This window comes from Janthinobacterium sp. PC23-8 (assembly GCF_002250505.1).
In the GTDB taxonomy this organism is placed as follows: domain Bacteria; phylum Pseudomonadota; class Gammaproteobacteria; order Burkholderiales; family Burkholderiaceae_D; genus Janthinobacterium.
Genome location: NZ_NJGY01000005.1, coordinates 1 through 87,133 on the forward strand (window position 1 = coordinate 1; position 87,133 = coordinate 87,133).

At 62.8% G+C, this 87,133-nt stretch carries 80 protein-coding genes, 3 tRNA genes, 1 other RNA gene, 1 pseudogene and 1 riboswitch; of the genes and pseudogenes, 36 read left to right on the top strand and 49 right to left on the bottom strand.

From position 1 onward, the window contains the following. The first annotated feature begins 174 nt into the window (after positions 1 to 174). Both CD932_RS26465 and CD932_RS26470 read left to right on the top strand, forming a co-directional pair. Positions 175 to 1,734, top strand: a complete 1,560-nt coding sequence (locus tag CD932_RS26465; protein ID WP_094445892.1) for a methyl-accepting chemotaxis protein — start codon at positions 175 to 177, stop codon at positions 1,732 to 1,734. Positions 1,735 to 1,829: 95 nt separating this feature from the next. Beyond that, positions 1,830 to 3,128, top strand: a complete 1,299-nt coding sequence (locus CD932_RS26470; protein ID WP_094445893.1) for a leucine-rich repeat-containing protein kinase family protein — start codon at positions 1,830 to 1,832, stop codon at positions 3,126 to 3,128. A gap of 52 nt (positions 3,129 to 3,180) precedes the next feature. Here the strand turns inward: CD932_RS26470 and CD932_RS26475 are convergent, their stop codons facing one another. Together CD932_RS26475 and CD932_RS26480 are read right to left on the bottom strand one after the other, a co-directional pair. After that, complete coding sequence (locus CD932_RS26475; RefSeq protein ID WP_094445894.1) at positions 3,181 to 4,440, bottom strand: nitronate monooxygenase; 1,260 nt, start codon at positions 4,438 to 4,440, stop codon at positions 3,181 to 3,183. Positions 4,441 to 4,541: 101 nt separating this feature from the next. Beyond that, positions 4,542 to 5,027 carry a YajQ family cyclic di-GMP-binding protein gene (locus tag CD932_RS26480; RefSeq protein WP_065306321.1) on the bottom strand — a complete coding sequence of 162 codons (486 nt, stop codon included), beginning with the start codon at positions 5,025 to 5,027 and terminating at the stop codon, positions 4,542 to 4,544. Between the two features lie 178 nt (positions 5,028 to 5,205). On the opposite strand from CD932_RS26480, the gene murB reads away from it, so the two are divergent. Next, positions 5,206 to 6,234, top strand: coding sequence for a UDP-N-acetylmuramate dehydrogenase (murB, locus tag CD932_RS26485; protein ID WP_094445895.1), 1,029 nt, complete (start codon positions 5,206 to 5,208; stop codon positions 6,232 to 6,234). A gap of 1 nt (position 6,235) precedes the next feature. Here murB and CD932_RS26490 read toward each other — a convergent pair whose 3' ends face one another. The 14 genes from CD932_RS26490 to CD932_RS26555 form a co-directional block, all read right to left on the bottom strand. After that, positions 6,236 to 6,550, bottom strand: coding sequence for a pyrimidine/purine nucleoside phosphorylase (locus tag CD932_RS26490; RefSeq protein ID WP_094445896.1), 315 nt, complete (start codon positions 6,548 to 6,550; stop codon positions 6,236 to 6,238). 17 nt (positions 6,551 to 6,567) lie between these two features. Beyond that, positions 6,568 to 7,599 (bottom strand): diguanylate cyclase, encoded by a 1,032-nt coding sequence (locus CD932_RS26495; RefSeq protein ID WP_094445897.1) that lies wholly within the window; start codon positions 7,597 to 7,599, stop codon positions 6,568 to 6,570. Positions 7,600 to 7,609: 10 nt separating this feature from the next. Continuing rightward, positions 7,610 to 8,659: a chemotaxis-specific protein-glutamate methyltransferase CheB gene (gene cheB, locus CD932_RS26500; protein ID WP_094445898.1), complete on the bottom strand. Its 1,050-nt coding sequence runs from the start codon at positions 8,657 to 8,659 to the stop codon at positions 7,610 to 7,612. Between the two features lie 10 nt (positions 8,660 to 8,669). Further along, positions 8,670 to 11,006 (bottom strand): hybrid sensor histidine kinase/response regulator, encoded by a 2,337-nt coding sequence (locus tag CD932_RS26505; RefSeq protein ID WP_094445899.1) that lies wholly within the window; start codon positions 11,004 to 11,006, stop codon positions 8,670 to 8,672. Beyond that, positions 11,003 to 11,704 (bottom strand): chemotaxis protein CheW, encoded by a 702-nt coding sequence (locus CD932_RS26510; protein WP_094445900.1) that lies wholly within the window; start codon positions 11,702 to 11,704, stop codon positions 11,003 to 11,005. Before CD932_RS26510 ends, CD932_RS26505 begins: the two co-directional genes overlap by 4 nt. Positions 11,705 to 11,722: 18 nt before the next feature. Next, a complete protein-coding gene (locus tag CD932_RS26515; RefSeq protein WP_094445901.1) occupies positions 11,723 to 12,952 on the bottom strand; it encodes a protein-glutamate O-methyltransferase CheR in 1,230 nt (409 codons plus the stop codon). Further along, complete coding sequence (locus CD932_RS26520) at positions 12,949 to 13,404, bottom strand: chemotaxis protein CheW (RefSeq protein WP_094445902.1); 456 nt, start codon at positions 13,402 to 13,404, stop codon at positions 12,949 to 12,951. The genes CD932_RS26515 and CD932_RS26520 overlap by 4 nt, the downstream gene beginning before the upstream one ends. Positions 13,405 to 13,407: 3 nt before the next feature. After that, on the bottom strand, positions 13,408 to 15,219 hold the full coding sequence (locus tag CD932_RS26525; protein WP_094445903.1) for a methyl-accepting chemotaxis protein: 1,812 nt from the start codon (positions 15,217 to 15,219) through the stop codon (positions 13,408 to 13,410). A 195-nt stretch (positions 15,220 to 15,414) separates the two neighbouring features. Further along, positions 15,415 to 16,650: an argininosuccinate synthase gene (locus tag CD932_RS26530; RefSeq protein ID WP_094445904.1), complete on the bottom strand. Its 1,236-nt coding sequence runs from the start codon at positions 16,648 to 16,650 to the stop codon at positions 15,415 to 15,417. A gap of 44 nt (positions 16,651 to 16,694) precedes the next feature. After that, positions 16,695 to 17,615 carry an ornithine carbamoyltransferase gene (gene argF, locus CD932_RS26535; RefSeq protein WP_094445905.1) on the bottom strand — a complete coding sequence of 307 codons (921 nt, stop codon included), beginning with the start codon at positions 17,613 to 17,615 and terminating at the stop codon, positions 16,695 to 16,697. A gap of 228 nt (positions 17,616 to 17,843) precedes the next feature. After that, on the bottom strand, positions 17,844 to 20,693 hold the full coding sequence (locus CD932_RS26540; RefSeq protein ID WP_094446129.1) for an ATP-binding protein: 2,850 nt from the start codon (positions 20,691 to 20,693) through the stop codon (positions 17,844 to 17,846). Positions 20,694 to 21,021: 328 nt separating this feature from the next. Beyond that, on the bottom strand, positions 21,022 to 21,939 hold the full coding sequence (gene rsgA, locus CD932_RS26545) for a ribosome small subunit-dependent GTPase A (RefSeq protein ID WP_094445906.1): 918 nt from the start codon (positions 21,937 to 21,939) through the stop codon (positions 21,022 to 21,024). After that, positions 21,936 to 22,301: a 4a-hydroxytetrahydrobiopterin dehydratase gene (locus tag CD932_RS26550; RefSeq protein ID WP_094445907.1), complete on the bottom strand. Its 366-nt coding sequence runs from the start codon at positions 22,299 to 22,301 to the stop codon at positions 21,936 to 21,938. Before CD932_RS26550 ends, rsgA begins: the two co-directional genes overlap by 4 nt. Then, positions 22,298 to 23,572, bottom strand: a complete 1,275-nt coding sequence (locus CD932_RS26555) for a M48 family metallopeptidase (protein ID WP_094445908.1) — start codon at positions 23,570 to 23,572, stop codon at positions 22,298 to 22,300. The genes CD932_RS26550 and CD932_RS26555 overlap by 4 nt, the downstream gene beginning before the upstream one ends. Before the next feature lie 55 nt (positions 23,573 to 23,627). Between CD932_RS26555 and orn the strand changes: the two genes are divergently transcribed. Continuing rightward, positions 23,628 to 24,224 (top strand): oligoribonuclease, encoded by a 597-nt coding sequence (gene orn / locus CD932_RS26560; RefSeq protein WP_176461149.1) that lies wholly within the window; start codon positions 23,628 to 23,630, stop codon positions 24,222 to 24,224. A 6-nt stretch (positions 24,225 to 24,230) separates the two neighbouring features. Here orn and gcvA read toward each other — a convergent pair whose 3' ends face one another. Then, entirely contained in the window at positions 24,231 to 25,163 is a 933-nt protein-coding gene (gcvA, locus tag CD932_RS26565) for a transcriptional regulator GcvA (protein WP_094445909.1), read from the bottom strand. A 199-nt stretch (positions 25,164 to 25,362) separates the two neighbouring features. Between gcvA and CD932_RS26570 the strand changes: the two genes are divergently transcribed. Further along, positions 25,363 to 26,274 carry a DMT family transporter gene (locus CD932_RS26570; RefSeq protein WP_094445910.1) on the top strand — a complete coding sequence of 304 codons (912 nt, stop codon included), beginning with the start codon at positions 25,363 to 25,365 and terminating at the stop codon, positions 26,272 to 26,274. A gap of 112 nt (positions 26,275 to 26,386) precedes the next feature. On the opposite strand, the gene CD932_RS28545 is transcribed toward CD932_RS26570, so the two are convergent. Next, the gene (locus CD932_RS28545) at positions 26,387 to 26,698 is read right to left on the bottom strand and encodes a hypothetical protein (protein ID WP_141213388.1); all 312 of its coding nucleotides are present in this window, start codon (positions 26,696 to 26,698) and stop codon (positions 26,387 to 26,389) included. After that, positions 26,695 to 26,952, bottom strand: coding sequence for a hypothetical protein (locus CD932_RS26575; RefSeq protein ID WP_094445911.1), 258 nt, complete (start codon positions 26,950 to 26,952; stop codon positions 26,695 to 26,697). The genes CD932_RS28545 and CD932_RS26575 overlap by 4 nt, the downstream gene beginning before the upstream one ends. A gap of 246 nt (positions 26,953 to 27,198) precedes the next feature. On the opposite strand from CD932_RS26575, the gene CD932_RS26580 reads away from it, so the two are divergent. Continuing rightward, positions 27,199 to 28,290: a hemin-degrading factor gene (locus CD932_RS26580; RefSeq protein ID WP_217907387.1), complete on the top strand. Its 1,092-nt coding sequence runs from the start codon at positions 27,199 to 27,201 to the stop codon at positions 28,288 to 28,290. A gap of 117 nt (positions 28,291 to 28,407) precedes the next feature. Here CD932_RS26580 and CD932_RS26585 read toward each other — a convergent pair whose 3' ends face one another. Beyond that, positions 28,408 to 29,118: a UPF0149 family protein gene (locus tag CD932_RS26585; RefSeq protein WP_094445912.1), complete on the bottom strand. Its 711-nt coding sequence runs from the start codon at positions 29,116 to 29,118 to the stop codon at positions 28,408 to 28,410. Positions 29,119 to 29,220: 102 nt separating this feature from the next. On the opposite strand from CD932_RS26585, the gene CD932_RS26590 reads away from it, so the two are divergent. Next, positions 29,221 to 30,234 (top strand): serine/threonine protein kinase, encoded by a 1,014-nt coding sequence (locus tag CD932_RS26590; RefSeq protein ID WP_094446131.1) that lies wholly within the window; start codon positions 29,221 to 29,223, stop codon positions 30,232 to 30,234. Between the two features lie 112 nt (positions 30,235 to 30,346). Continuing rightward, on the top strand, positions 30,347 to 32,782 hold the full coding sequence (locus CD932_RS26595; protein ID WP_094445913.1) for a hypothetical protein: 2,436 nt from the start codon (positions 30,347 to 30,349) through the stop codon (positions 32,780 to 32,782). A gap of 5 nt (positions 32,783 to 32,787) precedes the next feature. On the opposite strand, the gene CD932_RS26600 is transcribed toward CD932_RS26595, so the two are convergent. The 10 genes from CD932_RS26600 to CD932_RS26645 all read right to left on the bottom strand — a co-directional run bounded on the left by CD932_RS26600 (position 32,788) and on the right by CD932_RS26645 (position 42,052). Further along, positions 32,788 to 33,162 carry a hypothetical protein gene (locus tag CD932_RS26600; protein ID WP_094446132.1) on the bottom strand — a complete coding sequence of 125 codons (375 nt, stop codon included), beginning with the start codon at positions 33,160 to 33,162 and terminating at the stop codon, positions 32,788 to 32,790. A 27-nt stretch (positions 33,163 to 33,189) separates the two neighbouring features. After that, positions 33,190 to 34,428, bottom strand: coding sequence for a TerD family protein (locus tag CD932_RS26605; protein WP_094445914.1), 1,239 nt, complete (start codon positions 34,426 to 34,428; stop codon positions 33,190 to 33,192). Next, complete coding sequence (locus tag CD932_RS26610) at positions 34,425 to 35,396, bottom strand: HpcH/HpaI aldolase/citrate lyase family protein (protein ID WP_094445915.1); 972 nt, start codon at positions 35,394 to 35,396, stop codon at positions 34,425 to 34,427. The genes CD932_RS26605 and CD932_RS26610 overlap by 4 nt, the downstream gene beginning before the upstream one ends. Beyond that, positions 35,389 to 36,498, bottom strand: a complete 1,110-nt coding sequence (locus CD932_RS26615) for a cysteine protease StiP family protein (protein WP_369679853.1) — start codon at positions 36,496 to 36,498, stop codon at positions 35,389 to 35,391. The genes CD932_RS26610 and CD932_RS26615 overlap by 8 nt, the downstream gene beginning before the upstream one ends. Continuing rightward, positions 36,495 to 37,247 (bottom strand): HAD family hydrolase, encoded by a 753-nt coding sequence (locus CD932_RS26620; protein ID WP_094445916.1) that lies wholly within the window; start codon positions 37,245 to 37,247, stop codon positions 36,495 to 36,497. Before CD932_RS26620 ends, CD932_RS26615 begins: the two co-directional genes overlap by 4 nt. Beyond that, entirely contained in the window at positions 37,225 to 38,382 is a 1,158-nt protein-coding gene (locus tag CD932_RS26625) for a phosphoribosyltransferase domain-containing protein (RefSeq protein ID WP_094445917.1), read from the bottom strand. The genes CD932_RS26620 and CD932_RS26625 overlap by 23 nt, the downstream gene beginning before the upstream one ends. Then, positions 38,379 to 39,413 carry an ATP-grasp domain-containing protein gene (locus CD932_RS26630; RefSeq protein WP_094445918.1) on the bottom strand — a complete coding sequence of 345 codons (1,035 nt, stop codon included), beginning with the start codon at positions 39,411 to 39,413 and terminating at the stop codon, positions 38,379 to 38,381. Before CD932_RS26630 ends, CD932_RS26625 begins: the two co-directional genes overlap by 4 nt. A 97-nt stretch (positions 39,414 to 39,510) precedes the next feature. After that, positions 39,511 to 40,227: a TIGR00266 family protein gene (locus tag CD932_RS26635; RefSeq protein WP_094445919.1), complete on the bottom strand. Its 717-nt coding sequence runs from the start codon at positions 40,225 to 40,227 to the stop codon at positions 39,511 to 39,513. Between the two features lie 67 nt (positions 40,228 to 40,294). After that, the gene (locus CD932_RS26640) at positions 40,295 to 40,870 is read right to left on the bottom strand and encodes a TerD family protein (protein ID WP_094445920.1); all 576 of its coding nucleotides are present in this window, start codon (positions 40,868 to 40,870) and stop codon (positions 40,295 to 40,297) included. 99 nt (positions 40,871 to 40,969) lie between these two features. Beyond that, a complete protein-coding gene (locus CD932_RS26645; protein WP_094445921.1) occupies positions 40,970 to 42,052 on the bottom strand; it encodes a DUF475 domain-containing protein in 1,083 nt (360 codons plus the stop codon). Between the two features lie 194 nt (positions 42,053 to 42,246). Between CD932_RS26645 and CD932_RS26650 the strand changes: the two genes are divergently transcribed. The 3 genes from CD932_RS26650 to CD932_RS26660 all read left to right on the top strand — a co-directional run bounded on the left by CD932_RS26650 (position 42,247) and on the right by CD932_RS26660 (position 47,326). Continuing rightward, entirely contained in the window at positions 42,247 to 42,669 is a 423-nt protein-coding gene (locus CD932_RS26650) for a divergent PAP2 family protein (RefSeq protein ID WP_094445922.1), read from the top strand. Between the two features lie 244 nt (positions 42,670 to 42,913). Further along, a complete protein-coding gene (locus tag CD932_RS26655) occupies positions 42,914 to 44,098 on the top strand; it encodes an efflux RND transporter periplasmic adaptor subunit (RefSeq protein ID WP_094445923.1) in 1,185 nt (394 codons plus the stop codon). 3 nt (positions 44,099 to 44,101) lie between these two features. Then, positions 44,102 to 47,326, top strand: coding sequence for an efflux RND transporter permease subunit (locus CD932_RS26660; protein ID WP_094445924.1), 3,225 nt, complete (start codon positions 44,102 to 44,104; stop codon positions 47,324 to 47,326). Between the two features lie 51 nt (positions 47,327 to 47,377). Here CD932_RS26660 and CD932_RS26665 read toward each other — a convergent pair whose 3' ends face one another. Together CD932_RS26665 and CD932_RS26670 are read right to left on the bottom strand one after the other, a co-directional pair. Beyond that, positions 47,378 to 47,701: a hypothetical protein gene (locus CD932_RS26665; protein ID WP_094445925.1), complete on the bottom strand. Its 324-nt coding sequence runs from the start codon at positions 47,699 to 47,701 to the stop codon at positions 47,378 to 47,380. A 253-nt stretch (positions 47,702 to 47,954) separates the two neighbouring features. Continuing rightward, positions 47,955 to 48,875 carry an S-adenosyl-l-methionine hydroxide adenosyltransferase family protein gene (locus CD932_RS26670; protein WP_094445926.1) on the bottom strand — a complete coding sequence of 307 codons (921 nt, stop codon included), beginning with the start codon at positions 48,873 to 48,875 and terminating at the stop codon, positions 47,955 to 47,957. A gap of 118 nt (positions 48,876 to 48,993) precedes the next feature. Between CD932_RS26670 and CD932_RS29085 the strand changes: the two genes are divergently transcribed. Beyond that, positions 48,994 to 49,131, top strand: coding sequence for a hypothetical protein (locus CD932_RS29085; RefSeq protein ID WP_176461150.1), 138 nt, complete (start codon positions 48,994 to 48,996; stop codon positions 49,129 to 49,131). A 67-nt stretch (positions 49,132 to 49,198) separates the two neighbouring features. On the opposite strand, the gene CD932_RS26675 is transcribed toward CD932_RS29085, so the two are convergent. The 3 genes from CD932_RS26675 to CD932_RS26685 all read right to left on the bottom strand — a co-directional run bounded on the left by CD932_RS26675 (position 49,199) and on the right by CD932_RS26685 (position 52,333). After that, positions 49,199 to 50,077 carry an NAD(P)H-hydrate dehydratase gene (locus CD932_RS26675; RefSeq protein ID WP_094445927.1) on the bottom strand — a complete coding sequence of 293 codons (879 nt, stop codon included), beginning with the start codon at positions 50,075 to 50,077 and terminating at the stop codon, positions 49,199 to 49,201. 12 nt (positions 50,078 to 50,089) lie between these two features. Continuing rightward, entirely contained in the window at positions 50,090 to 50,854 is a 765-nt protein-coding gene (locus CD932_RS26680) for a histidine phosphatase family protein (RefSeq protein ID WP_094445928.1), read from the bottom strand. A 78-nt stretch (positions 50,855 to 50,932) separates the two neighbouring features. Continuing rightward, positions 50,933 to 52,333 carry an L-cystine transporter gene (locus tag CD932_RS26685; RefSeq protein ID WP_094445929.1) on the bottom strand — a complete coding sequence of 467 codons (1,401 nt, stop codon included), beginning with the start codon at positions 52,331 to 52,333 and terminating at the stop codon, positions 50,933 to 50,935. A gap of 247 nt (positions 52,334 to 52,580) precedes the next feature. Here CD932_RS26685 and CD932_RS26690 point away from each other — a divergent pair, with 247 nt between their 5' ends. Together CD932_RS26690 and CD932_RS26695 are read left to right on the top strand one after the other, a co-directional pair. Next, on the top strand, positions 52,581 to 52,958 hold the full coding sequence (locus CD932_RS26690) for a nuclear transport factor 2 family protein (protein WP_094446134.1): 378 nt from the start codon (positions 52,581 to 52,583) through the stop codon (positions 52,956 to 52,958). Positions 52,959 to 52,966: 8 nt separating this feature from the next. Beyond that, positions 52,967 to 53,356 carry a hypothetical protein gene (locus CD932_RS26695; protein WP_094445930.1) on the top strand — a complete coding sequence of 130 codons (390 nt, stop codon included), beginning with the start codon at positions 52,967 to 52,969 and terminating at the stop codon, positions 53,354 to 53,356. 57 nt (positions 53,357 to 53,413) lie between these two features. On the opposite strand, the gene CD932_RS26700 is transcribed toward CD932_RS26695, so the two are convergent. From CD932_RS26700 to CD932_RS26710, 3 genes are all read right to left on the bottom strand, one after another. Beyond that, a complete protein-coding gene (locus tag CD932_RS26700) occupies positions 53,414 to 54,007 on the bottom strand; it encodes a YigZ family protein (RefSeq protein ID WP_176461151.1) in 594 nt (197 codons plus the stop codon). A 98-nt stretch (positions 54,008 to 54,105) separates the two neighbouring features. Beyond that, positions 54,106 to 54,181: transfer RNA gene (locus CD932_RS26705), tRNA-Lys, on the bottom strand. Between the two features lie 61 nt (positions 54,182 to 54,242). Beyond that, positions 54,243 to 54,998: an SDR family NAD(P)-dependent oxidoreductase gene (locus CD932_RS26710; RefSeq protein ID WP_094445932.1), complete on the bottom strand. Its 756-nt coding sequence runs from the start codon at positions 54,996 to 54,998 to the stop codon at positions 54,243 to 54,245. A 341-nt stretch (positions 54,999 to 55,339) separates the two neighbouring features. Here CD932_RS26710 and CD932_RS29710 point away from each other — a divergent pair, with 341 nt between their 5' ends. From CD932_RS29710 to CD932_RS26735, 5 genes and pseudogenes are all read left to right on the top strand, one after another. Then, a complete protein-coding gene (locus tag CD932_RS29710; RefSeq protein WP_303396104.1) occupies positions 55,340 to 56,962 on the top strand; it encodes a methyl-accepting chemotaxis protein in 1,623 nt (540 codons plus the stop codon). 268 nt (positions 56,963 to 57,230) lie between these two features. Further along, the gene (locus tag CD932_RS26720) at positions 57,231 to 58,367 is read left to right on the top strand and encodes an acyltransferase (protein ID WP_094445933.1); all 1,137 of its coding nucleotides are present in this window, start codon (positions 57,231 to 57,233) and stop codon (positions 58,365 to 58,367) included. 82 nt (positions 58,368 to 58,449) lie between these two features. Next, the gene (locus CD932_RS26725) at positions 58,450 to 58,941 is read left to right on the top strand and encodes a VOC family protein (protein WP_217907388.1); all 492 of its coding nucleotides are present in this window, start codon (positions 58,450 to 58,452) and stop codon (positions 58,939 to 58,941) included. 78 nt (positions 58,942 to 59,019) lie between these two features. Continuing rightward, positions 59,020 to 60,663: a hypothetical protein gene (locus CD932_RS26730; RefSeq protein ID WP_141213390.1), complete on the top strand. Its 1,644-nt coding sequence runs from the start codon at positions 59,020 to 59,022 to the stop codon at positions 60,661 to 60,663. Positions 60,664 to 60,801: 138 nt separating this feature from the next. After that, a pseudogene (locus CD932_RS26735) lies at positions 60,802 to 60,969 on the top strand (BrnA antitoxin family protein); the annotation flags it as partial. Positions 60,970 to 61,017: 48 nt separating this feature from the next. On the opposite strand, the gene CD932_RS26740 reads toward CD932_RS26735, so the two are convergent. From CD932_RS26740 to ybgC, 9 genes are all read right to left on the bottom strand, one after another. After that, positions 61,018 to 61,093 (bottom strand) — tRNA-Lys (locus tag CD932_RS26740). A gap of 88 nt (positions 61,094 to 61,181) precedes the next feature. After that, positions 61,182 to 61,257 (bottom strand) — tRNA-Lys (locus tag CD932_RS26745). Positions 61,258 to 61,336: 79 nt separating this feature from the next. Continuing rightward, positions 61,337 to 62,095 (bottom strand): tol-pal system protein YbgF, encoded by a 759-nt coding sequence (ybgF, locus tag CD932_RS26750; protein WP_094445935.1) that lies wholly within the window; start codon positions 62,093 to 62,095, stop codon positions 61,337 to 61,339. 139 nt (positions 62,096 to 62,234) lie between these two features. After that, positions 62,235 to 62,759, bottom strand: a complete 525-nt coding sequence (pal, locus tag CD932_RS26755) for a peptidoglycan-associated lipoprotein Pal (protein WP_094445936.1) — start codon at positions 62,757 to 62,759, stop codon at positions 62,235 to 62,237. 46 nt (positions 62,760 to 62,805) lie between these two features. Next, the gene (gene tolB, locus CD932_RS26760; RefSeq protein WP_094445937.1) at positions 62,806 to 64,080 is read right to left on the bottom strand and encodes a Tol-Pal system beta propeller repeat protein TolB; all 1,275 of its coding nucleotides are present in this window, start codon (positions 64,078 to 64,080) and stop codon (positions 62,806 to 62,808) included. 3 nt (positions 64,081 to 64,083) lie between these two features. Then, on the bottom strand, positions 64,084 to 65,133 hold the full coding sequence (gene tolA, locus CD932_RS26765; protein ID WP_094445938.1) for a cell envelope integrity protein TolA: 1,050 nt from the start codon (positions 65,131 to 65,133) through the stop codon (positions 64,084 to 64,086). Positions 65,134 to 65,175: 42 nt separating this feature from the next. Then, complete coding sequence (locus tag CD932_RS26770; RefSeq protein ID WP_065305980.1) at positions 65,176 to 65,616, bottom strand: ExbD/TolR family protein; 441 nt, start codon at positions 65,614 to 65,616, stop codon at positions 65,176 to 65,178. A 15-nt stretch (positions 65,617 to 65,631) separates the two neighbouring features. After that, the gene (gene tolQ / locus CD932_RS26775; protein ID WP_094445939.1) at positions 65,632 to 66,321 is read right to left on the bottom strand and encodes a protein TolQ; all 690 of its coding nucleotides are present in this window, start codon (positions 66,319 to 66,321) and stop codon (positions 65,632 to 65,634) included. Positions 66,322 to 66,362: 41 nt separating this feature from the next. Next, positions 66,363 to 66,764 (bottom strand): tol-pal system-associated acyl-CoA thioesterase, encoded by a 402-nt coding sequence (gene ybgC, locus CD932_RS26780; RefSeq protein ID WP_094446138.1) that lies wholly within the window; start codon positions 66,762 to 66,764, stop codon positions 66,363 to 66,365. 328 nt (positions 66,765 to 67,092) lie between these two features. Further along, positions 67,093 to 67,215, top strand: a riboswitch (ZMP/ZTP riboswitch). Positions 67,216 to 67,327: 112 nt separating this feature from the next. On the opposite strand from ybgC, the gene glyA reads away from it, so the two are divergent. The 11 genes from glyA to CD932_RS29090 all read left to right on the top strand — a co-directional run bounded on the left by glyA (position 67,328) and on the right by CD932_RS29090 (position 79,729). Next, positions 67,328 to 68,575 carry a serine hydroxymethyltransferase gene (gene glyA / locus CD932_RS26785; RefSeq protein ID WP_094445940.1) on the top strand — a complete coding sequence of 416 codons (1,248 nt, stop codon included), beginning with the start codon at positions 67,328 to 67,330 and terminating at the stop codon, positions 68,573 to 68,575. A gap of 126 nt (positions 68,576 to 68,701) precedes the next feature. Then, on the top strand, positions 68,702 to 69,163 hold the full coding sequence (gene nrdR / locus CD932_RS26790) for a transcriptional regulator NrdR (RefSeq protein ID WP_094445941.1): 462 nt from the start codon (positions 68,702 to 68,704) through the stop codon (positions 69,161 to 69,163). A 188-nt stretch (positions 69,164 to 69,351) separates the two neighbouring features. After that, positions 69,352 to 69,921, top strand: coding sequence for a type IV pilus modification protein PilV (gene pilV, locus CD932_RS26795; protein WP_094445942.1), 570 nt, complete (start codon positions 69,352 to 69,354; stop codon positions 69,919 to 69,921). Continuing rightward, the gene (locus CD932_RS26800) at positions 69,918 to 70,889 is read left to right on the top strand and encodes a PilW family protein (RefSeq protein ID WP_094445943.1); all 972 of its coding nucleotides are present in this window, start codon (positions 69,918 to 69,920) and stop codon (positions 70,887 to 70,889) included. The genes pilV and CD932_RS26800 overlap by 4 nt, the downstream gene beginning before the upstream one ends. After that, positions 70,876 to 71,514 (top strand): PilX N-terminal domain-containing pilus assembly protein, encoded by a 639-nt coding sequence (locus CD932_RS26805; RefSeq protein ID WP_094445944.1) that lies wholly within the window; start codon positions 70,876 to 70,878, stop codon positions 71,512 to 71,514. Before CD932_RS26800 ends, CD932_RS26805 begins: the two co-directional genes overlap by 14 nt. Next, positions 71,511 to 75,203: a pilus assembly protein gene (locus CD932_RS26810; protein ID WP_094445945.1), complete on the top strand. Its 3,693-nt coding sequence runs from the start codon at positions 71,511 to 71,513 to the stop codon at positions 75,201 to 75,203. Before CD932_RS26805 ends, CD932_RS26810 begins: the two co-directional genes overlap by 4 nt. A 27-nt stretch (positions 75,204 to 75,230) precedes the next feature. Beyond that, positions 75,231 to 75,713, top strand: a complete 483-nt coding sequence (locus CD932_RS26815) for a type IV pilin protein (RefSeq protein WP_094445946.1) — start codon at positions 75,231 to 75,233, stop codon at positions 75,711 to 75,713. An 11-nt stretch (positions 75,714 to 75,724) separates the two neighbouring features. After that, positions 75,725 to 76,291, top strand: coding sequence for a GspH/FimT family pseudopilin (locus CD932_RS26820; RefSeq protein WP_176461152.1), 567 nt, complete (start codon positions 75,725 to 75,727; stop codon positions 76,289 to 76,291). A 77-nt stretch (positions 76,292 to 76,368) separates the two neighbouring features. After that, positions 76,369 to 77,451 carry a bifunctional diaminohydroxyphosphoribosylaminopyrimidine deaminase/5-amino-6-(5-phosphoribosylamino)uracil reductase RibD gene (gene ribD / locus CD932_RS26825; RefSeq protein ID WP_094445947.1) on the top strand — a complete coding sequence of 361 codons (1,083 nt, stop codon included), beginning with the start codon at positions 76,369 to 76,371 and terminating at the stop codon, positions 77,449 to 77,451. Between the two features lie 10 nt (positions 77,452 to 77,461). Continuing rightward, complete coding sequence (locus CD932_RS26830) at positions 77,462 to 78,109, top strand: riboflavin synthase (protein ID WP_094445948.1); 648 nt, start codon at positions 77,462 to 77,464, stop codon at positions 78,107 to 78,109. A 102-nt stretch (positions 78,110 to 78,211) separates the two neighbouring features. Then, on the top strand, positions 78,212 to 79,729 hold the full coding sequence (locus CD932_RS29090) for a hypothetical protein (protein WP_094445949.1): 1,518 nt from the start codon (positions 78,212 to 78,214) through the stop codon (positions 79,727 to 79,729). Here CD932_RS29090 and CD932_RS26840 read toward each other — a convergent pair. Next, positions 79,713 to 80,138 (bottom strand): OsmC family protein, encoded by a 426-nt coding sequence (locus tag CD932_RS26840; protein ID WP_094445950.1) that lies wholly within the window; start codon positions 80,136 to 80,138, stop codon positions 79,713 to 79,715. The genes CD932_RS29090 and CD932_RS26840 overlap by 17 nt on opposite strands. A 284-nt stretch (positions 80,139 to 80,422) precedes the next feature. Here CD932_RS26840 and ribBA point away from each other — a divergent pair, with 284 nt between their 5' ends. The 3 genes from ribBA (at position 80,423) to nusB (ending at position 82,617) form a co-directional block, all read left to right on the top strand. Further along, a complete protein-coding gene (gene ribBA, locus CD932_RS26845) occupies positions 80,423 to 81,544 on the top strand; it encodes a bifunctional 3,4-dihydroxy-2-butanone-4-phosphate synthase/GTP cyclohydrolase II (RefSeq protein WP_094446140.1) in 1,122 nt (373 codons plus the stop codon). A 31-nt stretch (positions 81,545 to 81,575) separates the two neighbouring features. Beyond that, positions 81,576 to 82,058, top strand: coding sequence for a 6,7-dimethyl-8-ribityllumazine synthase (gene ribH / locus CD932_RS26850; RefSeq protein ID WP_094445951.1), 483 nt, complete (start codon positions 81,576 to 81,578; stop codon positions 82,056 to 82,058). Between the two features lie 91 nt (positions 82,059 to 82,149). After that, on the top strand, positions 82,150 to 82,617 hold the full coding sequence (gene nusB, locus CD932_RS26855) for a transcription antitermination factor NusB (RefSeq protein WP_094445952.1): 468 nt from the start codon (positions 82,150 to 82,152) through the stop codon (positions 82,615 to 82,617). A 101-nt stretch (positions 82,618 to 82,718) separates the two neighbouring features. On the opposite strand, the gene CD932_RS26860 is transcribed toward nusB, so the two are convergent. After that, on the bottom strand, positions 82,719 to 83,543 hold the full coding sequence (locus CD932_RS26860; RefSeq protein ID WP_176461165.1) for a transglycosylase SLT domain-containing protein: 825 nt from the start codon (positions 83,541 to 83,543) through the stop codon (positions 82,719 to 82,721). A gap of 584 nt (positions 83,544 to 84,127) precedes the next feature. On the opposite strand from CD932_RS26860, the gene ubiD reads away from it, so the two are divergent. From ubiD to dnaX, 3 genes are all read left to right on the top strand, one after another. Further along, complete coding sequence (ubiD, locus tag CD932_RS26865; protein WP_094445954.1) at positions 84,128 to 85,612, top strand: 4-hydroxy-3-polyprenylbenzoate decarboxylase; 1,485 nt, start codon at positions 84,128 to 84,130, stop codon at positions 85,610 to 85,612. A 68-nt stretch (positions 85,613 to 85,680) separates the two neighbouring features. After that, an RNA gene (gene ffs / locus CD932_RS26870) (signal recognition particle sRNA small type) lies at positions 85,681 to 85,779 on the top strand. 155 nt (positions 85,780 to 85,934) lie between these two features. Next, positions 85,935 to 87,133: DNA polymerase III subunit gamma/tau (dnaX, locus tag CD932_RS29595; protein WP_254926779.1), on the top strand; the 1,199-nt coding region annotated here is incomplete at its 3' end.

An 87,133-nucleotide genomic window follows, 5' to 3' on the forward strand; every position in this document is an offset into this window, starting at 1 on the left:
CAGGACCGTGAAACAACTTTGCGCCGATGATAGTGCTGCAACCAGTGTGAAAGTAGGTTATCGTCAGGCTTGTTATTTAGAAAAAGCCCCTCCAGAGAAATCTGGCGGGGCTTTTTTGCATTAGTCACTATATACTTGATACTCTTCTGTCCACCGGCAAATTTTCCTTCCATTATGAAATCTTCACAGCTAAAGCTGGCCCACCGCTTCGCTTTATTGATGGTGATTATCGTCGCCGGTTTTGCGGTGTATGGCGCGTGGTCGTTCAAGGTGCTCGATGAACTGAAGGTCAATGGTCCGATTTATCAGCGTGTGGTCCAGGGCAAGGACTTGATCGCGGATATTTTACCGCCGCCCGAGTACATCATCGAATCCTATCTGGTCTCCTTGCAGGCCATGGCTGCGGCGCCCGCCGAGCGCAAGGCGCTGGTCGACAATCTCACCTCGCTCAAGAACGATTACGACACGCGTCATGCTTTCTGGGAAAAGGAGGGGCTGGAAGCCGATCTCAAGGATTTGTTGCTCAACGGCGCAGACAAGCCGGCGCAGGCGTTTTACCAGGTCGCTTTCACACAATTCATACCGGCGTTGCAACGCGATGATAGCGCCGCTGCCGCCGCCGCGCTGGAGGTGATGAAGCAACGCTATGCACAGCATCGCGCCGTCATCAACCAGCTGGTCGAGCGTGCCAGCAAACGCACCGCCGAGGACGAGGCCTATGCCAAGTCGCAGATCGCGTCCTCGTCCGCCGTCATGCTGGCAATTCTGCTCGCTTCGGTAGGCCTGGCGGCTGCCGTGTTGTACGCGCTGGCGCGCAGCCTGATATCGCAACTGGGTGGCGAACCGCGTTACGCGGCCGACATCGCCGGCAGTATCGCCGCAGGTAACCTTGGCGTGAAAATCCATACTGCACCGGGTGACCGGCATAGCCTGTTGGCGGCGATGAAAGCCATGCAAGATGGGCTGGTGCAGATCGTCGGACATATCCGCAACGGGACCGGCACCATCGCCAGCGCATCGGTGCAAATCGCAACGGGCAACCAGGACTTGTCCGCGCGTACGGAGGCCCAGGCCTCGGCGCTGGAGCAAACCACCTCGTCGGTCGAGGCGTTGACGCAATCGGTCAAGCACAACGCCGGCCACGCGCACCAGGCGCAGCAGCTTGCGCTATCGGCATCCGATGTGGCGATGCGCGGCGGCGTCGTGGTGGCGCAGGTGATCGATACCATGGGCGCGATCAACACCTCGTCGAAGAAAATCGTCGACATCATCGGTGTCATCGACGGCATCGCGTTCCAGACCAATATCCTGGCCTTGAATGCGGCGGTCGAGGCGGCGCGCGCCGGCGAGCAGGGCCGTGGCTTCGCCGTCGTGGCAAGCGAGGTGCGTAACCTGGCGCAGCGATCGTCCGCCGCCGCCAGGGAGATCAAGGCATTGATCGATACCTCCGTGCTGACGGTCGATGCCGGCGCGCGCCTGGTGAACGAGGCCGGCGCGACGATGAACGAGGTGGTCGTCAGCGTGCACCGCGTCACCGATATCATCAGCGGCATCAGCGCCGCCAGCAACGAGCAGACCAACGGCATCGAGCAAATCAGCCTGGCGATCCGCCAGCTGGACGATGTGACCCAGCAGAACGCCGCGCTGGTCGAGGAGGCATCGGCCGCCGCGCACAGCATGCAGGATCAGGCGCAGCAACTATCAGCATCGGTCAGCACGTTCAAGCTGGCTTAGCTATTGCCGCCCTGGCCGGCCGATCTGGCACAAAAAATGCTGAGTGGAAAACGCGCGCCTGCTACACTTTGATTTTATCGATTTGAAAGCATGCCTTGTCCACCACTTTGGAACAGTTGCGCGCCGGCCAGTTGGATGGCGCGCAGCGTTTGAGCCTGTCCTGCGGCCTGACCTCCTTCCCGCCTGAAATCTATGACCTGGCCGACAGCCTGGAAATCCTCGACCTCTCTAGCAATGCCCTGTCGTCGCTGCCCGACGATTTGCCGCGCTTGCACAAGCTGCGCATCGTGTTTTGTTCAAACAATCTGTTTACCACCTTGCCTTCCGTGCTGGGCAGCTGTCCGGAACTGAGCATGATCGGTTTCAAGGCCAACTGCATTGGCGAGGTGCCGGCCGCGTCGCTGCCGCCCAGGTTACGCTGGCTGACCCTGACCGACAACGCCATCGAGACTATTCCGGAAGAACTCGGCGATTGCAGCCAGCTGCAAAAACTGATGCTGGCCGGCAATTGCCTGCGGTCGCTGCCCGACTCGCTGGCCCGTTGCAGTCGATTGGAACTGTTGCGCATATCCGCCAACCTGTTGCCGTCGCTGCCCGCCTGGCTGCAGGATTTACCTCGCCTGAGCTGGCTGGCCTGCGCCGGCAACCCGTTCAATGAGGCACGCGAGGCGGCCGCGCTCGACGCCGCTGGCATGGCGCATATTGATTGGTGCCGTTTGCAGCTGGGCCGGCAATTGGGCGAGGGCGCCTCGGGCGTGATTTCGCAGGCCACGCTCGACGGCCAGCCGGTTGCCGTCAAGGTGTTCAAGGGCGCCATGACCAGCGATGGCTTGCCGCGCAGCGAGATGGCCGCCTGCGTCAGCGCCGGCCCGCACGCCAGCATGATCCCCATCCTCGGCACCGTAAGTGCTCACCCACAAGGATCGCCCGGACTGGTGATGCCCCTGATCGATGCGGCCTATGTCAACCTGGCCGGGCCACCCAGCCTGGCCTCGTGCACGCGCGATATCTATGGCGACGCAGTGCGCTTGAGCTTGCCGCAACTGCTGGCCATCGCCCACGGCGTCGCCTCGGCCGCTTGCCAGCTGCACGCGCATGGCGTCGTGCATGGCGACTTGTATGCCCACAATATTGTGCACCATCCGGACGGGCGTTGCCTGCTGGGCGACTTTGGCGCCGCCTCGCTGTTTGCGCCCGAGGCGCCGGTTGCCGCTGTGCTGCAGGCGATCGAAGTGCGCGCCTTTGGCGTGCTGCTGGCCGAATTGCTGGCGCGCTGCGAGACGCGCTTGCCGGGGCTGGATGAATTGGCGAGTGCTTGCTTGCAGGAACGGCCTTTGCAGCGGCCCCGTTTCGACCACATTGCCAGCCGCCTTGCCGTCGCGCTGGCAGCATAAAAAATGGCGCGGCCTTCGCAGGCTGCGCCATGTTATTTCAAACCTCGTTCATTCAGGCTTGCACGATTTTTTCCGGCAGGGCGATCTGGTTGTCGACGCTGAACTGATAGTCCTTGAAGACATGTTCGGCCGACAGGATCTGGTATTCGCCATTGTCGAGCTTGTGCGTGGTGTCCTTCAGGCGGTAGGTGTAATGACCGCAGGTCCAGCAGTTGAAGTTGCGCATATGCGTGCACAGGCAGGTCTTGTCCATCACCGACACGACTTTCAGCTCGGGATGGGCCGCCACTTCGCGGTTGTACGAGTTGATATAGGCGCAGTTGCCGGTGGCGTCGAGCAGGTAGCCGTACGATTCGCAGCCCGGACGGATGCCGGCGCCGATGGCCGGCGTGCTTTTCAGCATGCGCATCGGGTAGCCGGTTGGCGAGACGCCGTTGACGATGATGTCTTCTTCCGAGGCGCGGTAGTATTCCTGCTTGACCTTGTCGGGCAGGCCGCATTCGGTGGTGACAGTAAAGCGGGTGGCCACTTGTACACCGGCCGCGCCCGCTTCCAGGAAGGAGACAGCGTCGCTGCCCGTGAAAATGCCGCCGGCGGCGATCAGCGGAATATCGAGCTGTTCCGCTTTCAGGTAGGCCAGCACTTCGGCGGTAATTGTGTGCAGGTCGTAATTGGCCCAGTCCATGCCGAAGCCCAGGTGGCCGCCGGCCAGCGGGCCTTCGACGATGACGAAGTCGGGCAGGCGGTTCAGCTTGGCGTTCTTGCGCAGGAAAATTTGCAGGGCGCGCACGGACGAGACGATGATGCCCAGCTTGGCATCGCGGAAACGCGGGTGGTCGGCCATCAGCGCAAACGAACCGAAGTGCAGGCCGGCCGACAGGGTAATGCCGTCGATGCCGGCGTCGAGCGCCGCGTTCAGGCGCACGCGCAAGGTTTCGCGCGGGCCGTTCATGGTCAGCTTTTCCATGCAGTTGACGAAAATCAGACCATCGCCTTTTTTCGCTTCCATGGTGGCGCCGATGTGGCGGCGTTGCGCTTCGGCCAGGCGGCCCAGGTCGAACTGCACCACGGCCTTGTCGCTGTTATTGATGTTGAATTTGTACAGTTTCGTCTTGTCCTTGACGAAGGTGGTGTCGAAACGGCGGTCCGACACGTCTTCCACCATGGCATCGGAGATATGGCCGATACCGTTCAGCCGGGCCGCTTCCAGCGCCAGCTCCGACGTGGAAATATCCACACCCATTCCGCCAATCATGATGGGCACATACTCTTTTTTGCCAAATCTCAGGCGGAAATCATCAACACGTTTCATTGCTATCCTTAGACTACCGTCGTTATTACTGTGCGCAAGCCCAATTCTACCGCAAGCGGGCAAGGGTCTTGGTGCGGCACCCCACTGTTACGGGACCAGTATCAGTCGCGGAAATTGTTAAATTCCAGCGGCATGTCCGGCACATCCTTGCGCAGCATGGCCATCGCCGCTTGCAGGTCGTCGCGCTTGGCGCCCGTGACGCGCACGGCTTCACCCTGGATGCTCGCTTGCACTTTCATCTTGCTATCCTTGATGACGCGCACGATTTTCTTGGCGTCATCGGTCTCGATGCCATTCTTGATCTTGATGATCTGCTTGACCTTGTCGCCGCCGATCTTCTTGATATCGCCTTCGTCGAGGAAGCGTACATCGACCTTGCGCTTGGTCAGTTTGTTGGTCAGCACGTCGCGTACCTGGCTGAGCTGGAAATCGGAATCCGCAAACGCGGTCAGTTCATTTTCCTTGTGCTCGACGCGCGCGTCGCTGCCCTTGAAGTCGAAACGGGTGGAAATTTCCTTGTTGGCTTGTTCGACCGCGTTTTTTACTTCGATCATATCGGCTTCGGAAACTACATCAAATGACGGCATGGTCAGTCCTTTCGTGTTGGAGCGGTGCGCGCGGGGCGCGCCGGGCACGTGCACTGGCGCAAGTGGCGCGGCCCTGTTAAAGATGCGACATTTTAACGGACAACGGCCAGCCTGCCCTTGTCTTGCGCTGGTTTTTTGTCGTATTCACTCTATAATCGAGCAAAATAAACGGTATCCCATGTCTCCAGAGCTCACCATCGAACCCAATTATCCGCTGCAAGCACTCAATACCTTCGGCATTGTGGCCCAGGCTTGCGCCTATGTGCGCATTACCTCCACCTCCCAGTTGCAAGCGGCGCTGCAAGAACCGGCGTTGGCCGGCATGCCGCGCCTGATCCTGGGCGGCGGCAGCAATATCGTTTTGACCGGCGACTTTCCCGGTGTCGTGCTGCATATGGCGACGACCGGCATGCGCCTGGCGCAAGCGTCGTTCGACACCATTCTGGTGACGGCGGCGGCCGGCGAGAACTGGCACGCCTTCGTGCAGTGGACCCTGGCGCAAGGTGTGGGCGGGCTGGAAAACCTGTCACTGATCCCGGGCACGGTGGGCGCGGCGCCGATCCAGAATATCGGCGCCTACGGGGTGGAAATCAAGGATGTTTTCCATAGCGTCAGTGTGATGCACGCCGGCAGCGGCATGGTGTTCGACATGGACCGCGAGGCCTGCCGTTTCGGCTACCGCGACAGCATCTTCAAGCATGCCGACGGCGCCGGGCTGATCGTGCTGGAAGTGACCTTCGCCTTGCCGGCGCAGTGGCAGCCGAATCTGCGCTATGCGGAACTGGCGCAGGCGCTACTGGAACAGCAACTGGAGCAGCCCACGGCGCAGCAGGTGGCCGATACGGTGATCGCGATCCGTCGCCGCAAGCTGCCCGACCCGGCCGTGATCGGCAATGCCGGCAGTTTCTTCAAAAATCCCGTGGTGTCAAAAGCGCATTGCGCGCAGCTGCTCGAGCGCTATCCGGCACTGGTGCACCATGCGCAAGCCGATGGCAGCGAGAAGCTGGCGGCGGGCTGGCTGATCGATCAGTGCGGCTGGAAGGGGAAAAACCTGGGGCCTGCGGGAGTGTATCCCAGGCAGGCACTGGTCCTGGTCAATAACGGCGGCGCTCGTGGCGCCGATATTACCGGGTTGGCCGAGGCGATCCGCAAGGATGTCGAGGCGAAGTATGGGGTGGTGCTGTCGCCGGAGCCGGTGTTTGTTTAAATCAACCGAAGTGGCAGACGTAATCTAACGTTTCGATGGTTTCGATATCGAAATGGCTGTTGCCCGGAATGGTGAACTGCTCTCCCGCGCCATAGCTGGCCCATTCGGTGGCGTCGGCCAGGCGCACCTTGCACAGGCCGCCCACAATTTCCATGATTTCCGGCGCGCCCGTGTTGAAGCGCAGCGAGGACGCGAAAATCACGCCCACGCTTTTTTTCGTGCCATCAGGAAAGATGACATTGTGCGAGATGCACTTGCCATCAAAATAGATGTTCGACTTCTTGACGACGCTGACATTGTCCAGTTGCGTGCTCATGCTTGCCTTTCTTGTGGTTAAAAATCGGTACTCGTGTCTTCGGCCGTCAATACGCTGTTGCGCCCGCTGCGCTTGACGGCGTACAGGGCCTGGTCGGCACGGTTGATCAGTTGCTCGACGGTCGATTGCGGCGAGGGCACCACGGTGGCCACGCCGATCGACACCGTGACGATGCCCAGCGCGGCGCCCGGGTGCTCGATCTGCAGGCTTTCCAGGTGGCGCCGGCACGCTTCGGCGATTTTCATCGCGCCTGCGACGTCTGTTTCCGGCAGCACCAGCGCGAACTCCTCGCCGCCGTAGCGCGCCGCCAGGTCGGCCGGGCGCTTCAGGTGCTCGGTCAGCACGGCCGCCACTTTCTTCAGGCACAGGTCCCCGGCCAGGTGGCCGAACTGGTCGTTATAGCACTTGAACAGGTCGATATCGCAGAACAACAGGCTCAGCGGCGCCTTGTCGCGCTGGCCACGTTGCCATTCGATTTGCAAGGTCTCATCGAAGCGGCGGCGGTTGGCGATGCCTGTCAGGCCATCGAGGGCCGCCAGTTTCTGCAATTCGATATTGGCCTCGGCCAGGTTTTTCTGGCTTTCGCGCAGGAAGCGGAAGGCCTGGTCGCGCTGCAGGCGGCTGATATGGGCGTTCGAGTGGTAGCGTATGCGCGCCAGCAACTCCAGCCGGTCGGGCAGCTTGACGACATAATCGTTGGCGCCCACGGCAAAGCTGTAGGCCTTCAGTTTCGGGTCATCCTTGGCCGACAGCACGATCACCGGCACATGCGCCAGCACCGCGTGTTCGCGGTACTGCTTGATCAGCGCGAAGCCATCGATGCCGGGCAGCACCAGGTCTTGCAGGATCACCGTCGGCTGCATGCGCACGGCCGTCTCCAACGCCAGCGCGGCGTCGGTGACGTAGTGAAACTCGATATCGAGCTGGTCGCTCGTCATGCGCCGGATCGCTTCCGCGATAATCAATTGATCGTCCACCAGCAGGACGCTGACCTTGAATTCGGTCAGGGCGGTTTCGTGGGGCAGGGAGCGGGTGGAAAATTCGGGCATTGCGGTCTTTTCAGAGGTTGGTGAAAGGGGCCTGGCCATTGTTGAGCCGGCTACCCAGTCGATTGCGCAAGCTTGCGCCTATCTTGTCGAGCGGCAGGATCAATTGTGCCGCATCGAGTTCCGCCGCCGCGCGCGGCATGCCGTAGACGGCGCTGCTGGCCTGGTCTTGCGCGATGGTGGTCTTGCCGGCGCGGCGCATGGCCAGCAAGCCGTCGCCGCCATCGCGGCCCATGCCGGTAAGCAAGACGCCGACCGCATCGCCGCGCCAGTGCTGTGCCACGCAATGGAAAAACACATCGACCGAAGGACGGTAGACATAGTCGCGTGGAGCCGCATCGTAACGCAAACGATAATTTTGATCCAGCAACAGGTGGTCATTGGTCTTGGCGATCAGCACCGTGCCGGCTACCAGCTCGTCGCCTTCGCCGATCACGCGCACCGGCACGTTCAACTGGTCGTCGAGCCATTTGGCGAAATGCGAGGCAAACTTTTCATCGATATGCTGCACCACCACGATGGCGCAGCCGGGCGGCGCGGTCCAGTCCGACAGCACTTTCGCCACCGCCGACGGGCCGCCGGTCGACGCGCCGATCGCCACCAGCGTCTGCACCTGGCCGTCGCTGCGTTCACCAGGCTGTTGCTGGCGCGGTGGCGGCGATGTTTCGCCGTTGTGGCGTATCAGCTTGCCGATGGTCTTGATCTTGGCCAGCAATTCGCAGTCGCCGTCTATCTTGCCTTGCAGCACAGGCGTGGCGGTGACGTCGAGTGCGCCGGCGCCCAGCGCGCGAAACACATGGTTGACATTGTCCTGCGGCCGTCCCGTCACCACCAGGATGGCGCACGGGCATTGCTCCATGATCTGGCGCGTCGCCTCCACGCCGTCCATTTCCGGCATGTTCAGATCCATCAGGATCAGGTCGGGCCGGTTGTCCAGGCACATGCGCACCGCTTCGAGGCCCGTGCGGGCGATCCACAGCACCTGGTGCTCCTGCGTGCTGGCGACCACGCGCCGCAGCGCCTCGGCCGCCATCGCCACATCGTTGACGATGGCTATTTTCATGTCTTCGGTCTCATATGCGGGCGTCTCCTATCAGGTCGGCCACGGCATCGAGCAGGGTCTCGTCGTGGAAGCTGCCTTTGGTCAGGTAATAATCGGCGCCGGCGGACAGGCCGCGCGCGCGGTCCTCCGGGCGGTCCTTGTACGACACGATCATCACCGGCAGCTTGTGCAGGTGCAGGTCCTTCTTGACCAGCGAGACCAGCTCGATGCCATCCATGCGCGGCATGTCGACATCGGTGATCAGCAGGTCGTAGTCGCCGCTGCGCACCATGTTCCAGCCGTCGATGCCGTCGATCGCCACGTCGACCGCAAAACCGCGTCCCAGCAGCAGCTTGCGTTCCATTTCGCGCACCGTCAGCGAATCGTCGACCACCAGGATGCGCTTGGCGCGCCGCTGCTGCGCCGGGCCGCCCTGGGCCAGCTGGTGCAGGCCGCCCTCGTGCAGCAGCTTGTCGATCGACAGCAGCAGGTCGGGCACGTCGAGGATCAGCACCGGTTCGCCGTCATCGAGCAGGGCGGCGGCGGAAATGTCGCGCATCTTGCCGAAGATCGGGTCGATCGCCTGCACCGCCAGGCTTTGCTCGCCGCGGATCGCGCCCACCACCAGCGCATAGCTTTGCTTGCCGCGCCCGATCACCACCACCGGCAGGTCCTCGCCGCTGGCGTCGGCCTCGCCCAGTTCGAGCACCTGGGCCGCCGACACCAGCCCCAGGTGCTCGCCCTTGAGCTCGAAAAACTGCTTGTTTTCCAGCGTGTGGATGGCCGATTGCGGCACCCGCACCACGCTTTCCACCTTGACGATGGGAATCGCGTACGCTGCGCCCCGGATATCGATCACCAGCGCGCGCACGATCGACTGCGTCAGCGGCAGGGTGATCAGGGCGCGAAAGCCGCGTCCCGCTTCCGATTCCAGGCGCACCGTGCCGTTTTGCTGGCGGATGGTTTCATGCACGATGTCCAGGCCCACGCCGCGGCCCGACAGTTCATTGGCTTTTTCCTTCAGGCTGAAGGCGGGCAGGAACAAAAACTCCAGCAATTCGCCGCTCGACAGCGCCGCCGCCATGGCCGCACTGGCCATCTTGCGGGTAATGACCGACTGGCGGATTTTTTCCAGGTCGACGCCGCGTCCGTCGTCGCTGATCTCGATACTGAGCATGCCGGCGCGGTGGCGCGCTTCCATGCGCACGGTGCCCAGCGCCGGTTTGCCCGCATCGAGGCGTTCGTACGGTCCTTCCATGCCATGGTCGATGGCGTTGCGCAGCATGTGGTTGAGCGGGCTTTCGATCCTGGCCAGGATATCGCGGTCGACCAGGGTGTCTTCGCCCTCGATCTCGAGCCGCACTTCCTTGCCCAGGCTGCGCGCCAGGTCGCGCACCATGCGCGGAAAGGCGTGGACGCCGTCGCGGAACGGGCGCATGCGCAGCGCCAGCACTTCATCGACCATGCCTTGCGAAACGGCCAGCAGGCGCCGCTCATAGCTTTCGATATCGGCGATATGTTCCAGCACGAACTGCTTGAGCGGCTGGGTCTTTTGCAGCGCCAGCAGGGATTTTTCGATCAGCCCTGCGTCGCCGGTGCGCGCGATCGCCTCGTGCAACTGCTCGACGTCTGAAAACAGGCTGCTCTGGTTGCGCTTGAAGCGCTGCAGCGCACCGATCAGCGGATGCATCTGGTGCGCATTGATGCGCGATTCGCTGGCCAGCGACAGCAAACGGTCGAAGTTCTGCGCCGGCGCCCTGGCGGCAGGCGCGTGACCTGCGCGTGGCACGCTGGCCGGCGCCTCGTCGATCGCTTCAGACGGCGGGGCCGAAGCGAGCAGCGCGGCCATCTCGCCAGCCAGCGCGGCCTGGATATCGTCGGGCAGGCCGGACAGGCACGGGGCGGCCGGCGCCGGCATCGGGGACTTCGACGGCAGCGGTGGCAATTCCGGCAGTTCGGCAATGCGAATGATCGCGTTCAGGGTCTGCTCGATCCCGATGGCGTTGGCGGCCAGCCATGCTTCGGCGCCTGCGTCGTCCAGGCGCGACAATTGCACGATCAGGTCGACGCCCGACAGCAGCACGTCGACCCGTTCGGGCGTGAGTTTCAGGCAGCCGTGCTGGGCGGCGACAAAGCTGTCTTCCATGCCGTGCGCCAGCTGCACCACCACTTGCAGGCCGACGATGGCGGCGGCGCCCTTGATCGAGTGCGCCGCGCGCATCATCGCCTCGACGGCGGCGGCGTCACCGGCGTGGCGCTCCATGGTCAGCAGGCCGTCGGTGAGGATCTGGGTCTGGCTGTCCGCTTCCATGCGGAACAGGTCCCGCATGGAAAAGGCGCTCAGGTCGCCGTGCTGGTCCTGGCTCATCGTAATAGTCTCGCAAGTTGAAAGCCGATCAGCGCCGTATCCAGGCAGCCGATGCGCAGCTCGTTTTCGGTGATTACGCCCGACAAAAAGCGCGACAGGCCCTTGTTGAGGGTGGCGGCCGGCGCTTGCAGCGCGCTGGCAGCATGGCGCACGATGCCGTGCAGGTCGGCCACCGGCAGCGCGAACGACTGCTCTTCCCAGCGCATCAGCAGCAATCGCGCAAAGGTGTGGCGGCCCCTGGCCGCTGGCGCAGCGTGTTCGTCGATCCCCAGGAGGCTGGCCAGCGACATGCAGGGATAGAGCTGGCCGCCGATATTGACGATGCCCAGCAAGCCGCCTCCGATGCGGTGCGGCAGCACATGCGGCGTCGCCTGCGGCGCGACGCAATCGAAGACACGCGTGGGCAGCGCCAGCCATTCGCGGCCGATGCGAAACACCAGCACCGAACTGTCCTTCGCGTCACCGTCGGCCTGGCGCGCGCTGAAGTGGCTGGCCCAGTGCTGGCGGTATTGCGCGTCGATCGGGCGCTGCAGGTTGCGCTGCGCTGCACGCGCATACACATCGCAATTGCGGCAGTGGATATGGGCCGGCAGCTTGTCGCAGCTCTGGTCGCCGACCACGCCGATCCGGTTCCAGCAATCGCTGATGGCGTCGTGCAATTCGATGACAGAAGGACTGGTCACAGGGGGGCTGGTCATGGTGGCGTTTTCCGCATGTTAGTGGCCCGCGCTGGCCTGGCGGCGCTGGTAGATGCGCGCCGCGCGCGACTTGAGCGTGGCGGCGGCCGTATGGTTGCCATTGCGCTCGGCCAGCAGCGCCAGATGGCACAGCGCCTCGTAGTGGTCGGGCCGCAGGTAGATGCAGCGGCGCCAGTAATTGTCGGCCAGGTCCATCTTGCCGGCCAGTTCGTTGATCAGGCCCAGCAGATAATACGCTTCGGCCGCCTCGGGCTCGCGCGCCAGGTGGGCATGGCAATTGTCGCCCGCTTCGCGCAGCAGGCCACGGTCGGCCAGCACGCGCGCTTCGGCCAGCAGGTCGGCCGCTGCCGCTATGGGCGCAGGTGTCGACGGTGGCCCCGGGCGTGCGGGCGTGGGCGCTGCCGCTGGCAAGGAAGGCACGCTGCGCAGTTGCGGTTTGTTGCGCACTGGCTGCGGCAGCGGCGCCGGTCTGATGGCAGGCGGCTTATCGTCCTTTTTCAGCGCAAACGCCTGGCGGTACTGCAGCGGCGCAAAGCCGTGCTGGCAGAAAGCGGGCACTTCGGCATAGCCGGCCAGCAGCATGCCGTCGTCGGCCAGCAGCGCCGACAGCTTGGCAATGGCCGCGCGCGTGGTGGGCTTGTCGAAATAAATCAGCAGGTTGCGGCAGAAGATCACGTCGTAGTGCTTGCCCAGGGCGTCGGTATCGAAGCGCAGCAGATTGCCCTGTCTGAACGTGATTTGCGTGCGCAGCGCGTCGACGATGCGGTAGGAGTCGTCGGCCACATGCGTGAAATAGCGCTCGCGAAAAGCCACGTCCTGGACGCGGAAGGCGTTGCGGCCATACACGCCCGCTTGCGCGCGCTCGATGCAGGCCGGGCTCAGGTCATAGGCGTCGATGCTGACGGCGGCGCGCGGCAGGTCGGCGTCGCGCAGCGCCATCGCCATCGAATACGGTTCTTCGCCGCCGGCGCAGGGTATCGAGGCGATGCGCGTGGTGCGGCCGCGCGACCAGCGTTCCCGCACCAGTTCGACGGTGGCGTAGAACGCCTGCGGATCGCGGAACAGCCACGATTCGGGCACCACCACCAGTTCCACCAGCTGCGTCATTTCTTCCGGCGTGATGCCGGCCAGGTAAGCTGCGCTGTCATCCTGGCCCGTGCGCTCCATGCGCTGGCGCACGGCCCGCTCGGCCATCGCTTTGGACACGGACAGGCCGGTGGCGCGGCGCAGCAGCGCCTGCGCCGTCATGCCGCGCTCCTGCGCGGGAACAGCAGCGCGCGCACCTCGGCCGTGAGCAAATGGTCGAGTTCGACCAATTGCAGCATGCCGTCGGCGTCGCTGGCCACCTGGCCCAGGAAGGGCGCGCCGGCCACGCCGCACTCGCCGAGCTGCGCGGGGTCGAAGCCGGCGATGCCGCGCACGCGCGAGGCCATCAGCCCCAGCACATGCTGGCCGCCGTCGGGCGCCCGGTAGTCGACGACGACGATGCGCGTGTCGAACTGCGCCGCGGCCGGCGCCAGGCCCGCCAGGCGCGACAGGTCGATCACGGGGACGGGCAAGCCATGCAGGTCCAGCAGGCCGGCCACGTAATCGGGCGTGAGCGGCAGCTGCTTGAGTTCAAGCAGGGGCAGCACGCGCACGATGGCCGCCAGTGGCAGGCCGTAGCGATCCTTCCCGATATGAAAAACCAGTACTTTCATGGATCAGATCGTCACCGCAAAGTTCGACACGCTCGATTGCAGGTCGCCGGCCGCATATTGCAGCTGGTGCACCGCTTCGCTGGTTGCCTTGAGCGACTCCACCGTTTGCTGGGTGGCGTCGTTGAGCTGCATCATGGTGTCGGAAATCTGCGAGGCGCCGATCGCCTGCGACTGCATGCCCTGCAGCACGGCGTCGAACTGCGGCGCCAGTTTCTGCACCTGGTCCATCACGCCGGAGAGCTGGTCGGTCACTTGCCGCACTTCGCCGACGCTGCGGCGTATCTCTTCCGAGAACTTGTCCATGCCCATCACGCTGGCCGACACGGCCGACTGCATTTCCTTGAGCATCTGCTCGATATCCCAGGTCGACACCGACGTCTGGTCGGCCAGGCGGCGGATCTCGGTGGCCACCACCGAGAAGCCGCGGCCCGCTTCGCCGGCTTTTTCCGCCTCGATGGCGGCGTTCAGCGACAAGATATTGGTCTGGTCGGCCACCTTGGTAATGGTGATCAGCACGCTATTGATATTGCTGGCTTTTTCCGACAGGGCGGCCAGCTTGGCGTTGATGGAATCGGTGGCCGAGACCATGTGCTGCATGGTCGAGTCCATGCGCTTGAGGTTGTTCTGGGCTTCGGCCGTGGCATTGGTCGTGTAGTCGGCCACGGCGGTGGCGTCTTCCATGGTTTTCAGCAACTCGCTGGTATTGGCCGAGATTTCCCTGGTGGTGCTGAGGATCTCGACGCTGGTTTGCGCCTGCTCGATGCCGGTCGCTTCCTGCTGGCGCGCCGAGGCGGCGATCTCGGTGGCCGAAGTGGTCACCTGGATGCCGGCCTTTTGCACATTGTTGAGCAGGCTGCGCAGGTTCTCGAACATCTTCGCCAGGCCTTTGCCCAGCTGACCGATGGCGTCGCTGCCGGTAATGCTGACCTTGCCAGTCAGGTCGCCCGAGGCCGCTTTCGACACCACTTCCAGCAGCGAATCGACCTTGGCGCGCAAGGTATTGGTGGCCGCCAGTTCATTGGCCTGGTTGTCTTCGATGGTTTGCGCCATGCGGTTGAATTCCTCTGTTACCTTGCCCAGTTCGTCACGCGACAGGATCATGGCGCGCGCGCCGTGCTCGCCACCGGCGATGCGGCCCACGGCGTCGGTCAGGTTGTTCAGCGGTCCCAGGATGGATTTGCCCAGGATGTAGGAAATGCCCAGCGCCAGCACCATGCACAGCAGGCCGCCCAGCGCCAGGGTCAGCATCATGGTGCCCTGTAGCCTGGCCGAGGTGGCCGTGCGCTCGGCCAGCAATTGCGTTTCAGTGGCGGCCGCCTCGTCGAGCAGTTTCCTGGCCTGCACGATGGCCGGATAACCGCCAGGCGGCAAGCTGCGCGCCACGGTTTCGGTGGCGCCCGGCGCATTGCCCAGCGCGCGGCGTTTTTCGATCTGCGGGTTCATCCAGTCCTTGACCCAGGTGGTGGTCAGCTGATCGATCCTGCGAAAGCGTTCCGATTGTTGCTTGTTATCGACCGTCATGGCGATGGCTTTTTGCGTGTGCTGGGTCAGCACGGCCATTTCATCGGTTTCCGGGTTCAGCGACGCTTCGCTGCCGGTCAGAATGTAGCCGCGCGCCTCGACCTGGACCTGCAGAATGGAATTGTGGATCTTGCCGATTTCACTGAGCACATCCATCGTGTGGCGGTCCCACTGATTCGCTTCGGACAGGCGCGAAAAACTGCTGTAGGCGACAGTCAGCAGGACCAGGATGATCGCCACGATGGAGCCGAAGCCCAGGTACAGTTTATTCTTGATGCTCAGGTCGTTGAACATGGGGGCTCCGGTTCGGTAAGGTCAGCTTGCTGGTATTGCAGTTCATTGCACTCCAGCATTTTGCCATGCGGGCACACACAATGGGGTGTTCCGGCCCTGCCGTGCGGCGGCAACGCGGCGGGAACGGCTTGGCGTGTGCATTGCGGACACAAAAAAACCGCCCGCAGGCGGTTTTGGCGAGCGCAACGGGCGCGATTACTTCTGGCCGCGCTTTTCCCTTGCAATGGCGGCGATGCGCATGCGCAGGGCGTTGAGCTTGATGAAGCCGCCGGCATCGGCCTGGTTGTAGGCGCCGCCGTCTTCGTCGAAGGTGGCGATGTTCATGTCGAACAGCGAGTCGGTTTTCGAATCGCGCGACACGACGATCACATTGCCCTTGTACAGCTTGATGCGTACCCAGCCGTTGACGGTCTGCTGCGTGTGGTCGATCAGGGTCTGCAGCGCGACGCGCTCGGGCGCCCACCAGTAGCCGTTGTAGATCATCGACGCGTAGCGCGGCATCAGGTCGTCTTTCAGGTGGGCCACTTCGCGGTCCAGGGTGATCGATTCGATGGCGCGGTGGGCTTTCAACATGATGGTGCCGCCCGGGGTTTCATAGCAGCCGCGCGACTTCATGCCGACGTAGCGGTTTTCCACCAGGTCCAGGCGTCCCACGCCATGCTTGCCGCCAACCTTGTTCAGTTCGGCCAGCACGGTGGCCGGCGACATGCGCACGCCGTTGATGGCGACGATGTCGCCTTGTTCGTATTCGAGGTCCAGGTATTCGGCCTGGTCCGGGGCATTTTCCGGGCTGACGGTCCAGCGCCACATGGTTTCTTCGGCTTCGGCGCTCGGGTTTTCCAGGTGGCGGCCTTCAAAGCTGATGTGCAGCAAGTTGGCGTCCATCGAGTACGGCGCGCCGCCGTTCTTGTGCTTCATGTCGATCTCGATGCCGGCGTCTTGCGCGTACTGCAGCAGTTTTTCGCGCGACAGCAGATCCCATTCACGCCATGGCGCGATGATCTTCACGCCAGGCTTCAGGGCGTAGGCACCCAGTTCGAAACGCACCTGGTCGTTGCCCTTGCCGGTGGCGCCGTGCGAGATGGCGTCGGCGCCGGTGGCGTTGGCGATCTCGATCAGGCGCTTGGCGATCAGGGGGCGGGCAATCGAGGTGCCCAGCAGGTATTCGCCTTCGTAGACGGTATTGGCGCGGAACATCGGGAAGACGAAATCGCGCACGAATTCTTCGCGCACGTCTTCGATATGGATGTTTTCAGGCTTGATGCCGAACTTGATCGCCTTGGCGCGCGCCGGTTCCAGCTCTTCGCCCTGGCCCAGGTCGGCCGTGAAGGTGACGATTTCGCACTGGTAGTTATCTTGCAGCCATTTCAGGATGACGGAGGTGTCGAGTCCGCCGGAATAGGCCAGGACCACTTTTTTGATGTCGCTCATAATGCTTCCAGTTGTCGTTGAGGTGTGTGTGTCGGTACTGCGGTTTACGCGATTTTGCCCAGCAACAGATATTCGATCAGCGCTTTTTGCACATGCAGGCGGTTTTCCGCCTCGTCCCACACCACCGATTGCGGGCCGTCGATCACTTCGGCGGCCACTTCCTCGCCACGATGGGCGGGCAGGCAGTGCATGAACAGCGCGTCGGGCGCGGCGCGGGCCATCTTGGCGCTGTCGACGATCCAGCCGTCGAAAGCGGCAATGCGGGCCGCGTTTTCCGCTTCATAGCCCATGCTGGTCCACACGTCGGTGTTGACCAGGTGCGCGCCTTCGCAGGCCTCCAGCGGGTTGTCAAAGAACGTGTAGCGTTGCGTTTTGACTTGCGCCAGGTCGATGTCATAGCCTTTTGGGGTCGACACATTGACGTGGAAGCCGAATACTTCGGCCGCCTGCAGCCAGGAGTACAGCATGTTGTTGGCGTCGCCGATCCAGGCGATGATCTTGCCGGCGATCGAGCCGCGGTGCTCGATATAGGTGAAGATGTCGGCAAACACCTGGCAAGGGTGGTGTTCATTGGTCAGGCCATTGATCACCGGCACGCGCGAATTGGCGGCGAAACGCTCGATGATGTCCTGGCCGAAGGTGCGCACCATGATGATGTCGCACATGCGGCTCATCACCTGGCCGGCGTCTTCCACCGGCTCGCCGCGGCCCAGTTGCGAATCGCGCGTGTTGAGGTAGATGGCGGCGCCGCCCAACTGGTGCATGCCGGCCTCGAACGACAGGCGGGTGCGGGTGGAGTTCTTTTCGAACACCATCACCAGGGTGCGGTCGATCAGGGGATGGTAAATCTCGTAGTTCTTGAACTTGCGTTTGATCAGGTGGGCGCGTTCAATCACATAGTCGTACTCTTCCAATGTGAAATCGGAGAACTGGAGGTAGTGCTTGATCGGTTTTTTTGTCGACATAAATGACCACTAGAAGATGCGCAGGCCGCCGGCGGCGTGCCTTTCCCGCCGGCCTGCCTCCGTGTCGATGACACTGTACGGATGGCGATCCTGCCCGGCGCGCTGCTGTGTGCGGTTTGCAAGGTTGTAAATAATGCAATTGCGGCTACGTCAGCCGTTCAATTATAAGGGTTTTGCTTTTAGATTGGAAAGACTGGCGGGCACACGGGCCACGCGTGCAACACGGTCTCAGCAAATCAGCGGCGGCGTGGCGGCGTCGAATTGCGGCGCCACCAGTGGCAGGTCCAACGTAAAACGGCTGCCGGCGCCGCTGCTGGCCACCTGGATCGTGCCACCGAGCAGGGCCGTGACGATATTGTAGCTGATCGACAAGCCCAGTCCGCTGCCGCCCTGGCCCAGCCGGGTGGTAAAGAAGGGGTCGAAGATGCGCGACAGGTGCTGCTCGGCGATGCCGCCGCCGTTGTCTTCGAACACGATGGTCACCCTGGATTCGCTGGCGCTGGCCTGCAATCGCATCAGGCCGCCGCCAGGCCGGCTGCCGGCCTCGCCAAAGGCATGCACCAGGGCATTATTGATCAGGTTGGTGATCACCTGGCCCAGCGGCCCCGGATAGCTGTCCATCGCAATGCCGAAGGCGATGTCCGTGTCGATGCGATGGCTTGAACTGCGGATGCGGTTCATCATGGTGGCGATGATTTCATGGCTGACCTGGGCCAGGTCGAAAGGGCGGCGCTGCTCGGTGGTGCGGTCGACCGCCACCTGCTTGAAACTGTTGACCAGGTCGGCTGCGCTGTGCAGCCCGCGCATCACCAGCGTGGCCGCCTTGCCGGCGTCGTCGATATACGTGGCCAGCTCGGAGCGGCGCAGGCCGGGGCCGTTCATCAGGCGCGCCACGTCGTCCGTCTTTTGCTGCATGGTGCTGGCGATCAAGAGGCTGTTGCCGATCGGCGTATTGAGTTCATGCGCCACGCCGGCCATCAGCGCGCCCAGCGCCGCCAGTTTTTCCTGCGACACCAGCTGCGCCTGCGCGTCCTGCAACTGGCGGTAGGCGTGGGCATTGTCGAGTGCGATGGCGCCATACGCGCACAGGGTGCGAAAGATCAGCCGTTCGCGCTCGCCATAGGCGTTGGCATGGCAGGCCTGTACCGTCATCACGCCCAGGATGCGCTCGCCCACGGTCAAAGGCACGTACAGCACGCTCCGGTTATGCAGGGTGCCGGGCAGGGTATGGGCGTGGCGCCCGGCGGGCACTTGCGCGATATACACTTCGCTGCGGCTGTCCAGGCAGCGCACCGAGTAGGCGCGCCGGTTCGATAGCGCGATGACGTTGTCGGGCAGTGGCCGTCCCGCTTCCATGCCGTGCGCGCGGCGTAGCGCCGTGCCGGCCGCGTCCAGCATGTAGACGGCGAAGGTCGTGACGGGCAGCAGGGCGTGCACGTGGCGGTCCAGCACCTGGAACACGGCGCCGGCGTCGAGATGGGTGGTGATTTCCTGGCCGATGGCCGACAGGCGCTCGAGCGTGTCGCTGGTCTGCTGCAGCACTTCGGCGCGGCGCGCTTCGGCCGCAGCCAGTTCACGGTGATGGTCGCCCTCGGAGCGCGCATGTTCGCTCTGGTGGCGCACCTGCATGGCAATGGCCCGGTTGGTGGCCTGCTGGGTATGGCTGCGCTCGCGCGCCGCGCCCGCTTGCAGGGAGATATCATAGGCGCGCGCATAGTCGCCCGCATGCGCATACTCGCGCGCCAGCGCGTCGAGCAATTCGCCCGGCGGCCAATAGCCGTCGATGATGGACGCGGCCTGCAGCGCGCGGTGCAGATAATGCAGCGCCGCATTGGGCTCCTGCATGTCAGGCGGCGCCGGCAGTTCGTGGCGCGCATGCAGCATCGCCAGCACGCGCAGCGCGGCCATCTGGTTGACGGCGTCGCCGCGCGCGCTGGCCAGCTGCAGCGCCCGTTCGGCCGCCAGCAGCGCGTCGTCGGGCCGGTCCAGGTAGGACAGTGCATGGGCGCTGCCGCGCTGGGCCTTGCAGCGAAAGTCGCCCTGGTCCAGCGCTTCGGCGCGTTGCGCCAGGCGGCCGAAGGCGTCGAGCGCCATGTCGTAGTCGCCCGTGTCCAGGCACAGTTCGCCCAGGAAAAACAGCGCGTTGGCATAGCTGCGCGCACCCGACACGGGCGCGAGCACCTGCAGCGCTTCGCGCAGCAGTTCGCCGGCCGCGTCCAGCCGGCCCAGCTTGCGCATGGTTTCGGCCGTATGCGTCTGGCAGGCGCCGATGCTGCGCGGCCACAGTGTCGGGCGTGCCAGGTCCAGCGCGCACTGCATCCATTCCAGCGCCGACTGGTGGTCGTTCAGGCTGCCGAAGCAGTCGCCGATATTGATGGCGGCCGTAATCGCCGGGCGCAACTGGCCGCTGGCCAGCGCCGCTTCATAGGCTTGCATGTAATGGCCGACGGCGGCACCGAGGTCGTGCGAAGCATAGGCCAGGCCGCCGCGAAAATCATGGACCCAGGTCGCCAGCGGCGCCGCCAGCGGCCGGCCGGTGTCGTCCTCGCCGAGGCGCGATCCCCACATTGTTTGCGCCGCCGGCGCGTCGCGCAGTACGGCCCAGCGCGCCGTCGCCGCATCGGCCAGGCTGGCGCGGGTGCTGTCGCCGGCATTGTTGGCCTGTCGGATTGCCGCCTGCAGTTGCGCGGTGCAGCGCACATGGTCGCCGCGGTCGACCGCGATCGACGCCAGCAGCCAGTGTGCGTCAAAGCAGGCGGCGCCGTCGCCATGCGCGCGCAGCACGGCGTGCGCGGCCTCGGTCAGGGTTTCGGCTTCATCGAGCGCGCCGCGCAGCCATTGCACTTCGGCCCGCACCAGTTGCAGGCGCGCCAGGCTTGACTGCCGCGCCTGTGGCGTCAGTGCCGCATGGGGCAGCCACTGGCGCGCTTCTTCGGCCAGTATCAGGGCGCGCGCGCCGTCGCGCTGGCGCAGATGCCAGCACAGCGGCAGCAATACCGGCAGGCGCGCCGCGCCGTGCAGGGCCGGCAAGGCGTTTTCCCACTGCGCGATATCGTGATCGAGCACGAACATATCCATATGGCAACCTCCCGCAAAAGAGCCGCGCCAGCCTGTCATCAAGCCGGCCATGCGTGTCGCATTGTAAGCTGCAATGCGCGGGAAAGGTTCAGGACAACAGGGGCGCCGCGCCTGCCGGAGATGGTTTGCAGCGACAGATGGCAAGGAAGCAAAACAGGGGGGGCGCAGGCGAGGCGCCGGCGACGAATGGCAGCGTTGGCGGAATGAAGTGCACAAAACCGCGGATGGACGGTTTTGATCGGATATATGGGAGCCGGCCTTCTCGGCGAAACTAAATTTCGTAAAGATGGCCGTACTTTTGATTAAGTTTGACTATCGTCGCTGGCGATCAATACAGCGTCTGCGCCGACTCATGCAGCAGCTGGCCATACAGGGTATGGCGCATTTTGGCGATCTTGCCTTCGGCCACGGCTTGCAGGATGGCGCATTGCGGCTCGATCAGGTGACGGCAGTTGTAGAACTTGCAGCCGCCCAGGTAGGGCTGGAATTCGCGGAAGGCCCGTTCCAGCATCCCTTCGGACAAGTGGTACAGGCCGAATTCCTGGAAGCCGGGCGAGTCGATGATGGAACTGTGCGCGCCCAGTTCCGGCAGCGTGTACAGCCGTGTAAACGTGGTCGTGTGCTTGCCCGTGTCGAGCGCGGCCGAAATTTCGCGCACGGCGATATCGGCGTCCGGCACCAGCAGGTTGATGAGCGACGACTTGCCCATGCCGGACTGGCCGATCAGGATCGAAGACTGGCCGGCCAACAGCGGCGCCAGGGTCGCCACGGCATGCTCCGGCGCGGCGCGCGCCGACACTTCATCGACCGGGTAGCCCATCGACGAATACGGCAGCAGGCGCTCGCGGGCCCGCTCCAGCGACGCGGTCACGTCGGTTTTGTTGAGGATGATGCGCGCCTCGATGCCGGCCGCGTCGGCCGCCACCAGCGAGCGCGAGATCAGGTCGTCGGCAAAGCCCGGTTCGGTCGCCACCACGATGAACAGTTGGGTCAGGTTGGCGGCCAGCAGTTTCGACTTGTACTGGTCCGAGCGGTACAGCAGGGTCTTGCGCTCTTCGATGCGGTCGATCACGGCCTGGTCGTTCGAGGTGCGCGTCAGGTGCACGAAATCGCCGACGGCCACATTGGTCTTCTTGCCGCGCGTGACGCATTGCAGCTTGGCGCCATCGACGTCGGCCAGGTAGTGGCGGCCATGGGCGGCGATGATCACGCCGGTCAGCCTGGTTTCCGTCCTGGTCTCGCTCATCGTTCCACCTGTCGGCCAGCGTAGAGGGCATCGGCCTTGGCGGCGCAGACGAAGTCGTTTTCCGACAGGTCGCCGGCGCCCTCGTTGACCGAGTGCGTATCGTAGCGCACGGTACAGGTTTTATAGGTGATGATGAGCTCCGGATGATGGTCTTGCGTGTGGGTCATGTAAGCGAGGGCGTTGACGAAGGCCATGGTCTGGTAGTAATTCTTGAAGTCGTAGCTGCGGCACAGCTTGCCGTGCTCCAGTTGCCACTGCGGCAGCAGCGGCAGCAGGACGGCAATGCCGGCCTCGCTCAAGGCGTGCTGCAGCGGCGCGCAGGTTTGCTGTGTCAGTTCTTCGATGGTGTGTGGCAGGTTCATGCGATTGCCCCTTTCAGGTGGCGGATGCGTACGCTGGCCGGCGGATGCGAGTCGTAAAAGGCCGAGTGCAGCGGGTCGGGTGTCAGGGTCGAGGCATTGTCTTCGTACATTTTCACCAGTGCCGACACCAGGTCGTCGGCCTGCGTATGCCTGGCGGCAAAGGCATCGGCCTCGAATTCATGCTTGCGCGAGCTGAGCGAAGTCAAGGGCCCCAGCAGGAAAGTAAAGACCGGCAGCGCCAGCATGAACAGCAACAGGGCGATGGCGTCCGTCGGCTGACCCGTCAGCGCCAGCGCCATCGGATCGATGCCCAGTCCGGCATAGAACCACGGCTGGGTTTTCAGGAAGCCCAGCAGTGCCAGAAAGCCCAGCGAAATGGTGAACATCATGGCGATGCGCTTGACGATATGCTTGAGCTTGAAGTGGCCCAGCTCATGCGCCAGCACCGCTTCGATTTCATGTGGCGCCAGGCGCGACAGCAGGGTGTCGAAAAACACGATGCGCTTGTTGGCGCCAAAGCCTGAAAAATAGGCGTTGCCGTGGGCGCTGCGCCTGGAGCCGTCCATCACGAACAGGCCTTTCGATGCGAACCCCACGCGCTGCATCAGGCCCTCGATGCGGCTTTGCAGCGCTGCATCGGCCAGCGGCGTGAATTGATTGAACAGCGGCGCGATCACGGTCGGGTACAGCACCATCATCAGCAACTGAAAGCCGCTCCACACGCACCAGGCGTATAACCACCACAGCGCACCCGACCTGTCCATCAGCGCCAGCACCACCCACAGCAGCGGCAGGCCGATCACGGCGCCCAGGCCCACACCCTTGAGCATGTCCATGAAAAACAGGCCACGGCGCATGGTGTTGAAGCCATAGCGCTGTTCCAGCACGAACTGGCGGTAGTAGTCGAAGGGCAGGTCGATCAGGCCCGAGATCGCGACAAAAGCGACGATCAGACCGATCTGATACGCCATGCCCGGCCCCGTCAGCTCCTGCAGATGCAGGGCCAGCCATTGCAGGCCACCGAGCAGGGTAAAACCGATCAGCACCGCCGAATTGACCAGCAGGGTCAGCAGGCCAAACTTGGTTTTCGCCACCGTGTAGTCGGCCGCTTTCTGGTGTGACGCCAGTGAAATTTTTTCGGCAAATTCGGCGGGAACGGCAGCGCGGTGCGCCAGCACGTGACGGATCTGCCGCGACGCGAGCCAGAAGCGCACGAGCAGCGTCAAAATGAGGATGGAAACAAACAAAATCGAAAACGCGAGTGAATACATTCTGTGCCTGTGAGAAAATGGCCGATTATTCAGTTGATTAGGCCAAGAGAGAATTATGTCACAAGCGACCGACTTATCCACATCCTCCCCAGTACCGGCCGTGCCGGCCCGTCCCAACGAGATGAACCTGGTCTGGGTCGACATGGAAATGACCGGCCTGGAGCCCGACACCGACCGCATCATCGAAGTGGCCGTGGTCGTCACCGACATGCACCTGAACCTGCTGGCCGAAGGCCCCGTGTTCGTGATCCACCAGTCCGACGAAACCCTGAACAAGATGGATGCCTGGAACAAGGGCACCCATGGCCGCTCGGGCCTGATCGACAAGGTTAAGGCCTCGACCGTGACGGAAGCGCAGGCCGAAGCCGAACTGATCGCATTCCTGAAAAAATACGTACCAGCCGGCAAATCGCCGATGTGCGGCAACACCATCGGCCAGGACCGCCGCTTCATGGTGCGCGGCATGCCGAAGCTGGAAGCATTCTTCCACTATCGCAACGTCGACGTATCGACCCTGAAAGAGCTGTGCAAGCGCTGGAAGCCCGAGATTGCCACCGGCTTCAAGAAGCACCAGAAGCATACGGCGCTGGCCGATATCCTGGAGTCGATCGAAGAGCTGAAGTACTACCGCGAGCACTTCATCAAACTGTAAGCAGTCTCAGGCGCCCACCGTCGGCCAGACGGCTTCCTGGTCGGCGCGCGCTTCGGCGATCAGCCATTCGCAAAAAGCGTGCACCAGCGGGCGCGTTTCGGCCTGGGGCGAGCGCAGCAGGTAGTAGCAGTGCGGGCCCTGCACCTGGTGCTCGAACAGGCGCACCAGGCGGCCCGAGCGCACGTCGTCGCCGATCAGCGGGCTGGCGGCAATCGCCACGCCCTGGCCGCTGGCGGCCGCGTCGAGGCACAGATAGGTGTGCGAAAAACGCGCGCCGCTGTTGCCGCTATAGGCCACGCCGCAGCTGTGCAGCCAGCGGCCCCAGTCGATTGCGCCGGGCAGGTGCACTTCCGGTTCGTCGTGCAGCAGCGGATAGCGCAGCAGGTCGGCAGGCAGCCGCAGCTTGGCGGCGCTGGCCCGAAAGCCGGGACTGCAGACGGCCGAAAACCGCTCTTCCATCAATAAATCCACCTTCAGGCCCGGATAGCGGCCCGGCCCCAGCCGGATCGCCACATCGACCCCGTCGCGCGCCAGGTCCACCGGATGCATCGAGGCCAGCACGCGCAGTTCGATCTGCGGATGGCGGTCGCGCAGCCGGCCCAGGCGCGGCATCAGCCAGCGCGACACCAGCGAACTGGTGGCCGTCACCGTCACGACCTTGTCGTCGCCCTGGCGCCGCGCCGCGTCCGATACCTCGGCCAGCTGGTGCAGGATGGGGGCGAGTGCTGCCGCATAGCGCTGGCCGGCGCCGGTCAGGGCCACGCCGCGCGGCAGGCGCTGGAACAGCATGAGGCCCAGCCAGCTTTCCAATTGCTTGACGTGGTGGCCGATGGCGCCGGCCGAGACATGCAGTTCTTCGCCGGCGCGCTGGAAGCCTTCGTGGCGGGCGGCCGCTTCAAACGCGTGCAGGGCGGCCAGCGGGGGCAGCGATCGTGACATATAAGCCTGAATTAAATTGAGTCTATCGGTAAATAGTATTGGTTTGTTTCAATTGGCGCAAGCCCCTATGATGGCGAGCATGCATGGAGTGCGCCCATCGATTGCGTCCGTAAGTTGCGCCCGCAAATTGACTGATGCATGTCCATCGTTTCGCCAGGCCAGCCTGCGGCCCGGTTTTCGTTATTTGAAGAGGTAAGTCATGTCTGATCGCCGCGCTGTTGCGCTGGTGTTGTTGTCGGCCGCCGGTTTCGGCAGTTCCGCAGTCTTTGCCAGGGCGGCGTATGCGTCCGGGGTCAACCCGTCGACCATGCTGGCCTTGCGCTTCGTGATGGCCGCCATGCTGCTGCTGCCGCTGATGTGGCTCGGCGGCTGGCGCCTGCCGCGCGGCCGCCTGCTGGCTGGCTATGTGCTGATGGGACTGATGTACACGGCCCAGTCGCAAGGTTATTTCAACGCCTTGCTGTATGCCAGCAGCGGCCTGTGCGCCATGCTGCTGTATGCCTATCCGGTGCTGGTGACGATCCTGGCGCTGGCGCTGGGCTGGGAAAAGCTGGACCGCCGCATGCTGGTGCTGATGCTGCTGGCCATTGCCGGCATGGCCGTGACCCTGGGCGGCAAGCTGCAAGGCCAGCCGATCGGCATCGCGCTGGCGCTGATGGCCGCCGGCGTCTACGCCGTCTATATTTTGTTTGGCAACAGCCTGGCGAAAAGCGCCGTCATCGTCCACCCGCTGGCCGCCTGCGTGGTGATCCTCGGCACGGCCGGTCTGGCCAACAGCGCCATCGCGGTGTGGCAGGGCGTCTCGCTGCCGGGCACGGCCACCGGCTGGCTGGCGGTGGCGGCCATCGCCCTGTTTTCCACGGCGATTGCGATTGCAGCGTTTTTTGCCGGCGTGGCGCAAATCGGCGCGGCGCGCGCCTCCATCATTTCCACCTTCGAGCCGGTGATCACCATGGCCTTTGGCGTGGGCATGCTCGGTGAAAAGATCAGCAGCACGCAGTTGCTCGGTGGCGCCATGGTGCTGGCGGCGGTGGTGATGCTGGCCAACAAGCAAAAACCGAAACCTGCGGCCAAGGCGTCCGCCATGCCGGGCGTGCAGGCCAGCGCCTGATTGTTGACGACTTTTTCATTTTGCGGCCGGCTACGGTCGGCCAGCAAAAATGCAATCCTGCACAGCATGATCAGGCATAAAAAAGCACACCGAAGTGTGCCCGAAGTGTGCCTTATGCTGGTCGTGCTATTGAGCAAACTATCACTTGCTCATTGTAGGTGTATCCGATCACTTCCATCTGGGTTCCGATGTCATCGATGACAATCTGGAAGCCATATAGTGCATTTGCCCCTGGGTAAGTATCCGAACCTGTAATCGATAATGCTTGCCATTTGAAATTCCTCGCAAAATCATCCCACAAGAATGCGGCTTGTTGAATCTGCTGGAGTGTGTTGATGACTTTTACTGCTTGTGACTTGTGCAGTGACTCCAGCGACGTTTCAAATCGTGCATCTTCTTCCAGGTTGAATGAGACTGGCATCAAGCGAATTTCGCGCGTAGTTTTTGGTATTGCTTGTCGGTGGTCGCTGCAATGCTCCGGCCCGACGTTTCTCTTTCATGCATCAGCGTGATGTGATGTTGAGGGTTGAAACCCTCTGGCAGTGCTTTGCTGGCCACATTTTTTTTTGGGGCAAACTTTTTTATAATTAGCTTCTGAACACTTTTCTGCTGTTCAATCTTGGTTTTTGTAGTGTCACGCTTATCTGCGCGCAAAATTTTTTCCGCGATATTGTCCATAATTACCTCCTTGTAATTGAAATCCAATTACTCACAATATACCTTATTGAAAGACGTCGGACCTGTCAAGCGCCGCTGTGTTTGTGCAATCGAGCAGCCACAGGCAGCCGATGGCTTTAGCTGTATCGATGTCCATGGCTGGCATGCAAAATAAATCTTCAATTGCGAATGATTCTCATTTATAATGTACCATTCCCCATCAGCCAGCTTGCCGCCAGCCAGTGTTCGCCTTGAAAGGAGACCACCGTGCCCATTTCGTTCCCATCACGCAGCATCGAGATCACCGAAGCGTTCGCCCGCCTGCGGCGCGAAAAAAACGCGCGCCAGTGCGATATTGCCGAGCAGTTGCATATTTCCGAAGGCGAACTGATCGCCGCGCATGCCGGCCTGTCGCTGGACAACGGCGCGTGGTTGGGCGCCGAGCGCCTGCGCGCCGAATGGCCGGCCATTATCGCCGCCCTGGAACCGCTGGGCGAGGTGATGGCCCGGACCCGCAACGCCTGCTGCGTGCATGAAAAAACCGGGGTCTACCGCCAGGCCTGCCACAACCCTCATGTGGGCCTGGTGCTCGGCGGCGAGATCGACCTGCGCGCGTTCTACCGCCAGTGGGCGCAGGGTTTTGCCGTGCGCGAGCTGAAGGACGACACCGTGCGGCGCAGCCTGCAATTCTTTGATGCCGCCGGCAACGCCGTACACACGATTTTGTTGCTGCCGCAAAGTGCCCCGGCCGCGTATGAAGCGCTGGTGACGCGCTTTGCCGACGACGACCAGGAGCCGGACATGACCGTTACGGCGCCGCCCGCGCCCGCGTTGGCGCTGCCCGATGCGCGGATCGACGTGGCCGGTTTTCGCGCCGGTTGGGCCGGCCTGCGCGACAGCCACGATTTTTTCGCGCTGCTAAAAACATATTCGGTCTCGCGCCTGCAGGGCCTGCGCCTGGCCGAGCCGCGCTTCGTACAGCAGTTTGAGGTGTCGTGCGTGCTCGATTTGCTGGGCGAAGCGGCGCGCGAACAGGTCGCCATCATGGCCTTTGTCGGCAATCCCGGCATGATCCAGATCCATTCGGGAGCCGTACACAAGATTCTGGTGGCGGGGCCGTGGATCAATATCCTCGATCCGCGCTTCAAGCTGCGTCTGCGCGAAGACCGGGTTGCCAGCGCCTGGGTGGTAAAAAAGCCCACCGTCGACGGACTGGTCACGTCGGTCGAGCTGTTCGACGCCAGGGGCGACACCATCGTCATGTTCCTGGGCGCGCGCAAAGCGGGCAAGCAGGAATGCTGCGAATGGCGCCAGATCGTCGACAACACGGTGCGGGAGGCGCAACTATGCGCCGCATGATCGCCGCCAGCGTGGCGCGCCGCATCGCGCTGAAAAAAATGCAGATGGACGCCGCGCGTGAAAAAAACCGGCCGGAAAGTAACAACGCCGGGACAGTGCCCGGCGTCGAGGTGCGGATTACTCGGCTACCGGCTCGGCTCCCGCCTCGGCACCGCAGCATTTCTTGAACTTCTTGCCGCTGCCGCAAGGGCAGTCGTCGTTGCGGCCCACTTTCGGCTCTTCGCGTTTGATGGTCTGCACGGCCGGTTTGCGGCGCGGCACCCAGAAACGGTGGATGGCCGGCAGGTTTGCTTCCAGTTCCTGCGCCAGCTTGTGCGCCTTGACCGGGTCTTCCACCAGTTTCAGCTCTTCTTCCTCGATCTCGTCGGCGCCCAGCAGGTAGACCGGCTGCATCAGCTCACCCACTTCCGAGTCCCAGATCTCGTCCCACGACCCTTCGCGCAACTCCATGCCGTCCCAGAAGCCCCAGCACCAGGCTTCGGCGTCGATCAGCGTCTGGCCTTCATGGTCGTGCTCGACGAACAGCGGCTCGAATTCCTTCGGCGCCACTTCGAACGTCACCAGCACTTCGTTCATGAAGCGCATGATCAGGTTGACGATGCGTTCTTCTTCCTTGCTGTTCTTGAACTTGGGCGCGTCCTTGATATCTTCGCCCCACACGCGCGGCAACCACTCGGCCGGCATGATCGGTTCCGGACCGATGGCCACGGCCGTCAGATAGCCGTGCAGCATATCCATGGTCATGGCGTCTTCGGAGCACCGGTCCGACAACAGGAATTGGTCTAATTCGTCAAATTCTTTTTCTGACAAGGGCTGTTCGAGTTGCATGGCTTGCTCTTTATTGAATGTAAGCGGACAGTATACGCTGTGCGGGCCGGCACCGCCGAAGTGTTTATGCCGCGCGCCCCGCTGCGCCGTACAATGGCGCGTATGCACAACGAAAACCAGCCGCAGCAGGACGACAGGCCCGTCCACCCTTATTCCGAACTGAGCCCCGATTGCGTGCTCGACGCGTTGGACAGCGTCGGCCTCCATGGCGATGGCCGGCTGCTGGCGCTGAACAGCTATGAAAACCGGGTCTACCAGGTCGGCATCGAGGACAGCGCGCCGCTGGTGGTCAAGTTTTACCGCCCCGGGCGCTGGAGCGACGCGGCCATCCTCGAAGAGCACGCTTTCGTGTCGGAACTGGTCGAGCGCGAAATCCAGGTGGTGCCGGCGATCGAGATTGCCGGCGCCACCTTGCAGCAGTACCGGGGCTTCCGCTTTGCCGTGTTTCCCCGCCATGGCGGGCGCGCGCCCGAGCTGGACGACCCGGCCACGCTGGAATGGACCGGGCGCTTTATCGGCCGCATCCACGCCGTCGGCGCCTTGTCGGGCTACCAGGAGCGCCCGGCGCTCGATGCGCAGACCTTTGGCGTCGAGCCGCGCGAATTTTTGCTGGCCGGCAGCTTCCTGCCGCCCGAACTGGTCGCTGCCTACTCCAGCGTGGCGCAGCAGGCGCTCGACGGCGTCAGGCGCTGCTATGACCGCGCCGGCGACGTCGCGCTGCTGCGCACGCATGGCGATTGCCACGGCGGCAATGTGCTATGGACCGACGCCGGCCCCCATTTCGTCGACTTCGACGACAGCCGCATGGGTCCGGCCATCCAGGACCTGTGGATGATGCTGTCGGGTGAGCGCGGCGACCAGCTGCGCCAGATGAGCGATATCCTGGCTGGCTACGAGGATTTTTGCGATTTCGAGCCGCGCCAGCTGTACCTGGTCGAAGCGCTGCGCACCCTGCGCCTGATCCATTATTCGGCCTGGCTGGCGCGCCGCTGGGACGACCCGGCCTTTCCCGTCGCCTTTCCATGGTTTAACACGCAACGCTACTGGCAGGACCGCATACTCGAATTGCGCGAACAGGTCGCCCTGATGGACGAACCTCCCTTGTGGCCGATCTAGTCAACCGGGGAAAAGCGCGGTAAACAGGCCTCTGCTTGCCGTGCTGATCCTTGCGTGACAACGCGATAATGGTGTTCATCATTTTTGCACTCACCCGTTTCAGCGAGAAATCATGTCAGCACAGCACAAACAGCAAGCCGCCCTCAACGACGACGAGTTCGACCAGGACAGCATCGTCTCGCTGCATGATTTCCAGGATCTCGACCAGGTAGCCAACACGCCGGTGGCCCAGGCCAAGGCCGTGCCGGTGTCGCCGGCGCCCGAAATCGATAGCGATGGCGACATGCCCGAAGTGGCTCCCGAAGCGGCGGGCGGCCGCCAGCAGATGGAACTGAAGGCCATCCACGAAGCCATTGCCAGGGTCGAAGCGGAAGCGAAAGCCACCTGCGCCGCCGAAAGCCGGGCCCTGGCCGAGGCGCGCGTGCGCTCGCTGGCCGAGGACCGCGCCGCCATCGATGCGGCCGCTACCGTCGCCGCCCAGCAAAACGCGAAAGCGGCCGAAGAGGCCATCGCCGCCAACCGCGACCGCCTGGAAACCATGCGCGCGGCAGCGCAAGCGAGCGTGGCCCGTCTGGAAGCGGTCAAGCTGGAAACGGCCGAACTGCGCGCCCGCGTCGAGTCCGACAATGCCATCCGTCTGGCCGCCGAGCAGCGCACGCGCGCCGAGCAGGAAAACCGCCTGCGCGCCAGCGAACAGGTGGCGGTACAGTCGGAGCTGGCCGAACAGGCCGCGCGTGCGGCCGAAGAATTGCAGGTGCAGACCGAACAGGCCCGCCTGCAGGCGGTCGAGCGCGTCGCCGCCGTGCAGGCGGCCAAGGACGAAATGGTCGGCATCGCCTCGGCTGACGCGCGCGTGGCCGTGATGGCGCGCGAACGCGAACGCCATGCCCACGGCGCGCGCAAGACGGCGCAAATGCTGGCCGAAGCGGAAAGCGAAGCGCTGGACCTGACGGTGCAGCGTGAGCGCGCCGACCAGATCGCGCTGGAATCGGCCTTCAACCGCGCCGCCGCCGAAGTGCGGGCGCTGGAAGAGGCGCGCGCGCTGGCGCACCTGGAACAGGAACGCGAAGCGATTGCGCTGGCGCAGGCCGAATCGGAACGCCATGCGGCCCAGTCGCTGCACTTGCGCCTGCAGACAGAAAAAGAACTGCGTGACACGGCGATCCACCGCGAACGCCTGGAAATGGTGGCCGCCGCCAGCGCCCAGGCGCGGCGTGACGCCGACGTGCGCATTTTGGCCGCCACCGAAGCGCGCATCGAAGTGGACCGCCAGCTGCGCGCCGTGGCGCTGGCCCGCATCGCGGCAGAGCAGGACGCGGAAATCGCCGGTCATGCGCGCATGGAAGCGGAAACGGCGGCGCTGGAGGAAACGCGCGCGCGCGAAGCGGCCGAGCATGATGCCAGCCTTGCCGCCGGGCGCGAACTCGAAGCGCAGCAGCAGGCGGCCAGGCTGGCGCGCGAGCGCACGCAAGCGGCGCAGGCGGCAAGCGACCTGGCCGAACGCCAGAACGCGGCCGAGCAGCAGGCACTGCACCGCGCGCAGGAACAACTGGCGGTGCAGCGTCAGGCGACCGAACTGCTTGAAGAAAAAGCGCTGCAGGCCGAGCGCCTGGCGCTGCGGGAACAGGAAACAGTCAAGGCGGAGCAAGCCGCCATCGCCGCCCTGAAGGCGAAACTCGAGGCCGAAACGCTGGCCTTGCAGGCGACGCAAGAGCGCACGCGCGCCGAGCAGGCGCAGCTTGAGGTGCTGCGCGCGCAGCAGGAAGCGGAACTGGTCCTGAGGGACGCGGCGGAGCAAGCAGCGGCCGCCACCCGCATCGTGCTCGAGCAGGCGCTGGTCGACGCCGAACAAAAAGCCGCCGCCGCGCAGGCGGTGCAGGCGCAGGCGCGCCTGGCGGTGGAACTGGGCCTGGTGCATGGCGAGCGCGCCCGCGTGGAAAGCGACAAGGCGCAGGCCGCCGAAGCGTTGCTGGCGTCCGAGCGCGCCTTTATCGCCTGCGAGCGCGAATCGCTGGCGCTGATCGATGAAAAGCTGGCGCAGCAGCGCCAGGCCACCAGCGCCGAAGAACGCGCCTCGAAGGCCATCGCCGGCCGTCTCGATGCGGAAAAACAGGCCGCCTTTGCTTGCGAAGCGCGCGCGCTGATGGAACAGCAGGCCGAGGACGCGATGCGCCTGCGCGAACAGGCTGAAATGGCGGCCCGCCAGGCGGCCCAGGAAAAGCTCGAAGCCCAGCAAGCCTTGCTCGACAGCGCACAGGCCCATGCGGCCATGCAGCGCAAGGCGGCCGAGACCACGCGCGCGATGGCGGTGGCCAAACAGCAGCTGCTGGAACTGGAAATGCGCCGCGCGCAGCAGCAGGAGCGCGAACTGGCCGACCTGCGCGCCAGCCTGCGTGAAAAACAGGGCGAGTTTTCAGCCGCCTTGACGGCCGCCCGCGCCAAGGCCGAACAGGTGACGTCGGAAAGCATGACGCGCGAAGTGCTGGACCGCCTGACGCACACCAATGCCGTGACCGGCACCGTCTGGCGCACGCACCAGGAAGGCTAGCCCGCTTACGGGCTCAGCACGACCTTGCTGGCGTAGTATTCGGTCTCGCCGAAGCACTGCGTCGGCACGCCCTTGTGCTGGTTATAGCTGATCAGGATATGCTTGCCGGCGGCCGCCGTGAGCTGTTTGGCGACGGCTTCGTCACGCACGCTGAACTGGAATTTCTCCGGTATCGTGCCCGGCAGGGCCGTCAGCATCAACTCCCCCTCCCAGGTCTTGCAGACCCAGCCCCGCTTGGAAAACTTCAGCAAGTGGCCGGCCCGTTCGCCTTCGGAATACGAAAAGCTCAGGGCCAGCCAGGTATAGGCCGCCAGCAGCAGGCTGCCCGCCAACAGGAAGATGACAAAGGCGATGCTGACTTTTTTGGTGGTTGGGGTCATGGTGGTCATGTAGTGAATGGAGGGGCGTTAATCTTTTCTGCCGGCTTTCCAGTTCAGGCCGAAGTTATACCGTTCGTCCATCGCCTGGTGCGCCGTGATTTTACCTTGGCCGCCGAAGTATTCCACCAATTTTGTGACCTGCAGGTTGCCGCCCTGGTTTTCCAGCATGGCAATCGCGCACATGGCGTGCTGGCTGTCGCTGTCGAGGCGCACTTCGACGCTCGGCTGGCCGGGAATCTCGATTGTCACCACGCCATCGGTGGCGGCCCAGTTGGGAACGCCCTCGTAGATGAAGGCGTACACCAGCACGCGCTTGATCTGGTCGAAATGGGTGCCGTTGACAAAGATGTTTTCGCCGCTGCTGATGCTGCCCGTGCGGTCGTCGCCTTCGAGGTGGATATACGGCGGACGGTCGAACGCGCCCCAGCTGTTGCCCAGCGCCTGCACGGCGCTCTTGCTGCCGTTGCTCAACTCGAACAGGCAACCGATATCGAGGTCGATGCCGCCAGTGCGCCCGGCCGGCCTGGCGAACAGCTTGCCGAGGAAGCCCGTATCGGGTTTCGAGGCCGGCGCCTGGCCTTGCGCGGCGTTCTGGTTCCAGTTCAGGTTGACCTTGATGCGGCCATAGCCGCCGCTGTCGCGCTTGTCGAGCGAGATCTTGTCGCCGCGCTTTTCCAGGCGGATTTTCGACAGCGAGATTTTACTGGCCGGCGGCGCTGCTGCTGGCGCAGGCGCAGGCGTTGGCGCCGGTGCAGACGATCCTGCCTCGCTGCCGCCAAAGTGTTTCAGCAGCGCGGCCAGGCCGCCGGCAAAACCCTGGCCGACGGCGCCGAAGCGCCAGCTGCCGTCGCGGCGATACAGCTCGCCGATGATGACGGCTTTTTCGTCCTGGAAATCAACGCCGGCAAACGCAAACGTGGCGGCGGAACCCAGCGCCAGGCTGGAGTTGCCCAGCGCGCGCATGCTGCCCTGTTCCGTTGCCGCCGTGAAGACCAGCTTGTCGATGGCGGCGGGCAGGCGCGCCAGGTCGATCTGGAACACCGAGCGCGGGCCGTTCAGCTCTACCGTGACGGCGTTGTCGGGTGCGCTTTTCTGGTTGTAGAACACCATGTAGCGGTCGTCCGACAGCTTGCCATTGGCATCGACGCCGAAGCAGCTGACATCGACTTCCATCGAACCGGAGGCGATGTCGAGGGTGACGGCAAACGGGCCGGTCAAGCCCAGGTCGGCCAGCTTGCCTTTTTGGCCGCGTGTAAAATTGGTCATGGTCGTGCGCTCCCTTCGTCACTGGTGAGTGGATTCAAATGGTGGGGCAGGGCGGCGCCGTCGACATGGCGGATGCCGAACAGGCGCGCCTGCTCGATCACGCGCTGCGCCCAGCTGCTGTGGGTGGCCACTTCGCACATCGATTCCTGCATGCGGAACACGGCCGGACTGTCGGGATCGATGATGCGCAGCGCCAGTTCGATGTCCGACTGCGCCACCTGGTAGTGGCGCTCGATCTGCGGCACCTGGTCGGGGTGGATGGCGGTCTTGGCGATCATGCCGTGCGCCATGTCCTGCGCCACTTCGGCGGCCAGCCAGTCGTCCTGCGTCAGGTGCTCGAACACGGGCGCCGTCAGCTCGAAGCCGTGCGGCTTGAAGATCGTCACCAGGCGGCCAATTACCTGGCCCAGCGGCGTTTGATAGATGGTGCCGCTGGTCGGGCGGCGCAGGCCCAGGAGGGCCAGCAGGTCGTTGCCGCCGATGCGCAGCGCCAGGATGCGCGCGCGCACGTCGGGCGCGGCCAGCGTGCGTCGGAACAGTTTCATCTCTTCGTCGTCGAACACTTCCACCGTTTCCAGGGTCGGCATCAACAGATGATGGGTATGGCGCACCTGCTCGAAATACGACGAAAAATTGTGGCGCGTCGATTTGGGCAGCACGAAGCCGGCCAGTTTTTCCACGCCGGGCATGAGCAACACGCGCGCCATGACTTCGACATTGCGCACGCGCACGAAGCGCAGCGTATCGGATGCTTCGTGCATGTTCTGCAGCGCCAGCGACAGGTTGAACAGCGCGTAGCTGAGATCGCGTTCGGCGATCGCGTCTTCGGTGCAAAAAATCACGGAGCGTAAATGGCCGAATTTGTCGCCATTGGCAATGGCCAGCAAATCCTTGTGCGTGGTGGGCACATACATCGATGCGCCGAGTGCCGCCTTGTGTTCACTTCGTGGGTGTATGGAGTTATCCATCGACTGCGCTCCTGATAAGGGCGACCGCCTGGTAAGGCAGCGCCGGTTGTACGGTAACGGGGATGGCTTTTTCTTTTGCCAGGAGCAGCAAATGTGCCACGTCCGGCGCATTCGTGTCGCGCACGATCAGTCGCTCGGGGACCCGGCGCAGCAGCACGCGCGTCGCTTCGCCGATACCGGGCTTGATCAGGTTGATGTCGGTGATGCCGTAGTCGCTTTGCGCCTGCGCCATATAGGCCTGCGAACGGGCCGCCATGGCCGGCGCATCGGTCGCTTCGGCCAGTGGAATGCCGCTGCTGCCGGCAATCGCGTTGGCGTCCGCCACCAGGCCATCGGCGAACTGGCGCGACTGGTCATGGGCTTCGAACTGCGCGTAATACACGCAGCCGTGAAAGTCTTCCGGGCCGATCGCTTCGTTGAGCACCGAGCGGCTGATCAGGCCCGATACGGTGGCGTTCAAAATGCTCGACGGGATCAGGTAGTCATCGGACGAGGCGGCGCAGGCGGCCGTGCCGGCCAGGTCCGACAGCACGAACAGGCCGCCATCAATGCTGGTGCCGTGCAGCGCGTTGTAGTCGTTGATGCTCTGGCGCAGCTCGCGCGAGATCACGCCCTTGCCGGTCCAGCCATCGACAAACACGATCGAGTCCGCAGCATGGCCGTGCGTCAGGATATGCGCAATGGCGTTGCTGTCGATGCCGCGGTCGCGGATGATGGAGACCGAATAATGACTGCATTCGCGCTGGAATACCTGGCGCAGCAAGTGCGCCAGGATCACGCCCACCGGCGTGCCGGCGCGCGCCAGCGACACCAGCGTGATGGCGCCATCGCGGCGCGCCGCGATCAGCGCGGCCAGGCGCAGGCAGTCGCGCGCCATCTGCAATCGGTTGGCCGCAAACGCGCTCTGGAACAGCGCCAGGTAGGCCGGCGAGGGCAGGGACTCGGGCGACAGCATTTCGCTGTAGTGGCGCTGGCCGGACTGGATCAGCCGTTCTTTCTCGGCCAGGTCGCGGATCGGCTCCAGGGCCATCGGCGTGAGCAGGAATTCGACGTCCTGCTGGCGGTAGCTGCCGCTGAAATGCTGCGTCGTCGTCATGCTCATAGCGCGCCTACCGTCAGTGCCGCCAGCTGGGTGCCAGTGGGGATGATGGCGTAGTCGCAGGCGGCCATGAAGCGCGCGTCCGAGCGGCTGTCGCCCATGCCGAAGCTCAAAATGGGGCCATGTTCGGCTTCCAGTTCCGCGCGCAGGTAGGCCACCGCGCGCGCCTTGTTCAGGCTCTTGGGGAGCACCGCCAGGTTGTTGCCGTTGCGGTGAATGAAGTAGTCCGAACCTTCCTTCGCGATCCAGTCCAGCAGCACCTGTTGCTCGATCTCGGCCAGCCGTTCGCCGCGCGCTTCATGGTCTTTCACGACCACGTAGAACGGCGTGTCGTAGTCTTCGATCAGGCGCGCGCGCGAGGGCATGCCGGCTTTGACTTGAAAATCGTCGATGATGCGCATCGCGTCCCGCAAACCCGGCAAGGCGGTCTGCATGTCGTGCTGCATCAGCGCCAGCCAGCCCGTGTCGAGCGCGCCGCCCGGCTGCAGCACGATGCCGCCGTAATCGAGCACGCTGTAGCTGGCAAACGGCAGGTCGACGCGGCGGAAGGCGTCGCCATTCCTGGCCGTGGCCGGGATCAGCGTCATGCCGCTTTGCGCGAATTGAAAAAACGCGCGCTGGCGCGCCGTCGTGAACGAGCAGGCGTCGCCGTTTTTCAGATAGGCCGCTGGCTGCAGGTCGGTTTCGCCAGGTACTTTTTTCGGGGTCTGGAACAGTGTGTCGTCCAGATCAACAAACAGGAATTTCTTCAATTGTGGTCTCTGACTGAAAGTGGAACAGGCGGCCATGGAGCTGGCCGGCGAGTTGCATGAGGGCCGGACTGGCCGGCGTTTCATGGCAGATGAAAACGTGGCTGTACTGGCCAGGGGCCACGTTGTACAGATAGTTGGCGATGCCTTCGCCGTAGTTGTCGTCGCAGCAGACGATATGGCCGACCGAACCCCACGAGAGGATCGGCGAGCGGGTGGTCGATTGCACCACCACCTGCTTGCCCAGCTTTTCGAGCTCGCGCCCGAGCAGGAAGGAAGGGTGCATGAATTCGCCGGTGCCCAGCACCAGCACGGATTCACCGTCGCCGATGTTTTGCGCCAGTTGCGCGGCCAGCGTGTGCGGCGCCGCCAAAGCTCGGTCCACACCGATGCGGCCAAAACAGTCGCTGGCGCCGCGCTCGGCATGCTCTTCAAAACGCTGGGCGCTGGCGGCGACGGGCGCCGGCGTGTCGCCCATCTGGAAGGCGTATTTTCCGGACAAGGCCGCGCCGACGGTGGTGGGCAGGCCGAAGCGCTCGCTCAAACCGGCATTGGCCGCTTGGCCCATGAAGTTGGTGATCACGCCCAGGTGCAGTTGTTGCAGCTGCGGGTAGCGCGCGCGGCAGACCGCGATCAGGTTGGCGAAGGTGTTGCCGGTTGACGCTTCGTCGTCGATCAGCACCAGGCTGCGCGCGCGCGCAAACGCGGCGCTGGCGGCATCGGACAGATGCAGGAACTGGCGCGGCGCATGGCTGTGCGACTCTTCGAATTCAAAGAAGGGCACCGTGCCGACGCGGTAACGCGAGCTGTGAAGGAACAATCCTTCGCTGCCGGCATGCGCCTTGAGCCAGGCTTCGAACACGCCCTGGCCCAGGCCCACGGCGGTTTCCGCCATGGCGATAAAGACCACCGGGCCGGGCAGGTCCGATGGAATCTGCGCGGCCAGATCCGTGTGGATCGCCTGCATCGTGCTGGGCGTGACGGGCCAGTGCTTGCCCAGCACTTTCGATAAAAACAGAAAGCCGCGCTTGGCGTTGGCGCGCGCCGCGTAGCCGATCAGGTCGTCGAGCGCAAAGCGCGCTTCGTCGACCTGCAAGGTCAGCTCGCCGGTCGGCATGGACTGGCGCACGAGCGTCATGGCAGTTCCACCGGATAGGCCGCTTCGGCCACGCGCATGCCCTCGCCAATGGCAGGGATCGTGAGGTTTTCATAGCCCTGGTCGAAGCCGGCCAGCGCGATATACGGCAAGTTGGGACCGGCCGCGCAGGCCATGCCGATGCCGCCCGACATGCGTGGATTGATCTCCAGCAGCGCCAGGCCATGCGCGCCTTCGCGGAACTGGATATTGAACACGCCATTCAACTGATAATCGCGCGCCAGTTTTTCGCAGGCCGCCAGCAGTTCCTCGCGCAGTTCGATCAGCTGGCCGCTGCCCGGCGCATGCAATTTTTTCCGCGGAATCGCGCACTTCAAGCTGCCGTGGTCGGCCACGCAGTCGGTGCTGTATTCATGGCCGTCCAGGTATTCCATCAGCAGCAACGTTCTAAAGGTTTCCATTCGTGCCAGCCCATCGCGCAGTTCCTGCGTGTTGACCTTGTAGGCGGCGCCGGCCAGCAGCAGCTCGGCGCTCGAACGTTCATCGAGCACGGCAAACCCGAGGCCATACACGGATTCGGACGGCTTGATGCACAGGCGTGCATGCAGCGGGCGCAGTTCGGCGTAAGCCGCATCGTATTCGGCGATCGTGTTGACGGCGCGCGTGTCGGCCACCGGCGCCATCGGCAGGTCCAGCCCGGCGCAAAAACGCGCCTTGTCGTGCATCAGGCTCAACACTTCTTCGGTCGCCACGCTCAGCACGCGCGTGCCGATGGCTTCAAAGCGCGCGCGCGCGCTGGCGATCCTGCCGGCGGCGCGGCCCGGCCAGAAGATCGTGATGGCGCGTTCGCGGCAAAATGCCAGGCACCATTCCAGGTAGTCTTCGCCTTTCAGGTCGGTCGGCTCGAGCGCATATTCGTCGGCCTCCAGGAAGGGCGCCGCATGTTCGTTCGGATTGGTATAGATCAGGTGATAGCGGCGTTGGCCACCGGGGCTGGCCATGTCGGCCTCGCGTATCAAGCGCATGGCGGTGGCGACCGAGGAAAATGTTTTGTTGAACCAGACTCTATGCATGTACGGGGACCGGGTAAAAAAGAGGGCAGTCGCGCGCAAAAACGCGCGCGACCATATGGCCAGGCAGGCTAGCCCTGGCCCTGGAGGTGCTGCCGGGTCAGCCGGCTTTGCCGCTCGCCGTCCATTTCAGGAAGGCGTCGCGGTTGCGCGAGCAGATGAATACCTTGCCCGAACCGGAAAAGCGCAGCACGATGCCTTCGCCGCTGGTCACGCTGTTGACGATATTGCCAAGGAAGCCGCCGATGCCGCTGCCGCTGGCGCCGCCGCCGGTGGTGACCGAGATTTCGTATTTCAGGCTGTTGTCCCAGCAGACCACGTGCGAATTGTCGATCACGACATCCTTGCCCGGCTCGACGTCGAGCTGGAACATGGAGCCGAAACCGGACACCACCACCTGGCCGCTGCCGGCTGTCTCCATCACGAAAAAGCCGCCCGACTGCGCGAACAGCGCGTTGCCGATGCTCTGCGTGCGTACCTTCATTTCGGTGCCCGAGGTAGCGGCGACAAAGGCGCCGTCATTCAACAGGTACTGGCGCGCGCCGACATCGACCACTTCGATGGCGCCGGGCAGGGTCGGCGAGAGCAGGCAATCGCCGCTGCCGCGCACCGCTTCAATGTGTTGCTGGAAGAATGATTCGCCATTGGCGAAGCGGCGCATGATGGCGCCGCCCAGGCCGCCCGTCATCTTGCCTTTCAGGTCGAGCGCTGTTTCCATCATCACCATCGCATCGGACTCGCAATAGATGGTTTCGCCCTGCTTCATGCTCACGTGCAGAAAGGGATCGACGTCACCCGTGACACTAAATACTGGCATGATAAATCTCCAAAAAAAAGCCGCCTGCTATTGTTCCAGGCGGCCGTGACGATGTGTTGTTGTCTGATCAGGCGTTGACGCCGAACGAGCGTGCCAGAGGCCCCAGGCCACCGTTGAAACCCTGGCCGATGGCCTTGAATTTCCATTCGCCGTTGTAGCGGTAGATTTCGCCAAAGATCATCGCCGTTTCCGTCGAGCTGTCTTCGGACAGGTCGTAGCGGGCGATCTCGCGTTCGCCTTCCGCGTTCAGGCAGCGGATAAACGCTTTCGACACCATGCCGAAGTTCTGGCGGCGCGCATCGGCGTCGTGGATCGTCACGGTGATGCTGATGCGTTCGATATCGCCTGGCACGCGCGACAGGTCGATCTCGATGCGCTCATCGTCGCCTTCGCCTTCGCCGGTCTGGTTGTCACCGGTATGGACCACGGAGCCGTCGGTCGATTTCAGGTTGTTGTAGAAGATAAAGTCGGAATCGCCACGTACTTTGCCGTCGTTTTTCAGGAGAAAGGCGCTGCCGTCAAGGTCGAAGGTGGCGCCGTCGGTCGAACGAGGATCCCAGCCGAGGCCGATGATGATCTTCTTCAGGTTCGGTGCTTCCTTGCTCAGATTGACGTTGCCGCCTTTTTGCAAACTGATTGCCATGTGGTGCTCCTTTGAGAGAGGTGGATTGCTTTCATGCCCATATGGATCAAGTGCACTCACTTGCTCCATGCGACTCATATGGTGACGAAGACGTCTATATCAAGCGCTCGCCTGGTGGCGTTTGCGATAGCGCAGCGACGACCACAGCGACACCAGGATAAAGGCCACGCCGGACAGGCCGGTGAACCATTCCGGGATATGGTACTTGACCGAGCCCAGCATGATCAATGCCAGGATGCCGATCGCATAGTGGGCGCCGTGTTCCAGGTAGACGAATTCGTCCAGCGTGCCCTTGTGCACCAGGAACACCGTCATCGACCGCACGAACATGGCGCCGATCGCCAGGCCCAGCATGATGATGACGACGTCGTTGGTAATGGCAAAGGCGCCGATCACGCCGTCAAAGCTGAACGAGGCGTCCAGCACCTCCAGGTACAGAAAGCCGCCGATGCTGCCGCGCGCGACATTCTTGACCAGTTCGCCATTGCCATTTTTCACCGGCGCCACGGCGCCGTCTTCCTCGTCCTGCAGGTCCGGTTCGCCTTCTTCCAGCAAGCCGCTGATCCAGTTCACGCCCAGGTAGACGGCGATGCCGACGATGCCGGCGGCCAGCACGCTGTATTTTTCATCGACCGGACCCATCGCCACGCAGGCGGCCACGGCGCCCATGGTGATCAGTACGGCCAGGCTTTCGGTGCCGAGCGCGTTGACCTTTTCCTCGGCCCAGCCCAGCCAGTGCAACTCCTTCTCGTCGTCAAACAGGAAGTTCAGGAACACCAGCAACAGGAAGGCGCCGCCAAAGGCCGCCACTTGCGCGTGGTTGTCCGTCAGGTGTTTGGCGTAGATGTCGGGGGTGGTGGTGGCCATGGTCCACACATCCATCAGGCCAAGACCCGTGGCCACCGACACGATGACCAGCGGGAACAGCAGCCGCATGCCGAACACGGCCACCAGGATGCCGACCGTCAGGAACAGCTTTTGCCAGAATTCATTCCAGTGGCGCAGCACGGAGGCGTTGACCACCGCATTGTCGAACGACAGCGACACTTCCATCACACCCAGGACGGCCGTGATCCACAACGCCTGCAGCATGCCGTTGGTGCCGCCGTGGGTATAGCCCCACCAGCCCGAGACCGCCATCAGGACGAAGGTCACTAAAAAGGAAATTCTGAAATGCTTCATGAGGACCCCGTTACATGTTATTCGAGACGTGTTGTTTTACGTCAATTGTTGTATACGCCATGATTTTATATTAGTTGCCGCCGCGCGCCGCGTTTTATACGCATGTAAATGGCGGTTCTTCTGGCTTGCCCTATCTGCGATAATTGCGGCGCGCCCTCGCCGGCATCTGACCAACATATATAGAAGGAACACCCGTGGATATCGCTTACCTCGTCACGCCCCTGATTACCTGGATACTGGTCGGCCCGATCAAGTTCCTGATCAACAGCGCCCGCACGCGTCAATGGGCGTTCGGCCTGGTGGGCAATGGCGGCTTTCCCAGCAACCATAGCGCCGTCGTGTCCAGCATGGCGACCCTGATCGCGCTGCGCGAAGGCATCGGCCATCCGGCCTTTGGCGTGGCCGTGACGCTGGCCTTTATCGTCATTATCGACGCCAACAGCCTGCGCCAGCACGTGGGCAAGCAGGCCGCCGCCATCAACCGCCTGGCCAGGGAAGCGGGCAGCGCGGCGCACAGCCATTTGCGCGAGCGCATGGGCCATACCCTGGTGGAAATCGCCGGCGGCCTGTGCACCGGCGTGGCGATCGGTTTCCTGGTCAACGCCGTCTTCAGATGATCCGTTTTATTTCATCTGTCAATACCCAACCCCGCCGCCTGGCGGGGTTTTGCGTTTCAGGGCGTAAAAACTACGTTTCAGCCCCCGATTCCGGCATTACAGGAATCGGCTGATTGACATCGCCAGAGACGCTCATGGATACTCTGCGGCTTGCGGTTTTAATAAAAAAATAATCGTGCGTGTCGCCAGCGCCTTACCCGGTTGCCAGATTGACATGCACTGCCTTCTATCCGGAGAGTTACCCATGTTGCGCAAAACCCTGTTTGTCCTGGCCATCGCTTCCGCACTGGCCGCTTGCGGAAAAGAATCCAAAGATCCAGGCAAGGGCGGTGGCAAGGACGGCAAGGATGGCAAGACGGCGGCCGGCGCGCCAGCCAGGCTGATCATTTCTCCGGAAGACGTGCTGACCATCGAAAGCAATGCACTGGCCTCGGGTCCGGTCATCACCGGTTCGGTGCAGCCCGAGCGCAATGCGGACCTGCGCGCCGAAGTGTCGGCCGTGGTGATTCAGGTGCTGAGAGAAAACGGCGAAGCCGTCAAGCGCGGCGATATCCTCGTCAAGCTCGACGAAACCTCGATCCGCGACAGCCTCAATTCGGCCGAAGAAGCCAGCCGCGCCGCCAGCCAGGTGCTGGAGCAATCCGAACGCATGTTCCAGCGCATGAAAACCCTGCGCGCCTCGGGCATGACCTCGACCCAGGCTCTGGAAGACACGGAAATTCGCCGCAACAATGCGCAAAGCGATCTGTCGGCCGCGAAAAGCCGCGCCGCCCAGGCACGCCAGCAACTGCAGCGCACCCTCGTGCGTGCGCCGTTCGACGGCATCGTCAGCGAGCGCAAGGTGTCCAATGGCGACACGGCGCAGATTGGCAAGGAACTGATCCGCGTGATCGACCCGACCAGCATGCGTCTCGAAGGCCTGGTATCGGCCGACAAGATCGGCGTCGTCAAGGTGGGCCAGGCCGTGCGTTTCCGCATCAATGGCTATCCTGGCCAGGATTTCCTGGGCAAGGTGCGCCGCGTCGATCCGGCCGCCAATGCCGTCACGCGCCAGGTGGCGGTGCTGGTCGATTTCAACGACAAGACCCAGCCGCGCGTGGCCGGCCTGTATGCGGAAGGGCGCATCGAAGCCGACACGGTCAGCGCCGTCATGATCCCCGACTCCGCGCTGGTCAAGGCCGGCGACCAGACCTACACCTGGACCGTCAAAGACAAGGCGCTGCACAAGAAGGTGCTGCGCATCGGCGCGCGCGATATCCGCACCGGTCAATGGGAAGTGCAAAGCGGCCTGGCCAGCGGCGACACGGTGCTGCGCACGCCCGGCTCGACCTTCAAGGATGGCCAGCCGGTGGAGCTGGCGGCGCCGAAGAAGCTGCCGGCCGCCGTCGCCAGCAGCGCCGGCACGCCTGCCGTCGCCAAAGGAAACTAAGCCATGTTCCTTTCCGATTTCAGTATCAAGCGGCCCACCGCCACCATCGTATTGATCCTGGCGATGATGTGCGTCGGCCTGCTGGCGCTGTCGAAACTGCGCGTCAACCAGAACCCCGACGTCGAAGTGCCGTTTATCGTCGTCAGCATTCCTTACCCTGGCGCCTCGCCCGACACGGTCGAGCGCGAAGTGGTCAACCGCCTGGAAAAGTCGCTGCAAAGCATTTCCGGCGTGACGGAAATTAACAGCGCGTCCAACGAGGGCTCGGCCAGCATCTTCCTGAAGTTTTCCTTCAAGACCAATCTGATCGAAGCGTCCGACGATATCCGCAACGCGATTGCCGCCGTGCGCTACAAGCTGCCGCTGGAAATGCGCGAACCGATCCTGCAGCGCATCGATCCGAGCGCCGAACCGATCATGCAGCTGGCGCTGTCGTCAAGCTCGCAAAGCCACGCGGAAATCTCGCGCCTGGCCGAAGACGTGCTGTCGGACCGCTTCCGCGCCGTCGATGGCGTGGCGCTGGTCAATGTGGGCGGTTCCTTGAAACGCGAACTGTCGGTGCTGTTGCGTGCCGAAAAACTGCGTGAATACAATGTCTCCGTCAGCGACGTGGTGACCGCCTTGCGCAACCAGAACACCAATGCGCCGGTGGGCAAGGTGCGAGGCAACCTGGATGAAAAAAGCATCCGCCTGGTCGGCCGCATCGAGTCGCCGTCCGACTTCGAGCAGGTGGTGATCAAGCGCCGTGGCGACGAAATCGTGCGCCTGGCGCAAGTGGCGACCATCGAGGATGGTTTTGCGGAAGTGAGCAGCATGAGCGTGCGCAGTGGCAAGCCGAATGTGGGGATGTCGATCACGCGCGTGCGTGATGCTTCCACCGTCAGCGTGGCCAACAAGATCCGCGCCATGATGGTGGAAATTAACAAGACCCTGCCCGAAGGCACCAAATTGGAAGTCACGCGCGACGGCGGCGAAAACGCCCAGCGCAGCCTGAACAATGTCATCGAATCGCTGGTGCTGGGCGCCGTGCTGACCATCTTCGTCGTCTACGCCTTTTTGAACTCCTGGCGTTCGACCCTGATCACGGCGATGAGCCTGCCGACCTCGGTGATTGCGGCATTTATTGCCGTCTGGCTGTGCGGCTTTACCCTGAACTTCATGACCCTCCTTGGCCTGTCGCTGGCAATTGGCGTGCTGATCGATGACGCCATCGTGGTGCGTGAAAACATCGTGCGCCACATGCAGATGGGCAAGGACCGCCGCACGGCGGCGCTGGAAGGCACGGCCGAGATCGGCCTGGCGGTGGCCGCCACCACCTTCTCGATTATTGCCGTGTTTATTCCCGTGGCCTTTATGCCCGGCATTTCGGGCGAGTGGTTCCGTCCGTTCGCCTTGACCGTGACCTGCTCGGTGCTGGTCAGCCTCGGTATTTCGTTTACGCTCGACCCGATGCTGTCGGCCTACTGGGGCGACCCGGCCGATCACCATACGGCGCCGAAAACAGGCATCAGTGCCGTGCTCGACCGTTTCAATCACTGGTTCGACCACCAGGCCGACCGCTATGGCAATGTGATTGCATGGGCCTTGCATCACCGTCGCTCGATGGCCTTGATCGCCGTGCTCAGCCTGGCGGGCGCCATCGTCCTGCATGCCACGCACGGCGGCACCAGCTTCCTGCCGGCTTCGGACTCGGGCAATCTGATGATCAATGTGCGCACGCCGTCGTCGAGCAGCATCGAATACTCGCGCCTGAAACTGGAAGCGGCGGCCGTGCTGGCGCGCACATTGCCGGAAACCAAGGACACCAACAGCTCGGTCACGGCCGCCGGCGGACGCATCTATGTCGATATCGGCAAGCGCAATACGCGCAAGCGCTCGGCCAAGGAAGTGGCGGTCGAACTGCGCGAGAAAATGTCGCGCCTGGTGGGCGCCGAATACGTGGTGCAGGACGACCTCAGCAATGGTTCGCAAAAGCCGATCCAGGTGGAGTTCACCGGACCCGACTCGCGCAAACTGATGGAAATCACCAACGCCTATATGGAAAAACTGCGCCTGGTCGCGGGCGCCGTCGATGTGGGCTTGTCTGAACAGGATCCGAAGAACGAGCTCAAGATCGAACTGAACCGTGGCCTGGCCAATTCCATGGGCATTTCCGTCAACGATGCGGCGCAGTCGCTGCGCGTGGCGTTTGCCGGCGTGGAAGTGGGCGACTGGGTCGATCCGACCGGCGAGACGCGCGATGTGGCCGTGCGCCTGCATCCTGACGACCGTGTCGCGTCCGAGAATATCGAACGCCTGCCGATCAGCGTGACCGGCACCAGCCAGATGGTGCCGCTGGACCAGATCGCCAGCATCACCATGGGCAAGGGTCCGTCCGGCATCGAACACAAGGACGGCAAGCGCACCATTACCGTGTCGGCCAATGCGCAAGGGCGCTCGAACGGCGAAGTGACGACCGACGCCATGAACCTGGCCAGGTCGATCGACTTCCCGCCCGGCTACGGCCTGGCGCTGGGCGGCGCCGGCCAGGACCAGCAGGAACTCTTTACTGAAATGCTGATCGCGCTGGTGATGGGTATCGGCCTGATGTATCTGATCCTGGTGATGCAGTTCAATTCCTTTACGGCACCGATCGCGGTGATGATGTCGTTGCCGCTCAGTTTGATCGGCGTGGTGGTGGCGCTGGTGATCACGAGTAACACCCTCAACCTGATGAGCTTTATCGGCATCATCATGCTGATGGGCCTGGTCGCCAAGAACGCCATCTTGCTGCTGGACGCGGCGCGCAAGCGTGAAGAGGAAGGCTATGGCCGCGAAGACGCACTGATGCACGCCGGCCGCATGCGTCTGCGTCCGATTCTGATGACGACCTTCGCCCTGATCGCCGGCATGTTCCCGGTCGCGCTGGGCCTCGGTGAAGGCGGCGAGTTTTATCGCCCGCTGGCCATCGCCATTATCGGCGGCACCATCACTTCGACCATTCTGACCTTGCTGGTGGTGCCGACTTTCTACGACAGTATCGAGATCTCCCGCGATGGCGCGATGGCCAAGTTCCACTGGCGCGCAGGGCGTATGAACGTGGCGTTCGCGCTGGTGCTGACCCTGATCGAATGCGTGCTGACCTTGCTGCTGATCCGCTTTATTTACCGCATGTTGAAACTGGCCGTGCTGTTTCTGATGGGGCGGCGTGCAACCGCATCCACGGCCACGGTCGACTTGCATAAATAAATACAACTTGCTGCCGGCATGACAAGGAGCCTTCTTCGGAAGGCTCTTTTTTTAGCTGCCGCTGGGCGGTGGTGGCGTGGTACCGGTTCCCGTACCCGACCCGCCCGCGCCGTCCGTGCCCGAACCACCGCTGCCACCGGTCCCGCCCGTCCCCGGCGTGGTGGTCGTACCGGGCGTGGAGGGCGTGGTGGTGTCAGCCGGCGGCGTGGCAGGCGTGGCGGTCGTCTCGGCTGGTGGAATGGCTGGCGCCGGATTGGTGGCGGCTGGCGAGTTGGCCGTGCCGGTATTGTCGCGCTTGTTGCAGCCGACCAGCAGCGCACATAGCATCGCACTGCCGAAGACAAGTTTGCTGGTGGTGGTCAATGTTGCCGTCATGATTTTCCCTTTCGGTTGAGAGCCCGTTGTTGGAAGCCGGCTGGAAGCCGTTGCGGAGCTGAAACAAGGCTGGCATCGCTTGCCAAAATTAGAGTGAACGGCTAGCCGCAGGTTCACGGCTTTTCGGAAACTACAGGCATGGCGCAGAGGGACACGCGATTGTGTTTGCGCTGGCGCAAACAACAGCGTGAAATGGAAAAGCGGGCCGGAACGAGTGTCCTGGCCGCAGGGTTGATTGGCTATTGACGGGCTGTTATTTGCTGCTGACCTTGCTCACTTCCACTTCCCAGTCCACACCCGACCCGATATGGTGCTTGGCGGCAAAGTCGCCCTGGCTGATGGCCACCGCCACGTCCAGCAGGCTGTTCAGGTAGACCAGGGGCTTGCCCTTGGCCACGCCGCCAAACGTGTGTTCGAACGGCGCCGTCACTTTCGCCACCTGCTTGCCCTGGTGCAGGATACGCACTTGCAGCGGGTCATGCGGTTTGACTTGCAGTTCATCGAGCAGCGCTTTCGGGATATTCGTCCATACATTGCCATACTTGACGTCCAGCACCGGCACGATGCCGCGGATAGTATTGCCGTTACGCACAGGTTTTTGATAGGCAATTTTGACCACCGACTCGCCTGGCAGCTGTGGCCCCACCTGTTCATAGGTGATGGCATTCGATGCCAGGCGCGCGCCTACATAGGCGTACACGTCGCGGCCATGGAAGGTATACGACTCGTTTGATCCGGCCAGGCGGTTGACCTGTTCATCGATCTCGCGCAGCTCGGCCACGCCGTCGCGCTCGGCGATCAGGGTAAACAAGCCATTGTCGGGGCCGACGAAATAGCGGCCGTTTTTGGTTTTCAGCACCACCGACTTGCGCGTCGTGCCCACGCCGGGATCGATCACGGACACGAACACCGTGCCTTCGGGCCAGTAGTTGGCCGTCTGGTACAGGCGGTAGGCGCCCATCCAGATATCATAGTCGGGGATCTGGTGCGTCAGGTCGGAAATGGTCAGGGTCGGGTCGACGCCATAGGCCACGCCATGCATGGCCGAGACAGCGCCGTCGGCCGTGCCGAAATCGGTCATCAGTACCAGCGGTGTGGCGGCCTGGGCGGTGGACAGCAGCAGGGCGCCCAGGCAGGCGCCGGCAACGAGTCGTGACAGTCTTTTGATGATCATGGGGTCTTTCAGTGCGGGTTAAAAAGTAAAAATTGTAGGGCAGGGCGGCGCCATCGGTGGCGTTGTTGGTCTGGCGCACGCGCTGCGGGTAGCGGTCCAGGATATCGCTGCGCCCCAGATGGGCGCCGACAGCATGGTGCAGGCAATCACGATGCTGCGCAAGGGCGTGGCCGTGGTGGGGCGTGGGCGGAAAAATGGCGGGGTGGCACGGCAGTCCTTCAAGCTTGATCATGTGGAAACTTTGTCCGAAGCTTAAGGGATGCGTGCGCCAGCGCTAACAATTCTTTCCGGATATGCTTATGCTGTTGCGTATTGACGTCGTCTCAGGCAGCCAAATGGCGCAGCAAGGCGGGTACCTCGGCCGGTATCTCGCGCGCCAGATAACCGAGTATGCCAAAACGCAAGGCCAGCTGCTCGCCGGCCAGCGCATGCAGGGCGATGCCCCAGGCGCATGCTTGTTCGAGCGGCGCGCCGCGCGCGACCAGGCCGGTGATGATGCCGGCCAGGGTGTCGCCGGAACCGGAAATGGCCAGGCCCACATTGCCGCCTTCGTGCGACCAGCACTGGCCGTCGGGCGTGGCGATGATGGTCAGCGCCCCTTTCAATGCCACCACGGCGTTCCAGTTCTGCGCCGCTGCCAATGCCGCGCCTTGCGGGTCGGCCAGTATCGCTTCCTTGCTCTGGCGCGTCAGGTGCGCCATTTCGCCCGCATGCGGCGTGATCAGTACCGGCTGGGGGAAGCGGAACTGGGCGTGGTTGGCCACCACGTTCATGGCGCAGGCGTCGATGATCAGATGGCTGTCGGCAAACACGGGCAAGAGATTGCGCATCAGTTCGCAACTGGCAGCGTCGTCGCTCATGCCGGGTCCGACCAGTACGGCGCCGACCTTGCCGGCCAGCGGCGCCAGCCGGTCCTTGGCTTCGCGTCGGAAGCCGCCGTGCGCGGTTTCTTCGAGGGCGATCACTTTTGCTTCCGGCATGGCGATCGCCACCTGCGGCGCCACGCTGGCGGCCGTGGCCAGGGTCAGCTTGCCCGCGCCAGCGCGCAGGGCGGCTGTTGCGGCCAGCAAGATGGCGCCCGGCATTTCGCGCGAGCCGCCGATGATCAAGAGGTGGCCGCGCACTTCCTTGTCGCCGTCGGGCGTGGGCATGGGCAGTGGCCAGCCGCGCAGCAGGGTGGGGGTGATGGCGATGGCGTCCATGGATGCTCCTTGTCAGGCCTTGGGCGCGGCGGGCATGTCGGGCTGGGCCGTGATGGGCGTGCCCGATGCCTCCAGTGGCGCGACAAAATTGCACAGGTCCAGTTGCAGCTTGCCGTGCTTGCCCAGCGCGGGATTGAAGGCGTACGAGGTGACGCTGCAGTTGGGCACGTCGGCCGCCTTGTCGATGGCCAGGATGGCTTGCTCGTCGCAGCGTTCGAGCAGGTAGCGCAAGCAGTTGACGATGACCTGGTGGCCGACGATCAGCACGCGCTCGCCCCGGTATTCGCGGGTGACAGTATCGAGCACGCTGCGCAGGCGCAAGATCACGTCGCACCAGCTTTCGCCACCGGGCGGGCGAAAATAAAACTTGCCCACATGCTGGCGCTGTTCGTGCAGTTCCGGATATTTGCTGGCGATGCCATGCACGGTGAGCCGGTCGAGGATGCCGAACTCCTTCTCGCGCAGGCGCTCGTCGGCCACCACGGACACCAGCGACGATTTGTCGAGGCGGGACAAGACCGCTTGCGCCGTTTCACGCGCGCGCACATACGGCGAGTACAGCACCACGGTCGGTTGTTGTTCCAGGGGAAGAGTGAGGAACCAGTCGCCCAGCGCCTCGGCCTGCTGTTCGCCCAGGCCGGACAGGGGGACGTCGATATCGCGCTCGGCGATGCTGATCAAAAGCTGTTTTTCTGCTTCGGCGGTATCGCGCGCGACATTGCCGGCGCTCTGGCCATGACGCACGATCCACAGCTGTTGCGGCCATTTTTGTTCCATCGCCTGCCTCTTTCGTTCATATCAATTCATTATCAATATAGACGAAAGCGGCAAACGATGGCGCTCAGGTGCTGGCGCTTACACGGCGTGCTCGGCCTCGTCCAGGTCTTCTGCCGCATCGCTGTTGTAGACGGCCAGGTCGGTCTGTCCCATGACGCGGCTGGTGACGGTGCCAGCCGTGATCGAGCCGCTGACATTCAACGCCGTGCGGCCCATGTCGATCAACGGTTCGACGGAAATGAGCAGGCCAGCCAGGGCGACTGGCAAGTCCATCGCCGACAGCACGATCAGTGCGGCAAAGGTGGCGCCGCCGCCGACGCCGGCCACGCCGATCGAGCCGAGGGTGATAATGGCCAGCAAGGGCAGCAGGAAGCTGACGGTAAACGGATCGACGCCGACGGTGGGCGCGATCATCACGGCCAGCATGGCCGGATAGATGCCGGCGCAGCCGTTCTGGCCGATGGTCGAGCCGAACGATGCGGCGAAGTTGGCGATGCCTTCGGGCGTGCCCAGGCGGCGGGTCTGCGTCTGCACGCTCATCGGAATCGAACCGGCGCTGGTGCGCGAAGTGAACGCGAACGCCAGCACGGGAAACACTTTTTTCACGAAGCGCAGCGGGTTCAGTCCCGTGCCCGAGATAATCGCCAGGTGCACCAGGAACATCAATATCAGGGCGCTGTACGAGGCCACCACAAAATTGATCAGTTTTAGTATGTCCGTGTAGCTCGAGCTGGCCACCACCTCGAACATCAGCGCGAACACGCCATATGGCGTCAGGCGCAGCACCAGGGTGACCATGCGCATGACGATGGCGTGCGCCACTTTCATGAATTGCTCGAAGGAGGCGAAAATCTCGGGCTTTTTCGCGGCGATGCCGGTGGCCGATATGCCGATAAAGATGGCGAACACCACCACCGCGATGGTCGAGGTCTTGCGCGCGCCCGTCATGTCGAGGAAAGGGTTGGCCGGCACAAAGCTGATCAGCAGTTTCGGCAAGGACAGGGCCTTGGCCGTTTCCAGCGAGCCTTGCAACTGCACCCCGCGCGCCACTTCAGCCGCGCTGGAGGTCAAACCGATGGCAGTGAGGCCAAACAGCTTCGCCATCAGGATGCCGATGGCGGCCGCCACGGTAGTGGTGAGCAGCAGGATGCCGATGGTCAGCAAGCTGATCTTGCCCAGCGAGCTGGCGTCCTTGAGTTTCAGAATGGCCGAGATGATCGACACCATAATCAAGGGCATGATAATCATCTGCAGCAGTTTCACATAGCCGCTGCCGACGATGTCGAGGTACTCATTGGTGCCGGCGATGGCGGCCGAGTCGGCGCCATAGATGGCTTGCGCTGCCGCACCGAGCAGTACGCCCAGGCCCAGGCCGGTAAATACGCGCACGGTAAAGGTGGCGTGGCGGCTTTGCTGGCGGAACATGAAGGCGAAAACGATCAGCGCGACGATCAGGTTGAGAATGATGGGGATTGCCATAGGAAGGCCTTATCTTGGTTTTATTGGGGTGCTGCACACGGCATTTTATAGAACTTTTCTTCAAGGAACATTGCACGTGTCTGGTCCGTATCATGGGGGCGAAGCGGTAGAACTGGCTGCGAATATTACGCTATATGAATATGTTTGCCTGTTATAAGCCTTCCTGCGGATAGTAGAATGGTACGCTGCGTGCCAACATGAGCCACTTGCCTGATGCATGAAGGGCGTACTTTTCAACCAGGAAAACATGAATCAACTGAACGAAGCACAGGTACTGAATGCGGAAGAACGGCTGCGTCTGGCCATGATGGACTCCGATGTGGCACAATTGACGCTCTTGCTGGCCGACGACATGCTGTTTACCAATCACCTGGGCCATCAGATCAGCAAGGCGGTCGACCTGGCCGCGCATGAGCAGCGCTTGCTGGCGATTACCGAACTCCAGGCGTCCGAACAGCAGGTGCGCCTCCAGGGCAAGGTGGCCGTGGTCTCGGTGCGCATGCGCTTGACGGGTTCTTATCACGATGTCGAGACCCATGGCGACTTCCGCTTTACGCGCGTGTGGGCGCAAGGCAGCGATGGCACCCTGCAGGTGATTGCTGCCCATTCTGGCATCGTCGCGTAAGGCAGGCCATGGATCATCGTTCCAAAGGCTGGCTGGTCGAAGCGCTTATCGCGGCCGGGCCCGCCACAGTGGCTGTCACCGGCGGCTTTCCGGGGTTGTTCTACAATCTCGTGCGCAGCTATTCGGACGCACCCGAAGCCAGTACCGTCACGGCATTGCTGCTCGCTGCCAGCCTGTGGACCCTGGTGGAATTCTGGCGTATCGCGCTGGCGACCGTGGCGCGCAAGGCGTATGCCTTCGACGGGCGTTTCTGGATGGCGGTCGCCGGTTTGCTGGCCGCCGGCGTGCACTTCCTGCCCACCATGCCAGCCGGCCTGGCGCTGATACTGGTGGTGTTGCCGGCACTGGCCTGGATCCATTTCATCCTGTTGCAAATGAAACGCCCGAAGGACGCATGACGCCGCCAGCCATGCTCATCACCGACACGCTGGCCTCGCTGGCCATGGTGATACAGGCTAGTCCGGCTCGTCGAGCCAGGCGATGCGCCCGTTGCCGGCCTCATGCAGATGCGCCAGCAGGGCGCTGGCCGCCCCTTCGGCCAGGCTGAAATCGAACAGCACCACCTCGCTGTGCGCCACTGCCAGCAAGGTCGCGCCAGCCGCATCGAGTTCGCGCCGCAGCATGCCTTCCATCGCATACGGCACCGTGCAGCGAAGCTGGCGCTGGCGCACGATGGCGGTCTTTTCCGCCAGCAGCAGCGCCTGCGCCACGCTGTCGGTATAGGCGCGCACCAGTCCGCCCGCGCCCAGTTTCACGCCACCCCAATAGCGCACCACGGTCGCCAGCACGCCTTCCAGGTCCTGGTGGCGCAATACGTCGAGCATCGGCCGCCCGGCAGTGCCGCTCGGCTCGCCATCATCGACGGCTGCCGACTGTCCGCCCGCCAGCAGCGCCCAGCACACGTGCACAGCCCCCGGATGCTGGGCTTTCAGACCGTTGACGATTTGCTGCGCGCTGGCGCGGTCCGTCATCGGCTGCACGCAACCGATAAAACGGCTTTTCTTGATGATCAGTTCGCTGTGAACGGGAGTGGCGATAGTGAAGGGCATGGGCTTGAGTTCGACTGGAATGCGGGCATGATAGAACATCACAGGCGAAATGCAAAAAGCCAACCGCGAGCGGTTGGCTTTTACATGCAGCAAATTCTTGGTAGGCCGTGCGGGATTCGAACCTGCGACCAACGGATTAAAAGTCCGCTGCTCTACCAGCTGAGCTAACGACCCAAGGGCGGCTATTATGACCGGCGGCAAGCAATTTTGCAAGGCATGCCGCGCGATTGTTCGATTACGTTGCCAGCTTGCGCTTGATGTTCAGCGGACCATAGCCCTGGCAGGTCGGCATCATCTCGATGCGGTTGACATTGATATGCGCTGGCAGGGTGGCGATCCAGTAGGCGGTATTGGCGATGTCGTCGGCCGTCAGAGGCTGCGTACCCTCGTAGACCTTGGCCGCCGCTTCGTCGTTGCCTTTCAGGCGCACATTGGAAAACTCGGTGCCGCCGCACATGCCCGGCGCCAGATTGGTGGCGCGCACGCCCGTGCCGACCAGGTCGGCGCGCAGGTTCAGGGTGAACTGCTCGACGAAGGCCTTGGTGGCGCCATAGACATTGCCGCCGGGGTAGGGCGTGTCGCCGGCCACGGAGCCGAGGTTGATGATGGTGCCGCTGCCGCGCGCCACCATGGCCGGCAGCAGCGCGCGCGTCATGGCGACCAGGCCGCTGATATTGGTGGCGATCATGGTGTCCCAGTCTTCCAGCGACGCTTCATGGGCCGGCGCCACATTCAGCGCCAGGCCGGCATTGTTGATCAGCACGTCGATGGTTTGCCAGGCGGCGGGAATGCTGTCGAGTGCGGTGTTGATCGAGACCTTGTCGGTTACGTCGAGCAACAGCGGCAGGGCGGCCTCGCCCAGTTCGGCGGCCAGCGCCTGCAGGCGGTCGGCGCGGCGTCCGCTGATGATCACCTGGTGGCCATGGCGAACAAAGGTGCGTGCCATTGCGGCGCCGAAGCCGGCAGTGGCGCCGGTAATAAAGACGATCATCGTGTGTCCTGGTGAAGTAAACAGTGGAGGAATAAATTGTAGCCGAAGCGTGTGATTGCCGTGCGACTCGTACGGCATGGATTTTCTTGTCAGATAACAGCAGGCGGCCGTTTGCCGGGCGCGACAGGGCCTGCCCATACCGTGGCAAGGCCCTCCTCCGGCTGTGCCTGTTGCCACTCCAGCCAACAATTTTCACATTCCTTGACCTGGGTGAAGCGAGAACATGGTGCGCATTGATTTATTAAATTCAAAATGAAATAATGAATAAAACAAAAAAACCATTTAAATGTTTAAATCGGTAATATTGACGCAAATGCATTTCATTTTGAACTGGAGAAATTTTGAAACACTTTGGCATAGCTAAAAAGCTCTACGTCTTTTCGAGCATCCTGATCTTGCTGCTGGCCTTGCTGGCCGCGATGTCCTGGAGCCGGCTTGGCGATGCGGGTCAGTTGGCAAAGGATGCCGGTCTGGTGAAAGTCAGACAATTGCAGCTCATCTCCAGCACCGAACTGAGCGTCACCACGGTGCTGCTGCAAATCAGGCAGGCCTTGATCTTCAGGGATGCCGAGAAAATCAATGCAGCGTTACAGCAAATTAGGAAAGAAAAGGAGAATATCGCAAAAAATGATGCCGTGTTCGACAGCGCGCTGCCGACGCAGCAGGCCAGGGTCGCCTTTCAAATCTGGCTCGACATGCAGAAGCTGGCCTGGCCGGTGGTGGAAGAAAACATGCGCATCGTTGCCGCTGGCGATACGGAGCAAGGCATCGCCTTTTTGACGGCAAAGACGATACCGGAATTGCATAAAATGCAGGCCTGGCTCGATACGGAACGGGCAAATCAAGGCAGCTATCTGGCCGCAGAAGTAGCGCAGATCGAAAGTCTTGCCGACGCCACGCGCACCCAACTGAGCATATTGACCCTGTGCATTGCTGCGGGCCTGATGATTTTTTCCTGGTATATTTCGCGTCTCCTGCGAGAACGAATTGCGGTTTCTCAACAGGTCGCTGAACGGGTGCGCGATGGCGACTTGTTCACCCGCCAAAAAGATGATAAGAGCGATGAATTTTCGCCTCTGCTGGCCGCATTGGCGGCGATGCAGGAGTCGCTGGCGACGGTGGTGGGGACGGTGCGCGAGAATGCCGAACTGGTGGCGCTGGCGTCGAAGGAGATTGCCCAAGGCAATATTGATCTGTCGCAGCGCACCGAATCGCAAGCCAGCGCACTGGAAGAAACCTCCGCCTCGATGGAAGAGCTGGGCAGCACGGCGCAGCAGAACGTCGTCAATGCGGCAGAAGCGAACCGGCTGGCCATCAATGCCAGCGAGGTGGCGACGGCGGGCGGTGCGGTGGTTGCCAACGTGGTATCGACCATGAAAAACATCAATGAAAGTTCAAAAGAAATCTCCCTGATCGTCAGCGTGATCGATGGCCTGGCTTTCCAGACCAATATTCTCTCGCTCAACGCTGCGGTGGAAGCTGCCAGGGCAGGCGAACAGGGCAGGGGCTTTGCAGTGGTCGCTTCCGAGGTGCGCAGTCTGGCGCAGCGCAGTGCGGAAGCGGCAAAGCAGATCAAGACCCTGATCGAGACCAGCGTCGCGCGCGTGGAGCAGGGTGTCATCCTGGCCGACGAAGCCGGCACGACGATGGGCAAGATCGTTTCATCGATCAGGGATGTCACCAACATCATGGTCGACATCAGCACGGCGGGCGCCGAGCAAGGCTCGTCCGTGGCGCAGGTGAGCCAGGCAATTGTCGAGCTCGATGCGACGACCCAGCAAAATGCCGCACTGGTGGAAGAGAGCAGCGCGGCGGCGGAAAACCTGAAGATACAGGCGGAGCAACTGGTTGGCGTGGTCGCCATTTTCAGGCTGGGGCAGAATGGCGGGGGAAATCCCGCTCTCGCTTCCCGGCCATCTGCTGCAAAAGCAAGGAGGGCAACGCTGAAGTTGCCGTTGGCTTGACGTTTGCACGCCATGGCGGGTCATGCGGCGCTGGAAAGGGTGTCGCGCAATGGTCCGCGCCAGCGAGCACGGCGTCAACGTCAGCGTCAGCGTCAACCAGAGCTTGACGCGGGCGGATTTTTTGCGCCCGGACTAATTTCTAACGGGCAACTGCGCGTCACCCCATTGCCCAGCTCGGCTATCATGTCGGCCTTTCGGGATCATCATCGTCCACGCGCCAGTTCGCGCGAGGGGCGGCGAAAAGTACCTGGCAAGGCAAGGATAGGGAATGACGGTAGCAAAGGCAGTTCAGGCGGACCTGAAAAATCGTCCGCAGTTTGGCTGGATCAATGGTTTGAAAGCGGGCGCGGCGCAACTGATCGTGTTGCACCACCTGGCGTTTTACGGTCCGATGTCGGACTATGTGCAGCCCATGTGGCCAGCCCTGCTGGACTGGCTGGGCGACAGTGCGCGCATCGCCGTGCAAGTGTTCCTGGTGATCGGCGGCTTCCTGGCCGCCAGGTCGCTGTCGCCCGCCGGTTTGCCTGGCCTGGCATTGGCCGCGTCGCCGTCGCCGTGGTCGGCGATCTGGCGCCGCTACGCCAAGCTGGCGCCGCCTTTTGTCGCCGCCACCCTGATCGCGGTGCTGGCCAATGCGCTGGCCGCCAGTGTCATGACCCACGAGTCGATTTCGGCGCCGGCCACCTTCAGCCAGATCGGCGCCCATGCCTTGCTGCTGCACGGCGTGCTCGGCTATGAATCCCTGTCGGCCGGCGCCTGGTATGTGGCGATCGACTTTCAGCTCTATGCGCTGGCGGCGCTGCTGTTCTGGAGCACGGGCCGCATCGCCGGCCAGCGGCGCCTGCCGTGGCTGGTGCCGGCCATCGTCGCCTTGTGCGTGGCCGCTTCGCTGCTGTACTTCAACCGCGACGCTGGCTGGGACAACTGGGCGCCCTATTTCTTCGGCAGCTATGGCCTGGGGCTGTTGGCCTGGTGGGCCAGCGATCCGCGCCGCCAGGGCCATGCCGCCACCATCATGCTGCTGTTGCTGATCGTACCGGCCTGGCTGGCGCTGGCGCTGGCGTTTCGCACCCGCATCGAACTGGCGCTGGCGGTGGCCTGCGTGCTGTTCCTGTGTGGACGCAGCGTCAAGGTCTTGACTGGCCCGCTTGGTGCCGCCGTCAATACCCTGGGCCGTATTTCCTATGCCGTGTTCCTGATCCATTTTCCCGTCAGCCTGCTGGTCAACACGGCCTTTGTGCGCTACGCGCCGCTCGAACCCGAATGGCAGGCGCTGGGCATGCTGACGGCCTGGGCCGCCAGCCTGGCTGCCGGCACGGCTTTTCACCGCTGGGTGGAAGTGCCGCTGGGACGCATGGTGCAGGCGCTGCTGGGCAGGGCGCTGGTGCGGCCGATATCGGCTTGAATATTGTCATGATTGCTTGTCCGTAAGGTACAAGCCTGTGCGGCTTTTACCTTGTACATTAGGTGCATCTTCAAGGAGCATCATGATGGCAAAGAACACGATCTGCCTCTGGTATGACCATGAGGCGCAAGAGGCCGCCAATTTTTACGCCCGCACCTTTCCCGACAGCAGCGTTGGCGCGATCCACCATGCGCCATCCGACTACCCGGGCGGCAAGGCCGGCGCGGCGCTGGTGGTCGAGTTTACCGTCTGCGGCGTGGCCTGCATCGGCCTCAATGGCGGTGCCACCTTCAAGCATAACGAAGCATTCTCGTTCCAGGTCGCCACCGATGACCAGGAAGAAACCGACCGCTACTGGAACGCCATCGTCGAGCATGGCGGCGCGGAAAGTGAATGTGGCTGGTGCAAGGACCGGTGGGGCGTATCGTGGCAGATCACGCCGCGCGTGCTGACGGACGCCATGGCGCAAGGCGGCGAAGTCGCCCGGCGCGCCTTCGCGGCGATGATGGACATGCGCAAGATCGACGTGGCGGCGATTGAAGCGGCGGTACGGGGAGATGCTGCGCCGGTGTAATCGTGCAAGGCCTGGCTGATACTGACTGTGAACAAGATGCTATGCTGTAGAACTTGCTAACAGTCAACATCAGTTCTCATGTCCGTCTTCTATAAAAAAATACCGGTGCGAGCTAGCGTGGCCCATGGCGGCCCGGCACGCATCATTGGCCTGGTGCTGTCCGTCCTGCTGCTGCTGGCGCTGGGCTATTTCCAGGCGCCGACCCTGGGCCTGGACTTTGCCGGCATCTATGTCGTGGTGCTGATCGCGGGTCTGCCGGCAGTCGCCCTGATGGGCCGCAAGGCTATCGCCGCGCTGTGGCTGTTTCTCGCCGCGCTGTTCGGCGCGGTCGTCTTCCTGACCAGCGCACCGATCCTGCATGCCAACGCCTATTACAAGATGCTGGGCGCGGAAACGCCGGCCAACTTCCATGACGCCTTGCCGCCGATTGATATCGACCAGGCACCGCTGGTGTCGCAGGACATGGCGCTGCAGGCGATGCAAAAACGCCTGTCCGAAATCGCTTCGCTGGGCTCGCAAGTGGCGGTCGGCACGCCGGTGAAGCAACTGGTCAGGGACAAGTTGGTGTGGGTAGCCTTCCTCGAACACAGCGGTTTTTTCAAGTGGTTTGCGGACGGCGCCACCCCGGGCTACCTGGTGGTGTCGGCGCATGACCCGGCCGACGTGAAGCTGGTGATGGAGCTCGACGGCAAGCCCCTGAAGATGCGCTTTCTGCAGTCGGCCTATTTTGGCGATTATGTGGAACGCCATGCCTATCTGTCCGGGAATTTCACGGTCGGCCTGACCGACTTCGAGCCGGAAATCGATGACGATGGCGTGCCGTATTACGTCGGCACCGTGTACGAACACAGGGTGGGTTTTTCAGGCAGCGAGTCGAGCGGCATCATCACCGTCAATGCCGTGACCGGCGTCGTCAAGCGCTACAAGATGGGCACGGAACCGGCATGGGTGGACCGCATTCAGGCCGAGGAATTCATCCTGGAACAAATGCAGGACCGCGGCGAATACGTGCACGGCTACATCAACCTGAACAACGAAGGACGCTTGCGCGTCGATGGCGTGCTCGACCTCGTCTATGGCTCCGACCAGCGCCCGTACTGGGTCGGCGGCATGACCTCGAAAGGCCAGAACAACGGCCTGTCCGGCTTCTACTTTGTCGACTCGCGCACCAAGGTAGTGCGCTGGTTCAAGGTGCCTTCCGTGTCGCAGGCCACGGCCGCCCACGCGGTGGAAAACGTCAACCCCGAAAAGCACTACAGGGCCACCAACCCGCTGCCTTTCCTGGTCAACGGTGCCCCCACCTACGTGATGGCGCTGCGCGACGTGCAGGGCGTCTCGCGCGCGTTCGGCATGGTCGACATGCGCAACAACCAGGTCATCGGCGTGGCCGACACCCTGAACGCGACACTGCGCAGCTACCAGTCCAGGCGTTCGAGCAACCGCCTCGCCGCCGACATCGGCAGCGAAGCGCGCGAAGTGGCCATCAAGGGTGCGGTAGTGCGCATCGCCGCCGAATTTCGCAACAACCAGACCATGTACTACCTCACCATCAACACCGGCGACAAGACGCTCGCCACCATCTTTACGGGCAGCTCGGATCTGTCGGAAGAACTGGTGCTGACCAAACCCGGCGACCAGATCGAGCTGAGCTATGCGGACAGCAAGACCCGCGTGGTGGGGATGAGCAGGTTCCACAATACGGAGATACCGGGGGTGGAGTGAGCGTAGTCATCATGCTGCGGCTTGATTGATAAACCGATGACAGGAGCATGAAAAATAACTGGTTCTTCGATTATTTGTTACTACAATAAATAATGAGGATCACTTTTGATGGCATCAAGCGTCGTGTCGCATCCGCAAGCGGAGCTTGCCAGGCGGCGTGGCCGGCCAGCCGGTGGTGGCAGCAAGGTCAGCACCACGATACGTTTTGATGCCGAGATTGTCGACGCGTTCAAGGCGACGGGGGAGGGCTGGCAAACACGCATGAATGATGCGCTGAAAGAGTGGCTGCGTACCAGGCAAGTCTAGAAAACAAAAAAGCCCACGAACCGCAATTCGTGGGCTTTTTCAAGTATTTGGTAGGCCGTGCGGGATTCGAACCTGCGACCAACGGATTAAAAGTCCGCTGCTCTACCAGCTGAGCTAACGACCCAAAAACTTTTTACAACAACTTCGGTAACACTGTGCAGTAAAAAAATGCTTGCGATAACTTCTGCAAGCAGAACAGGACTGCGTATTCGTGGTAGGCCGTGCGGGATTCGAACCTGCGACCAACGGATTAAAAGTCCGCTGCTCTACCAGCTGAGCTAACGACCCGAAGAAGAAAGATTATAGGGCGTGCCCGGGATTCTGTCAAACGCCACGGGCAACTTTTTGCTATGGTGCAGGCTTCAGCTTACTTCTTGCCGCCGCGTTCCTTGGCCGCCTGCGCGGCGCTGGAGTCCGGGTAGCGCGCGATCAGGGCGTTCAGCGTCTTGGTGGCGTTGGCCTTGTCTTTCAGCTCGGTGTAGCAGCTGGCGATATTGAGCATGGCGTCCGGCGCTTTCGGGCTGTCCGGGTAGTTCTTCAGCACCACTTGCTGGGCGCTGATGGCGCTCTTGCAGTCGCGCTGGGCGTAGAAGGCGTTGCCCAGCCAGTATTGCGCATTGGCCGCGTAGGCCGATTCCGGATAGCGCTTCACGAAGGCGTCGAGGGCAGTGGCGGCGGCCTTGTAGTCGCCCGACTTGAACACGCCGAAGGCGGCGTCGTAGGCGCTCTGCTCGGACACGCCGACGGCCGCTTCCTGGCCGTCGATGGTGACCTGGCGCGGCTCGAGCTTGCGCAGGCGGGCGTCGAGGTCGGTGTAGAAATCTTTCTGGCGTTTTTGCGTATTGGCCAGGTCATTGCCCAGCACTTCGATCTGGCCGCGCAGGCGGGCGATCTCTTGCATGGTCTGGTCGTGCTGGTTGATCAGGGACAGCGTGCTGGTCTTGTCGGCCTTGGTTTCGACGCGCTCGTTGAGGTCGCGCGCCAGGGCATCGACCTTGCTGCGCAGCTCCAGGATGGCTTTGCGGGCTTCGTCGTCGTCGAACAGGGCGGCGTTGGCGTGCAGGGGCAGCGAGGCGAATGCGGCCATCAAGGCGGCGGCGAGGCCGGCTTTTGAGAATGTCATCATGGGTCGGGCTTTCAAAAGTTACGCATACATGCAAACAGGGCGCCAGGCGGTATTGCCGCGCAGCGCCCCATTATCATGCCTGTGACTGGCCCCGGGCAAGCGATACGCTTATCGCGCCCGGGCCGTCAGCGGCAAACCATCAATAAACGATGTCAGCGCGGCGGTTTTCAGCCCATGCTGCTTCGTTGCTGCCTTGTGCTTTAGGCTTTTCCTTGCCCAGCGATACGGCTTCCATCTGGCCTTCCGATACGCCCAGGGCCGACATCGATTTACGCACGGCTTCAGCACGTTTCTGGCCCAGGGCCAGGTTGTACTCAGCGCCACCGCGTTCATCGGTGTTACCTTGGATCAGGATCTTGCGCGCAGGGGTTTTGACCAGGTAGGCAGCGTGGTTTTGCACCACGGCGGTGTCGGCTTCACGGACGACGTATTTGTCGAAGTCGAAGTAGACGCTACGGTTGGCCAGCACGCCTTTCGGATCGTCCAGCGGATCGACCGAACCGGTCGTCACTGGCTGTACCTGGCGTGGGTCCGCAGGCGCTGCTGGTGCTGCCTGAGGCGCGCGCTCGACAACTGGAGTTTCCGCCAGTTTCACTGGGGTGCTGCAAGCGGACAGCAGTGTAGCGGCGGCGGCGATGAATGCCAGGCTTTTGAAGTTACTCATTTTTGTATTCTCCGGGTCAATGGTTAAAGGTGCAACTGTACAGCATTTACTTCATGAAAGGACCCCAGGTGGGCTCCTTGATATTGCCAGCTTGCGTAGTCAAACGCTGTTTGACGCGGCCATCCACCGATACCACTGCCAGCGACTTGCGTCGTCCGGATTCGGTCGCGTACATGATATATTTCCCGTTGGGCGAAAAGCTCGGTGATTCGTCGTTGGCGGTGTCCGACAGGCGCAGTTCCTGGCCACTGGCCAGGTCGAGCGCGTAGAGCTGGAAATTGCCATCCCGACGGGAGATATAAGCGAGTGTCTTCCCGTCGGACGAGATCCGCGGGCTGATGTTGTAGGAGCCGCCAAACGTCACGCGCTTGGCTTCGCCGCCGCTGCTCGACATGCGGTAGATTTGTGGTCCGCCGCTGCGATCGCTGGTGAAGTAAATGCTTTGGCCATCGGCCGAAAACTGGGGTTCGGTATCGATGCCGCTGCTGTTGCTGACGCGGCGCAGGCCGCTGCCATCGGCATTGACGGTATAGACCTGAGTGTGGCCGTCGCGCGACAGGGCCACGGCCAGGCTGTTGCCGTCCGGGCTCCAGCTTGGCGCCGAGTTGCTGCCTTTTTCATTCGAGACGATGGTGCGCTGGCGCGTCACCAGGTTCTGCACGTAGACGATCGGTTTTTTCTTTTCAAACGACACGTAAGCCACCTTGGTGCCGTCCGGCGACCACGAAGGCGAAATGATCGGCTCGTTCGAGCGCAGCGCGACCTGGATGCCTTCGCCGTCGGCGTCGGCCACTTCCAGGCGGTATTCGCGCCCCGTTTGCGTCACGTAGGCGATGCGGGTGGCGAAAGCGCCCTTGGTGCCGGTCAGTTTTTCATAGATATCGTCGGCGATCTTGTGCGCCAGCAAGCGATTGAACTGCGGCGCGGCCGCGTTGTTCATGCTCGACAGCTGGGCGCTCTTGACGGTGTCGTACAGCTTGTAGCGCACGTCGAGGCGGCCGTCGGCCAGGGCCTGCACGCTGCCGGCGGCCAGCGCGTCGGCGCCGCGCGACTTCCACTGGTCATAGCTGACGGGTGCCGTTTCCGACATTTCCGCGCCGTCGATAATCTTGAACACGCCGCTGCGCGCCAGATCGGCCTTGATGATGCCGGACAGCGATTGCGGTGCTGCCGATTCGTTGGCAAAGTTGGCGATGGCGACCGGAATCTGGTTGCTGCCGATACCGGTAATTTCCACGCGCAGCTGCGCCTGGGCGCTGGACGCTCCCAGCAGCAGGCCGGCGCACAGCACCACGTAACTCATTTTTTTCATGATCATCATTGGCTATTCCTTCATCTCGAATATGAGTTCAATTTCGCGTTCCACGCTGCCGTCTTTTTTCTTCGGCAGGGGCGACGATTTATTAATGGCGTTTTCCACCGAGCTGTCATAGGCCGGCAGTCCGCTGCTCTTTATCTTTCGGACAGAAATAATTTCCCCAGTTGGCAGTTGCTCGATCTTGAACACGGCGCGCGGGTTGCCCGGCACGTCGGTGCTGCCGCTGTACGCGATATTGCCCTTGATCTTGCTCGTCAGGGCAGCGACATAGCCGCTGTCCTTGCGTGGCGCGGTCGCTTTCGCGGCCGAGCCTGCCGTGCCGTTGCCTGCCTGATCCATCATCCGTTTCAGGTTGTCGGCACGTATCTTGTCGGCTTTATCTTTTTCCGCCGCCGCTTTCTTGGCCTTGGCCGCTTTCTCGGCCGCCTCTTTTTTCTGGGCTGCTTCCTTCTCGGCTTTTTCTTCCGCCGCTTTTTCCGCCTTCTCGGCTTTTTCCTTGTCGGCCTTTTCCTTCTTCGCCTTTTCCAGCTTGTCGGCTTTCTCTTTTTCTTTCTCTTTTTCCAGCTTCTCGGCCTTGGCTTTTTCTTTCTGCTTCTGTTTTTCCAGTTCGCGCTTTTCCTCCTCGCGTTCTTTCGCTTCCTCTTTGCGGCGCTCTTCGGCGGCGGCTTTTTCCTTCTCTTCCTTCAGCTTGGCTTTCTTGCGTTCGAGCGCAATTTCCGCTTCGCGCAAGTCGACCTTCGGCTCGGGCGCTGCCACCGGTGGCGGCGGCGGTGGCGCCGGCTGTTCCACTTCCGGTTCGGGCGTCGGCGGCGGGGCCGGGGCCGGTTCCGGGTCGGTCGTCACTTCAGGCGGCGGCGCGGCCGTCTGCACCTTCAGGTCCCACACTTCCGCTTCCACCGCCACCGGTTCCGTATTTTGCCAGTGTACGCCGACCCACAGGAAAAAGAGCAGGCCAAGATGCATCGCCAGCGCCAGGCCCAGCGAGGGCCAGCGGCTGCGTTCGCGCGGCACCCGATAAGGGGTGCCGAGTACATGGTCGGTAGGTTTCGTCTGCAAGGTTCGGTCTTTAAAACGTCAGGTTCGTGTATGCGCTTGCTGTTACTTGGTGGCCAGGCCGACGCGGTTGATGCCCATTTTTTTCGCTTCGGAAATGAGCTGGATCACATCGTCATACTTGCTTTCCTTGTCGCCGGCGATCAGCACCGGATAGTCCGGATTGCTTTCATGCAGGCCACGCAGATTGCGCAGCAGGGCGTCGCGGTTCGGTTCCGTTTCCGGCGCCAGTTGCTGCTTGCCGATCACGCCGATCGACAGCGAGCCGTTCGGCTTCAAGACGATCTGGATATAGTCATCGGGCGGTTTGGTGGTTTTTTCCGCGTTTGGCAAGTCCACCACGCTCGGATTGTTCGACGACGGCATCACCATGAAAATGATCAGGAGCACCAGCATCACGTCGATATACGGCACGACGTTGATTTCCGACTTGAACTTGCGGCCACGGCCGCCGCGCATGCCGCCGCTATTGAATGAGGAACCCATCAGCAGTCCTTCCGGTTAGCGCGACTGGCGCTGCAAGATGTTGGAGAATTCTTCGACGAAGCTCTCGAAGCGGATCGCCAGGCGGTCGATATCGTGCGAAAAACGGTTGTAGGCGACGACGGCAGGAATCGCCGCGAACAGGCCGATGGCGGTGGCGATCAGCGCTTCGGCAATACCGGGCGCGACCGCTGCCAGGGTGGCTTGCTGCACGTTGGCCAGGCCGCGGAAGGCGTTCATGATGCCCCAGACGGTGCCGAGCAGGCCGATGTAGGGTGACACGGAGCCGACCGACGCCAGGAAGGCCAGGTGTGATTCGAGCACGTCCATTTCACGCTGGAAGGCGGCGCGCATGGCGCGGCGTGCGCCGTCGAGCACGGCACTGACGTCCAGTGCTTCGCGCGAACCGTACGAGGCCTTGCCCTTGATGAATTCGCCCATGCCGGCGTCAAAGATGCGCGCCAGCGCGCCGCTCTGGTCGCGGTTGCCGCTGGCGCTCTGGTGCAGCGCGTGCAGGTTGCCGCCGGCCCAGAAACTGCGTTCGAATTCGATGGTCTGCTTGCGCGCGGCGCGCACGGCGAACATCTTGCGGAAGATATAGGTCCAGCTGGTCAGGGAGATCAGCAGCAGCAGGGCCATGATCAGTTGCACGATCAGGTGGGCATTGGTGATGAGCGCGAGGAAAGAAAGATCTTGTGTAACGTTCATTGGCGGGCAGTCTGTGGTGAATTATCCGGGAGTGGGGCGGTTCAGGCGGCGCGCATGCGTTCGGCTACTGGCACGGGCACGGCGCGCGGGCGCATGCTTGAATCGACGCAGCCGACCTTGACCTGGGCGGTATTGAGCAAGGTCTCGCCACGCCAGGCTTGTTGCAGGAAAACGATGGAAGCGCGTCCCATTTTGGCGATGTTTAACGTTAATCTTACCGTGTCATCAAGTCTTGCCGGCGCATGATAGTCGACACTGACGCTTTTGACCACGAACAGCGCGTCGTGCTGCTCCAGCAATACTTGCTGGCCAACACCGATCGCGCGCAGCCATTCGGTCCGTGCGCGTTCGAAAAACTTCAGGTAGTTGGCGTAGTAGACAATGCCACCGGCGTCGGTGTCTTCATAATAGACCCGTACTTCCCAGTGAAAGACTGAAGGCATGTTGATGGCGCCAGTAGTGAGATTGAGCAACATTTTACGCGATTTTTCTGATCATGACGGGAATCGCTTGCTGAAAAGCCAAGTGCATTCCCCCAAACATTGCAATGCAGCATATTCCCAGATCACTGAATACAATGACAAGTCCCGTAACATACGCTTACAAGGTGCCTCCAGGTTTAAGCGAAGCTTAAATAAAAGCAACTATTCCCGCAAAGCGGCCTGTGATCACGTTGTCGCGGCCTGATGCGCGGGGATTATAGCCGCAGCACGGGCGATCCGCAGCTTTCCTTGCTCAATTTGGGTACTTAACTTACAATTTGACTTCCATTACGTCTCACGTGACTGGCGAAAAGCCGCAATTATCCCCATTATGGTGCGATGATTGCCGGCGAAAGGTGGGCATCCACCGGGAAACGTGAGATTTCATCAGCCGTTCGCCTGGGCAGCCACCGATGGAATTGCGCGAAGAGGCTGCCTATCCGTTCTTGTTATTCAGTTAACGCCGGCTCCCCTCATTCGATCCAACCTGCCAGTACAAGCACCCACATCCTTGGAGTTTTTACATGTTTGCAAAAGATCACAACCTCGCCAACGTCGATCCTGAACTGTTCGCCGTTATTCAAAAAGAAAACCAGCGCCAGCACGACCATATCGAACTGATCGCGTCGGAAAACTATACCTCGCCGGCCGTAATGGAAGCGCAAGGCTCGCAACTGACGAACAAGTACGCCGAAGGCTATCCGGGCAAGCGCTACTACGGCGGCTGCGAATACGTCGACGTTGCCGAGCAACTGGCCATCGACCGCGTCAAGCAACTGTTCGGCGCCGAAGCGGCCAATGTGCAGCCGAACTCGGGCTCGCAAGCAAACCAGGGCGTGTTCTTCGCCGTACTGAAACCGGGCGACCTGATCATGGGCATGTCGCTGGCCGAAGGCGGCCACCTGACCCACGGCATGCCGCTCAACATGTCCGGCAAATGGTTCGATGTGGTCTCCTACGGCTTGACGGCGGAAGAAGACATCGACTACGAAGCCATGGAACGCCTGGCCCGTGAACGCAAACCCAGGCTGATCATCGCCGGCGCCTCGGCGTTCTCGAAAAAGATCGACTTCGAGCGTTTCTCGAAGGTCGCCAAGGAAGTTGGCGCTTACTTCATGGTCGACATGGCCCACTACGCCGGCCTGATCGCCGCCGGCCTGTATCCTAACCCGGTGCCGTTCGCCGACTTCGTCACCTCGACCACGCATAAATCCCTGCGTGGCCCGCGCGGCGGCATCATCCTGATGAAGGCCGAGCACGAAAAAGCCATCAACTCGGCCATCTTCCCTGGTATCCAGGGCGGCCCGCTGATGCACGTGATCGCCGGCAAGGCCGTTGCCTTCAAAGAAGCGCTGAGCCCAGAGTTCGTTGCATACCAGACGCAGGTTGTGAAAAACGCCGACGCGCTGGCCAAGACCCTGATCGCGCGCGGTCTGCGCATCGTTTCCGGCGGCACCGAATCGCACGTCATGCTGGTCGACCTGCGCGCCAAGAACCTGACGGGCAAGGAAGCCGAAGCCATCCTCGGTTCCGCGCACATCACCTGCAACAAGAACGGCATCCCGAACGACCCGCAAAAACCTTTCGTCACCTCGGGCATCCGCCTGGGTAGCCCGGCGATGACGACGCGCGGTTTCAAGGAAGCCGAAGCAGTGCAAGTGGGCAACCTGATCGCCGACGTGCTGGACAACCCGCATGACGCCGCCACCATCGAGCGTGTGAAAGCGGCTGTGAAAGTGCTGGCGGACGCCAACCCGGTCTACGCTGCATAATTATTTGTCCAGTATGTGTCTTCCAGAGTAAGATTCTGGCTGACACATTCCTGTCATGCCTGCGGGCGCGCCGAGTGGTTCGGCGCGCCCGCGCTCCATTTGAACCAGAAGGCTGCCCCACTGCCCATGAAATGTCCATTCTGCCACCATGACGAGACCCAGGTTCTCGATACGCGCGTCTCCGAGGAAGGCGATGCCATCCGCCGCCGTCGCCGCTGCGGCAAATGCGACAAGCGTTTTACCACCTACGAGCGGATTGAACTCATTATGCCGGCCGTGGTCAAAAAGAATGGCAGCCGGACGGAGTTCGCTGCGGATAAGTTGCGCGGCAGCCTGATGCTGGCCTTGCGCAAGCGTCCCGTCGCGGCCGCCTCGCTGGACATGGCGATCGCCACCATCGAAGAAAAACTGCTGACCAGCGGCAAGCGCGAAGTCGATTCCGGCTATATCGGCGAACTGGTGATGCAGGAATTGAAGCGCCTCGACAAGATCGCCTATATCCGCTACGCCTCCGTGTACAAGAACTTCGAAGACCTGGCCGAGTTCCAGGATGCGATTGCCGAAGTGGGCCAGCCGCGCAAGATTTGAGCATCACAGTTGTTTTCCTTCAGCAAGCGGCCTGGTCAATCCAGTTGCCGCTTTTTTTCTGCCTCTTCCGTTTATCCGCGCGTCGTTTGCGCTGCCTCATCCCTGACCCCGAGGCACAGCCTATCGTGTAGCAGGGCCGGCTGATCCTGGCCCGTCACTCTTCTCTTTCCCTGAAAGCGGAGGCACGCATGCGCCATCCTGTTCATGCCCAAGGCAGCACCCTGATCGAAGTGCTGGTGGCGCTGTTGCTGCTGGCCGTGGGCCTGTTGGGTGGCAGCGCGATGCAGTTGTCTTCCTTGCGCGCGCGCCATGAATCGGCCTTGCTGTCGGCGGCGACGCAACTGGCCGCCAGCATGGCCGAGCGCATGCGCGCCAACAGTGCGCAACTGCAATTGCCTGACGCCGACAATCCCTATCTGGGCCTCGATTATGAGGCTGGCCCGGTTGAAGAAAGCGGCGGCGCACCCGACTGTCTTGGCGACACCGCCTGCGGCGCCGCGCAACTGGCGCAATTCGATATCGCCGAATGGAAGCAGCAGTTGCGCAAGGACTTGCCCGCTGCGCGCCTGCGCATCTGCCGCGATGTTGCCGCCTGGGATGCCGCCGCGCAGGGCTTGCAATGGAGCTGCAGCGGCGGCAACGGCGCGCCGGTCGTCATCAAGCTGGGCTGGCGTGGCCGGCAGGCGCGGGACCGCGCCGCGCAGGAGGCCGCTGCCATGCCGAAAATCGCCATGCAACTGGCGGCGGGTGCGCCATGAGCGGCCGTGCGCAGCGCCACTGTGGCATGACGCTGGTCGAGCTGCTGGTGGCGCTGGGCCTGGGCGCCATGCTGATGCTGGCCTCGAGCACGGTGCTGTTATCAAGCAGCCGCAGCTACATGGAGCAGCTGGAGTCGGCGCGCCTGGCCGACAATGGCCGCTACGCCTTCGACGCGATTGCACGCGCGCTGCGCCAGACGGCCTGGGTGAACTGGGACGCCAGCGCCGCGCCGTTGACCCCTGCGGCGCACGACAGTGCCAATATCGCCGGCCTGGACGCGCGCGGTCTGAACAAAAACAGCGAAGGCATCAGCGCGCCTCTGGCGGGCAGCGTCAACGGCAGCGACGTGCTGGCCCTGCGTTTTGACGGCAGCGGCGAGGGCGAGGGCGGCGATGGCGCCGTGCTCAATTGCGCCGGCTTTGGCGTGGGCGCGGCAAGCAATGAAGCGCAGCGCGGCTGGAGCATTTTCTATGTGGCGCAGGACGATGGCGGCGACGGCGAGGCGGAACTGCGCTGCAAATATCGCAGCAGCGCCGGCACTGGCTGGGGCGCCGACGCCCTGATCCGTGGCGTCGACAGTTTCCAGGTGCTGTACGGCCTCGACACCGACAACCCGCCCGATGGGATTGCCAACCAGTATGTGAACGCCAGCGCGCTTGAGGCGCGCGACGCGGCGTTGGTGCTGGTGGGCGCCGATGAGGCCGAACGCGCGCGCGATTTGCAGCGCCGCACGCACTGGAAGCGCATCGCCAGCGTGCGCGTGGCGCTGCTGCTGCATGGTGGCGGCCATGGCGGCACCGAATCGGGCCCGGCGCAGTTCGACCTGTTCGGCGCGGCTTATGCCAACGCGCATGGCGCGCAGGACCCTGGCGTGCGCATCGTGCCTGCCAGCCTGCCGCCGGCCCAGCGCGCGCGGCTGCGCCAGCTGCTGCAAGCGACCATCGTGCTGCGCAATGGGCCGGCCTGAGCAGTGGCAAACGCATGAGCGCGGCGCAACACTGGTGTTTGCGCTGTGCCTGCTGGTGGCCATCTTGCTGCTGGGTGCATCGGCCGCGCAGATGGCCCTGCAGGGAGAAAAGGCGGCGCGCGGCGAGCGCGACCGGCATATCGCTTTCCAGGCTGCCGAGGAGGCATTGATGGATGCGCAGCACGATATCGAAGGCTTGCCCGGCGCACCTGGCCGCAGCACCTTGTTCGCGCCCGACAGCGCGGCCGGCTTTGCACCCGCTTGCAAAGGGGAGCCCGGGCTGTGCCTGCCGGCCGCCAGCGGCGCGCCGCCCGTCTGGCTCAGCACGGACCTGGGCGTGGCGGACTCGGGCACCGTCGCCTATGGCCAGTTCACAGGGGCGGCAATGCAGACCGGACAGGGCTTTCTGCCCTTTAAGAGGCCGCGCTACATGATCGAATTGCTGCCGTTTCATCCTCCTGGCGAAGAGGCCGGCGCATCTGCCGATGCACCGGTCGGCGTGCCGTCCGGCGCCGGCTATCTGTACCGCGTGACGGTCATCGGTTTTGGCGCGCAGGAAGACACGCAGGTGGTACTGCAAACCTACTACAGGAAGCAGGGACAGGCGCCGGGAGAAGCGCCATGATGGCGCGCTGGCTGGCTGCCCTGCTGATCTGGTGGATGGCCGCGGCTCAGGCAGGTGCCGCGTCGCCGCTGGTCGACTTGTCGCGGGCGGATACCGGCTTGCACGGCGCGAGGGTGCCGCCCAATCTGCTGCTCAATCTGTCTTTTTCCCATGCCGCCGCCGGCGCCGCCTATGCCGGCGATTACGATGCCATGCACGCCTATGCCGGCTACTTCGATGCGCGCAGGTGCTACGGCTATCCCTACCGCATCAGCGAGGGCGTCAGCGTGCCGGACTGGCGCTTGTCCACGGCCCACTTTTTCGCCAGCAAGATGGCCGATGCGCGGCACAGTTGCGGTGGCGACAGTTTCAGCGGAAACTTCCTGAACTGGGCGGCGACCAGCCTGCTCGATATCGTGCGCTATGCCTTGACGGGCGGCGACCGCGTGATCGACGAGGTGCGCAAGACCGTCTTGCAGCGCGCCTATCTGCCAGACGGTCACAACGGCGTCGATTTTTACGCCCATCCCGATTATTTTCCCCGCAAGCTGTTGCGCGCCGGCGTGCGCGAGGCCACGCCATTTATGGTGGAGCAACTGGCCATCGTCTCCTGCCGCAACCGTCTGCTGTTCGGCGATGGCGCGCAGCCGCTTGAGGGCAGTTGCGAGGCGCCGGGCACGTCCGGCGCGCTCGGTGTTTTCCTGGCGCGGGTGCAGGTGTGCGATGGCGCCGAAGGGCCGTCGCGTCCCGATCTGTGCATGGCTTACGGGAAAAACTACAAACCGGCGGGCGCGCTGCAGCGTGAAGGCGAGCGTGTGCGTGTTGGCGTTTTCGGCCATGCCAGCGGGGCGCCGGCATATGGCGGCTTGCTGCAGGCGCCGCTGGTGTATGCGGGCGCGCAGCGCTGGAGTGCGCCCGATTTTTTGCCTGAAGAGAACGCCGAGGCGCAGTGGCGTGCGGCAACCGGAGTGGAGGCCGGCAACCAGGGCGCGATCGCCTATATCAATACACTGGGACGCAGTGACGAGGCCAGCCTGGGTGCCTATGCGGCGGGCGCGCCGCAAGCCGAATTGCTGTACGAATCGTTGCGCTATCTGCAGGGGCGCCAGGCCAGTAGCGTGGCTGCAGCGCCGGCGTCATGGCGCGATCCGCGACAGGCCAGTTGCCAGCGGCAAGTCGTCATCACGCTGGGCGATGCCGGCGCCGCCCAGGACCGCTATGTGCCCGGCCATATTCCTGCGGCCAACTCGGGCGAGCGTGCGCGCGGCGTCGATGCCTACGCCACGCCGCCGTTCGATGTGATGGCCTGGACGCGCGCCGTTGGTGTGCTGGAAAGCGATGCAACGCAAGGCAATCCACAGCCGCTGCCGGCCCTGGCGGCGCTCGAGCGGCTCGAGCATGGCCGGCACGGCGCCAGTTTTTATGCGGCCGGCCTGGCCTACTGGTCGCATCGTCAAACGCTGCGTGCTGGCGGCGAACCGGTCGAGCATTATGCGGGCGATCTTCATGCAATGACGGCCAGCCCCGATGCCGCCACGCTGCCTTCGCCGCTGCTGTTGGCGGCCAAGTATGGCGGCTTTGCCGACGACAATGGCGACGGCAATCCGTTTCGCGCCACCGCTGGCGACGCCTACTTTGAATGGAGCGTGGATGGCCGCTGGCCCGCCCGCTATTTGCCCGGCAACGATCCGCCGGCCCTGATCGCGCTGCTGCGCGCCGCCGTCAGGCAAGCGCGCCGCGCCACGGTCGCTGCCACCATCGCCGGGCCGTCCCTGATGGCGCTGGCCAGTGGCGCCGAGCAGGCCTACTTGTTTCAGTCGCGCATCAACCTGGCCGATGGCGCCATGCGCGTGTCGCGTGACGCTGTTCGCCTGGGCGTGGATGGCGACGTGGCGGCCGGCAAGCCGGTATGGCAGATCAGTGGCGGCTCGGTGTCAAATCGGCCCGTCCATACGCTGGACGCACAGGGCGCCCTGATGCCGCTGGCCTGGGACCGTCTCGACAAGGAACAGCGCCGCGCGTTTGATCTTCACGATGATGGGCAGGGAGCGGTGAGACTCGATTATCTGCTGGGCCAGCGCACGCACGAGGTGGGCCAGCCGGGCGGCTTGTTGCGCCGCCGCGCAGGTGGCCTGTCGGCAGCGCCGCATGGCAATCTCGTGTATGTCGGCACGCCAGGATTGGGCTTGCCCGGTGTTGACTATCTGCAGCATCGCCAGCGCGCCCGGCAGCGGCGCAAGATGCTGTACCTGGCGACCGGCGACGGCCTGCTGCGTGGGATTGACGCCGGCAACGGCACCGAAGTGTACGCCTATCTGCCGCAAGCCTTGCTGGCCAGGGCGGCGCTGGCCAGCGGCACCGATGGCGATGCCGGACCCTTGCTCGACGGCGCGGCGGCCAGCGCGGAGGTGCTGGCGGCGGGCCGCTGGAAAACCGTGCTGGCGTCAAGCATGGGCGCCGGTGCGCAAGGCGTGTTTGCGCTCGATGTGACCGATCCGGCGCGCTTTGCGCAGGACGGTGCGCTGTGGGAATTTACCGACCGCGACGATGCCATTATCGGCAACCTGCGCGCGCCGCCCGCCTTTGCGCGCCTGAATATGGGCGGCAAGCAGGGCAAGCCGGTCTACCGCGACATGGTCGTGGCGACCAGCGGCTATAACAATACGCAGGACGATGGCAAGGACAGCGCTGCGGCCAGTCCCGCCGCTGCCATCTTCCTGCTGGCGCTGGACAAAGCCGTCGGTACGCCGTGGCTGCTTGGCAGCAATTACCATCGGCTGAAATTGCCGCTGCGCAATGACGAAGGCGCAGCGGGAGCGTATGCCCTGGCGCCGCCAGCCCTGGTGACGGGCAATGACGGCGCGCTGAACTATCTGTACGCAGGCGATCTGCAGGGCAATATCTGGCGCATCGACATGAGCACCGGTCCGCCGTGGAAGGACGAGATGGGGCGCAAGCTGGTGTTTGTCGCGCGCGATGCGCAGGGCCGGCGCCAGAGCGTGACGCAGCAGTTGAAGGTGGCGTATGCGCCGGGCGGCGGCTATCTGCTGCTGTTCGGCACCGGCAAGCTGATGGAATCTCCTGATACCTGGCCGGCAGCCTTGCTGCCGCAATCGTTTTACGCCGTGCACGACGACCTGAGCGAACAAACCCCCACGCGCGGCCGCGACGATCTCGCGGTACGCAAGGTGGGCCTGGTGGCGGACGCGGGCGGCCTGGCCATCGACGGGGAACCCTTGCACTACACGGGCGGCGGCGCCAGGCATGGCTGGTACCTGGATTTTATCGGTACGGATAAAACCGGTGAGCGCAGCGTGCACGGCGCCGTGCTGGCGGCGGGCCGGGTGGCGTTCAACACCGTGCTGCCGGGGCGCGACGCCTGTGCCCGGCCGGCAACGCGCCTGTATGTGCTCGACGTGCTGAGCGGTTTTGCGGCCGACGCCACCGGCACGGTGCAGGCGGGCGAGGAAACCGGCCGCTTGCAAGATGGCCTGGCGCGCGCGCCGCCGCAAATGCTCGAAGTGGGGCGCCAGGTCGGCGTGGCCGGCGCGACGGGACGCGCCGAAGGGCGCAAGCAGTTTGCGGTGGTGCAACCCGGCATGCCCGGCGCGGCTGCCGTCAAGGCTGCCAGCGGAGCATTGCCGGCCAAACGCCTGGGCTGGCGCGAAGTGGCGAACTGGCGCGAGTTGCATGAGGCGGCGAAAAAATAGCCGATGGAAAGGAAGGGCAGGTCATTCATGTCAACGAGCCTATCGATTCGCCGCCGTACCTTCGGCTTCAGCCTGATCGAACTGATGGCCGTGCTGGTGATTATCGCCTTGCTGCTGGCGCTGGCCTTGCCGCTCTACCACGGCCAGGTGGTGCGCGCCAAACGGGTGCAAGGGCAGGCCAGCTTGCTGAAACTGATGCAGCAGCAGGAGCGCTATTACACGCAAAACAACCGCTACCTGGCGTTTTCGGCGGACGCGCAGGATGCGCAAGGCATGCAGTTTCAATGGTGGTCCGGCGACGAGCCGCAAGCAGGCGCGGTGCGCAGCGCCTATGAAATCGACGCCGTGCCTTGTCCCGAATCGACGCTTGCGCAATGCGTGCTGCTGCGCGCCAGGCCGGGCACGGCCAGGGTGGACCAGCGCTTCACGGACGCCGACTGCGGCATCTTGAGCCTGAGCAGCACGGGCGAGCGCGGCAGCAGTGGGCCGGCCGCGCGGTGCTGGCCTTGAAGATGCGCGCCATGGCCGGCCCGCGCCAAAGTGATCAGCATGGCCATACCTTGCTCGAACTGCTGGCGGTGCTGGCGATGACCATCCTGCTGGCGGCCGCCGCCTTGCCCAGTCTGCAAGAGATGCTGGCGCGCCAGCGACTGCGGGCCGCGTCGAACGATTTGTATTCTGCAATCGAACTGACGCGCGCGCTGGCCATGGCGCGCGGCCAACGAGTGCTGCTGATGCCGGCCGGTAGCGGCGGCCTCGACTGGCGCCAGGGCTGGCTGGTCTTTGTCGACCGCAACGCTAATGTGGCTTACGACGCGGGCGACGAACTGCTGTTTCGCCAGGGGCCGCTGGCGGGCGGCATCGACGTGCGTTTTGGTTTTACCTCGGCAACCAAGCCGCTGTATATCGCCTACAATGGCGCGGGACGCAGTTGCAGCGCCACGAATAGCCTGGCGGCGCGCTGGGGCACGATGTCCTTGATTTTGGGAAATCAGGCACGACATATTAAAATCAATATGCTGGGCCGCGTGCGCGTGTGCGATCCGCAACGCGATACGGCCAATTGCGGCGGCGTCGGCGACAGCTGACATTGCCGCACTTGCCATACCCGTCAACCATGATCGAATTGTAGAAGCCTGTGGACATACTCAATGATACGGACGGCATGCGCCTGGCCCTGGAATGGGCACGCAAAGGGCTGTATGCGACCTCGCCCAATCCCCGCATCGGCTGCGTGATCGTCGCCGATGGCAAGGTGATCGGCGCGGGCGTGACCCAGGCGGCCGGCCAGAACCATGCAGAAATCCAGGCGCTGGCCGACGCCGCCGCGCGCGGCAATGATGTGCGCGGCGCCACCGCCTATGTCACGCTGGAGCCGTGCAATCACCACGGCCGCACGCCGCCGTGCTCCGATGCGCTGGTGCGCGCCGGTCTCGGCCGCGTGGTGGCCGCCATGACGGACCCGAACCCGCTGGTGGCGGGGCAGGGCCTGGCCAAGCTGGAGGCGGCCGGCATCGCAGTGTCCGCCGGCGTGCTGGCCGACGAGGCGCGTGAACTCAATATCGGCTTTTTCTCGCGCATGGAGCGCGGCAGGCCGTGGGTGCGCATGAAGTCGGCTGCCAGCCTTGACGGCATGACGGCCTTGCATAACGGCCGCAGCCAGTGGATCACCGGGCAGGCGGCGCGCGACGACGGCCACGCCTGGCGCGCGCGCGCCTGCGCCATCCTGACCGGCATCGGCACGTTGAAGGCAGATGATCCGCAACTGAATGTGCGCGCCGTCGACACGCCGCGCCAGCCGCGCCGCATCGTGGTCGACAGCCGGCTCGACATCAGCCTGGACGCACGCGTCCTTGCCGGCGGCGGCACCTGGATCGTGGCGGCCGTGTCCAACCCTGAAAAGGAAGCACAGCTGCGCGCGGCGGGCGCCGAAGTGATCCTGCTGCCGAACGCGCAAGGCAAGGTCGACCTGCCGGCGCTGATGCTGGAACTGGGCCGGCGCCAGATCAATGAACTGCATGTCGAGGCTGGCTCAAAACTGAATGGCTCGCTGATACGCGAGCTCTGCGTCGACGAATTGCTGCTGTACCTGGCGCCGAGCCTGATCGGCGACGCGCAAGGCATGTTCGGCTTGCCGGCGCTGGCTGACCTTGATCATCAATACCGTTTGCATTTTCATGACATCAAAAAAACCGGCGACGATCTGCGCATCCTCGCCCGTTTCAACACCGTTACTCCTACTCACTGACAGGTCCATCATGTTTACAGGAATTGTTGCCGCCATTGGCAAAATTGACACCGTTCAACCGCTGGCAGGCGGCCTCGACGCAGGCGTGCGCCTGTCCATCAATGCGGGCGGCTTGCCGCTGGCCGACGTGGCGCTGGGCGACTCGATCGCCATCAACGGCGCCTGCATGACGGTGGTGGAAAAGTCCGATACCAGCTTTGTCGTCGACGTCTCGCGCGAAAGCCTCAACTGCACCGTGGGGCTCGACACCACCACCGAAGTGAACCTGGAAAAAGCGCTGACGCTGGCCGAGCGCCTGGGCGGCCATCTGGTGTCCGGCCATGTGGACGGCCTGGGCGTGGTGCGCAAGTTCGAAGCCGTCGGCGAATCGTGGGAGCTGGTGATCGAAGCCGGCCAGGACCTGGCGAAATACCTGGCCTTCAAGGGCTCGGTGGTGGTCAACGGCGTGTCGCTGACGGTCAACCGCGTGGAAGACCTGGGTGCTGGCGCCGTCCATGGCTGCCGTTTCTCGATCAACCTGATCCCGCACACCATTGCCATGACCACATTGAAACACTTGACGGTGGGCGCCAGGGTAAACCTGGAGATCGACCTGATCGCGCGCTATGTCGAGCGCATGTTGTCGCTGGACAAAGCTGTCGCCAAGGTAGCCGCTTAAGCCTGCAGGCCGGAGGGCCGGCAACGCCCCTCAACCGTGTGATCCTTTTTCGCCAGGCGCGCATAATGGGGTTTTGGGCGCTTTGCGCTGTAAAGGAATGCCATGGATCCCGTTTCGACTGCGACGCTGGCCAATGTGGTGCCAGCGTCTGCCCGGGTCGGCAATGCCGCGCCCGTCACGCCTGCGTCTGCCGCCATCCTGGCCAATGCGGCGCTGGCCAATCCCCTTGTCGCGTCGACCCAGGTCGATATTTCACCGCTCGGCCAATACCTGTCGGGCGTGGCGTTATCGCGCCGGCAATTGCTCGCTTTGCAAGGGCTGGACGATGAGGTGGCCACTCCCGCGAACCCGGCGCTGGCGGCCAGCGACGCGCTGGTGGCGCTGGCCCGGCAGCTGAGCGACTCGTTTGCCCAGCTGCGCGCCAGCGGCGTCGATGCGGGCCAGTTGGCCATGACGGACGGCTCGCAGGACGACCTGGCGCAGCGCTTTGCCTTGCTCAGTGGCCAAGTCGCACCAGGCGCGTCCGAGGCGCTGGCGCAAAATACCGATGCCTTGACGCAAGCTGACCTGGCGCGCATCGGCATCGACCTGCAAAACAATCGCCCCGTCGACGTGGCCGCCCTGCAGGCGGCCTTCGAGGCCGACCGCGCGGGCACGCTCAATATATTGCAACAAGGTACGGACGTGCTGGCCGAAGTGGGCGCCGCCCTGACCTTGCGGCAGGGCGCGCCGGCCAATAGCGATACCACCGACTTTGACGCCGCCACTGTCACGCAAGCCGCGCAGCCCGATCAGCCCGCACAAGCGCCAGTCCTGGCCCAACAGCAGGCTTTGACCCAACACCCGGAGCTCGCCCAGCAGCAGGCACTGGCGCAGCGCCAGCTGGAAGTGCAGCAGCAGCTGGAAACGGAAGACCTGACCCAGGGTTTGCAGGAACTGCGCCAGCAACAGCAGTTGCAACAACATTCCACTTTGCAAGCGGCACAGCAGTTACAGCAGAACCAACAAGTTCAGCTCGGCAATCCGCCGGCGCAGGCGCAGCAGCTTGACGGCGAACAGGGCCACCTGCAAACCGGGCGCATCGAGCGCGAAGCGGCGGCAGCGCAGACGGTGGCGCAGGAGCATGCGCAGCAACAGCAGGATGCAGCGCAGGTGGAAGGCGAGCGGGTGGAAGAGGTACGGGCCGGGCAAACGCGTCAGGCGCAGTTGCAGCAACAGGTGCAGGAAGCAAAGGACGAGGCGGCCAGGGCGCAGCTGGCTGCCAGCGAAGCACAGCGGGCGGCCCTGGCGGCCACCGAACGGGCGCAAACCGTGGCGCGCGAGGCGCAGGTGCAGCTTGATGCGGGCTTTGCCACCACCGCCCAGGCACTGCAGGCGCAGCAAAACGCGCAAGCCCAGCAGCAGGCGGCGCTGAACGCCGCCCTGGCCGTGCAGCAGCCGTCCTCGCAAGACCCGGCGGTGGCGGCGGCGATTGCCGCCTATAACATCAACAACAGCGCCTTGAATCCGGGCCTGATGAACCGTCCGCCGCCGGCGAGCGACGCGCAGCGGCCTGCGGTGGCGCCCGTGACCCGGGTGACGGCCGCGACGCCGCTGAAGGAACTCAAGCCAGGAGTGTAGCGTCCAGCGTGATGTCGGCCTTTAACAGTTTCGATACCGGGCAACCGGCCTTGGCCTTGGCTGTCAGTGCCTCGAATGTGGCCTGGTCGGCGCCCGGAATCCTGGCTTTCAGCACCAGGTGCACGGCGGTAATGGCAAAGCCGTCGTCCTGCTTGTCCAGCGTCACTTCGGCGGTGGTGTCCATCTGCTCGGCCGTCAGGCCCGCTTCGCCGAGGATCAGCGACAGCGCCATGGTGAAGCAACCCGCATGGGCGGCGCCGATCAGTTCTTCCGGATTGGTGCCGGGCTTGCCTTCAAAGCGGCTGGCAAAGCCGTAGGGGGAGGCCTGCAATGCGCCGCTCCTGGTGCTGATGGCGCCCTTGCCATCCTTGATGCCGCCAGACCAGGCGGCCGAACCGCTTGTTTTCATGGTAACTCCTGTCAGTGTGCATAGTGGGGGCGCGAGGGCAGTGCCTGCGCGCTCAAGGTACTGCGGCCCTGTCGCTGGCCGCCCCCTGATCTTATGTGATTTGCAATCCCCGTGTCGCCTGCCATGGGGCCAGGTGTTGTGCAGGCGCAGATGGCCGCCGATTGTTCTTATTTCAGGCCTGAAGCACGTAAATCCTTTAAAATAGCAGGTTATAAGAAAATTCCCGGGAATTCGGGCAATGTTCGCGCTCCCTGTATCAGTTTCAGTTTATCAAGAGGATGAAGATGTCTATTTCAAGCACCGAAGAGATCGTCGCCGAACTGCGCGCCGGCCGCATGGTGATACTGGTCGATGAAGAGGACCGGGAAAATGAAGGCGATCTGGTGCTTGCCGCCGATTTCGTCACGCCTGAAGCAATCAATTTCATGATCACCCATGCGCGCGGCCTGGTGTGTCTGACTCTCACCGAAGAGCGTTGCGACGAGCTGAACCTGTCGATGATGACTTCGCGTAACGGCACCGCCTACGGCACCAATTTCACGGTGTCGATCGAAGCGGCCGAAGGCGTGACGACCGGCATTTCCGCCGCCGACCGCGCCAGGACCATCGCGGTGGCCGTGGCCAAGGGCACGCAGCCGACCGACATCGTTCAGCCTGGTCATATCTTCCCGCTGAAGGCGCAAAAGGGCGGCGTGCTGATGCGCGCGGGCCATACGGAAGCCGGTTGCGACCTGACCGCCATGGCCGGCCTCACGCCGGCGTCGGTGATTTGCGAAATCATGAAGGACGACGGCACCATGGCGCGCCTGCCGGACCTGCTGGTGTTTGCGGAACAACATCAGCTGAAGATCGGCACGATTGCCGACCTGATCCATTACCGCAGCCAGACCGAGTCCCTGGTCGAGCGCGTTGCCGAGCGGACCCTGCGCACCGCCCATGGCGAATTTCGCATGATCGCCTTCCGCGACAAGCCCAGCTCCTCGGCCCACCTGGCGCTGGTGCACGGCGAGCTGGACGCCAGTGTGGAAGCCCTGGTGCGCGTGCACCAGCCGGTGTCCCTGCTGGACGTGCTGGAAAGCGAAGCGACCACCCACTCCTGGACCGTGGCCGCGTCGATGGCCGCCATCAAGCAGTCCGAACGCGGCGTGATGGTGTTGCTGAACTGTGGAGAAACGTCCAGTGAACTGTTTGCCCAGTTCGCCGCGCTCGATACGCCGCAAGCCAAACCGAAAGGCCGCGCCGCCAGCATGGACCTGCGCAGTTACGGCATCGGCGCGCAAATCCTGCGCGACCTGGGCGTGAGCAAGATGCAATTGCTGGCCAGCCCGCGCAAGATGCCGTCGATGGTCGGTTTCGACCTGGAAGTAACGGGTTTCCAGTGCCATCCCGGCCAGAGCAATACCTGATTGAACTGATCCAACTGATAAGGGGCACAAGATGACCGTAGGAACCTATGAAACCAATTTTGCCGGCGAAGGTTTGCGCGTCGGTATCGTCCAGGCACGATTCAATGAAATCGTCGGTGGTGGCTTGCTGTCGGCATGCCTGGAAGAGTTGAGCAAGCTGGGCGTGGCCGATGAAGATATCCTGCACGTGACCGTGCCGGGCGCCCTGGAAATCCCGCTGATTCTGCAGAAGATGGCGGAAACCGAGCAATTCGACGCCCTGATCGCACTGGGTGCCGTGATTCGCGGTGAAACCTATCACTTCGAGCTGGTATCGAACGAATCGGGCGCAGGCATTACGCGCATCGGTCTCGATTACGGCATCCCGATCGCCAACGCCGTGTTGACGACCGAAAACGACGAGCAGGCAGAAGTACGCATGCTGGTCAAGGGTGCGGAAGCAGCGCGGGTAGCAGTAGAAATGGCCAATCTGGCGCAAGCGCTGGAAGAGTTGCAAGACACAGACGAGGACTAATATCGTGCTTGCGCCGCGGTTGCGCCAGGATCGGGCACTGCGGTATTCGTCACTATTTGCAGTAAAGTAGTATTTAGAACAGGTAACAATCATGACTGAGAAAAATTTGCTCGCCAATCCCAGCAAAAACCGCACGCCGCGTCACCGCGCGCGCGAGTTTGCCTTGCAGGGACTGTACCAGTGGCTGCTGAACAATGAAGATGCGACCACCGTCGTGAACAATATTCGCGCCGCACACGGCTTCGACAAGGCGGACGGCGATCATTTTACGGTGCTGCTGTACGGCGCCATCAAGGATTCGCAAGCGCTGCGCGACAGCATGGCGCCGCTGATCGACCGCAATATCGCCGAGCTGTCGCCGATCGAACACGGCATCCTGCTGATCGGTGCTTTCGAACTGAAGAACAACATGGAAATTCCTTACCGCGTCGTCATCAACGAAGCGGTGGAATTGGCCAAGTCGTTTGGCGGTATCGACGGCCACAAGTATGTCAATGGCGTGCTGGACAAACTGGCGGCGAAGTTCCGCGAGGACGAAGTGGCCAGCAAGCGCAAGTAATCCATAGTATTACGTTCTGCGGCTTCGGCTGCATTCAATGTAAAAAGGGCAGACTGTAAAGTCTGCCCTTTTTTTGTTTTTGAGTTAATGTTTCGGCGCTACTACAGCCCAGCGATCTCGTTGTGCGGCAATATTTTGATGCTCAGGCTGCCGGTTTCCGCGACAGTCATGGCGGCGGAGGCCTTCGCTGGCGCTGGCGTGTTCGAGGCCATCACCGGCGTATTGGTCGGCACGCGCTGGCCGGCCGACACTTGCTTGAGACGGCGGTATTCGGCCAGCACGCGCGAGCCATAGCCCGAGTCGCTGGCGAAGTTGGCGGCGCCCACATAGGTTTTCAGGCCGGCCTCTACCGAGCCGCCGCGGGTGACGTAGTCTTTCAGGATCAGCGAGCCGACGCGGATATTGGCGACCGGATTCAAGGCAGCTTGCACGCCGCCCATTTCCTGGAAGCGTTCGTGGTGGACTTTCGACATGACCTGCATCAGGCCTTGCGCGCCCACCGGGCTCTCCGCGAACGGGTTCAGGCCCGATTCGATGGCCATCACGGCCAGGATCAGGAGCGGGTCGAGCTTGATTTCGCGCGCCGTCAGGTAAGCCGTCGAGACCAGCATATTGGTCGCATCATTGGCCACGCGGTAGCGCTTGGACAGCCAGTTGGTGACCCATTGCTGCTGCTTTTGCGTGCCAAGCAAGGCTTTTTCTTCCTTGGTCAGTGGCGCGGCGCCGGCGGCTGCGGTCTGCACGGAAGCGGGCGCTTCCATCAAGGCCGACAGGGCTGGCGCTTCGACTGCTTGCGCTTGCGTCATTTGCAGCGGGAACAGGCTGTGCGTCAGTTGCTTGCCCAGGTCAGGGCGGAACATCAGCAAGGCGATCAGTGCCAGTGCGGAAATGCCGAACACGGTCAGCGTGTGCTGGGCGGTGGTCAGCACGCCACGTGCCGAGATTGCCGATGCGCGCGCGCGCAAACGCGCCAACGCTGGCTGGCTGGCCACGGTTGAAACAGGCAATGCTGCTTCAGTGCTACGATGAGTCATAGAGTTTCCCCGAAATGTCGCGTCAACAGACAGCCCCTCCGCGAACTCGCGGTCATGGGTGCTGCCAATGCCGTGCATCAGAAATATCATCGTCTGTCGCCGCGTATGGATGCGCGCGAGAGACGCCGTCATTGCTTGCTTGAGCTGACCGGTCCCTGTGGTATTGGATCAGTTGCAATACAACTTCTACCGGGGGTAAGGCAGACGCCTTTTGAAAACACTCCTTAAAATGTCATGTGGAGCCCCGACTCCGTGAATGAATGAGAAACGCTAAAATCAAGCGCTGGGCCGTCGTTCTCGTTCAAGTTGGGCGAATTGTAAGAGCCGTTTTATATCAAGTCAATACTAACGAATTCATTCTTTATTACTTTTATGTCTTACATTTAGTCTTGCATTGTGCCAAAAGCCAATAAAATCAATTACTTGGCATGGTTCCTTCAGCAACGGCGTCCGACGTCAAAAAAATTTAAAAACACATGAAATATTCAGATTTAAGAGATTTTATTTCTCAACTGCAACAAATGGGCGAACTTAAGACTATTTCGACCCCTGTTTCCCCTTATTTGGAGATGACGGAGGTGTGCGACCGCACCTTGCGCGCGGGCGGACCGGCCTTGCTGTTCAAGCATCCGACCAACCATGACATGCCGGTGCTGGCCAATCTGTTCGGTACTCCCCGCCGGGTGGCGTTGGGCATGGGCGCCGAGGATGTCAGCGAACTGCGCAAGATCGGCCACGTGCTGGCGCGCCTGAAGGAGCCGGAGCCGCCGAAGGATTTCAAGGATCTGCTCGGTCTGGGTTCTCTGGTGAAATCCGTATGGGACATGTCGCCGAAAGAGCTGCGCGGCGCCAAGTGCCAGGAAATCGTCTGGGAAGGCAATGATGTCGACCTGGCGCGGCTGCCGATTCAGCACTGCTGGCCCGGCGATATCGCTCCCCTGATTACCTGGGGCCTGGTGATTACCAAGGGGCCCAACAAAAAACGCCAGAACCTGGGCATTTACCGCCAGCAGGTGCTGGGCCGTAACAAGGTCATCATGCGCTGGCTGGCGCACCGGGGCGGCGCGCTCGACTTCCGCGAGCACGCGCTGCAGACCAAAGGCAAGCCGTATCCGATCGCCGTCGCGCTCGGCGCCGATCCCGCTACCATATTAGGTGCCGTCACGCCGGTGCCCGACAGCCTGTCCGAATACCAGTTCGCGGGCCTCTTGCGCGGCAGCCGCACGGAACTGGTGAAAGCGATTGGCAGCGAGCTGCGCGTGCCGGCTTCGGCCGAAATCGTGCTCGAAGGCCATATCTATCCTGACGAAAACCATCCGAGTGGCTACGAGCATGCGCTCGAAGGGCCGTATGGCGACCATACCGGCTACTATAATGAGCAGGACAGTTTTCCGGTATTTACCATCGACCGCATCACCATGCGGCGCGATCCGATCTATCACTCCACGTATACCGGCAAGCCGCCCGACGAGCCTGCCGTGCTGGGTCTGGCACTCAATGAAGTGTTCGTGCCGCTGCTGCAAAAGCAGTTCAGCGAAATCACCGATTTCTATCTGCCGCCCGAGGGCTGCAGCTACCGCATGGCCGTGGTGCAGATCAAGAAACAGTACGCGGGCCACGCCAAGCGCGTGATGTTCGGCGTGTGGAGCTTCCTGCGCCAGTTTATGTATACCAAGTTCATCGTGGTGGTCGATGAAGACGTCAATATCCGCGACTGGAAAGAAGTCATCTGGGCCATCACCACCCGCGTCGACCCGATCCGCGATACGACCCTGGTCGACAACACGCCGATCGATTACCTCGATTTCGCGTCGCCAATCAGCGGCCTGGGCAGCAAGATGGGCATCGACGCCACCAATAAGTGGCCGGGCGAAACAACGCGCGAGTGGGGCACGACGATTGCCATGACGCCCGAGGTCAAGGCCAGGGTCGATAGTATCTGGCAGGAACTGGGCCTGTAGAGGGGCATGGGGAGGGCGCTTGCACGGCTACTTCCCCAATCTGGCGCAGACCGGTTATAATTGTCCCCGGCGGGCCCCTGCGCATCGTGGCATGGCTAACCTGGTCAGGTCGGGAACGAAGCAGCCACGGCTATTAACCATGAGTGCCGCAGATCAGGCTCGCCTCCTTCGGGAAATACATCGCAAAGCTGCCCCAGGGCGGCTTTTTCGTTTTGGCGATGGATTCCTGTCATGCGATACAATTGCCGCCTTGGCTGGCCCGGCCATGAGGCTTGCGCCCGCCGCGCAGGATCACCGCAACATCGCATGGTAAAATCTCAGCATGTCCTATCAAGTCCTCGCCCGTAAATACCGCCCCAAGAATTTCGAGACGCTCGTCGGCCAGGAGCACGTCGTGCGCGCGCTCACGCATGCGCTGCACAGTGGCCGCTTGCATCACGCCTATCTGTTTACGGGCACGCGCGGGGTCGGCAAGACCACCTTGTCGCGCATCCTGGCCAAGTCGCTCAATTGCATCGGCCCCGATGGCACCGGCGGCATCACGGCCCAGCCTTGCGGCCAGTGCGAAGCGTGCACGGCGATCGATGCGGGGCGCTTCGTTGACTATATAGAGATGGATGCGGCGTCGAACCGCGGCGTCGATGAAATGGCGCAGCTGCTGGAGCAAGCGGTGTATGCGCCCAGCAATGCGCGCTTCAAGGTCTATATGATCGATGAGGTGCACATGCTGACCAATCACGCCTTCAATTCCATGCTGAAAACCCTGGAAGAGCCGCCTGAACACGTGAAGTTCATCCTGGCCACCACGGACCCGCAAAAGATCCCCGTCACGGTGCTGTCGCGCTGCCTGCAATTCAACCTCAAGCAGATGCCGCCCGGCCATATCATCAGCCACCTGGACAATATCCTGGGGCAGGAGGGCATTGCCTTCGAGCAACCGGCCTTGCGCCTGCTGGCCCAGGGCGCCCACGGCTCCATGCGCGATGCGCTGTCGCTGACCGACCAGGCGATTGCCTATGCGGCCGGTGAAGTCACGCTCGACGCCGTGCAGGGCATGCTGGGCGCGCTCGACCAGTCTTACCTGGTGCGTCTGCTCGATGCGCTGGCGCGGCAGGATGGCGCCGACTTGCTGGCCGTGGCCGACGAAATGGCTTCGCGCAGCCTGTCGTACAACAATGCGCTGCAAGACCTGGGTACCTTGCTGCACCGGATCGCGCTGGCGCAAAGCGTGCCGGCCGCCGTGCCGCACGATTTGCCGGAATACGCCGACATCAATCGCCTGGCGGCCGCCTTTGACGCCCAGGAAGTGCAATTGTTCTACCAGATCGCCGTGCATGGCCGCAATGAACTGGGCCTGGCACCCGACGAATACGCAGGCTTTTCCATGACCTTGCTGCGCATGCTGGCGTTTCGGCCCGGCATGGGCGGCGCCGAAGGCGTGCCTGCCGCCGCGCCTGCGGCCGCCCCGGTGAGTCGTCCGGCCTTTGTTGCCGCCGCGCGTGCCGCCGCCCAGCCGGCGCC

Bases quoted from the DNA above. Each gene is read 5' to 3' on its own strand.
- CD932_RS26465 (WP_094445892.1), top strand. From the start codon at position 175: ATGAAATCTTCACAGCTAAAGCTGGCCCACCGCTTCGCTTTATTGATG.
- CD932_RS26475 (WP_094445894.1), bottom strand. From the start codon at position 4,440: ATGAAACGTGTTGATGATTTCCGCCTGAGATTTGGCAAAAAAGAGTAT.
- CD932_RS26480 (WP_065306321.1), bottom strand. From the start codon at position 5,027: ATGCCGTCATTTGATGTAGTTTCCGAAGCCGATATGATCGAAGTAAAA.
- murB (WP_094445895.1), top strand. From the start codon at position 5,206: ATGTCTCCAGAGCTCACCATCGAACCCAATTATCCGCTGCAAGCACTC.
- CD932_RS26490 (WP_094445896.1), bottom strand. From the start codon at position 6,550: ATGAGCACGCAACTGGACAATGTCAGCGTCGTCAAGAAGTCGAACATC.
- CD932_RS26495 (WP_094445897.1), bottom strand. From the start codon at position 7,599: ATGCCCGAATTTTCCACCCGCTCCCTGCCCCACGAAACCGCCCTGACC.
- cheB (WP_094445898.1), bottom strand. From the start codon at position 8,659: ATGAAAATAGCCATCGTCAACGATGTGGCGATGGCGGCCGAGGCGCTG.
- CD932_RS26505 (WP_094445899.1), bottom strand. From the start codon at position 11,006: ATGAGCCAGGACCAGCACGGCGACCTGAGCGCCTTTTCCATGCGGGAC.
- CD932_RS26510 (WP_094445900.1), bottom strand. From the start codon at position 11,704: ATGACCAGCCCCCCTGTGACCAGTCCTTCTGTCATCGAATTGCACGAC.
- CD932_RS26515 (WP_094445901.1), bottom strand. From the start codon at position 12,952: ATGACGGCGCAGGCGCTGCTGCGCCGCGCCACCGGCCTGTCCGTGTCC.
- CD932_RS26520 (WP_094445902.1), bottom strand. From the start codon at position 13,404: ATGAAAGTACTGGTTTTTCATATCGGGAAGGATCGCTACGGCCTGCCA.
- CD932_RS26525 (WP_094445903.1), bottom strand. From the start codon at position 15,219: ATGTTCAACGACCTGAGCATCAAGAATAAACTGTACCTGGGCTTCGGC.
- CD932_RS26530 (WP_094445904.1), bottom strand. From the start codon at position 16,650: ATGAGCGACATCAAAAAAGTGGTCCTGGCCTATTCCGGCGGACTCGAC.
- argF (WP_094445905.1), bottom strand. From the start codon at position 17,615: ATGTCGACAAAAAAACCGATCAAGCACTACCTCCAGTTCTCCGATTTC.
- CD932_RS26540 (WP_094446129.1), bottom strand. From the start codon at position 20,693: ATGGATATGTTCGTGCTCGATCACGATATCGCGCAGTGGGAAAACGCC.
- rsgA (WP_094445906.1), bottom strand. From the start codon at position 21,939: ATGAGCGAGACCAGGACGGAAACCAGGCTGACCGGCGTGATCATCGCC.
- CD932_RS26550 (WP_094445907.1), bottom strand. From the start codon at position 22,301: ATGAACCTGCCACACACCATCGAAGAACTGACACAGCAAACCTGCGCG.
- CD932_RS26555 (WP_094445908.1), bottom strand. From the start codon at position 23,572: ATGTATTCACTCGCGTTTTCGATTTTGTTTGTTTCCATCCTCATTTTG.
- orn (WP_176461149.1), top strand. From the start codon at position 23,628: ATGTCACAAGCGACCGACTTATCCACATCCTCCCCAGTACCGGCCGTG.
- gcvA (WP_094445909.1), bottom strand. From the start codon at position 25,163: ATGTCACGATCGCTGCCCCCGCTGGCCGCCCTGCACGCGTTTGAAGCG.
- CD932_RS26570 (WP_094445910.1), top strand. From the start codon at position 25,363: ATGTCTGATCGCCGCGCTGTTGCGCTGGTGTTGTTGTCGGCCGCCGGT.
- CD932_RS26575 (WP_094445911.1), bottom strand. From the start codon at position 26,952: ATGGACAATATCGCGGAAAAAATTTTGCGCGCAGATAAGCGTGACACT.
- CD932_RS26585 (WP_094445912.1), bottom strand. From the start codon at position 29,118: ATGCAACTCGAACAGCCCTTGTCAGAAAAAGAATTTGACGAATTAGAC.
- CD932_RS26590 (WP_094446131.1), top strand. From the start codon at position 29,221: ATGCACAACGAAAACCAGCCGCAGCAGGACGACAGGCCCGTCCACCCT.
- CD932_RS26595 (WP_094445913.1), top strand. From the start codon at position 30,347: ATGTCAGCACAGCACAAACAGCAAGCCGCCCTCAACGACGACGAGTTC.
- CD932_RS26600 (WP_094446132.1), bottom strand. From the start codon at position 33,162: ATGACCCCAACCACCAAAAAAGTCAGCATCGCCTTTGTCATCTTCCTG.
- CD932_RS26605 (WP_094445914.1), bottom strand. From the start codon at position 34,428: ATGACCAATTTTACACGCGGCCAAAAAGGCAAGCTGGCCGACCTGGGC.
- CD932_RS26610 (WP_094445915.1), bottom strand. From the start codon at position 35,396: ATGGATAACTCCATACACCCACGAAGTGAACACAAGGCGGCACTCGGC.
- CD932_RS26615 (WP_369679853.1), bottom strand. From the start codon at position 36,498: ATGAGCATGACGACGACGCAGCATTTCAGCGGCAGCTACCGCCAGCAG.
- CD932_RS26625 (WP_094445917.1), bottom strand. From the start codon at position 38,382: ATGACGCTCGTGCGCCAGTCCATGCCGACCGGCGAGCTGACCTTGCAG.
- CD932_RS26630 (WP_094445918.1), bottom strand. From the start codon at position 39,413: ATGCATAGAGTCTGGTTCAACAAAACATTTTCCTCGGTCGCCACCGCC.
- CD932_RS26635 (WP_094445919.1), bottom strand. From the start codon at position 40,227: ATGCCAGTATTTAGTGTCACGGGTGACGTCGATCCCTTTCTGCACGTG.
- CD932_RS26640 (WP_094445920.1), bottom strand. From the start codon at position 40,870: ATGGCAATCAGTTTGCAAAAAGGCGGCAACGTCAATCTGAGCAAGGAA.
- CD932_RS26645 (WP_094445921.1), bottom strand. From the start codon at position 42,052: ATGAAGCATTTCAGAATTTCCTTTTTAGTGACCTTCGTCCTGATGGCG.
- CD932_RS26655 (WP_094445923.1), top strand. From the start codon at position 42,914: ATGTTGCGCAAAACCCTGTTTGTCCTGGCCATCGCTTCCGCACTGGCC.
- CD932_RS26660 (WP_094445924.1), top strand. From the start codon at position 44,102: ATGTTCCTTTCCGATTTCAGTATCAAGCGGCCCACCGCCACCATCGTA.
- CD932_RS26665 (WP_094445925.1), bottom strand. From the start codon at position 47,701: ATGACGGCAACATTGACCACCACCAGCAAACTTGTCTTCGGCAGTGCG.
- CD932_RS26670 (WP_094445926.1), bottom strand. From the start codon at position 48,875: ATGATCATCAAAAGACTGTCACGACTCGTTGCCGGCGCCTGCCTGGGC.
- CD932_RS29085 (WP_176461150.1), top strand. From the start codon at position 48,994: ATGGGCGCCGACAGCATGGTGCAGGCAATCACGATGCTGCGCAAGGGC.
- CD932_RS26675 (WP_094445927.1), bottom strand. From the start codon at position 50,077: ATGGACGCCATCGCCATCACCCCCACCCTGCTGCGCGGCTGGCCACTG.
- CD932_RS26680 (WP_094445928.1), bottom strand. From the start codon at position 50,854: ATGGAACAAAAATGGCCGCAACAGCTGTGGATCGTGCGTCATGGCCAG.
- CD932_RS26685 (WP_094445929.1), bottom strand. From the start codon at position 52,333: ATGGCAATCCCCATCATTCTCAACCTGATCGTCGCGCTGATCGTTTTC.
- CD932_RS26690 (WP_094446134.1), top strand. From the start codon at position 52,581: ATGAATCAACTGAACGAAGCACAGGTACTGAATGCGGAAGAACGGCTG.
- CD932_RS26695 (WP_094445930.1), top strand. From the start codon at position 52,967: ATGGATCATCGTTCCAAAGGCTGGCTGGTCGAAGCGCTTATCGCGGCC.
- CD932_RS26700 (WP_176461151.1), bottom strand. From the start codon at position 54,007: ATGCCCTTCACTATCGCCACTCCCGTTCACAGCGAACTGATCATCAAG.
- CD932_RS26710 (WP_094445932.1), bottom strand. From the start codon at position 54,998: ATGATCGTCTTTATTACCGGCGCCACTGCCGGCTTCGGCGCCGCAATG.
- CD932_RS26720 (WP_094445933.1), top strand. From the start codon at position 57,231: ATGACGGTAGCAAAGGCAGTTCAGGCGGACCTGAAAAATCGTCCGCAG.
- CD932_RS26725 (WP_217907388.1), top strand. From the start codon at position 58,450: ATGATGGCAAAGAACACGATCTGCCTCTGGTATGACCATGAGGCGCAA.
- CD932_RS26730 (WP_141213390.1), top strand. From the start codon at position 59,020: ATGTCCGTCTTCTATAAAAAAATACCGGTGCGAGCTAGCGTGGCCCAT.
- ybgF (WP_094445935.1), bottom strand. From the start codon at position 62,095: ATGATGACATTCTCAAAAGCCGGCCTCGCCGCCGCCTTGATGGCCGCA.
- pal (WP_094445936.1), bottom strand. From the start codon at position 62,759: ATGAGTAACTTCAAAAGCCTGGCATTCATCGCCGCCGCCGCTACACTG.
- tolB (WP_094445937.1), bottom strand. From the start codon at position 64,080: ATGATGATCATGAAAAAAATGAGTTACGTGGTGCTGTGCGCCGGCCTG.
- CD932_RS26770 (WP_065305980.1), bottom strand. From the start codon at position 65,616: ATGGGTTCCTCATTCAATAGCGGCGGCATGCGCGGCGGCCGTGGCCGC.
- tolQ (WP_094445939.1), bottom strand. From the start codon at position 66,321: ATGAACGTTACACAAGATCTTTCTTTCCTCGCGCTCATCACCAATGCC.
- ybgC (WP_094446138.1), bottom strand. From the start codon at position 66,764: ATGCCTTCAGTCTTTCACTGGGAAGTACGGGTCTATTATGAAGACACC.
- glyA (WP_094445940.1), top strand. From the start codon at position 67,328: ATGTTTGCAAAAGATCACAACCTCGCCAACGTCGATCCTGAACTGTTC.
- nrdR (WP_094445941.1), top strand. From the start codon at position 68,702: ATGAAATGTCCATTCTGCCACCATGACGAGACCCAGGTTCTCGATACG.
- pilV (WP_094445942.1), top strand. From the start codon at position 69,352: ATGCGCCATCCTGTTCATGCCCAAGGCAGCACCCTGATCGAAGTGCTG.
- CD932_RS26800 (WP_094445943.1), top strand. From the start codon at position 69,918: ATGAGCGGCCGTGCGCAGCGCCACTGTGGCATGACGCTGGTCGAGCTG.
- CD932_RS26805 (WP_094445944.1), top strand. From the start codon at position 70,876: ATGGGCCGGCCTGAGCAGTGGCAAACGCATGAGCGCGGCGCAACACTG.
- CD932_RS26810 (WP_094445945.1), top strand. From the start codon at position 71,511: ATGATGGCGCGCTGGCTGGCTGCCCTGCTGATCTGGTGGATGGCCGCG.
- CD932_RS26815 (WP_094445946.1), top strand. From the start codon at position 75,231: ATGTCAACGAGCCTATCGATTCGCCGCCGTACCTTCGGCTTCAGCCTG.
- CD932_RS26820 (WP_176461152.1), top strand. From the start codon at position 75,725: ATGGCCGGCCCGCGCCAAAGTGATCAGCATGGCCATACCTTGCTCGAA.
- ribD (WP_094445947.1), top strand. From the start codon at position 76,369: ATGCGCCTGGCCCTGGAATGGGCACGCAAAGGGCTGTATGCGACCTCG.
- CD932_RS26830 (WP_094445948.1), top strand. From the start codon at position 77,462: ATGTTTACAGGAATTGTTGCCGCCATTGGCAAAATTGACACCGTTCAA.
- CD932_RS29090 (WP_094445949.1), top strand. From the start codon at position 78,212: ATGGATCCCGTTTCGACTGCGACGCTGGCCAATGTGGTGCCAGCGTCT.
- CD932_RS26840 (WP_094445950.1), bottom strand. From the start codon at position 80,138: ATGAAAACAAGCGGTTCGGCCGCCTGGTCTGGCGGCATCAAGGATGGC.
- ribBA (WP_094446140.1), top strand. From the start codon at position 80,423: ATGTCTATTTCAAGCACCGAAGAGATCGTCGCCGAACTGCGCGCCGGC.
- ribH (WP_094445951.1), top strand. From the start codon at position 81,576: ATGACCGTAGGAACCTATGAAACCAATTTTGCCGGCGAAGGTTTGCGC.
- nusB (WP_094445952.1), top strand. From the start codon at position 82,150: ATGACTGAGAAAAATTTGCTCGCCAATCCCAGCAAAAACCGCACGCCG.
- ubiD (WP_094445954.1), top strand. From the start codon at position 84,128: ATGAAATATTCAGATTTAAGAGATTTTATTTCTCAACTGCAACAAATG.